Genomic DNA, 111,905 nt, shown 5'->3' on the forward strand with positions numbered 1-111,905 from the left:
GATGCCGCCGTCCTGGCTCAGGGCCTGGAAATAGACATGGCCGTGGCGGGCATCGATCGCGGCGGCGAGCAGGTAGCCCTGCCCGAGGAAATCGTCTTCCGCCGCGAGCAGCGGCGCCAGCAGGGCCGACAGGGTGGTGACGCCGACGACCGGGATTCCGCAGGCCAGCCCCACCGCCCGGGCGGCCGACAGGCCGACCCTGAGGCCGGTATAGGAGCCCGGCCCCACCGTGACGGCGACCCGGTCCAGGCTCTCGAACCCGCCCTCGATCCGGGCCACCACCCGCTCGACGAGGGGCAGCAGCGCCTCGGCATGGCCGCGGGCGAGATCCATGCTCTCCTGCGCCAGGGGCTCGGGCGAGTCGTCCGCCATGATGCAGGCCGCGCAGCGCTCGAGCGCCGTATCGATGGCCAGGATCCGCATCACAGTCAGGCTCCGCCCTTTCGCGCCCGCGGGGTTGCAACGCCGCGGCCGGGTCCGTGACGCCGGCCGCGCCGGGCCGCTCGTCGGCCCGCCGCTTGAATCCCAGCCTGGCACAGACAGGTTAACATAAGAAGGACCGCCCCGCGTATGGCGAGGCGGCCCGGTTCGGTTCAGCCTTTAGATCATCCCCCGCCGGGGAGGAAACCGGTCGGCGGCAGAAACGACGCTCCCGCCCCGCCGATCTGCGGGCGGCGGGGAAGCCTTTACGAGACCGCCTGGACCTCGCGCACGTCCGGCAGGAAGTGGCGGAAGAGGTTCTGCACGCCCTGGCGCAGGGTGGCGGTGGAGGACGGGCAGCCCGAGCAGGCGCCCTTCATCTCCAGGTAGACTACGCCATCGCGAAAACCCCGGAAGGTGATGTCGCCGCCGTCGCCGGCCACCGCCGGGCGCACCCGGGTCTCGAGCAGGTCCTTGATGGTGACGACCGTGTCGGCATCGGCCTCGTCGTAGAACTCCTCCGCCGCCTCCTCGGGGGCGTGGCCGGCCTCCATGACCGGGGCCCCGGACATGAAGTGCTCCATGATGGCGCCGAGCACCGCGGGCTTGACCTGCGGCCAGCCGGGCTCGCCCTCGGCCTTGGTCACCGAGATGAAGTCGTGGCCGAGATAGACGCCGGAGACGCCCTGGACGCCGAACAGGGCGCGGGCGAGCGGCGAGCGCAAAGCTGCACCCTCGTCCCGGGCCTCGAAGGTGCCCTCGGGCAGGACGACCTTGCCGGGCAGGAACTTCAGGGTGGCGGGGTTCGGGGTGGCTTCGGTCTGGATGAACATCGGTGATCCTCGAGACGTTCTCAGCGCCGGTTCAAGGCCGGCCGGGAACGGCGCGCGGCTCCTCGGGAGCCCTTCGCGCCTGCCCGCTGATGTGGACCCGAACGCGCCAAAGCTCAATGGAGCAGGCGGCGTTCACCCGGCGAGCGCGGTGATCTCCGCCTCGCTCAGGGCGCCGGGCACGATCACCACCGGCACCGGGAAGCTGCCGGCTTTGCGCCCGGCGATCGAGGTGACGAGCGGCCCCGGCCCGTCGCCGCCGGCGGCGGCGCCGAGCACCAGGAAGGCGATGTCCTCGTCGGCCTCGATCTGGCGCAGGATCGCGTCGGCGCGCTCGCCGGTCCGCACCACCAATTCGGGATCGACGCCCGCGGCCTGCCGGGCCGATGCCGCGAGCGCCTCCAGCCGCTCCATCGTCTCGGCCTCGGCCTCGGCCCGCATCGCGTCGCCGACGCCGAGCCACTCCATCGTCTCGGGCGGCTCGGCCACCGCCAGCATCACCACCCGGGCCCCGAGCCGCGCCGCCCGGCGCACGGCGAAATGCACCGCGCGGTCACATTCCGGCGTCTCGTCGACCAGCACCATGAACTTGAGCCGATGCCCGGCCTCGAAGGACCGGCGCCGCTTGATCTCGACCATGCCCGGACGCGCTCCACCGACCGCTCGATGCTGCCCGCGCGGCCCGGCGGCGGCAAGGGGGCGAGGCGAGGGAGGGCTCGCCACCGCATCCTCGCGGCGAATCGATCGACACGAAGCCGGCGGGGCGCATCACGCTCGGCCAGGGGCCGGCCGGGAATCGGCCATGAAAACGACGCGATCGAATCGCCTCAAACCTACCCTTGCGACAGGCTCTCCTTCTGCTGCACAACCGAAAAGCAAGTCGCGGATTTTTTAAGCACATTCCGGATGAAAAATCCGCGCGGCGGCGAGCGACCGACAAAATTTTTATCGACTGTGTGCGGACTTCCGTTGTGCAACGCAGTAACACTCCAGTGAGCCCTTGCCGGCTACCATGGCGTCCGGCCGCCTTCGGCCCGGACAAAGCGGGCGGCGGGGGCGAGAGGCTTCAAGGCCGGCGCGGTGACCCGGGCGGGAGAGAGCGGTGCTCGCATCTGACTTCATGGCGTTCCACGAGGCGTCCCGGCGCAACGGGATCATCCTGTCGTTCGGCGGCGACCTGTCGGAGAACGTGCTGTTCTCCCTCGGCGAGGTGCTGAAGCTGCGCATGCAGCAGGGCGCCACCGACGCAGGCGTGTCGAAGCGGGTCTTCTCGATCTTCGTCGAGCAGGCCCAGAACGTCATCCGCTATTCGGCGGACAAGCTGGTGCCGCACGGCACGCCGGCGGGCAGCATGGTCAGCGCCGGCCTGATCGTCGTCGGCATCGAGGACGGGCGCTTCTTCGTCGCCTGCGGCAACGAGGTTCCGGGCGAGCACGTCACGGCGCTGCGCGCCCGGCTCGACCACATCGTCGGCCTGTCGGGCGAGGAGCTGAAGAAATACTACCGCGAGCGGCTGCGCCAGCCCGCCGAGGAGGGCAGCCTCGGCGGCAGCATCGGGCTGATCGAGATCGCCCGGCGCTCCAGCGCCCCGGTCGAGTACGACTTCCAGGCGCGCGGCGACGACCGCTCGTTCTTCTGCCTCAAGGCCTTCATCTGAGGCGCCCGACGATGGACCGGATCCAGATCCCCGCCACCAGCCGCTCGCCGCTGGTCGATTTCGACTTTCCCGCCGGGCGCCTGCTCCTGCGCGGCGAATCCTACCCCGAGGACGCCGCCGCCTTCTACGGCCCCCTCCTTCAGGCCCTGCGCGCCTGCCTGGAGGAGGAGGCGACGCCGCTGACCTTCGAGGTCGCCCTGTCCTACTTCAATTCGTCGAGCGCCAAGGCCTTGATGAACCTGTTCATGCCCCTCGAGGAGGCCGCCGAGGAGGGCCGCGCGGTGACGATCCGCTGGCTCTACGCGGAAGGGGACGACACGATCGCGGAAGCGGGCGAGGATTTCGCGGCCGATTTCTCGCATGCCCGGTTCGAGATGGTGCAGGAGACGGCCGCATGACGACCAGGAGGCTTCCCGGGCCTGCGGCGACGACCGACGGCGAGGCCCCCCAGGAACCCGGCTTGGCCGAGCCCGATACGGGAAAGCGCGGCGACGGGACGAAGCGCTCCGGGGGACCTGCCAACGTCTTCAGCCTGTTCGACAACGAGGAGGCGGTCCTCGACCGGACCGAGGTGATGCTGACCCAGCTCGCCGCGGTGGCGGACGGGGTGAAGGTGCTGGCCGAGGCCTATCGCCGGGGCTACCGCGAGCAGCGCCGGCTGGTGCGCCTGAGCGACCGGATGCAGGCCGACCTCCAGAAGGCCAACAAGCGCTTGGCTGAGCAGCAGCGCGACCTGCAGAACCTGAACGAGGCCCTGTCGGGCGAGATCGAGACCAGCGCCCGTCTGGAGGCCGAGCTGCGCCGGCTCGCCGATACCGACCCGCTGACCGGGGCGCTGGCCCGCCGGCGCTTCCTGGAGGTCTGCGCCCGCGACTGGCCGCGCCGGCCCGGGCAGCGCGCCTGCCTGCTGATGCTCGACCTCGACCGGTTCAAGCTCGTCAACGACAGCCACGGCCACGCCGCCGGCGACGCGGCGCTGATCGCCTTCGTCGCCGCCTGCCGCTCGGCCCTGCGCTCCCTCGATGCGGTCGGGCGGCTCGGGGGCGAGGAATTCGCGGTCCTGCTGGTCGAGACGGATCCCGCGGACGGGGCGGCGATCGCCGAGCGCATCCGGGCCGCCGTCGCGGCCAACCCCGTCGCCACCGAGGGCGGGCCGATCGGCATCACGGTCAGCATCGGGCTGGCATCGGCCGAGCCGGGGGAGAGCCTGCAGGCGGCGATGCGCCGGGCCGACGCCGCGCTCTACGCGGCCAAGCACGGCGGCCGCAACCGGGTGGCGCAGGCGCCCTCCCCGGAGGCCGGGCCGGAGACGAGCATTCAGGAGAAGAGCGCACCGGAGACCCGCGGTTGAGCGGCGAGCCCGTGGCGGAAGCAGCCCCCCGCCGCGGCGGCTCCCTGCGGGGCGCCGGCCCGATGCGCCGGGGCGACGCGCCGGCCGGTCTCGGCGTCACCGGGGTGCCGACGACGCAGGATGGCGGCGCCGACACGATGCGCCCGGGGGCGTTGCGCGGCGCCGCCCGGGGCCGCAACCTCGACGGTCTCGCCCATACCCTGTTCCTGCGCCTCTCGCCGGTGATCGCGGCCGTGGTGCTGGCGACCCAGGTGGTGATCGCCTGGGTCAATTACGGCGATCAGATCCGGATCGAGGGCGAGCGCGCCCGGACGATGGCGGACATGACCGCCCGGGCGCTGGCCCATCCGGGCTGGACCACGACCTACGGCCCCCCGCTCCAGGCGCTCGGCCTCGATCCCGCCTTCCGCTCCGCGATCCTGCGCGACGCGGCGGGGGGCGTGGTGGCGCGGCTCGGCGAGGAGCCGCGGGGCCGCAGCTTCGAGCGCATCCAGGTCTCGGCCGAGATCGAGCCCGGCCCCGACGCGCAGCCCGCCGGCAGCCTGACCCTGGTCCTGTCGGCGGAGGGCCTGCGGGCCAATGCCGAGAAGCAGGTCGTGATGGTGCTCGGCGCCAGCCTTGTGCTGATTCTCGCCTTCGCACTCTCCTTGAGGCTCGCCGTGGGGCGCCACGTCCTCGCGCCCCTGCGCCGGCTGCTCGCGGCGATGGGGCGGGTCGAGCGCAAGGAGTGGGTGACGGTCGACCTCGCCGGGAGCCGGCGGCCGAGCCGCGAGATCGCCGACATCTCCGCCGCCTTCAACCGCATGGTCGAGGGTTTGCGCAGCGGCGACGAGGCCCGCCACCTCCTGGCCGAGCTGGAGCGTGCCCATGCCCGGCTCGCCGAGGCGAACGGCCTGGTGATGGAGAGCCTCAACTATGCCCGCCGTATCCAGCAGGCGGTGCTGCCCGGGCCCGGCTCCTTGCGCGGGGCCGGGTTCGAGGTCGCGGTGCTGTGGGAGCCGCTGCACGTCGTCGGCGGCGACTATTACTGGATCGAGGAGAGCGACGGCCTCGGCATCGTGGTGGTGGCCGATTGCACCGGCCACGGCGTGCCCGGCGCCTTCCTGACCCTCATCGTCGCGACCGCCCTCGACCGGATCCTGCACGACCGGGCCTTGCGCCGGCCGGACGAGATCCTGGCGGCCCTCGACGGCGTGGTGCGGGCACGGCTGCGGCAGGAGGCCGGCGCTGCCGCGGGAACCGGCCCCGACGGATCGGACGAAGGGCTCGATTGCGGGATCTGCGTCGTCGACCGGGCGAACGGCAGCCTGGATTTCGCCGGGGCCGGCCTCGCCCTGACGGTGCTGGACGACGACGAGATCACCCGGATCAAGGGCCGGCGCCACGGCCTCGGCTACCGGCGCACCGGCCGGGAGGAGCCCTTCGCGCGCGTCACCGTGCCGCTGCGCGACGCCCAAGGCGGGCCCCGCGCCTTCTTCCTGATGACCGACGGGGTCAGCGACCAGATGGGGGGAGCGTCCCGGCGGCTCCTCGGCCATCGCGGCGTCGCCGAGATCCTGCGCCGGCACGGCGGCCTGCCGCTCTCCGACCAGGTGGCGGCCCTGGAGGCGGCACTCGCCGCCCATCGCGGGCCCGAGCCGCGGCGGGACGACATGGCACTGGTGGCGTTCCGGCCGATGGAAGGTTGCCGGCCTATGGAAGGCTGATGGAGGCGGGGATCCCGCAGGGAGCCCCGCCCGGTTCGGGCGCCGCCGATCAGAAACGGCAGATCCGCCGCGGCCCGTAGGGCGTCGGGCGGATGAAGCAGCGGCGGCCATAGACCCGCGGCGGACCATAATAGCGGCGGCCATACATCGGCCGGCAACCGCCGTAGGGCCCGCGGGCGAAGCCGGGGCCGCAGCCCTGGGCGACCTGTGTCACCGGCGCCTCGGGGGCGAGCAGGCCGGCAAGGCCGGGCCCGGCCGGGGCCGCGCTCGCGGGGGCGGCCGCGAGACCGCCGAACGCCAGGGCCGCGAGGCCGGCGATCTTCCAACGCATCAGCATGAGGAGGGTCCTCCTGATGGCCCCCGGAACGCGAGGGCCTTGGGATTGGGGTCCTTGACGGTGGGCCGCCGGGGGACCGGCGCCGCACCGAGCGCACACAACACGGTGCGCACCGTCCGGTTCCCTCCGCCCGTCGCGTGCCACGAAGAATGCTGTGACGGCGCGTGTCGACAAGCCGCGGCCGTTCCTGTAAGGAGCCGGCAACTCACAACAGGACGCCGAAATCCTGACGCCGGATCCCATCCCGGGGCGCGGCGGCGACGGCAGGAGTTTGACCGATGAACATCATCCAGCAGCTCGAGCAGGAGCAGATCGCGAAGCTCGACAAGACGATCCCCGACTTCGAGCCCGGCGACACGGTCATCGTGAACGTCAAGGTGAAGGAAGGCGAGCGCAGCCGCGTCCAGGCCTACGAGGGCGTCGTGATCGCCCGGTCCGGCGGCGGCATCAACGAGAGCTTCACCGTCCGCAAGATCTCCTACGGCGAGGGCGTCGAGCGCGTCTTCCCGATCTACTCGCCGAACATCGACTCGATCAAGGTGGTCCGTCGCGGCAAGGTGCGTCGCGCCAAGCTGTACTACCTGCGCGATCGTCGCGGCAAGTCGGCCCGCATCGCCGAGCGCGCCGAGCGCGGCGCCGAGAAGGGCAAGACCAAGGCCAAGAAGCCCGCCGCCGCGGAGTAAGATCTTTCGCGAGTACCTTGTGCTCGCTGGAAGGAGGCCGCCTCCCCGTCCGGGTCGAGGCGGCCTTTTTGCGTTTCGGGGTCTGTTTGGCTGGTACGGCGGGGAGCATGAACCCTCCCCCCTCTGCGGGGGAGGGTGCCCGGCGGAGCCGGGCGGGAGAGGGGAACCACGCTTCCGGAGAGGTCGCGACCATGGTGACGGGCGAACAACTGGATCAGCGTCGCGCTGCCCCTCTCCCGGCCCCTGCTGACGCAGGGACCACCCTCCCCCGCAGAGGGGGGGAGGGTTCATGCGCGGCGGCCGTTGCGCCCGCTGCCGCGCAGCCTCCTATGTCGTATACCGTGCATTCCGGGCTCCGCGATCGCGGCTACGGAATGGACATGGCCCCCCGTTACCCCGCCCCCAGCGCCCCCGGCCCGAACCCGGCCTTGCGGGCAAGCCCCGCCTCCTGCCGGAACTGCAGCTGCAACCCGCCGACCTTCAGCGCACCCGAACGCGCGAGTCGGTTCAGCGGCCCCAGCATCGACAGGAGGAAGCCGGCATCCGAGGCGTAGCGGCCGGCCAGTCGCCGGGGATTGCTCGCCAGCCGCCAGGCCCATTCGAGGCCGGTGCGGCTGACGAAGGCCGGCGAGCGGGTCTGCTTGCCGAGCGCGAACTCGAAGGCGGCGCCGCAGCACAGGATCGACGGCTCGACGAGGCCGGCGCGGCGAAGCCGAAGGGTGAGCATCTCGCTCTGCGGCGCGCCGACGGCGATGAACACCATGTCGGGTGCCATCTCCCGCACCCGGGCGATCACCGCATCCACCGCCGCCGGGTCGTGGATGAAGCCGAAGGGCGGGCGGTAGACCTCGAGGCGCCGGCTCGCCATCACCGAGGCGGCCTCCTCCGGCGTGACGTTGCCGATCACCAGGACCGAGCGATCGTGGAAGGTCCGCCGGGCCGAGAGGTGCTGCACCAGGTCGCTGCCGGTCGCGACCGTCATGCGCCGGCGCAGGAAGCAGGTGTTGAGGAGGTTGCTGTCGAGGGTGACGATCGAGGCCTGGCGGTAGCTCTCGCGGAATTCCGGCTCCCGGCCCAAGAGCCGCATATGCATCATGTTGAGGGTGAAGACCGAGGTCCGGCCCCTCACCAAGGCCGCCGCCAGGGCGTCGAAGCTCAGGCCCCGCACGACGCAGGTGGGGGCGGTATCCGCTAAGGTCGGCATGAGGGTGCTCCTTCGCGGACGAGTGTCGGAATCCACCCCCTCCCCTGCCCAGACCGGAAAACGGCGAGGCGTTCCGCCCCGCCGGATCAGTCATGCCGGCGGGCTGTACGCCCGAAGCGGTAGAAAGACCGGACCGTTCTGGCATCGATCGGGGTGATTAGGGTGTAACATCCACCCCCGCATTGACACGATTACTTGGCCGCGCCGGCCGCCTAGCGTTCCAGCACTGGGTGGCGACGGGGGACGGAATGCCGGTCGTGAATGCGAGGATCGAGGCGAGCGTTGCCTTGGCCGATCCCGCCCTCGTCAACGTCTACGGCTGCACGATCGGCGCGGAGTCGCAGGTCGGGCCCTTCGTGGAGATCCAGCGCGGCGCCGTTCTCGGGGCACGCTGCCGGATCGGCGCCAACGCCTTCCTGTGCGAAGGCGTGAGCCTCGCCGACGACGTGGTCGTCGGCCCCGGCGTGATGTTCACCAACGACCGCCATCCCCGCGCCGTCACCGCCGCCGGCACCCTGATGGGGCCCGACGACTGGACCCTGGAGACGACCCGGGTCGGCGCCGGCGCGGTCGTCGGCGCCAATGCCACGATCCTGTGCGGGCTGACGATCGGGGCCGGCGCCCGGATCGCCCCCGGCTCGGTGGTCACCCGCGACGTGCCGGACGGCGCCCACGTCGCGGGCGTGCCCGCCACCCCCCTTCACCCCTCGTCCCTGCTCGACCTCGCGGAGGCATCATGATCGGGATCGGAGTCATCGGTTACGGCTATTTCGGGCCGAACATCGCCCGCTGCGTCGCGGAGGCGAACGGCACCACGCTCAAGGCGATCGCCGATCCGTCGCCGGCGGCGCAAAGCCGCGCCGCCACCCGCCATCCGGGGGTGACGATCGACGAGAGCTGGCAGCGCATGCTGACCGACCCGGAGATCGACGCGGTCGCCATCGCGACGCCGACCAAGCTGCATTACGAGATCGCGCTCGCCGCTCTCATGGCCGGCAAGCACGTGCTGGTCGAGAAGCCGATCACGCCGACCTCCCGCGAGGCGGCCCGGCTCGTGGCCGAGGCCGCCAAGCGCCGCCTCACGCTGATGGTCGACCACACCTTCGTGTATACCGGTGCGGTCCAGAAGATCCGCGAGCTGATCGATACCGGCGTCACCGGCGACCTGTTCTACTACGACTCGACGCGGATCAATTTCGGCCTGTTCCAGGACGACGTGAACGTGATCTGGGACCTGGCGGTCCACGACCTCGCCATCCTGGACTACCTCCTGCCGGCCGAGACCCTGGCGATCTCCGCCACCGGCGCCGGCCACATCAAGGGCAGCCCCGAGAACCTCGCCCACATCACCCTCTATCTCGAGGGCGGGGTCACCGCGCATCTCAACGTGAACTGGCTCGCTCCCGTAAAAATCCGCCGCACGCTGATCGGCGGCAGCCGCCGGATGATCGTCTTCGACGACATGGAGCCGAGCGAGAAGGTCAAGGTCTACGACCGCGGCGTCGAGTTCGCCGAGCGGCCCTCGCAGGAGGAAATTCGCCGCATCCTGCCGGCCTACCGCATGGGCGACGTCTGGACCCCGCACATCCCGGTCAAGGAAGCGCTCGTCACCGAGGTCGAGCACTTCGCCCGCTGCATCACGCAGGGAGAGACCCCGCTCACCTCCGGCGAGAGCGGGTTGCGGGTGGTGCGCCTGCTCGAGGCCGCCTCCCAGTCGCTCGCCCAGCGCGGCCACCCGATCGACCTGTCTCCCCTGAGGGCCGCCTGATGATCCCGCTTCTCGACCTCGAGGCCCAGTACCGGGCCGTGCAGGAGCCGCTCGAAGAGGCGGTGCTGGCGGTGCTCCGCAGCGGCGCCTACGTGCTGGGGCCCCCCGTCGCCGCCTTCGAGCGCGACTTCGCCGCCCATTGCGGGACCGCGGAAGCGGTCTCGGTCTCGACCGGCACCGCCGCCCTCCATCTCGGGCTGATCGCCGCCGGGGTGCGCCCCGGCGACGAGGTGATCACCGTCGGCATGACCTTCGTCGCCACCGTCGCGGCGATCCTCTATGCCGGCGCAAAGCCCGTCCTGGTGGATGTCGATCCCCAGACCTACACCATGGACCCGGCGGCTTTCGCGGCGGCGATCACGCCCCGCACCCGCGCGGTGGTGCCGGTCCACCTGCACGGGCGTCTCGCCGACATGGCGGCGATCTGTTCCATCGCCGAGCGTCACGGCATCACGGTGATCGAGGATGCCGCCCAGGCCCACGGCGCCGAGCGGAACGGCACCAGGGCCGGTGCCTTCGGCACGGTCGGCTGCTTCAGCTTCTATCCGGGCAAGAATCTCGGCGCCTGCGGCGAGGGCGGGGCGATCACCACCGACGATCCCGACATCGCCAAAACCCTGCGCTCGTTGCGCGACTGGGGCCAGGAGGGGCGCTACAACCACGTCCGCCCCGGCTTCAACTACCGCCTCGATACGGTGCAGGCGGCGGCCTTGGGCGTGAAGCTGCGCTACCTCGACGGCTGGACCGAAGGCCGGCGGCGGGCCGCCGCGCGCTACGACGCGCTGCTCGGGCAGGCCGGCCTCAAGGCGCCGAAGGCCGGCGGGCGCGACCACGTCTACCACGTCTACGCCGTGCGGGTGCCGGACCGGGACGCGGTCCGGGCGCGGATGCAGGCGGCGGGTGTGGCCACCGGCATCCACTACCCGAGGGCGGTGCACCACCAGCCGGCCTATGCCGACAGCGTGCGCCTCGGCACGCCCTGCCCGGTCTCGGAGGCCTTGGCCGGCGAATGGCTGTCCCTGCCGCTCTTCCCCGAGATCACCGATCGCCAGATCGCCACCGTGGTCGCGGCCCTCACCGACAGCTTGGGAGATGGTTATGCCGAAGCCGTGTGAGCCCTCTCGCCAGTTGGGCCGGGTCCTCGTCACCGGTGGGGCCGGCTTCGTCGGGTCCCACATCGTCGACCTCCTGGTGGCGCGGGGCTGCCGCGAGATCGTGGTGGTCGACAACCTGGTCCGGGGCCGGACCGAGAACCTGTCGGGCGCGCTCGGCTCCGGGGCGGTCGAGCTGGTCATCGGCGACATCCGCGACCGCGACCTGATGGCCGGGCTGGTGGCAGGCTGCGACACCGTCTTCCACCAGGCGGCGCTCCGCATCACCCATTGCGCCGCCGAGCCGCGCGAGGCGATCGAGGTGATGGTGGATGCCACCGCCAGCCTCGTCGAACTCTGCGTCGCGGAAAAGGTGGGCAAGGTGGTCTACGCCTCCTCGGCCTCGGTCTACGGCATGGCCTCGACCTTCCCGACCCCGGAATCCGAGGCGCATTCCGGCAACCGCACGCTCTACGGCGCGGCCAAGAGCTTCGGCGAGGGGTTGCTGCGCTCGTACAACGACATGGCCGGGCTCGACTACGTCGCGCTCCGCTACTTCAACGTCTACGGCCCGCGCATGGACCTGCACGGGCGCTACACCGAGGTCCTGATCCGCTGGATGGAGCGGATCGCACGAGGCGAGCCGCCGCTGATCTTCGGCGACGGGTTGCAGACCATGGACTTCATCGACGTGCGCGACGTGGCCCGGGCCAACGTCCTGGCGGCGCTCTCCTCGGCGAGCGACGTGGCGCTCAATATCGGGCGCGCGCAGGAGACCTCGCTCCTCGAACTGGCGCAACGCCTCGCCGCGGTGATGGGCCGGCCGGACCTGGTGCCGGTCCACGAGGCCGAGCGCAGCGTCAACCCGGTGCCGCGGCGCCTCGCCGACGTGCGGCTCGCCCGGGACCTCACCGGCTTCCAGGCGGGAATCGGCCTCGACCAGGGCCTCGACGACCTGGTCGCCTGGTGGCGGGCCAACCGCATGCCCGCCGAGGCGGCTCCCGCCCCTCGCCTCGCCCCCGTGATGGAGCTCGCCTCGTGATCCCGATCATCAAGCCGTCCCTCGGCGAGGCCGAGGTCGAGGCGGCGAGCGCCGTCATCCGCTCCGGCTGGCTCACGCAGGGACCCCAGGTCTCCGCCTTCGAGGCCGAGTTCGCGGACGCCGTCGGGGCGCCGCATGCCTGCGCGGTCTCGAACTGCACCACGGCCCTGCATCTCGCCCTTCTCGCCGCCGGTGTCGGCCCCGGCGACGAGGTCGTCACCGTCAGCCACACCTTCATCGCCTGCGCCAACGCCATCCGGCAATGCGGGGCCGAGCCGGTGCTGGTCGATATCGACCCCGTCACCCTCACCATCGACCCGGACCTCGCAGAGGCCGCGATCACGCCGCGGACGAAGGCCATCCTGGCGGTGCATCAGATCGGCATGCCCTGCGACATGGCCCGGCTGATCGCCATCGCCCGCCGCCACGGCGTCGCCCTCGTCGAGGACGCCGCCTGCGCCATCGGCTCCGAGATCCGGATCGACGGGGCGTGGCAGCGGATCGGCCGGCCGCTCGGGGACGTCGCCTGCTTCTCGATGCACCCGCGCAAGATCCTCACCACCGGCGAGGGCGGCATGCTGGTCACCCGCCACGCCGCATGGGACCGCCGGTTCCGGCTCTGGCGCCAGCACGGGATGGGTGTGTCGGACGTCGCCCGCCATGCCAGCCGGGCCGTGGTGTTCGAGGATTACCCGACGGTTGGATACAACTATAGATTGACAGACCTCCAGGCGGCGATCGGCCGGGTCCAGCTCGCGCGGCTCGACGCCATCGTGGCCGAGCGCCGGCGCCTCGCCGGCCTCTACGCCGAGGCGCTGGCGGGTCTTGCCGTCGCGGTTCCGGTGGAGCCGGACTGGGCCCGCTCGAACTGGCAGAGCTACGCGGTGCGCCTGGGCGAAGGAGCCGATCAAGTTTCCGTGATGCAGGGCCTGCTCGACCGCGGCATCGCCAGCCGCCGCGGCGTGATGTGCATCCACCTCGAACCGGCCTATGCCGACCTGTCCTTACGCGCGCCCCTGCCCCATTCCGAGGCCGCCCGCGACCGCTGCATCCTGCTGCCGCTCTATGCCGGCATGGGCGAGGAGACCGTCCACGCCGTCGCGGACGCCCTGGCGGAGGCCCTGGCGGGACGGCCCGCCCTGCCCCTCAGCGCCTGATCCAACAGCCCGTCACGATGATGGAACAGCGGCGGATGGCCTAATCCGCCGCTGTTCTTCGCTGGTCTGGACCGTTGTGGCGTAACATTGACGGTTAAAAATTATCAAACGATATGGCTGACGTGACATGCTTGGGGTAATTGTCGAGCGTGACGGATGCGCGCCTCCTGAATGCGGAAATGTCTGATTGTATGTAGATTAATGTATGGAGACGGCACTCATGCACGCCGGGAATGAAGGGCGGATGCCGTTCCGCGCGCTCTGACCTGCCGGAATCGGCGCGCGTTGCGCTGCCCTGGATTGCGCTGCCTTGGATGAAGAAGCTCGAGAACTTGGCCACCCGACCCGCCGCTGACGACACGAAATGAAGCGGCGCCGTTCAGACCGGATCCGGCAGCCCGCCTTCCAGGCGGCGTCGGGCCGAGGTGTAGAGCGCTAAACGCCACACTCACCTGAGATCTATCCGAGCCCGCGGACAGTCCAATGTCCCGACGGGTGCTTTCGTGCGTTTTCGGACATGCTCCAGCGTCAATATTGTTCCGCGGACGATCGGCAGATGCACGTCTTGCGTGTGCTTCGATCAGCTACTTATCGATCGTTATCAATCAATCCGGTCGACATCGTCAGTGAAAGGTGGATTAGACCGCCATATTGAGGATTGTAACTGTTTTGTGGCCGTGTTAGGAATGAAATCACGAGGGGCGGGCGGATGCAGGGGGGCGGATCGACTGGATCGTGCAGTCGAAGCCCCGGCGGCGCCGGTTGCCTTCACAGATCCGGCTGCGGAACAGAATGAGGGTCACGGCGGATTCATCGCTGCCGCGACCATCGCTCCGCGAGACCCATCCAATAATAATTGATCGATCGTACAGTGGTGGAGGTGAAGCATGTCGACGCCTGCTCTCGTTGATTACGGCCTCGCTTCGCGGGGCCGCAGACTGGTCGAAGTGAGCGAACCCGCGATGGATGCGTCCCAGCCCGAGGAGGAAGCCGGACTGAAGCCCGCCATCGCGATCATCGAGCCGCGCCAGCTGGTGCGGGAGTGCCTGCGCAACTGCCTGGCGGAGGCGATCCCCGACCACGACGTCGTGACCTTCGCGTCGATCGACGAGTGGGAACGGGGCAAGGTCGGGCATCGGGACGGCGACCTGGTCGTGCTCTACTACGATCCGCGGGAAGCCGGCCGCGGTTCCACCCAGCGCGAGGCCGCCCTGCGCTCGCGGATCGGGCCGAATACCAGTCTCGTCCTGCTCTGCGACAGCGAGGATCCGAGCGAGATCGTCGAACGCCTCAACGAGGGCGCCCGCGGCTACATCCCCACCAATGTCAGCCTGAAGGTCGCGATCGAGGCGATGCGTCTGGTGCGGGCCGGCGGCGTGTTCGTGCCGGCGAGCTGCCTGCTGCAGCGCCGCGGCGGGGCCGAGGAGGCGGGGGCCGCCGATCCCCGCAGCCAGTTCACCCCGCGCCAGACCGCGGTGCTGGAGCAGTTGCAGAAGGGCAAGGCGAACAAGATCATCGCCTTCGAGCTCAACATGAAGGAGAGCACCGTCAAGGTTCACGTGCGCAACATCATGCGCAAGGTCGGGGCGACCAACCGGACCGAGGTGGCGATCCGGGCCTTCGAATCCCGGTCCGACATGAAGCTGTGACGCCAGGGGGCGCGGGGGCCGGTCTCCCCCGCGCGGTCCCGCCCGGAGCGCGAGCCCGGGCTGCCTTTCGCGCTGTCCATTCCCCGACGCGGTCCAGCCGGCCGAGGTCGGGGTGTCGTCGTCGTGGCGAGCGGTATCCGTCTGCACTGATATTCTCGCGCGACAGAGCTGCCACCCTCCGCGTTATTCCAGGGCCGCGCCGCGGAACCCGGAATCCAGACGCACAGGTGATGCATACAGGTGATGCATCATACCAACGGCCCACGATGCTGACGCATCGATTCGCTCTCGGGCAAGCCCGAGATCGACGGGGCCGTCGACCCATCTCGAATTGTCGACACCAAGCCCAGAAGTCCGGGACCTCGGGCTTGTCGTAAATTCGAGGCTTGGCGAAAATTCGAGACCGGAACCAAAGGTCGTTTTCAACGACCGTTGGTATCACTCCCCCTCCAGGGGCGGCGGCGGGGCCGCCACCCGGGGGCCGGGGCCGCCCGGATGGGCGGCCTCGTTGTTCGTCACCATCGCCAGCACGGACAGGATCCGGTCCTTGTCCGATTGCAGGTGGTCGATCTGCCGGTCGGTGCAGCCCTCCTCCAGGTAGGCGATCACCAGGGTGCGGGCGGCGGTGTCGGTGATGTAGCCGCCGAACTCCTGGAACGCCCGGGCGAGCGCCCGCCCCTCCGGTGTGGTCAGGCCGAGGCGGCCGAGATCGACCTGCGGCGGGATCGCGAACAGGGCCCCCATCGGGATCACGCCGGTATGGCCGTTGTGGCCGCCCCCGTCGGTCGAGGAGGCCGGCCAGACGATGCGGGTCGGGCTCGCCTGGCTGGTGCTCGCCGCCATCGCGATGGCGTGGCGGATCTCGCCGCGCTCGAGCTCGGCCCGGCGCACGAGGCCGCCGATGAGCGAGCCGCCGAAGGCGCGCACGCCCTCCTGGGCGCCCGGCGTCGCGGAAATGCCGCTGCCGCGCAGGTCGGTCCGCACGAGGTACTGCGCCGAATAGAGGTTGCGGGCCGGATCGAAGGCACCGAGCCAGATCTCGTAGGCGTAGCGCCCCTCCGCGTCGACCAGTACCGCGTGCCGGTCGGTGCCGCCCAGGAAGGCGATGCCCGGTGGGGTGCGCAAGGTGAAGCGGCCTCCCCCCGGGCTGCCGCCATGCGGCCAGGGCAATGTCGGCGGCCGCCCGCGATAGGTCCAGCTCCGCTCCGGATCGGTCGGTCCCTGGCGGTAGATCCCGAAGGCGTGGCCGCCGATCCACGCATAGGCGCCGGCCGGCCCGCCGGCATTCTGGTTGCGCAGGAGCGCCGTCTCAGGCCCGGCGCCGGGCTGGAACGTGGCTCCGCGGCCGAGCGGCGTGTTCCAGATGCTCGTCGAGGCGAAGGGCTGCGCGACGGGATCGCGGAACGGCCCTTCCGCCCGGGCGGGGGTGCCGAAGAGGTCGAGGCCGAGGATGGGGCAGAAGGTGAGGCCGAGCGCGAGGAGAGCGGCGGAACGGGGCATCGGCGTGGATCTCCCGGCAGCGAGGACGGCGGGGTCGCCTGCAGGGTAGCGGGCAGCAGGATAGCGGGTAGCAGGGTAGCGAGACTTGGCGGCGCGCGAAGCGATGCCTTCGGACGCCCGGCCCTCGCCGGACGGGGCGGCGCTCCTGCCCCTTTCGGCGGAGCCCATCGCCTTTCTCGGGGCCCGCGCCGCCGGATTGTCCCGCTCCGGTCCGGCCGGCCGGTCCTTAAGCTGCCTGACAGCGGCCTCGGGCGCGCCCGGGCGAGACTTCGGATCGACCATGACGACAGCCGGTTCGATGCAGTGGGTCCTCGCGGTCCCCTTCCTGCGGGACGAGGGCGGCGACTGGATTCCCCGCCATGTCGGCGCTCCCCATCGTTTCACGACGGCGCCGGCGCCCTACGACCACGATCGCTCGCGGGCCGTGACCGGGGCGGCGGAATGGTTCGACTACCTGCGCCATGCCTGGGCCGCCTGGCGCCTGGTACGGGCGGCGCCCCGGGGCGGGGTCGGCCTGATGACCGGCTTCCCGCAACTCGCCGTCACGGCCGCCGTGATCAAGCGCCTGCTGGGGCGGCGTGACGTGCCCCTCGTCGCCTGGTGCTTCAACCTCGGCCGCACGCCGGGGGGCTGGAAGGCGCGCCTCGCTCGGGGCCTGCTGGGCGAGGTGGATGTGTTCGTGGTGCATTCCCGCCGCGAGGTCGGGCTCTACGCCGAATGGCTGGACCTGCCCCGCGACCGGTTCGTGTTCGTGCCGCTGTCGATCCACGACGAGCCGCGAGAGACCCGGGAGGACGACGCGCCCTTCGTGCTCGCCATGGGCTCGGCCAACCGGGATTACGCCACCCTGGCGGCCGCGGTCGCCCCCCTCGGGCTCCCCACCGTGATCGTCGCCGGTGCCCACGCGGTCGCCGGCCTCGACCTGCCGCCCCGTGTGACCGTGCGCAGCGGCCTCACGATCGCCGAGTGCCACGACCTCTGCGGGCGGGCGCGGGTCAACGTCGTGCCCCTGCGCAACACGGCCTTCACCTCGGGCCAGGTCACGGTGCTGGAGGCGATGATGCTGGGAAAGCCCGTCGTGGCGACCCGGGCCGCCGGGACCGAGGATTACGTGATCGAGGGCGAGAACGGCCTCCTGGTGCCGCCGGAGGATTGTTTGGCGCTCGCCGCCGCGATCACGGCCCTGTGGGACGACCCCGCTGCCCGCGCCCGCCTCGGCGCGGGCGCGCGCCGCACGGTGGCGGAGGGCACCACCTTCCGGGCGGTCGCGCCCGCGATGGCGGCGGTGCTCGACGCGGCCCGGATGCGGGCGGCGGGTTTGTCCGGCGTGGGGATGCCGGGGGAGCCCTCGCGGAGTTCGGCGGGTTGAGCGCGGCCCCAACCTTGCCCCGGGTTTCCCCTCGGTGGGATCTCGTACCCTCTTCGTCATTCCGGGTTCCGCTGTCGCGGCCCGGGAATGATACGGCGTCCGGAAGATTCCTTCCGGACGCCGTATCACCCGCCCGTGCGGCGCCTGAGCGAAGCCGGTTTCCGCATCGCGAAGCGAGCAATCGGAAACCGTACGACTTGGCTGTTATAAAAATCCCCCCGTGGAAAAACCCGGTCGGTCTCAAGCAACCGCCGGGGCTCCCAACCGCCGGGGCTCCCGCCCCGGCGCACGGCCCCTACCCCACCGACGGCCCCTCCCCGGCCCGCTCGGTCCGGACCCATTCCGACCGGCGCCGCAACGCGAACCGACCGAGGATCCCGGCCTTGCCGGCGACGAGGCGCGGCAGGGCGGCGAGGTCGTGCCAGCGCAGGAGGCCGCCGCCCCAGCGCCGGGCCGCGAGCCCGAAGGCGAGGACGAGGAGGGCGAGGCTGGCACTGGCGATCAGCAGCGGTCCCGCCCCGCCGCCGATCGCCCACCAGGCGAGACCGAGACCGGCGAGCCCGGCCTCCGCCAGCGCGAGGGTGACCAGGGGCAGCACGCAGAGGTCGAGGGCGAGCGCCGCGAGCCGGGCATCGCCCCGGCGCAGGGCGGCACGCAGAAGCCGGCCGGCATAGGGAGCGATCAGCGAGAGGTGGCCGTGCTCCCAGCGGGTCTGCTGCGCTCGCCGCGCCGCCGCGCCGGCGGGGAGCGCGCTCGTCACCTCGGCCTGCGGGCAGAAGCGGGGCGGATGGCCGGCCAGCGCCAGGTCGAGGCCGAGCTTCAGGTCCTCGGCGATGTGGCCGTTGGCGAGCCCGACCCTGCCGAGGAGGCGCGTCGGCACCGCGAAGCCGGTACCGGAGATGCCGCAGGGCCAGCCGAGGCGGCTCGCGCCGAGGGGCCGGCCGATCTGCTTCACCACCGTCGCGAAGGTCGCGAGGCGCAGAGACGAGGAGGCCTGCGGCGGTGGATCGAGGCGGTAGGCCGCCTGGACCGGGCCGTCGAGGGCGGCGCTCAAGCGGGCGATCCGGTCGAGGCCGGCCGGGCTCAAGGCGCAATCGGCATCGACGACCACCAGGGTCTCGGGTAGCCCGGTCCGGGCGAGGTGACGATGGCCGCAATCGAGGGCGTAGCCCTTGCCGCGCCGCGCGAGGTCGTGGCGCTCCACCACCTCCGCCCCGGCCTCCCGGGCGGTCGCCGCGGTGGCGTCGCGGCAATTGTCGGCCACCACCACCAGGCGGTCGCCGGGGCCGAGGCCGGCGCGCAAGGCAGCCACCGTGCCGGCGATCTGGCCGGCCTCGTCATGGGCCGGCACCAGCACCGCCAGGGAGGGGCGGCGCGGCGCCAGGGGCGCCGGGCGCAGGGCGGGCAGCGAGGCCAGCACCTGCGCGGCGAGGACCAGGACCGGCACCGTGCCGGCGAGCGCCAGGGCGCAGAGGAGGAGATCGACGATCATCATCAAGAAAATAATCCTTTGGGCAAGGATCATGTCCCGGCTGCGCGGGCGCGCGGCCGGGACATGATGATGAAGCGGGAGGAGGAGTTCAGTAGGCGGCCTGCGAGCGAAAGATCTCGCGCAGCGTCATCGCCAGAATGATCAGGTCGAGCAGCAGCGACCAATGCTCGATATAGGCGAGGTCGAGATCGACCCGGCGCTGCATCGCGGCGGCGTTCGGCGTCTCGCCGCGGCAGCCGCGCACCTGGGCCCAGCCGGTGATGCCCGGCCGCACCGCGTGCCGATCGGCGTAGCGGGCGACCGTACCGGTGAACTGCGCGTCATGCGCCACCGCGTGCGGCCGCGGCCCGACCAGGGACATCGAGCCGAGGAGCACGTTCACGAGCTGGGGCAGCTCGTCGAGGCTGGTGCGGCGCAGGACCCGGCCGACCCGGGTCACCCGCGGATCGTCGCGCCGGGCCTGCCGGACCACGCTGCCGTTCTCGCAGCAGGTCATGGTGCGGAACTTCCATACCCGGAACGGCCGGTTGCCGAGGCCGATGCGGCTCTGGCGAAACAGCACCGGCCCGCGCGAATCGCACTTGATCAGCACCGCGACGACGAGGAAGAGCGGCAGCAGCAGCACCAGGCCGAGGGCGGCGCCCACCAGGTCGACGGCGCGCTTGACGACCGGACCCGCCCCGGGCCGTGCCGGGATCGCCGGACGGCTCCGGGCGACGGCCGGCACGGTGCCGGCCTCGACTGGCGGCGCGAGGGCCAGATGCCTCTGGGCCAGCACCCCGGGAGCCAGCAATCCCGGGGCGAGCAGGAGCGCGAGGCCGCCGGCCGGCACCGCACCTCCGAGCCCGCTCCCGGCCAGGCTCCCTCCGACCAGGCCGCTCCGCCCGGTCAAGCCGCTCCTTCCGGTCAGGGTATTCCCGGCGAGCCCATTACTGCCAAGTTCATCACCACCGCCCACGCGGGATTGCGGTCGTGCTCCACGAGCCATGCGCCGTCTCCACCGTTAACGAGCGGTTAACGATAGGCAGAGGCGCGACCGTTCGGTCAATTTCACCACAATAGCACGCGGATATACGTCGCTTAATCTTGTATTACGCCGTTCGGATGCAGGCCCATCGCCCGACGAAGCGAAGGTGAACACGGGTGGGAGAGGCAAGGCGCTAAGGGGTGGTGCGGCCCCTACCGCTTATTGGGAGGCTGCGCCGTGGCGCCGGACGGCCGAGGGTCTGCGGCATTCACCGGCAAGGTCCTGCATCAGGACGAGCCCGCACCGGCCATGAGCCCGCACCGGCCATGAGCCTGCACCGGCAACGAGCCCGGCGCCGTGCCGGCCGGCCTGTCGGGACGAGAGGTTTCGGCGACAGATTCTTTTGGGACGAGAAGGCCTGATCCGCATGCGAGCCGCACAAAGTCTTCCCGCCTCCCTCCGGTGCGGGCTCCTCCTCGGCGCGTTCTGCCTGCCGGCCGGGTTCGCGGGCGCGGCGAACGGGCCGCGTCCGGCACCCGCCGCCCCGCCGGCTCCTGCACCGGTCGCCGCCAGCACCCCGTCGAATTTACTTCCCGGCTACGCCCTCGGGCCGCTCGACCGCATCCGGCTGCGGGTGTTCGAGTGGCGGGCGAGCCGCGACGAGATCTTCGCCTGGACGGCGCTCAACGACGAGTTCACCATCGGGGCGGACGGCACCCTGTCCCTGCCGATCATCGGCGACATCCCGGTGGCCGGCCTGCCGACCCGGGAGGTCGGCCGGCTGGTCGCCCGGCGCCTGCGCGACCGGATGGACCTGGCCGATCCGCCCGACACCGCGGTCGAGATCGCCGTCTACCGGCCGTTCTACATCAGCGGCGCCGTCGACAAGCCGGGCGAATACGCCTTCCGGCCGGGGCTCACGGTGGGCAAGGCGGTGGCGCTCGCCGGCGGACCGCCGCGGGTCACCGATGGCGGGCTCCTGCGCCTGGAACGCGACGCGATCACCGCACGGGGCGATCTCGCCGGCCTGCACAAGGACCGCGACCAACTCACCCTGCGGCTCGCCCGCCTCGCCGCCGAGCGCGACGACAAGCCCAAGATCGAGCTGCCGAAGGAACTGACCGGGCGGCCGGATCCGGGCCTGTTGGCGCTCATCGACCGCGAGACCTCGATCTTCGAGGCCCGCCGCAAGGCGCTGGCGACCCAGGTCGACGCCATCGAGGACCTCAAGCGCTTCCTGCGCCAGCAGATCGACGCGCTGAACGGCCAGCTCGCCACCATCGATACCCAGATCAAGCTGATCGCCACCGAGATCCGCAGCAACGAGCAGCTCGCCGAGCGCGGGCTGGCGACCCAGCAGCGCACCATCGCGTCCGGCCGCTCGATGGCCCAGATGGAGAGCGAGAAGCTGCGCACCACCACCGACCTGCTGCGCGCCCGCGAATCGATCTCGCGGGCCGACCTCTCGATCCTCGACCTGCGCAGCCGGCGCGCCACCGAGGTCACCGCGGAGGCGCGCGACACCCAGCGCCAGCTCGAGCAGCTGAAGCCCCGGATGGAGGTGGCCGAGCGGCTGATCCTCGAGGCCGAGGTCTCGGCCCCGCGCTTCCTCACCGACCGCGCCCAGGCCCGCCGCGCCAAGCCGACCTACCGCGTCAGCCGCCAGGCCGGCACGGGCGTGCAGGAGATCGGCGCCGACGAGACCATGGCGCTGATGCCGGGGGATTCCGTGAGCGTCGAACTGCCCAACATCGACCTGCCGGCGGTGTCCTGGCCGGCGCCGCGGACGGGGGCGATGACGTCGTTAAACTAGGGGGCCGTTGTCTGAGGAGCGACGAAGCTTTTCTTGCCGCGAGAGTAACTATAGATCTCCGCGTCATTCCGGGGCCGCGCAGCGGAGCCCGGAATCCAGAACCGCGGAGGGTTCAGGATAGAGCGGACGGCGTCACGCTCTCTTCTTTATCACCTGAGGGTCTGGATCCCGGGCTCCGCTGCGCGGCCCCGGGATGACCCTGTGCGGTGGGACGGTTGCGTCCTTCCGGTGGCGGATTCCATGCCGGATTACCGGCCGCGCCACCACGCGACGACCCGCGTCCACTTGTCCTCCAGCCAGCGGGCCGAGCGCTCCAGCGACGGCTTCATGCCCGGCAGGTCCTCGCTCAGGAGGGCGAGGCCGAGCGGCAGCATCCACAGGCCGAAGACCGGCAGGACCGCCAGGAAGCCGCCGAGGATCAGCAGGATCGCCGCCGGAATCCGGACCCAGCGCCGGGACGGGGCCCGCAGCCAGGCGATCGCATCGCCCACCCGCTTCGGCAGCAGGTCGAGCAGCCGGGCGATCCGGTCGTCCCAGGCCTGCGCGAGCGGGTTTGGGGAACCTTGCGGGTTCGGCATCGCCGTCGGGACGCGCGGGCGCGTCGTGGTGTCGTCGTCCATCATGGTGAGATACAAATCAGCAAAGCGGCCCGAGAGTTCCGCCTGGGTTCCGTCGCTCCTGCGAGGCCGCGCCGCATTGCCGAGCCGCCGGCCGCGACCTAACTCCGGTCACCATGGAACAGACCGGCGAAGCAGGGTGCGGCGCCACCCCGGAGACGGGCACCTTGCAGGTCCGCGTCGTCCAGCGCATCTCCGAGATCGCGGCGGCCGCGTGGGACCGCTGCGCGCTCTCGGCCGAATCGCTTTCTGGCGCGGCCGAGAGCTACAACCCCTTCGTCAGCCACGCCTTCCTGTCGGCGCTGGAGGATTCCGCTTGCGTCGGCGGCCGCACCGGCTGGCTGCCGCTGCACGTCGCCGCCGAGCGCGATGGCCAGGTGATCGGCTATGCGCCCTGCTACCTGAAGTCCCATTCGCAGGGCGAGTACGTGTTCGATCACGGCTGGGCCGACGCGTTCGAGCGTGCCGGCGGCCGTTACTACCCGAAGCTCCAGGTCAGCGTGCCGTTCACGCCCGTCACCGGCCCGCGCTTCCTGATCGCCCCGGGCGAGGACCCGGACGAGGCCACCGCCGCCCTGGTCGCGGGCCTGCGGGCGTTGCGCAAGCAGGTCGAGGCCTCCTCGATCCACGCGACATTCCTGCCCGAATCCGAGGCCGAGCGGGCGGGCGATCTCGGCTTCCTGCGCCGGGTCGACCAGCAGTTCCACTGGGACAATGCGGGCTACGCCACCTTCGACGATTTTCTCGGAGCATTGGCCTCGCGCAAGCGCAAGGCGATCAAGCGCGAGCGCCGCGATGCGCTGGCCGCCGGGCTCACCATCGAGTGGGTCACCGGCTCGGACCTGACGGAGGCGCATTGGGACGCCTTCTACCGGTTCTACGTCGATACCGGCTCGCGCAAATGGGGCCGGCCCTACCTCAACCGGCGCTTCTTCTCGCTCATCGGCGAGCGGATGCCGGAGCGCATCCTGCTGGTGATGGCCAAGCGCGAGGGGCAGTACGTGGCGGGCGCCATCAACCTGATCGGCGACCGCGCCCTCTACGGCCGCAACTGGGGCTGCATCGAGGATCACCCCTTCCTGCATTTCGAGGTCTGCTACTACCAGGCGATCGACTTCGCGATCGCCCGCGGCCTCGCCCGGGTCGAGGCGGGGGCGCAAGGCGAGCACAAGCTCGCCCGCGGCTACCGCCCGGTCATCACCCACTCGGCCCACGACATCGCCGATCCGTCTTTACGCGCGGCCATCGCCGATTATCTCGCCCGCGAGGCGCGCCACGTCGAGGCGGCGGCCGAGGCCCTCGACGAGGCCACGCCGTTCCGCAAGGGCGACGACTGACGGCGCCGTAGCGTCCCGCCGTTCCGGCAGCTACGCTCCTCCCACGGGGCCCGGCAAGAGGCTCCGGTTCGGGAGATAGACACCATGCGCAAGAGCGAGGGAGGACGCGGGCGCGCGTCCCGCCGGTTCCTGCTGGGCTGCATCGGGGCATTCGTCACCGCGCTCGCCACCCCGGCCTTCGCGGATCAGGCCCTGAGGCCGCGCGGCGGCGAGGCCCTGGCGCCGGCCCGGCCGGAGGAGGTCGGGCTGTCCTCCGAGCGCCTCGGCCGGATCAAGCGGGTCATGGAGGAGGAGGTCGCGGCCGGCCGCCTGCCCGGCGCCGTGGTGATGATCGCCCGGCGCGGGCGTCTCGCCTATGCCGAGAGCGTCGGCTTTCGCGACAAGGCCGCCGGGGCGCCGCTACCTCAGGACGCGATCTTCCGCATCTACTCGATGACGAAGCCGCTGACCTCGGTTGCCGCGATGACGCTCATGGAGGACGGCCGGCTCCAGCTCACCGACCCGGTCTCGAAATACCTGCCCGAGTTCAAGGACCTGAAGGTGGCGGGCACCCGCCCCAACGCGCTCGGCGAGGCCGCGCCCGATCTGGTGGTGCCTGAGCGCGCGCCCACAATCCAGGATCTCCTGCGCCACACCGCCGGCCTCGCCTATGGCGAGATCACCACCAACCCGGCGGTGAAGGCGGCCTATGCCAAGGCCGGGCTGTTCAAGCCGGATTTCGACTACAACACCACCGACCTCACCCCCGAGGAGTTCACCAGCCGGATCGCCGGCGCACCGCTCGCCTACCAGCCCGGCACGGTCTGGCAGTACAGCCTCGCCGTCGACGTGCTCGGCCGCGTGGTCGAGAAGGCGTCGGGCCAGCGCCTCGGCGATTACCTGGCCGAGCGGGTGCTGCGGCCGTTGAAGATGAGCGAGACCGGCTTCTCGGTGCCGGCCGACAAGGCGGGGCGGATCGCCCAGGCGCTGCCGACCGATCCCGCCACCGGCGCGCCGAACCGGCTGATCGACGGCGCGGTGCCGAAGAACGATTCCGGCGGGGCCGGCGGCTACGGCACGGCGGCCGATTACCTGCGCTTCGCGCAAGCGATGCTCGACGGCGGCAGCCTCGACGGCGCCCGGGTGCTCAGCCGCACCAGCGTCGAATTGATGACCGCCGACCATCTCGGCGACCGGATCAAGCCGGTGGTCGGCCCCGGCGAATTGCTGATGGGCGTGCCCGGCTACACCTTCGGCCTCGGCTTCATGGTGCGGAAAGACGCGGGCATCGCCGGCGTGCCGGGCTCCAAGGGCGAATTCATGTGGGCGGGCTATGCCGGCACGTTCTTCTGGGTCGATCCCAAGGAGGACCTGGCGGTGGTGATGATGACCCAGGCGCCGGGACCGAGCCGGGCCTTCTACCGGCGCGAGATCAAGCAGCTCGTCTACGGCGCCATCGCCGATTGAGCGGTCGCCGGGGGCGCGGGTATGCATCCGCGCCCCTGGACTCGCGAGTGACGACACCGGAGGATGCGCCCCGTCCGGCCCGCATCCCGGGTCGCAAGTCCGGAGCGCCTTCGCCGCATGTCCCCGATCGACCGCATCGCCGCCGACCTCGACGCGCTCACCGCCATCCGGCGCGACTTCCACGCCCATCCCGAGCTCGGCTTCGAGGAGGTGCGCACCTCCGGCATCGTGGCGGACAAGCTCGCTTCCTGGGGCATCGAGGTGCATCGCGGGATCGGCCGCACCGGCGTCGTCGGCGTCCTGACGGGACGCGGCACCAGCACCCGGCGCATCGGACTGCGCGCCGACATGGACGCGCTGCCGATCGAGGAGGCGACGAACCTCCCCTACCGCTCGACGGTGCCGGGCAAGATGCACGCCTGCGGCCATGACGGCCACACCACGATGCTGCTCGGCGCCGCCAAGTACCTCGCCGAGACCCGCGACTTCGACGGTACGGCGGTGTTCATCTTCCAGCCCGCCGAGGAGGGACTGGGCGGCGCCCGCGCGATGCTGGCCGACGGGCTGTTCTCGCGCTTCCCCTGCGACGAGGTCTACGGCCTGCACAACAACCCGGGCGGGCGCTTCGGCGAGCTGTCGGTCCGGACCGGTGCCGCGATGGCGGCAGCGGACTTCTTCGACATCCGCATCGTCGGCCGCGGCGCCCACGGGGCGCAGCCGCATCGCGGCGTCGATCCGGTCGTGGTCCAGGCCGCCCTGGTCCAGGCGCTCCAGACGATCGTCAGCCGCAACGCCGACCCGCTGCAATCGGCCGTGCTGTCGATCACCCAGGTCCATGCCGGGGCGGCCTACAACGTGATCCCGGAGGAGGCCCACCTCGCCGGCACGATCCGCACCTTCGACGACGGCATCCGCGCCCTGGTGGCCCAGCGCCTGCGCGAGATCGCGGCCGGCATCGCGGCGACCTTCGGGGCCGAGATCGTCGTCGACATCCGCAACATCTTCTCGGTCCTGCGCAACAGCGAGGCCCAGACGCGGGCCGCCGCGGAGATCGCCACCGAGCTGTTCGGGGCGGCCAAGGTCGACACGGCGCCGGAGCCCAAGATGGGCAGCGAGGATTTCGCCGACATGCTGCTCGCCGTGCCGGGCACCTATGCCTGGCTCGACGGCAAGGCCGGGGCCGCCGTCCACAATGCATCCTACGACTTCGACGACGCGATCATCCCGCTCGGCGCAGCGTATCTGGCGCGGCTGGTCGAGCGGCGTTCGGCGGCGGCGGCCGGCTGACCCGGTTCCGGCTGAAGGGGCGTTCGGATAAGGTCCGGCGACGCCCTCGCCCTGCGTCATCCCGGGTTCCGCGTCGCGGCCCCGGGACGACCGGGCGGGTGGCGCGATCGGCCCGCGAACCGATCCGAGTCCCGACAGGAACGATGCGATGACGGACACCGCCTACGACCCGCAGAACATCTTCGGCAAGATCCTGCGGGGCGAGATCCCCTGCCACAAGGTCTACGAGGACGCGCACGTCATCGCGTTCATGGACGTGATGCCCCAGGCCGACGGCCACACCCTGGTGGTGCCCAAGACGCCGAGCCGCAACCTCCTCGATGCGGACCCGACCACCCTCGGCCACCTCTACGCCGCGGTCCGGACCGTGGCCCGGGCCGCCAAGGCCGCCTTCGCGGCCGACGGCGTCGCGGTCTACCAGTACAACGAGGCGGCGGCCGGCCAGACCGTGTTCCACCTCCACGTCCACGTCCTGCCCCGGCACGAGGGCGTCGCGCCGCGCCGCCACGTCGACGGCATGGCCGATCCGGCCGTGCTGGCCCAGCACGCGGAGCGGATCCGGGCGGCGCTCGGGGATTGACGAGCCGACATCCCCGGCCCGCGGTGCATGCGGGGGATTTTGCGCCAAGCCTGAAAAAGAAAAGCCGCCCTCTCGGGCGGCTTTCCAAAAGCTCTCGGTTCTCGGCGTCGCGCAACTAGCGCGAGTAGAACTCGATGACCAGGTTCGGTTCCATCTGCACCGGGTACGGCACCTCGGACAGGGTCGGCACGCGGGTCATGCGCGCGGTCATCTTGCCGTGGTCGACCTCGATGTAGTCGGGCACGTCGCGCTCGGCGAGCTGGCTCGCCACCACGACGATCTCGAGCTGCTTGGAGGATTCCTTGATCTCGATCACGTCGTCGGGCTTGACGAGGTAGCTCGGGATGTTGACGCGCACGCCGTTCACCCGGATGTGGCCGTGGTTCACGAACTGGCGGGCGGCGAAGGGGGTCGCCACGAACTTCGAGCGGTAGACCACCGCGTCGAGGCGGCGCTCGAGCAGGCCGACCAGGTTCTCGCCCGAGTCACCGCGCAGGCGGATCGCCTCGGCGTAGTAACGGCGGAACTGCTTCTCGGTGATGTTGCCGTAGTAGCCCTTGAGCTTCTGCTTGGCGCGCAGCTGCGTGCCGAAGTCGGACATCTTGCCCTTGCGGCGCTGGCCGTGCTGGCCCGGGCCGTACTCGCGGCGGTTCACGGGGCTCTTCGGGCGGCCCCAGATGTTCTGGCCCATGCGGCGATCGAGCTTGTGCTTCGCCTGAACGCGTTTCGACATCGCGTGTCCTCTAGAAATGCATCACGTCGTGAGAGGAACGCGCCCTCCTCCCCCCGTAAACCGGGGCGACAGAGCGGCCGTGACGAGCCGCTCGCGGGTGCGCAAAATGTTTCGGGGCCCCGAACCGGAGCCCCGCGAACCGGGCGCTCTTAGGCGACAAAGCTTACTTGGTCAAGAGTCAGGGGCCCGGTCGGAACCGCGCCGCGGCCTCGTCGTCCCGGCTGCCGAGGATCGAGACGTGGTCCCCTGGCACCTCGACGAACTCGGCCTTGGCGGCGCGCGCGAGGCGCGCGCCGTACTTGGCGGGGATCACCGGGTCGGCATCGCCGTGGACGATCAGGATCGGCACCGAGACGGCGCCGATGATCCGGTCGGAGTGCCAGGTATCGGACAGGAGGCCCGTCGGCAGGAGCCGGAAATGGTGGCGTGCCATCGCGGTCATCGAGTCGAACGGCGCCTCGAGATAGAGGCCGAGCATGCCCGACGCGCCGGCCCGGGCCGCCACCGCGACGGCGACCGCGGCGCCCAGCGAATGGCCGTGCAGCAGCACCGGCACCCCCGGCGCGAGGCGGCGCGCCTCGGCGAGCGCCGCGAGCCCGTCGGCGATCAGGCCGGCCTCGCTCGGGCTCCCCGTCGAGCCCGGATAACCGCGATAGGCCGGCGCCATCACGCCCCAGCCCTGCGCCCGCCAGGGCCCGGCGGCGAAGCGCTCGGCGTGCCATTCCGGCAGCGAGGCGTTGCCGTGGAACGTCACCACCACGCCCGCGCCGGGGGCCGGCGGCAGCCAGAGGGCGCGCAGGCGCTCGCCGTCCGGCGTCGGGACGGCGATCGTCTGGAGGTCGGGCGGCAGGCGGGCGCCGGTCGCCGGGACCGGACCGCCCTGTCCCGGATAGAGGAGGCCGCGCTGGAACCACCAGAACGCCGCCACGACGGCGCCGTACAGGACGAGGACCACGAGCAGCAGGCCGGCCGCCACCCGCATCAGGGTCACGGGGCTCAAGCCTCTACTGGAGGACGAGCGGCATCGCCTCGACGGCGAGTTCGGCGACGCCCCGGTCACCGAGCGCCGCGCGCAGGGCCGGCGTCAGCCGGTCGCCGGAGGTGAAGGCGGCGAGCACCGGACCCGGGATGTCGTCGACGAGGTTCCGGGAAGGACCGCCGATCAGCTGGGTCATGCGCCGGGCGATCGCCGGGGCGGGGTCGATCCAGGTCACCGGCCAGGGCGCGATCGCCTGATAGCGAGCGAGCAGCAGCGGGTAATGGGTGCAGGCGAGCACCACCACGTCGGTGCGTCCCGCCTCGCCCTCGACGAAGCAGGGTCCGATCTCGGCCCAGAGGTCGGCGTCCGAGACCGGCAGGCCGGAGAGCGCCGCCTCGGCGAGCGCCGCCAGCCCCGTCGCCCCGACGAGGGTGACCCGGCAGCCCGCCGCGTAGGTGTCGATCAGGTCGCGGGTATAGTCGCGGCGCACGGTGCCGGGCGTGGCGAGCACGCTGACGTACCCTGAGCGGGTCGCGGCCGCCGCCGGCTTGATCGGCGGCACGGTGCCGACGAACGGGATGTCGAAGCGCTGCCGCAGGGCCGGCAGCACCAGGGTCGAGGCGGTGTTGCAGGCCACCACCACGAGGTCGGGGGCGTGAACTGAGATCAGCCGCTCCATGACGGCGAGCACGCGGGCCACCAGCACCGGCTCGGCGAGGCCGCCATACGGGAAGGCGGCATCGTCGGCGGCGTAGACCACCCGGGCATCGGGCCGGGCGCGCCGCACCTCGGAGAGCACCGTGAGGCCGCCGAGGCCGGAATCGAACACGAGGACCACGGGGGCACGGGTGATCGGCGCCAGGGGCGCCGCGGCAGTGCCGGCCATCAGATCGAACCGCATGGGAGGTCTTGACCGAGAGGGATGGAAGGTTGCCGGCGAGAGTCCGGCGCGATCGTTAAGGCTTGGTCACTGCGGCGGCAAAAAGGCCCCGCTTCTCCTGCAACGCACAAGCGGCCGGGCCGGCGCCCGCCTCAAGCTGCGCGGTAACGCCGCGCTGGAGAAACGGATTCCCCTGACCAACGTTGATCGTGAACGATCCGTCTACGCATGAGGGATGATCCGATGGCAGCGACCGCGACCGCCCAGGTCCTCGACATGCGACACGAGACGCGCCCCGCCTTCCCTCCGCCGCCCGCCGATGCCCGCCCGGTCGATCGGGGCGCCTGGATCGCGGCCTTCCGCCATGTCCGCGACGAGTCTGAGCGCCGCGCCGCCCCGTTGTCCCCGGAGGACCAGCAGATCCAGTCGATGCCGGATGCGAGCCCGACCAAGTGGCACCGCGCCCACACGACCTGGTTCTTCGAGCAGTTCCTGCTGAAGGCCATGGTGCCGGGCTACACCGTCTTCGACGAGCGATACTTCTACCTGTTCAATTCCTACTACGTGCAGGCGGGCCCGCGCGCGCCGCGGATCAGCCGCGGTCTCGTCACGCGGCCGACCTGCGACGAGGTCGCGGCCTACCGCGCCCATGTCGACCGCCAGGTCGCCGACCTGATCGCCGGTGCCCCCGAGGCGCAGGTGTCGGAGATCGTCGCCATCGTGGAGATCGGCCTGCACCACGAGCAGCAGCACCAGGAGCTGATGCTCACCGACATCCTGCACGCCTTCGCCCAGAACCCGCTGCTGCCGGCCTATGACGAGGGCTGGCGCTGGCGCGCCCTGTCGCAGCAGCCGGGCCGGGTGGCGCTCGACGGCGGCGTGACGCAGATGGGCCATGCGGGCTCCGGTTTCCATTTCGACAACGAGGAGCCCCGCCACGACGTGCTGCTGCGGCCGGTCGAGATCGACCGCGCCCTCGTCACCAACGGCGAGTGGCTCGAATTCATGCAGGATGGCGGTTACGCCAAGCCCGAACTGTGGCTCTCCGACGGGTTCGTAGCCGTCCAGAACGAGGGCTGGGAGGCGCCGGGCTACTGGCGGCGCCAGGACGGAGTGTGGTCGAGCATGACGCTGGCCGGCCTCAAGCCCGTCGATCCGGCCCTGCCGGTGACCCATGTCAGCTACTACGAGGCCGACGCCTTCGCCCGCTGGGCCGGGCGCGACCTGCCGACGGAGGCCGAGTGGGAGGCGGCCTGCGACTCCCTCGACGCCGCCTTCGGCCATGTCTGGCAATGGACCCGCAGCGCCTATTCCGCCTATCCGGGCTACCGGCCGCTGCCGGGCGCGCTCGGCGAGTATAACGGCAAGTTCATGGTCAGCCAGTTCGTGCTGCGCGGCTCCTCCGTGGCGACGCCCGCGGGCCACAGCCGGCCGACCTACCGGAACTTCTTCTATCCCCACCAGCGCTGGCAGTTCACGGGCCTGCGTCTATCTCGATACCAAGCCTGAGGCGTGATCCGCCTCGATCCGGGTGCCGCGACGGCGCCCGCCCGATTTCGGAGTGCCTGCCCGTGAACGCCCCGCTTCCCCATCTCGAACAGAGCCCCGCACGCATCGACCGGACCTTCCTCCAGGACGTGATAGCGGGCCTGCGCGCCCCGCAGAAGCATCTTTCGGCCAAGTATTTCTACGACCGGCGCGGCTCGGATCTGTTCGAGCAGATCACCCGGCTGCCGGAATACTATCCCACCCGGACCGAACTCGCGATCCTCGACCAATACGGCCCCGAGATCGCCGCCGGGCTGCCGCCGGGCGCGGCCCTCGTCGAGTTCGGCAGCGGCTCCACCGCCAAGGTACGCCGCCTGCTGCCGCACCTCACCGATCTCGCCTCCTACGTGCCGATCGACGTCTCGGAGGAGTTCCTGCGCAGCGAGGCCGAGGAACTCGGCCGCGACTTCCCGCGCCTGCGGGTCGAGCCGGTGGCGGCGGACTTCACCAGGCCCGTCACCCTGCCCGACGACCTGCGGGACGCGCCCAAGGTCGGCTTCTTCCCGGGCTCGACGATCGGCAATTTCGAGCCCGAGATCGCCGCCGCGCTCCTTGGCAGCTTCGCCCGGACGCTCGGGGCCGGGGCCACGCTCGTCGTCGGCATCGACCTCGTGAAGGACAAGGCGGTGCTGGACGCGGCCTACGACGACGCCGCCGGTGTGACGGCAGCCTTCAACCTCAACCTGCTCACCCGCATCAACCGCGAACTCGGCGCCGATTTCGACCTCGACGGCTTCGCCCACCAGGCCTTCTTCGACGAGAATCTCGGGCGGATCGAGATGCACCTGGTGAGCCGGCGCAGCCAACTCGTCACCGTGGCGGGCGTACCGTTCCACTTCGCCTCCGGCGAGACGATCCACACCGAGAACAGCTACAAGTACACGGTGCCGGGCTTCCGGGCGCTGGCCCGCGGCGCCGGCTGGGAGCATGCCCGGGTCTGGACCGATCCGGAGGCGCTTTTCTCGGTCCATGCGCTGACCTCCAGCAGCATCCGGCGGCACTGACCGGCGGATGGCCGGGTCCGACCTCGACCGGGCGCGGGGTGCGGCGGTCGACGCCTTCCTGGAGACGGCGCGGCAGGTCGCCGCGCCCGTCGGCGATGCGCCGCGGCTGATCTTCGCGCTGGACGCCACGATGAGCCGGCAGCCGACCTGGGACCTCGCCTGCGGGGTCCAGGCCGGGATGTTCGAGGCGACGGCCCGGCTCGGCGGCCTCGCGGTGCAACTCGTCTATTTCCGGGGTTTGTCGGAGTGCCGGGCCTCGCGCTTCGTTTCTGACGCCCGCGCGCTCACCGGCCTGATGCGGGCGGTGACCTGCCAGGGCGGCCAGACCCAGATCGGCCGGGTCCTGCGCCACGTCCGCAACGAGGCCGGGCGCGGCCCGGTCAAGGCCCTGGTGCTGGTCGGCGACGCGATTGAGGAGGACATCGACGACCTCTGCGGCGTCGCCGGCGAACTCGGCCTCCTCGGGCTGCCGGCCTTCTGCTTTCACGAAGGGCCTGACCCGACGGTCGCCGCCGGATTTTCCGAGATCGCCCGGCTGAGCGGCGGCGCCTCGGCGCGGTTCGATCTCACGGCGCCGGAGGTGCTGGCGGCGCTCCTGCGCGCCGCGGCGATCTACGCCACCCGGGGACTCGACGGATTGCGCCTGGCCGCGCATGAGGATGCGGCGGCGCGCCGGCTCCTCGTCGGCATGACCGGCGGGTAGACACGACCCTTTCGCGCGTTTGAGGGTGATGGACAACGCATGATCGCCCTCGGCCTCGGTGTCCTGGTCCTCGTCGGCCTGTGGTGGCTCGGCCGCCACTACGCGAATGCGAATCCCCAGACGATCGCCCGGGTGATCCGCCAGGCCGGCGGCTGGCTGGCCCTGGCCGCGGCCGCCCTCCTGTTCCTACGCGGACGCTTCGACATGGCCGGCGCGCTCGGCCTCGGCGGCGCCTGGCTGCTCGGCTGGCGCCAGGGCTCCCCCCTGCCCTTCGGCCTGGGACGGATGGGCAATTTCGGCGGCCGGTTCGGCCTCGGCAATGCCGCGCCGCGGGCCGATGCCGTCTCGCGGGTGCGCTCCGCCCTGTTGGAGATGGAGCTGGATCACGCCAGCGGCGCGATGCGCGGCACGGTGCTTACCGGGCCGCTCGCCGGCCAGGCCCTCGACGGCCTGGCCCTGCCGCGCCTCGTCGCGCTCCTGTCCGAGTGCCGCATGGGCGACCCGGACGGCGCCCGGCTGCTAGAGGCGTATCTGGACCGCCGGTTTGCCGGATGGCGCGTAGACGCTGAGGCTGACCGCGACCCGGGGCCGCGCGGTGCGGCGCAGCCAGGGCCGATGACGGAGGAGGAGGCCTATCAGATCCTGGGGCTTCAGCGCGGGGCGCCCCTCGAGGAGGTGCGCCGGGCGCACCGGGCCCTGATGAAGCGGCTTCACCCGGACCAGGGCGGGTCCGACTACCTGGCGGCCCGCGTCAACGCGGCCAAGGACTTTCTGCTCAACCGACATCGCTGATACTCCACGCGCGTGTCGACGACGCCGCGGCAGGGACGCACCGCGGCAGGGGATGTTTGAGAATTTTCCGGTTGTTACGGGCGCATACGTGTTGGCGTTGCGCGCCTCCCCTCCCCCTTATGGGGAGGGGTATGGGGGTTGGGGGTGGTGCAGGAGGCACCGCAGCGCTCAATCCTGCACCACCCCCACCCCTGACCCCTCCCCACAGGGGGGAGGGGAAATTTGCTAGCTCCGGGTCGCGAAGCAGGTGAAGCCGTTGCGCTTGAGCGCCCGGCAGGCATCCTGCGCGGCCTCCGCCTCCGAGAAGCCGGAGAAGCGGGCGCGGAACAACGTGGTGCCGCCATGGGTCACCTTCTCGGTGAAGGGCGCCGCCTTGCCGAGCGCCCCACCGCTGCGCTGGCGCGCCTCGGCGAGCATCGACTTCGCCTTGCCCTCGTCGTCCATGGCGCCGAGCTGGATCACCCAGGGCGTCACCGTGACGGCCTTCGCGGCGGGCGCGGCGGCTTCGCGCGGGGCCCGGGCCTCGCCGGGCTCGGAGGCCGGCAGGCGCGAGGCGTATTTGGCCCCGGCCGCCGGGAAGGCGGCAGCGGGGGCCGGCGCATAGGCCTGAGCGCTCGCCGGCACCGCGCCGAGACCCGCGCGCCATTTCGTCGACGATTGCGGGGTGGCGCCGCCGCGGGGCGCGATGTCGAGGGGCTGGCCGGTGGAGTTGGTGGTCTCGACCGCATCGTCCTCGTCGGCGGAGGCCACGAGGGTGCGGGTCGCGACCGGGCGCTCGGCGACCACGGCGGGACGCGGCCGCTCGGCCACCTCGACCACCGGCGGCGCCGTGCGGGCGCCCGCATAGGCCACCGGCAGGTTGGCCCGCACGAGCTTGGTCATGATGGTGTCGCGGCTCGCCACCGACTTGCCGCCGAGCACCACCGCCACGATGTGGCGCTCGCCGATGCGGGCCGAGGTCATCAGGTTGAAGCCCGAATCGCGGGTGTAGCCGGTCTTGATGCCGTCCACGCCCTCGACCCGGCCGACCAGGTGGTTGTGGTTGCCGATCACCCGGCCGTGGAAGGCGAACGAGCGGGTCTGGAAGTAGCGGTAATATTTGGGGAACCGCTCCTGGATCGCCCGGGCGAGGATCGTCAGGTCGCGGGCGGTGGTGATCTGGTCGGCGTCGGGCAGGCCCGAGGCGTTGGCGTAGTGGGTGCGGCTCATGCCGAGCGCATGGGCCTTGCGCGTCATCATCTCGGCGAAGGCGGCCTCCGAGCCGGCGATGTTCTCGCCGATGGCGCAGGCGATGTCGTTGGCGGACTTGGTCACCAGCGCCTTGATCGCCTCCTCGACCGTCACGGTCGAGCCTGCGCGCACGCCGAGCTTGGAGGGCGGCATCCGCGAGGCGTTGGCCGAGACCGTCAGCGGCGTGTCGAGGTCCATCTTGCCGCGCTCGAGCTGCTCGAACAGCAGGTAGAGCGTCATCACCTTGGTTATCGAGGCCGGGTGGCGCAGGGCGTCCTCGTTGACCGCGTGCATCACGCGGCCGGTCTTGGCATCGACCACCATCGCCGCGTAGGGCGGGTTGTAGCCTCCGCCGCCGCCGTGATGGGCGCGCCGGCGCGCCTCGGCGGGCGAGGCGGTGAGCGCCGTCAGCACCGCCGCGGCGGCGAGCACGGCCGGCAGCGCGGGTCCAGATTGGCCGTGAACGCAACGCATCACGCAGATACCCCACTCGATGGAAAGGGCGCCTGCGACAGCGGCGACGCCCTGGACCGACCGCGCCCCGCGACGAACGGCGTGGCGCATCGGCATCACTGTCAATCAGGCTAGGGAGGCTCGGTTACGCCCCGGTTAACCGGCGACGAATTCCGATGCTCGGATTCGCGTCATTGTGCAACGCACAATTCTCTCTTGACGAATTTTGTGCGCTGCACATATTGCGAGGCAGCGGGGCGCGACGCGCGGGCTGCCCTGCCGAAGCCCTGAATGCCGCGCGAGGAGGGGCGCCTCCCGGAGGCGTCACCAGACCATGAACCAGCAGACCATCAGCCAGCAGGCCGAAGCCGCCCAGAAGTTCGGCAAGGACGGCATGGACGCGATGCTGCGCAGCTTCGGCACCCTGTCGAAGGCCAGCCAGGCGATCGCCGTCGAGGCGACCGACTTCGCCAAGCAGTCCTTCGAGCTCGGCACCGCCACCCTCGAGAAGCTCGCCGGCGTGCGCTCGCTCGACAAGGCGGTCGAGATCCAGACCGAGTACATGAAGACCTCCTACGAGCGTCTCGTGGCCCAGACCACCAAGATGACCGAGCTCTACCAGAACCTCGCCAAGGAGATGGCGAAGCCGTACGAGGGCTTCGTCGCCAAGGCCCAGGAGCAGGCCTTCAAGGCCCAGGACCGCGCCTTTGCGTCGGCCAAGGACGGTCTGAAGAAGGTCGAGGACGAGGCCGCCAAGGTCCAGTACGCCGCGTAAGTCGGGCGTCACGCGAGGGCGGGCGGACAAGGCTGCCGCCCTCGCGACCCATCGAGACCGCGATCGCGACCGGCACGGGACCCCGTGCCGGTCGCGCGCGTTTCGGGCCCCCCCGCGAGGGGACTGCACGCCCCGCGGGGGGCCTGCACGACAAGAGCGCGCAGCCGACTGGCGAAGCGCCGACTCGGCCTATAGATTAGGCTCGGCACCGGCAGCCGACGTGATAGGCTGCCGGTCCGCGTCACACCCCGACCCTCTCGCGCGAGAGAGGCCGGTGCGGTTTGTCGCGGTCGCCAGAGCGAGGTCGGTACGATTCAGATGGCTCAGGTCCCGAGGCAGGGAGAACCCTCCACCAGGCCGGTCGCGGCCAATCCCCGCGCCCCCGGGAACGGCAACGGCGACGGGCGATCGGGAACGGCCGTGATCACGCGGACGAAGCCGCGCACCAAGCGGCCCAACCTCTACCGCGTGCTGCTCCTCAACGACGACTACACCCCGATGGAATTCGTGGTCCACGTGGTCGAGCGATTCTTCAACAAGTCGCGCGAGGATGCGACCCGCATCATGCTCCACGTCCACCAGAACGGCGTCGGCGAGTGCGGCATCTTCACCTACGAGGTCGCGGAGACCAAGGTGACGCAGGTCATGGACTTTGCGCGGAAACACCAACATCCTCTGCAATGCGTCATGGAAAAGAAATAAGCGCCAACCAAGACAGGCACCAGCAAAGAGGCCCGCTTTGCCCAGCTTCTCACGCAGCCTAGAACAAGCTCTTCACCGCGCCCTGGCGCTGGCCGGCGAGCGCCGACACGAATACGCCACGCTCGAGCATCTCCTGCTCGCCCTGGTCGACGACCAGGACGCGGCGGCGGTCATGCGGGCCTGCAATGTCGACGTCGACCTCTTGAAGCGCAACCTCGTCGAGTACATCGACACCGAGCTCGCCAACCTCACGGGCGACGGCCGGCAGGACGCCAAGCCGACGGCGGGATTCCAGCGCGTGATCCAGCGCGCGGTGATCCACGTGCAGTCCTCGGGGAGAGAGGAGGTCACCGGCGCCAACGTGCTGGTGGCGATCTTCGCCGAGCGCGAGAGCCACGCCGCCTACTTCCTGCAAGAGCAGGACATGACCCGCTACGACGCGGTCAACTACATCAGCCACGGCATCGCCAAGCGCCCCGGCCTGTCCGAGGGCAAGCCGGTGCGCGGCGCCGACGAGGAGGGTCCGACGGAACGTCCGAGCGGGGCCGAGGACGAGCGCGGCGGCCAGAAGAAGAAGGGTGACGCGCTCGATGCCTACTGCGTCAACCTCAACAAGAAGGCCCGCGAGGGCAAGATCGACCCGCTGATCGGCCGCGAGACCGAGGTCCAGCGCACGATCCAGGTCCTGTGCCGCCGGCAGAAGAACAACCCGCTGCTCGTCGGCGATCCCGGCGTCGGCAAGACCGCGATCGCGGAAGGGCTCGCCCGCAAGATCATCCAGCACGAGGTGCCGGAGGTCCTGGCGGACGCAACCGTCTTCTCCCTCGACATGGGCACGCTGCTTGCCGGCACCCGCTATCGGGGCGACTTCGAGGAGCGCCTCAAGCAGGTGATGAAGGAGATCGAGGCGCATCCCAACGCCATCATGTTCATCGACGAGATCCACACGGTGATCGGCGCCGGTGCAACCTCGGGCGGCGCGATGGATGCCTCGAACCTGCTCAAGCCGGCTTTGGCCTCCGGGTCCTTACGCTGCATCGGCTCGACCACCTACAAGGAGTACCGCCAGTACTTCGAGAAGGATCGGGCGCTCGTGCGCCGCTTCCAGAAGATCGACGTCAACGAGCCGTCGATCCCGGATGCGATCGAGATCCTCAAGGGCCTGCGCCCCTCCTTCGAGGAGTTCCACAAACTCAAGTACACGACCGAGGCCGTGAAGGCCGCGGTCGAGCTGTCGGCCCGCTACATCAACGACCGCAAGCTGCCGGACAAGGCGATCGACGTGATCGACGAGACCGGCGCCTCGCAGATGCTGGTGCCGGAAGGCCGCCGCAAGCGTACGATCGGCGTCAAGGAGATCGAGGCGACCATCGCCACGATGGCCCGGATCCCCCCGAAGACCGTCTCGAAGGACGACGCGGAGGTGCTGGCGCATCTCACCGACAACCTGAAGCGGGTGGTCTACGGCCAGGACGCCGCCATCGACGCGCTCACCGCCTCGATCAAGCTCGCCCGGGCGGGCTTGCGCGATCCCGACAAGCCGATCGGCGCCTACCTGTTCGCCGGCCCGACCGGTGTCGGCAAGACGGAGGCGGCCAAGCAACTGGCGTCGAGCCTCGGCGTCGAGATGCTGCGCTTCGACATGTCGGAATACATGGAGCGGCATACCGTCTCACGGCTGATCGGCGCCCCTCCGGGCTATGTCGGCTTCGACCAGGGCGGCCTCCTCACCGACGGCATCGACCAGCACCCGCATTGCGTGCTGCTGCTCGACGAGATCGAGAAGGCCCACCCGGACCTGTTCAACATCCTGTTGCAGGTGATGGACCACGGCAAGCTCACCGACCATAACGGCAAGCAGGTCGATTTCCGCAACGTCATCATCATCATGACGACGAATGCGGGCGCGGCCGACCTCGCCAAGGCGGCGTTCGGCTTCACGCAGAACAAGCGCACCGGCGACGACCAGGAGGCGATCAACCGCCTGTTCGCCCCGGAATTCCGCAACCGCCTCGACGCGACCGTGTCCTTCGGCCATCTGCCGAAGACCGTCGTGGCCAAGGTCGTCGACAAGTTCGTGCTCCAGCTCGAGGCGCAGCTCGCCGACCGCAACGTCACCATCGAACTCTCCGACGAGGCGCGGGACTGGCTGGTCGAGAACGGCTACGACGAGGCCATGGGCGCCCGCCCGATGGCCCGCCTGATCCAGTCGACCATCAAGACCCCGCTCGCCGACGAGGTGCTGTTCGGCAAGCTCAAGGACGGCGGCGCCGTCCGGGTGATCGTCAAGCGGCCCGACGGCGAGAAGCCGAGCCTCGGCTTCGTCTTTCCGGCCGGCCCGGTGATGCCGCGCCCCGAGAAGGACGTGACGGACGCGACCAAGAAGGCGGCCAAGAACGCCGCGAAGAAGCAGAAGCGCCCGCGCGCCGCGCCGAAGAAGCCGAAGGATGGCGGCTCGGGCGGCGGCGAGGGCGGGGTCCGCACGGTGCCGAAGGTGCCGCTGGTTCGGGCCTGATCCCGGCGGATCGAGGGGCGAAGCCCCTCGATCCCGACCCGCCTCCCGTGTATGAGGCTCATCCGAGACGCGCATCCCGGCGGGGCCTCCCCCGCCGGGATGCGCATTTGAGGCCCCGGCTCCTTGAGCTGCCGCGGGGCGATGGATGGACACGCGAGGGTTCGTAAGCCCTCGCGTCAGAGGACGTGAGAGAATCCCATGAGCGGAGATCTCAACGAGGGGCCCCTCGCCCCGGCCGCGACGGTGACCCCGCCCTCCCCGAAACTGACCGGGCGCGAGAAGCGCCGGCAGCGCCGCCGCCGTCGCAAGATCGGCGAGGAGATCCTGGGCTGGATCCTGGTGCCGGTGATCCTGTTCGCCTGCTACTGGTCGGTCAATGCAGGCTTCGCCTTCTTCGGCACGACGCCGAGCGCGGTATTCGACCAGCTGAAGCAGGTGAAGACGGCTTTGGAGAAGCGGGAATCGCGCTGAGTGGGGGCGACCGCCGTCGGACGGTGCCTGTCGCGTGCTCCCGTCGTGAGTCCATGCCGCTGTCTGGACCAATGGTCCGGCGCGCTCGCCACGATCTCTCGATGGTCATCCCGGGGCTCGACGAAGTCGAGAGCCCGGACCTGATGGGACGCGCAACACAATCTAGAATCGCTGACGGTGCAGGGCGAGTTGGAATGCGGCCCGGCCCCTTCTAAAATCTCGGCGATTATAGCGTCTGTGTTCTGCTGCACGTGCGGTGCATGACAATGACGTGCGGCCAAGGTCAGCTGAACAACGCTCGTTCAGCTCAATACTGATGGTATTTGATGCTTTTTCGGTCGCAAGGCTTCCCCAGCCCAACCCTCCCCCGCAGAGGCAGGGCTGTCCGGGGAAAGGGATGGCGCGCCTCCCCTCTCCCGTGTGGGAGAGGGGCCGGGGGTGAGGGTGACACGCTTCCGTGTAGAGCGCTGAACGTGGTGCTGGCAGCGGGACGGTCCGAGGCTTCTGTGGAACCGTAGCACCCTCGCGCGATCTTCGATCACCCCTACCCCTCTCCCACACGGGAGAGGGGATCCCGCGCCTGGTTTTGAAAGGGATTTTCCCCGGACAGCCCCGCCGCGGTCGGGGAGAGGCCTGAGCTCCGAAGAGGCTCAGGGAGCAGCGAACCGCAGGTTCGCAGCGATGGTGAGGAGGTGTTTCCGGAGGAGACTCTTCCGGCGAGACCCCCTCACCCTCGCTTCGGCTGCGCCTCCGCTTGCTTCATCCCCGACAAGGGGGATGAAGCCCTCTCCCCGCCCGCGGGGAGAGGAGATTACCCGCGCTCTTCTTGTCCCCGGACAGCCCTGCACAGAGGGGGGAGGGTTCCGTGCGCGGCGGCCGTCGCTCTCGCACTGCGCGACCTGCTGTGTCGCGTGCCGTACGCTGCGCAACGCCGGGATCACGATGGAGGGGCTGAGTTCAGTCGGCTCGCTCGAACAGGCCCTGAACCGCCGCGCGCCACTTTACACCGACGCGGAGTCGGTACGCGACCGCAACGGCCTGACCGAAGATCGATCGCGTGTCCGCGCAAGGCACGCGCCCGCGGGCGGGCCTCATGCTTCACTCCCGCGAACCCGGAAGGGCGAAACCGCCCTCGCGCGTCAGCTCTTCTTGCGGAACGCGTCCAGGCTGACCACCGAGGCGCCCTCCTGCGGGGCATCGGTGCGCTCGGCGGCCTCGTCGGGCTTCGCCTCGCTATCGGACTCGTCCTTGCCGGTCGCGTCCTTGCCCTGCGGCTTGGCCTCGGCCTTGGCGGCAGGCACGATCTTCGGCAGGTTGCTGCCGATCGCCGGGATCTTCGGCAGCGCCTCGCTCGGCTCGGAGCCGGCACCGCGGATCGCCCGCAGGGAGGTCGTGCCGGCCGGTGCCGCATCCTCGGTCGAGGCCGTGCCGTCGTTCAGCTCGAACTTGAGACCGAACTGCACCGAGGGGTCGAAGAAGCCGGTCACCGCCTCGAACGGCACTAGCAGCCGCTCCGGCACGCCGGAGAAGGACAGGCCGACCTCGAAGGTGTGCTCGGTGACGCCGAGGTCCCAGAACTGATGCTGCAGGACGATCGTCATGTCCTGCGGGTATTTTTCCCGCAGGCGCTGCGAGATCCGCACGCCGGGATAATCGGTCCGGAACGAGACGTAGAAATGGTGCTCGCCGGCCAGGCCGTCGCGTGCCGCATCGCCCAGTACCTTGCGCACGACGTTGCGCAGGGCATCCTGCACCAGGAGATCGTAGCGAATCAGATCGTCTGCCATCAACCGTTGCCTGGCGCCGCATCGCTCGCGGGGAGGGAATTCGAGTGGAGGCTTCTGTTGCCAGGTGCCTCCGAACCCCGCCTATGCAGTGCTACCCGCTAGGACTTCGTTTGGTATTGGGGACCGCTTACGCGGCCACCGCCACCGGAGCAAAGTTGTCGTTGGCAACTATTGCATTGGCCCGATAACGGCGGAACCATGCCGAGCGAAAGCTCTACCTTTACGCCCTCGTCGATCCTATTTCGCCCCCGCCGAAGCCCGAACCGAACGGGCCGTTCCGGGCTTGGGTGGAGGCGCCGGGTACCGCCCCCGGGTCCGATAGGTTTATTCCGAAGAACGTTTATCGCCATAGCCGGCCTCGCGACCGGCAAGGGGGAATATAGAGGGTCCCGTGCCGCTTTTGAAGCCCGCCCCGCACCATTCTGCGACCGTTTCGCGAAGTGATGCGCCGGCGCCATCCGGACCCGCCGGTTCCCGATGGCGCGAGCCCTGGCTCGGCGTCGCCGCCGCGATCCTGCGGGCGGTGCTGCTCCAGCTCGCCGCCTTCGGCTTCGTCCTCGCGGCGGTGGCCGGGCTCGGCCGCCTGCCCGCCCTGCCGCCGGGCCTCCTGCCCTTCCCGTCCCTGAGCGGGAACGAGCGGGCCGTGCTCGCCCTCACGGTGCTGCCGCATGCGGCCCTGGCGCTCCTGCTCCTCGCGGCGATCCGCCTGCGCCCCGGCAAGCCTCTCGGCTTTACGCGACCCGCCCTGCCCCGCCGCGCCGCCTGGCTCCTGCTTGCCTGGCCGCCGCTCCAGGTCGCCTGGACGGCCGGGCTGCTGCTGCTCTCTGGGCAGATGCCCGTCCGGGCCTGGCGCCTGTCGCCCTTCCTCTCCGGCGAGGTTTTTCTGGCCTGGACGCTCTGGCTGGTGGTGCTGGCGCCGCTCGCCGAGGAGATGCTGTTTCGCGGCGACCTGTTCGGGCGCCTGGCGCGACACCTCGCCCCGGCGGCGACGGTCGCCGTGGCGACGGCAGTGTTCGTGCTCTGCCATGCCGAGCGGGGCCTGTTGCAGCCGGTCTCGGTCCTGCCCCTCGGGGTGGCGCTCGGGCTGATGCGGCTCTGGACCGGGAGCCTGTGGCCCTGCATCGCGCTCCACGCCGCGAGCAACGGCGCGGTGGTGCTGGCGCGGGTGTGGAGTACCGGCTGATTCTCGAATCCGGCGCTGCGATTCGGCCCGGGGACGCGTTATCGTGCCGACCTTGCGCGGCCGGGAACCGTTTTTCCGGCCGGGCACAGGTCAGAGTTGGAGCCCGCCGGGCGCCGCGCGGCGCCCCGGGCCGTTGTCACGCGGAGGATGTCCGCCATGCGCCCCTACCACGACCTCCTCCAGCGCATCCTCGACGACGGCGTCGAGAAGCACGATCGCACCGGGACCGGCACCCTGTCGGTGTTCGGCCACCAGATGCGCTTCGACCTCGCCGAGGGATTTCCCCTGGTGACGACCAAGCGGCTGCACCTGAAGTCGATCATCCACGAGCTGCTGTGGTTCCTGGCCGGCGACACCAACGTCGCGTATCTCCAGGCGAACGGCGTGACGATCTGGGACGAGTGGGCCGACGAGCACGGCGATCTCGGCCCGGTCTACGGCCGGCAATGGCGGAGCTGGGCCAAGCCCGACGGCGGCAGTGTCGACCAGATCGCCTGGGTGCTCGACGAGATCCGCCGCAACCCGGATTCGCGCCGGCTCGTCGTCTCGGCCTGGAACCCGGCCGACCTCGACCGCATGGCGCTCGCCCCCTGCCACTGCCTGTTCCAGTTCTACGTCGCGGACGGGCGGCTCTCGCTCCAGCTCTACCAGCGCTCGGCCGACGTCTTTCTCGGCGTGCCGTTCAACATCGCCTCCTACGCGCTCCTCACCCACATGATGGCGCAGGTGCTCGATCTCGCCCCCGGCGACTTCGTCCACACGCTCGGCGACGCGCATCTCTATTCCAACCACCTGACCCAGGCCCGCGAGCAGCTGTCCCGCGCGATCCGCCCCCTGCCCCGCCTGCGCCTCGACCCCTCGGTGCGCTCGCTGTTCGATTTCCGCTACGACGACATCGCGATCGAGGGCTACGACCCGCACCCGGCGATCCGGGCGCCGGTGGCGGTGTGACGATGGCTCCGCCCACCGTCACCCTGATCGTCGCCGTCGCGAGGAATGGCGTCATCGGCCGCGACAACGCACTGATCTGGCGCCTGCGCAGCGACCTGCGGCGCTTCCGCGCCCTCACCATGGGCAAGCCGGTGGTGATGGGGCGCAAGACCTGGGACTCGATCGGCCGGCCGCTGCCGGGGCGGCGGGTGATCGTCATGACCCGCGATCCCGCCTGGACGGCGCCCGACACCGAGCGGGCCTCCGGGTGGGAGGATGCCCTGCGCCTCGCCGCGGGAGCGGACGAGGTGATGGTGGCGGGCGGGGCCGAGATCTACGCGCTCGCCCTGCCTCATGCGGATCGCATCCACCTCACCGAGGTCGACGTCGCGCCCGAAGGGGATGCCCGTTTCCCCACGATCCCGCCGGATTTCCGCGAGGTCGCGGCGGAGGCGCATCCGGCCGGGCCCGAGGACGAGCACGGCTTCCGCTTCGTGACGCTCGCGCGGTGAGCCGGTGAGTCCCTGTTCCGATACGTCCGAGACGACGAATCCATCTCAAGTTCCCGGGTGCGGCGATGGAACTCCCGCAGCGGGGCACAAACCTTGAGAATTGGAGCCGCGCCGGTGGTTGCTTTCGCCGGGGGCTCAGCCGATATCGCTGAGGAGCGAGTGCCAGTGCAATGCGAGTGCCGCGCGGGACGCGAGAGACAGCGCGGGGCGTGCCGGCCGGGAAAGGACGTGGGCGAGCATGCCTTGGAGCAATCAGAGCGGCGGCAGTGGCGGTGGCGGCAACGGGGGCGGTCCCTGGGGCAATCGCGGCGGCAATAGCGGCGGTCCCTGGGGGGGCGGCTCCGGCGGCGGTGGCGGTGGCGGCCCGTGGGGCGGCGGGGGCTCGGGCGGCGGCAACCAGCCGCCGGACCTCGAGGACCTCTTGCGCCGCAGCCAGGACCGTCTGAAGACCCTGATCCCCGGCGGCGGCTCGGTCGGCACCAAGGGCGCGGTGCTGGCGGTGCTGGTCGTGCTGGTGCTGTGGCTGATGACCGGCTGGTACACGGTGCTGCCGAGCCAGGTCGGCATCAACACGGTGTTCGGGCGCTATACCGGCCAGTCCGGCGAGGGCCTGCGCTGGAACTTCCCCTACCCGGTCGGCGCGGTGGTCAAGCCGAATGTCGGCGAGTCGCGCAGCATCCAGATCGGCTACCGCTCGGGCGTCGGCGCCCAGCGCTCCCGGGACGTGCCCGAGGAGAGCCTGATGCTCACCGGCGACGACAACATCGTCGACATCGACTTCGACGTGCAGTGGCGCGTGAACCCGGCCAAGGCCGAGGATTTCGTGTTCAACCTCCAGAACCCCGAGGGCACCATCAAGTCGGTGGCCGAGAGCGCGATGCGCGAGGTGGTGGGACGGCGCCAGATCCAGGCGATCCTGACCACCGAGCAGTCGAGCGTGGCGCAGGAGGTGCAGCAGATCATCCAGAAGGCGCTCGATTCCTACGGCGCTGGCGTGCTGATCAACGTGGTCCAGCTCCAGGGCGTGAGCCCGCCGGCCGAGGTGCGCCAGGCCTTCGTCGACGTGAACGCGGCCCAGCAGGACGCCGCCCGCGCCCGCAACGAGGCCGAGACCTATGCCAGCCGCGTGGTGCCCGAGGCCCGTGGCCGGTCCTCGCAGATCCAGCAGCAGGCCGAGGCCTTCAAGTCCCAGGCCACCGCCGAGGCGACCGGCCAGGCCGCGCGCTTCCGCGAGGTCTACGACTCCTACAAGCTCTCGCCCGCGGTCTCCCGCGAGCGGATGTTCCTCGACACCATGGAGAAGGTGCTGGGCGGCGTGAACAAGGTGATCATCGACCAGGGCGGCACGGCGGGTGCCGGTGCCGCGGCGGCCGGCGTGCTGCCGGTCCTGCCGCTGCAGGAATTCGCCAACACGGCCCGTCCGGGTAACGCTGCCCAAGGGAACTCGGCTCAGGGGAGCGCGCGATGAACGGCAACGCGCTTCGCACCGGCGCCGTCGTCCTCGGCGTCCTCGTCCTGGTGCTGGTCTACGCCGCGGCCTTCACCGTCGGCCAGACCCAGCAGGCCCTGGTGCTGCGGTTCGGCGGCGTCCGCACCGTCCTGAACCAGGCCGGCACCGACAAGCCGGGCCTGTACTTCAAGGTGCCGTTCGTCGAGAGCGTCGTGCTGTTCGAGAAGCGGCTGCTCGACCTCGACCTGCCGGTGCAGACCGTTCTCTCGGCCGACCGCCAGAACCTCGAGGTCGACGCCTTCGCCCGCTACAAGATCGTCGACCCGCTGCGCTTCTACCAGTCGGTGAACAACATCCAGGTCGCCAACCAGCGCCTGTCCAGCTTCACCAACGCGGCGATGCGCAACGTGCTCGCCAGCGCCTCGCGGGACGCGATCGTGCGGACCCAGCGCGAGGGCCTGATGAACCGCATCCAGGAGGACGTGAACCGGCAGGCGAAGAATCTCGGCATCGAGATCGTCGACCTGCGCCTGACCCGGGTCGACCTGCCGGCGGCGAACTCGCAGGCGGTCTACCAGCGGATGCGGACCGAGCGCGAGCGCGAGGCGGCGGATCTGCGCGCCAACGGCAACCAGGTGGCGGCGACCATCAAGGCCAAGGCCGACCGCGACGTGACCGTGCTCCTCGCCGAGGCGAACCAGAAGGCCGACCAGCTCCGAGGCCAGGGCGAGGCGGACCGCAACCGCATCCTCGCCGACGCCTTCGGGCAGGACCCGGACTTCTTCGCCTTCTACCGGTCGATGCAGGCCTACGAGAAGGGCCTGAGCGGGTCCGACACGCGGCTGGTGATCAGCCCCGGCTCGGAGTTCTTCCGCTACTTCAACGACCCGCAGGGGCGGGCCCGCCCCGCCGCGGCTCCGGCGGCCGGCCAGTAGGCCGGCGCCCCTCCGCCTCAGCGGACGCCGATACGCGACGATACCCGAGCGCCCCGCCCCGGCGGGGCGCGCTTTTGTGACGGCGGGCCCCGGGCCTGCCGTGCCGCGGAGACCAACAAGATGCGACCGCAGGGGGGAACAGGACAGGCGCAAGGGCCCGCCCGCGGGCGGGCGCGCGGTGTCCTGCCGTGAAGGATCTCGTCGCCGCCCTCGGCTTGGCGCTGGCCATCGAGGGCCTGCTCTGCGCCGCCTTCCCGGGGGCGATGCGTCGGGCGATGCAGGAAGCCTCCCAGACCCCGATGGAGCGGATGCGTCTCGTCGGCCTCCTCTCGGCCGCTGCCGGCGTCGTCGTGGTCGGCGTGGTGCGCCTGCTGCTCGGCTGACTCCCAAACCGATCCTTCGGCACACCCTTCCGCTGGCCGTCAAGCTGGTCCTTGGGCCGAGGCGATCCGCCGGGACTTGAACCGGTTCGCCGGGAGACGATCTTAAGGGGGTTCCCGGCCCGGTCGCCGGGATTGTCCGGGCCATGATGCGGACGGGGTGGAACGCCGCCCCCCGCTTCCGGGCCCGAACCGTTTTGACGACGATCCTGCCCAACGAGGTTCCCAGATGGCCGCTTCCTCGCGCCGTAACCCCGCCTTCGCGAGACGGCGCCTGCCCGCTCTCGCGGGGGCCCTCTTCGCGCTCTCCGTCGGCACGGCCGCCTTGCCGAGCGTCGCGCTGGCCAAGGGTCCCGCCTCGCTGGCCGACCTCGCCGAGCAGGTGACGGATGCGGTGGTGAACATCTCGGCCTCCACCACCGTCGAGGCGCGTGGCCGCACCATGCCGCAGCTGCCGCCGGGCACGCCGTTCGAGGACCTGTTCGAGGAATTCTTCAACCGCCGCGGCCAGGGTGGCGGCGGGGGCGAGAGCCAGCCGCGGGCACCGCGCCGCTCGAACTCGCTCGGCTCCGGATTCATCATCGATTCGTCCGGCATCGTGGTCACCAACAACCACGTCATCGGCGACGCCAACGACATCCAGGTGATCCTGCATGACGGCCGCAAGCTGAAGGCCGAGATCATCGGCAAGGATTCGAAGATCGACCTCGCGGTGCTGCGGGTGAAGCCCGATCCGGACCGGCCGCTGAAGTCGGTGCCGCTCGGCGATTCCGACAAGATGCGGCCGGGCGACTGGGTCATCGCGATCGGCAACCCGTTCGGCCTCGGCGGCTCGGTCTCGGCCGGCATCGTCTCGGCCCGGGGCCGCAACATCGAGTCGGGCCCCTACGACAACTACATCCAGACCGACGCGGCCATCAACAAGGGCAATTCCGGCGGTCCGCTGTTCAACATGGACGGCGAGGTGATCGGCATCAACACGGCGATCCTGTCGCCGACCGGCGGCTCGGTCGGCATCGGCTTCGCCGTCCCGACCTCCACCGCCAGCCCGGTGATCGACCAGCTGCGCCAGTTCGGCGAGGTCCGCCGCGGCTGGCTCGGCGTGCGGATCCAGAACGTCGACGACACCACGGCGGAGGCGCTCGGCCTCAAGGGCGGCGGCCGCGGCGCGCTGATCGCCGGCGTCGACGAGAAGGGCCCGGCCAAGACCGCCGGCCTCGAGGTCGGCGACGTGATCACCAAGTTCAACGGCGTCGAGGTCAAGAGTTCGAGCGACCTGCCCCGCATCGTCGCCTCGACCCCGGTCGGCAAGGTCGTCGATGTGACCACGATCCGCAAGGGCCAGGAGCAGACCAAGCAGGTCACGCTGGGCCGCCTGGAGGACAGCGACAAGCCGCAAACGCAGGCCGCCCTCAACCGGCCGCAGCCGGAGGCCGACGTCACCCGTCAGGCGCTGGGGCTCAACCTCACCGGCCTCTCGGACGAGTCGCGCAAGCGCTTCGGGGTCAAGGAGAGCGTCAAGGGCGTGCTGGTCACCCGGGTCGACCCGAATTCCAACGCCGCCGACAAGCGCATCCAGGCCGGCGACGTGATCGTCGAGGTAGGCCAGGAGGCCGTGACCTCGCCGGCCGACGTGACCCGCCGCATCGACCAGATCAAGAAGGACGGACGGAAGTCGGCGTTGCTCCTCGTCTCGAACAAGGACGGTGAGGTGCGGTTCGTGGCGTTGAGCCTGGAGTAATACCAACGGTCGTTGGAAACGACCTTTGATCTCGTTCTCGAATTTTCGCCAAGCCTCTGGCTTGAAATCAAAAAATCGAGATGGGTCAATGGCCCCGTCGATCTCGGGCCTGCCCGAGATCGAATCGATGCGTCAGCATCTCGGGCCATTGGCATAAGTCACGGTCGCGCGGCGGGTTTTTGTTCGCCCGCTGCGCTCTTCTTACTCTTGGACTGATTGATTTCCTTCTATCGATCGAACGCCCTCCTCGTCATTCCGGGGCCGCGCAGCGGAACCCGGAATCCGGACATTCAAGCGGTTCAGGATGAGGCGGGCAGCGTTCCGCTTTCCGCCGAGGAGCGCATAGCATTCATCCCACCCCCGACCTCATCCTGAGGTGTCGGTCGATCGAAGATCGACTGACCTCGAAGGAGATGTCCAGTTGCCGCAGAGGCTTCTGGAGCCCTCCTTCGAGGCTGAGCGATCGAAGACCGCTCAGCACCTCAGGATGAGGTCGTGGATGGATGGAGCCTCATGAATGTCGAGAGATGCGAACACTCGTGCCCGGCCACTGCCGTGACCGGCACCATCTTTACTTCTGCGCGTCGATCAGCGGCGACCAAGTCGGGTCGGACGCATAGGACGGCGTCGGGACCGGCTGCTCGACCTTGCCGGTGATGTCGACCATGTAGAGCTTGCCGCCGGCCTGGCCGCCGGGATCGCGGAAGAAGATCAGGTACTGGCCGTTCGGCGCCCAGGTCGGGCCCTCGTTGTGAAACCCTTCCGTCAGGACCCGCTCACCCGTGCCGTCGGGCTTCATGATGCAGATCGCGAAGGAGCCCTTCCGCTGGCGGGTGAAGGCGATGTAGTCGCCCCGCGGCGACCAGGCCGGCTGCGAGGCCGAGCCGTCGCCGAAGGTCAGGCGGCGCGGGTTCGAGCCGTCGGCGCCCATGACGTAGACCTGCTGCTGGCCGCCGCGGTCGGATTCGAACACGATCTCGCGCCCGTCCGGCGAGAAGGACGGCGAGGTGTCGATGGCGTTGGCGTTGGTGATCCGGGTCTGCGCCTTGGAGGCGAGGTCCATCACGTAGATGCTGGCATTGCCGCCATCCTGGTCGCTCATCACCAGGCGGCGCCCGTCCGGCGAGAAGCGCGGGCTGGTGCTCATCTCGGCATTGGTCGGGATCACCTGGCGGGCGCCGGTCGAGAGGTTGATCACCTGCACCCGCGGCTGCTGGCCGGTGACCTGGGCCATGTAGGTGATGTCCTGGGTCGAGGGCGAGTAGCGCGGCGCCACCACCGAGGCCTCGCCGCTCGTGAGATACCGCACGTTGGCGCCGTCCTGATCCATGATGGCGAGGCGCTTGCGGCGGTGCTCCTTCGAGCCCGATTCGTCGACGAAGGCGACGCGGGTGTCGAAGAAGCCGCCGATGCCCGTGATCTTGGTGTAGACCGCATCCGAGATCAGGTGGCCCATGCGGCGCGCATTGGCGCCGTCGCCGGCATATTGCTGGCCGATCATCTGCTGGCCCGACAGCACGTCCCACAGCCGGAACTCGGCCTTGAGCCGGCCCGACCCGTCGCGGATGACCCGGCCGGTGACGAGGCCCTGCACGCCCATATCCTTCCAGGCGGCGAAGTTGGGCGCGGCGTCGAAGTTCGGGCTCTCGGGGAAGCGCGCCTTCTCGACCGGGGTGAAGTAGCCGGAGCGCTTCAGGTTGTTGGTGACGATGCCCGACAGGGTCGGCCCGAGGCTCGGATCGCCGGAAAAGTCGGCGATGGCGATCGGCATCGGCTGGAAGGCGCCGCCGGGGCCGATGCGCAGGTTGAGCTGCGCCTGCGCCGGCGAGGCGAAGCAAGCGGCGAGGCACAGCCACAGGAATGCGGCGAGCGCGGAACGCAATCGCGAGGGGGAGTGCATGGAAGGGACGTCCATCGTGGGGTGAGGTAGGCGGCCGGCAGGAGTTTTAGGCCCGCGGCAGCTCGAACTCGGCGTTGATGACCCGCCAGTCGTTGTAGAACGGGGCGAACTGGGACGGGATGCGGAAGGGCGCGCAGCGCCGCACCGCCCGCACCGCGGCCTCGGCGATCGAGCGATCGACCGCACTGCCGCCGGCGCGCAGGATGCGCGGTTCGGTGGTGAGCGACCCGTCGGGGTTCAGGCGGATGTCGAGCTGCGGCAGCACGATCCCCTGCGCGGCGCCAGGCGGCGCCGAGTAGCAGCGCTCGATCTGCTGCTGGAGCAGGCCGACCAGGGCGTCGCGCTGGCTCGGGTTGAGGCGCTGCGACGTGCCGGTCGCGGCTCCGAGGGCTGCGGTGCGCTGCACCTCGCGGCCGGTGGCGCCGGTCGATTGCGACGGCCCGTGCGAGGCCAGCATGTCGCGGATCGAGCCCGAATTGAACTTGGCGGCGAGCTCGGCCTGGCGCCGGGCCTTGGCCTCGGCAGCGGCCTTGGCCTTCGCGTCCGCCATGGCCTTGGCCTTCGCGGCGGCCTCGGCCTTGGCCTTGGCTTCCGCGGCGGCGTGGGCCTTGGCCTCGGCGTCCGCCTTGGCTTGCGCTTTCGCCTCGGCTTCGGCCTCGGCCTTCGCTTCCGCCTCGGCTTTCCGGGCCTCCGCTTCGGCCTTGGCCTCGGCGCGCGCCTTGGCGTCCGCCTTCGCCTTGGCCTCGGCGACTGCCTTGGCCTTCGCCTCGGCGTCCGCTTGAGCCTTCGCCTTCGCTTCGGCCTCGGCTTCCGCCTTGGCCTCGGCCTTCGCTTTCGCCTCGGCGTCGGCGCGGGCCTTGGCTTCGGCCTTGGCCTTCGCCGCCGCTTTCTCGGCGGCGGCCTTCTCGGCCGCTGCCTTGGCCTCGGCCAGTTCCTCGCGCCGGATCGCCTCGGCCTCGGCCTTTTCGGCGGCGGCCTTCTCCGCCGCGGCCTTGGCAGCCACAGCCGCCGCCTTCTCGGCCGCCGCCTTTGCAGCTTCCTTGGCGGCTTCCTTGGCCGCGGCCTTCGCCGCTTCCTTGGCGGCCTCGCGGGCGGCTTCCTTCGCCGCCTCCTTCGCCTCGCGCTCGGCCTCGGCCTTGGCTTCGGCGCGCGCCTCGGCCTCCGCCTTGGCCTTCGCGGCGGCGGCCGCAGCCGCGGCCTTCTCGGCATCGGCCTTTGCAGCGTCAGCCTTGGCGGTGTCGGGGCGGGCCGGTGGCATCGGGGCGGGTTCGGGCTGCTCGAGGGCCGGGCGCAGGGGCGGCGTCGGCATCTCCTCGGCGTTGGCGACCTTGATCTCGGGCGGGCGCGTCGGCGGGGTCGGCACGTTGGCCTTGGCCTCGCCGGGATCGTTCTCCTGCTGCTTGTCGGCGACGCGGTCGGCGCGCGGGCTCTTGGCCGGGGCGTCGCCGTCGCGCTGGCCCTTGGTCAACTCCGAAAACTGGTTCTCGGTGATGACCTCGACCGGCACGCCCTCCTCGGCCTGCGGCAGCGTGTGCGAGGCGGCGGCGAAGAGCGCCAAGCCGATCAGCACCACGTGCGCGCCGGCCGAGACCCAGACGCCGGGCTCGGACCTGTCGAAGGGAAACGCCACCGGAAGAACCCCGCCCTACTAACGCTGGTCGGGCTCGGTCACGAGGGCGACCTTCTTGAAGCCGCCGCCCGTCACGATCGCCATCACCTGAGCGACGCGGCCGTAATCGACCCGCTTGTCGCCGCGCACGAACACCCGCTCCTCGAACCCGTCCTTGGCGGTCGACGAGAGCTTGGCGACGATGGTGTCGTCGGTGAGCTCGTCCTCGCCGAGGAAGACCTGGCCGGTCTGGCGGATCGAGAGGGTAATCGGCTTCGAATCCTGGTTGAGCGGCGCGGCCTTGGTCTGCGGCAGGTCGAGGGGCACGCCGACCGTCATCATCGGGGCGGCGACCATGAAGATGATCAGGAGCACCAGCACGACGTCGATGAACGGCGTCATGTTGATCTCGTTGATCGCGCCGCCGCTCCGCCGGCCGCGCCGACGGCGCCCGCCGCCCTGTGCCGCTCCGGAGGCCATGCTCATCGGGCTCGATCCTTCCTGAAGAGGCTCAAGGTTCAGGCCGCCAGGGCCATGCGCTCGTCGATCTGGCGCGACAGGATCGCCGAGAACTCGTCGGCAAAGCCCTCCAGGCGGCCTTGCGCCTTGGCGACCGAGGCCTGGAGCTTGTTGTAGGCGAGCACCGCGGGAATCGCCGCGAACAGGCCGATCGCGGTGGCGAACAGGGCCTCGGCGATGCCGGGCGCCACGACCGCCAGCGAGGTGTTCTTCGAAGCGGCGATCGACGTGAACGCCGTCATGATGCCGAACACCGTGCCGAACAGGCCGATATACGGACCGGCCGAGCCGATCGAGGCCAGGAACAGCAGGCGCGATTCCAGCCGCTCGACCTCGCGCTGGATCGTCACGTCGAGCACCTTGTCGATGCGCTGGCCGAGGCTGCGGATCGAGCGGCCGGAGCCCTCGTAGGAGCGGCGCCATTCGCGCATCGCGGCGACGAACAGGGCGGCGAGCCCGGTCGCCGGCTTGTCGTTGTAGGCGCGGAACAGTTCTTCCAGCGGCCGGCCGGACCAGAACTCCTCCTCGAAGGCGTCCATCTCCGCCTTGGTGCGGCGGAACAGCAGCGTCTTGTCGACGATGATCGACCAGCACCAGATCGAGGAGCCGAGCAGGCCGAGCATCACCACCTTGACGACGAGGTGGGCCTGCCAGAACAGGCCGAACATCGTGATCTCGACCACGGGCATCGCCTGGGCGGCATCGGCGGGATTCATGCGGCTCATCCTCGCGTCCCGGGCCGATGAACGGCCCTCGGGCACTCCAACCGGGATCGGGGTTTTGCGTATCGTGGTTCGATCGCGCCCGAATCTGTCGAAAGTATGGGCCGCCGCTCCGGAAAGAGCGTTCGCCCGCCGCGAGTTAAGCCCCCGGCAGGGTTAAGGAATGGTGAGTGGGACCGCTCAACGGCGCGTCAGCGTGCGGCGCAGGGCCTCGGGCAGGCGCACGGCGCGTCCGTCGCGCACGCAGGCCACCACCACCTCGGCCCGCACCAGGACCTCGTCGCCGCGGCGCACCTCCTGGTCGAGATGCATCGAGGCGCCGCGCAGCTCGCGGGTCGCGGTCAGCACTGTCAGCGCGTCGTCCATCCGGGCGGGCTTGAGGTAGTCGAGGCTCATCCGCCGCACCACGAAGACGAGACCGTCCGCCTCCCGATGCAGGTCGGACTGGTCGCCGGCGAGGCCGCGCAGGAGTTCGGTCCGGCCGCGCTCCATGAAGCGCAGGTAGCTCGCGTGGTAGACGAAGCCGGAGAAATCCGTGTCCTCGTAGTAGACGCGCAAAGGCAGGGCGTGGGCGTCCGGGGGCATGGGTTCGGTCACGTAGAATTCCGTTTTGATCTCGTTCTGGTCGCGCCTGGAAGCGTCTCCGATGAACCGAGGCCGACAAGTCGCGCGCTTCCCCTGTCCCACACGGGAGAGGGGATCCCGCGCTTTTTACTTTAAACGGGTTCGGTGGAAAAATGTATCAAGCGACCGCCCCCGCCCCCAGCTCCACCACCACGATCTCCGGCGGCACCCCGATGCGGATCGGCGCGATACTGAGGCCCAAGCCCCCGGAGATCACCAGGTCGCTCGCCTCGCGGACATGGCCGTAGGCGTAGCGGCCGGGATAGCGCGAAGGCACCACCGGCGACCAGCCGAACAGCCTTATCTGCCCGCCATGGGTGTGGCCCGACAGGGTCAGCGCCACCCGGGCCGGCACCTGGGCGAAGATGTCGGGCTCGTGCGCCAGCAGGATCATCGGCGCGCCGTCGGGCACCGCCGCCAGGGTGGCGGGCAGGTCGTCCAGGCCGACCCGCCCGCGGCCGGTGCGGCGGCGCGCGGGCAGCAGGGCGAGCTGGTCCTCGAGCCCGGCGAGCCAGACCGGGCCGGCCCGGGTCGCGAGCGGCACGGCCTCGTTCGACAGAACCCGGATGCCGTTCTCGGTGAGTGCCGTGCCGGCGATGGTCGGTCCGGCGCCGCGCTTCTGGGCGGTCTTGTCCTCCCACCAGTCGTGGTTGCCGAGCACCGCGTAGACGCCGAGCGGCGCCGTGAGCTTACCCAGCACCGGCGCCCATTCGGCGGCGGGCACGTAGCGGGTGACGTAACGCTGGCCGGCCACGAAATCCCCGACCAGCACCACGAGATCGGCCTGGAGCGCGTTGGTCGCATCCACGATGCCGGCGATGCGCTCCGCGCTCATCCAGGGCTCGCAGGCATGGATGTCGGTGAGCACCGCGATGCGTAAGGAGAGCCCCGCCGGCCAGGGCGCGGCGGGGTTGGCCGTGATCGCGTACCGGGTCACGACCTGGCGAAAGGGCTCGATCCCGGTGGCGTAGGCGCCGGTGCTGACGCCTGAGAGCGCGACGGCGCCCGCGCCCTGGAGCACCCGGCGGCGGGTGAAGAGGCGGTATCCCCTCCCCGCCTCACGCATCCTCGTCGCCGCCGGTGAACAGCCCGAACTGCACGGTCCCGTCGCGCCTCGGCTCCGGCAGGCCGAGATGGCGGAAGGCGTGGGCGGTGAGCACCCGGCCGCGGGGCGTGCGCTGCACGAAGCCCTTCTGGATCAGGTAGGGCTCGATGATCTCCTCGATCGCGTCGCGGGGCTCGGAGAGCGCCGCCGCGATGGTCTCCACCCCGACCGGCCCGCCGTTGAACGAATGCGCGATGATGCTCAGGTACTTGCGGTCCATCGTGTCGAGGCCGGCCGGATCGACGTCGAGGAGCCGGAGCGCCCGGTCGGCGATGGCCCGGGTGATGGTGGGGGCGTCCTCCACGATGGCGAAGTCGCGCACCCGGCGCAGCAACCGCCCGGCGATGCGCGGCGTGCCGCGCGCGCGCTTGGCGATCTCGTTGGCGCCGTCCGGCGCCATGCCGATGCCGAGCACCCGGGCGCCGCGGCCGACGATGAGTTCGAGTTCGTCGATCTCGTAGAATTCGAGCCGGACCGGGATGCCGAAGCGGTCGCGCAACGGCGTGGTGAGCAAGCCAGCCCGGGTGGTGGCGGCGACGAGCGTGAATTTCGGCAGCTCGATCTTCACCGAGCGGGCGGCCGGCCCCTCGCCGATGATGAGGTCGAGCTGGTAATCCTCCATCGCCGGATAGAGAATCTCTTCCACCGCCGGGTTGAGGCGGTGGATCTCGTCGATGAACAGGACATCGCGCTCTTCGAGGTTCGTGAGCTGCGCGGCCAGATCCCCGGCCTTGGCGATCACCGGGCCGGAGGTCGAGCGGAAGTTCACCCCGAGCTCGCGGGCGACGATCTGGGCGAGCGTCGTCTTGCCGAGGCCCGGGGGCCCGACGAACAGCACGTGGTCGAGGGCCTGACCGGTCTTCTTCGCCGCGTCGATGAACACCTGGAGGTTGGCGCGCGCCGCCCTCTGGCCGGTGAAATCGGCGAGGCTGAGCGGCCGGATCGAGGCTTCGACATCGTCCATGCGGCGCTCGGGGGTGAGGAGGGCTTTGCTGGGCTTGCTCACGCGGGACCTGACGGTGTGCATCATCGACGGCGCGAGGCCGGCGGCTTCCGCCGCCCGGGCGGTCGACCGCCCGCCGGATGTAATCGCTGGCCTCTGTCGCACAACGCGACCGATCGCGCTACGCTGTGGCATCCCTGCCCCGGAGAGCCCGACCCCGTGACGACGATCGAGCCTGCGACGCTGGACCGGGCGCCGCCCCGGCCCGTCACCCTGGGGCAGGCCCTGCCGGTCTGGCTGCGGGTCGCCGCCCTGTCCTTCGGCGGGCCGGCCGGGCAGATCGCGGTGATGCACCGGGTGCTGGTCGAGGAGAAACGCTGGATCTCCGAGAACCGCTTCCTGCACGCCCTCAACTTCTGCACCCTGTTGCCCGGGCCGGAGGCGCAGCAGCTCGCGACTTACGTCGGCTGGCTGATGCACGGGGCCCGGGGCGGCCTGTTGGCCGGCGGGCTGTTCGTGCTGCCGGGGCTTCTCGCCATCATGGCCCTGAGCTGGATCTACGTCCTCTACGGCGAGGCCGGGCCGGTCGCTGGGCTGTTCTTCGGCCTCAAGGCCGCGGTCCTCGCCATCGTGCTCGAAGCGGTGCAGCGCATCGGCCGGCGGGCCTTGCGCGGTCCGGCGATGGCCGGGCTCGCCGCTGCCGCCTTCGTGGGCATTTTTTTCCTCGACGTGCCGTTCCCGCTCGTCGTCGTGGCGGCGGGCCTCGTCGGCTTTCTCGGCGGCCGGGCCGGGCATCCGGCCTTCCGTCCCGGCGGCGGTCACGCGGCGGGAGCGGGCGACGGTCCCTACCTGTTCGGCGACGACGCGCTGCCGCGCGAGCGCACGACCTGGGGCGAGACGCTGACCACCCTCGCCGTCTGGGCGGCGATCTGGCTCGTTCCGGTCGCCGCGCTCCTCCTGGCGCTGGGGCCCGACGACGTGTTCTCCCGCATCGCCGTGTTCTTCTCCAAGATGGCGCTGGTGACCTTCGGCGGCGCCTATGCGGCGCTCGCCTACGTGGCGCAGGCGGCGGTGGAGCAGTACGGCTGGATGCGGCCGGGCGAGATGCTCGACGGCCTCGGCATGGCCGAAACCACGCCCGGCCCGCTCATCATGGTGACGCAGTTCGTCGGCTTCCTCGCCGCCTACCGGGCGCCCGGGGCGCTCTCGCCGCTCGCCGCCGGCACGCTCGGGGGCTTGCTCACCACCTGGGTCACCTTCGCGCCCTGCTTCCTGTGGATCTTCGTCGGCGCCCCTTACGTCGAGCGCCTGCGGGGGCACGCGGCGCTCGCCGGCGCGCTCTCGGCGATCACCGCGGCGGTGGTGGGGGTGATCCTCAACCTGGCGGTCTGGTTCGCCCTCCACACGCTGTTCCGGACGGTGCGCCCGGTGACCGTCGGGCCGCTGACGCTCGACGTGCCGGTGCTCGCCAGCGTCGACCCCTACGCGCTCGCCCTGGCGCTCGCCGCGATCGTGGCGGTGTTCCGGTTCAAGGCCGGGATGATCCCGGTGCTCGCGGCCTGCGCCGCGGCAGGAATGGGGTTGCGGCTGGCGGGGCTGATCTGAGTCGTGAACCCCGGATCCGGGTGAACGCTCTCATCGTTCATCCCACCCACGACCTCATCCTGAGGTGCGAACGGAGTGAGCCTCGAAGGAGGGCTCCAGTCATCTTCGAGATTTCTGGAGCCCTCCTTCGAGGCTCACTCCGTTCGCACCTCAGGATGAGGTCGTAGGTGGGATCGAGGAGTCTCGTATCTCTTCGACGTTCGGGAAAAACGGTGTCAGAACTCCATGTCCAGCTCCTCGATCTCCTCCGGCTCGTCGGCGGCCGCGGCGATCCAGTCGCGCATCAGGTCCCAGTCCATGATCGTGTCGCGGTAGGCGGCGCAATCGGGCGGCAGGGCGACGCCGTAGGTGACGAAGCGGGTGCAGACGGGAGCGTACATCGCGTCAGCCACCACCGGCCGCGCGCCGAACAGGTATGGACCCCCGTGGGCCTTGAGCGCCTCCTGCCAGATCTCGATCACCCGGGCGATGTCGGCCTGGGCGCCGCCCCAGACCGTGAAGTCGGTGTAGCGGGCGCGCAGGTTCATCGGCAGGGCCGAGCGCAGGTTGATGAAGCCGCCATGCATCTCCCCCGAGATCGAGCGCGACCAGGAGCGGGTGGCGAGGTCGGCGGGCAGGAGCCCGGCTTCGGGGCGGATCTCCGTCAGGTACTGGGCGATGGCGAGCACGTCCCAGACCCGCACCGCGCCGTGGGTCAGCCGCGGCACCAGGAACGAGGGCGTGAGGTGCAGGAGCTCGGCCCGGCTCGCCGGATCGCCGGACAGGACCTCCACGTCGAGGTCGAGCCCCGCCATGCGGCAGAGCAGCCAGCCCCGCAGCGACCAGGACGAATAGTTGCGGCTTGAGATCGTCAGCGTCGCCTCGGCCATGGCGTGTCCTCCCCGGGCCGGTGTCGCGCGGCCCGTCTGCCCCTGGGTTCCCACCCGGGCGATCCAAGACTCGTGCCGAAGGACACGTGCCGGCCGGCGCGTGCGCAGGGGCGCAATCTTCGCACAAGTCAGCCGCACCTAGACTACCCCCGCTAGAGAGTTGGACGAGAGATTTGGCACGAGGGTCGCATCCCGCCGGCATGGGGATGCCTCTCGCGGTCAGCCGAAAGTCCGGTCGCGGGAGGAGGAAGCGGTGCCCTACGCTTGTCGCCGGGCCGCATCCCGCGCGTGTCCGTGAGGGAGAGCCCGGGCCGATGCTGTACGATGCCTTCGAGGTCCAGTCGGATATCGCCACCGCCACCCGCGCCTGGGGGCGGATGCTGCACCAGGGCGCGGCGCCCTGGACGACGGGCGGCTACGGCGCGGCGACCTGGATCGCGGCCGCCGCCCGGATGATGATGCGGGCCGGCCTCACCCATGCGCGGCCCTCCTACGGGATCGAGACCCTGCGGATCGGCAACCGCGAGGTGCCGGTGACCGAGGAGCCGGTGCTCTCCACTCCCTTCGGCACGCTCCTGCGCTTCCGCAAGGACATGGTCAGCGAGCAGCCCCGGGTGCTGGTGGTGGCACCCCTCTCGGGCCATTTCGGCACGCTCCTGCGCGGCACGGTGCGCACGCTTCTCGCCGACCACGACGTCTACATCACCGACTGGCACAATGCCCGCGACGTGCCGCTCAGCGCCGGCCGGTTCGGCTTCGACGATTACGTCGCCCACCTGGTGCAGTTCCTGGAGGCGATCGGCGAGGGCGCCCACCTCGTGGCGGTGTGCCAGCCCTGCGTGCAGGCGCTCGCGGCGGCCGCCGTGATGGCCGAGAGCCGCAACGCGGCGCAGCCGGCGAGCATGACCCTGATGGCCGGCCCGGTCGACACCCGGATCAACCCGACCAAGGTCAACGAGCTCGCCACCTCGAAGCCGATCGAATGGTTCGAGCGCAACCTGATCGCCACCGTGCCGCGCCGCCATGCCGGGGCCGGGCGGCGGGTCTATCCGGGCTTCATGCAGGTCGGGGCCTTCATGTCGATGAACGCCGCGCGCCACATGCACGGCCATCTCGACCTGTTCTGGCACCTCGCCGAGGGCGAGGGTGTCCCTGAGGCGCGGGCCAAGGCCGCACAGATCGAGTCCTTCTACGACGAGTATTTCGCCGTCCTCGACCTCGCGGCGGAATTCTACCTCGAGACGGTCAAGACCGTGTTCCAGGACGCCACCCTGGCGCAGAACAAACTGACCTTCCGCGGGGCGCCGATCGACATGCGGGCGATCCGCAAGACCGCCCTAATGACGGTGGAGGGCGAGCGCGACGACATCTGCGCCGTTGGCCAGACGGTGGCGGCGCACGACCTCTGTACCGGCCTGAAACCCTTCCGCAAGAGCCACCACCTTCAGGCCGGAGTCGGCCATTACGGGGTGTTCTCCGGCCGCAAGTGGGAGAGCCAGACCTACCCGCTGGTGCGCAACTTCATCCAGGCCAACGCTTGACCCGACCGGCCCTCGGCCTACCTGCGACGAGACGCGAATCCGGCCCCGTTCCGGGTCCATAGCCGCTCAAATTTCGGTCAGGCAGCCACTCCCCGGTTGGAAGTCCTGGCGGAGTGGTGTAAGGCCCCGATCAGGCGCATACCGTGCGCCGACAGCTTGCGCCGGGCTCCGGTGTAACCGCGATGCAACCTAAGCCCCTCCCGGTCCCTTGCAGGTCCGGGCCGTGGGGCGCATTTCGGTTGGCCGGGCAGGCAGCCATCCGGGCGCGTTCCGCGCAAGGTCGGCCACGATTCTGGATTTAGGCAAAAGGACATACACCCTTGCAGGTACTCGTTCGGGACAACAACGTCGATCAGGCCCTCCGCGTCCTCAAGAAGAAGATGCAGCGCGAGGGCATCTTCCGCGAGATGAAGCAGCGCAAGGCCTACGAGAAGCCGTCGGTGCGCAAGGCCCGCGAGAAGGCGGAGGCCGTGCGCCGCGCCCGCAAGCAGGCCCGCAAGACCGCCATCCGTGAGGGCCTGATCGCCGCTCCGAAGCCGAAGCCCCGCGTCGGCGGTCCCCGCCGTCCGGGCATGGCCCCGTCGGCTCCGGCCCCGGCCGCCGCTCCGGCCGCCTCGGCCTAAAGCCACTGGTCGCGCCCCATCCTTCGGGTGGGGTCGTCGACCGGACGTGAGCCCGACGCCGCGAGGCGTGCGGGCTCTTGTCGTTTGTCACGCCGCCGCGTGGGCGGCCCGCTCGGCCTCGACCAGCACGTCGAGCGGCCGCCACGGCTTCTGCATGTAGACCGCATGGTCCGGCACGGCTTGCGCCGCGCCCGGCCGCGAGGTCACCACCAGGCGTACCTCCGGCCAGTCCCGCTCCACCGTGCGGGCGAGGGTGGCCCCGTCCATCTCGCCGGAGAGTTGCATCTCCGTGAACAGCAGCGCGACCTCGGAGCCGTGCTCGCGCATCACCGCCAGCGCGTCGGCGGCGCTGTCGCAGGCGATCACGTCGAGATCGGTCTCCTCCAGGATCGCCGCGGCGAAATCCCGAACGGATTCGTCGTCCTCGACCACGACGGCGATCGACGGTGTGGGTGCTGCTCTGCCCATGAAGCCTCCTGTATTCTTTGACGATTTATTGAGTCCCGGGTCCTCGTGAGTGCTCGGGATTGATGCAGGGCCGCCCGACGCATCGCCGCGACGCTCCCGATGCGCGAGGCGACGGGGGCGAGCGGAACCGACGGGACGGAGATCGGGCCCGGTGTGATGCATGGCCGGAACAAGGGACGCGACCCGGCGACGCGAACACGCCTGCGTGAGCATCAACGACTCAATGCTGACATTGATCCCGGCAAAAGGTCTACCCTCATCCGGGCTTGTGATGCGTGCCGCGCATGCCAGGCCCTGACCCAACGGCATTGCCTGTATCTTGGGCATGAGCCTTGGGCATATGGGGAACCTTCGGGCATGCTGCGGTGCATTAACGGGCTGTTCACCGTCCGGGGCGGAATGTTACGGTTCGATGAAGGCGGCGGACGAGGCACGGCCCGGAGCGGGACCGGCACCCGCCGCGGGAGGTGAAGAGCCGATGTGCCGCTTCCTCGCCTACCACGGCGACCCGGTCTATCTCGACGAACTGGTCTGCGCGCCGACCCATTCCCTCGTGCATCAGTCGCTGCACGCGACGGAGGCCCAGACCGAGACCAACGGCGACGGTTTCGGCATCGGCTGGTACGGCGACCGGCCCGAGCCCGGCCTCTACCGCGACGTGCGGCCGGCCTGGTCCGACGAGAACCTGCGCAGCCTCTCCCGGCAGATCCGCGCCCGCACCTTCTTCGCCCATGTCCGCGCCTCGACCGGTACCGCGACCACCCGGGCGAATTGCCATCCCTTCGCCCATGGCCGCCACCTGTTCATGCATAACGGCCAGATCGGCGGCTATGCGCGCATCCGCCGGCGGCTCGAGGCGATGATTCCGGATGCGCTCTACGAGGCGCGCCAGGGATCGACCGATTCGGAGGCTTTGTTCCTCCTCGCGCTGGCGCACGGTCTCGACCGGGATCCCGTCGGCGCCATGGCGGCGAGCCTGTCGGCCGCAAGCGGCCTGATGCGCGAGGCTGGGATCGACGAGCCCCTGCGCTTCACCGCCGTGCTCACCGACGGCGAGAGCCTCACCGCCTTCCGCTGGGCCTGCGACGGCCGCCCGCCGAGCCTGTACTGGCGCGAGACCGGCACCGGCCTCGCGGTCGTCTCCGAGCCGATCGACGGATTGCGGGCCGGCTGGTCCGAAGTGCCGAAGGGCGGCACGCTCCTGGCGCGCGCGGGCGAGCCAGTGCGGGTGGCCGGGCCGGACCGGGTGGGATTCCGGGCGGCGGCGTGAGGGATCGGCTGGCGGGATCGCCGGCGGTCATTCCGGTTTGGTCGCCGTAGGGCGTCTTTTGGCTGTGCTGTCCTTGAGCCAGCGCGCCAAAGGCTTTCCCCGGACAACCCTGCCCGCAGAGGGGGGAGGGAGAAACCCGCGCTTTTTCCTGTCCCGGACAGCCCGGCGCTCCCCGGGGAGAACGACTCTGCCGGCATCGCATCAGGGCAGGTCGCTCGGCGATAAAAAATCAAGCAACACGTCTTTGAGCGGCGTCAATAATTATCTTCATGTCCAAATATAGTTGTTATATCTAATCCACTCGCTGCGTCCGGATGTTTTGCCTTGCGCCGTTCGACGCAAGCGCGCAAAGACGCGAGCATGGCCATCGCTGGTGAGCCATGATCCTTCGATGCACGCATATCCGCCAGGGAAAAGTGATTGCAGGCGCATGGCCCGGCGCAGCCGATGCGGAGGGACGATACACCGGCATCGTCTTATCATGAATTTTCGAGATGCATGCTGAGCATGGCGATCCGTCGCGGGCGAAACGAAATGAAAATCTGCTTCGATGATTGTCACGAAGGCCGACGCTATCTTACGACGCCTTCTTCGGCCGACCAATAGCGCGGCATGACCCGACGCGTCTTCCTCGCGGCCGTGGGCACGCATGGCGACATCCTGCCTGTCCTCGCCATCGCGGCGGCGCTGCAGGCGCGGGGGCATGCGGTGCAGGTCGCGGCACCGGAGCCGTTCCGGCCGCTCGCGAACCATGCCGGCCTCGCTTTCCACCCCATCGGCACCGCGGCGGAGTTCGCTCAGACCGTGGGACAGGCGGAGCTGTGGCGTCCGGTTCGCGGCGCGCGGGCCATGATCGAGGCCGTGGCGGCGGCCATCGCGCCGACCCACGACTGGCTCGAAGCCCTAGCCGGTCCCGACGACCTCGTCGTCGCCTCCTCCCTGGCGCTCGGCGCGCGGGTGGCCCAGGAGCATCGCGGGCTGTCGCTCACGACGCTCCACCTCATGCCGATGCTCATCGAGAGCCGGTTCGCCCCGCCCCGTCTGCCCGGCCTGCCGCTGCCCCGCTGCCTGCCCGCCTCCTTGCGCCACGCGCTCGGCCGCGGCGCCGACCGCTTCGTCCTCGATCCCGCTTCGCTCCCGCCCCTGAACGCCCTCCGGGACCGCCTCGGCCTCGGCCCGGTCCGGCGCCTGCGCCACTGGTGGCACAGCCCCGAGCGCGTCCTGCTCGCCGTGCCCGACTGGTACGCCCCGCCCCAGCCCGACTGGCCGGCCCAGATCGTCCAGGTCGGCTTTCCCCTCGCCGACACCTTCGGCGAGGCCGCGGACCTCGCCCCCGACCTCGCCGCCTTCCTGCGCGCCGGACCGGCGCCTGTCGTCTTCACCTACGGCTCGGCCATGGCCGGGGCGCAAGGATTCTTCGCCGCCGCCGCCGCGGCGTGCCGGCTCTCGGGCCGACGCGCGATCCTGCTCTCCGGCCGGGCCGAGGAGATCCCCGCCGGCCTGCCGCCCGGGGTGATCCACGCCGCTTACGCGCCGCTGAGCCGGCTCCTGCCGCACTGCGCGGCCCTGGTGCATCATGGCGGGGTCGGCACGGTGGCGCAGGCGCTGGCGGCCGGCTGCCCGCAGCTGATCGTGCCGGTGGCGTTCGACCATGCCGACGAGGCCGAGCGGGTGGTGCGTCTCGGGGTCGGGCGATCTCTCCCGCGCTGGCGTTTCACGGCCGGGCGGGCGCGGCGGGCGATCGAGGATCTGGCGGGCTCGGCCGTTGTGGCGGAGGCCTGCCGCGAGGTGCAGGTGCTGATGCGGGCCGAGAGCGGGGTCGCGCAGGCCTGCGACGCCCTGCTCCGCCCGCCCTCGACCTCGCCCGCACCCTCGTCCGGTCCGTCCCGGAGGGAACACGCGGTGCCGTCCGGCCAGACTCTGTGCCTGTGCCTGGTCGTCCGGGACCGGGCGCCGCTCATCCGCGCCTGCCTCGACAGCGTGCGTCCGCTGATCGATTCGTGGGTCGTCGTCGATGCCGGCTCCACCGACGGCACGCAGGACGTGGTCCGGCGCGCGCTCGCCGGCCTGCCCGGCGCCCTGCACGAGCGCCTAGGGGATGACATCGCCCGGACCCGCAGCGAGGCGCTGCACCTCGCCCGCCGGCACGGCACCTACTGCCTCCTGATCGAGGCCGAGGAGCGGCTCGACGTCCCGGCGGGCACCACGCTGCCGACCCTCACCGCCGACAGCTACACCCTGGACGTCGCCTACGGCGACACCGTCAGCCGCCGGCCGCGGATCCTGCGCACCGCCCTGCCCTGGCGCTCTGACGGAGTGATCCCGGAGACCCTCGCCTGCGACACGGCCGGGGCCGCCGGGCACCTGCCGGGCCCGATCCTCCGCCGCCCTCGCGCCGAGAGGCGCGACCCCGAGGCCGACCGGCTCGCCACCGCGGCGGTCGAGAGAGCCCTGGCCGAGGCGCCCACCCCGCCGCTCGCCGCGCACTACACCTTCCACCTCGCGCAGGGCCACCGGGATCGCGGCGAGTTCGAGGCGGCGATCGCGCGGTTCCTCGAACGGGCCGACCAGGGCTTTTCGCCCGACGAGGTCTACGTGTCGCTGCTCGAGGCCGGCCGCCTCATGCAGCGGGCCGGGCGGCCGCTGGCTTCGGTGCTGGAACCCCTGGACCGGGCGATGGCCCTGATCCCCACCCGCGCCGAGGCGCCGCACGCCGCGAGCGGCGCCTGCCGGATGCACGCCGATTACGCCCGTGCCACCCGCTACGCCATCATCGCCGCCGCCACGCCGAGGCCCGAGCACGGGTTGTTCCTGGAGCCCTGGATCTACGCCTACGGCGCCCTGGACGAGCTTGCGGTCAACGCCTACTGGGCCGGCGACGACCGCACGAGCCTGGAGGCGACCTTGCGCGCCCTCGCCTCCGGCACGGTGCCCGAGGATCAGCGTGCGCGGTTCCTCGCCAATACCCGCTTCCCCCTGGACCGGCTCGCCGCCGGTCGAACCCCAGGGCCGTGACGCCCTCACGCGGCCCGCACCTCCCCCAGGAACGCCGTGACCGATTCCGCCAGCAGGGCCGAGTTCTGCGCGAGCACCCCGGCCACCGCCCGGACCTGGTCCGATTGCGCGGCGCTCGCCAGGGAGGCGGTGCGGACCTGGTCGATGCTCTCGGCGACGCGGCGCGCCTCGGCGCCGGCGCGGTCGATGTTGCGGCCGATGCCGTCGCTCGTCGTCGCCTGGTCCAGCATCGCGCCGCGGATCTCGTCGGCGAGCCGGCTCGTCTCCGCCACCGCGTCGATGATCGCGCCGATCTCCTCGGCGGTGTGCCGGGTCGCGCCTTGGATCGCGGCGATCTGCGCGGCGATCCGGTCGGTCGCGGCCGCGGTCTGGCCGGCGAGCGCCTTGACCTCGCCGGCCACCACCGCGAAGCCCCGGCCGGCGGCGCCGGCCCGCGCCGCCTCGATCGTGGCGTTCAGCGCCAGCAGGTTGGTCTGCTCGGCGATGGTGCGGATCAGGTCGGCGGCCTCGCCGATCTCGCCCGACGCGCTCACCAGCCGCCCCACCGTGTCGGCGGTGGCCTGGCTGCGGGCGAGCGTCGCGCTCGCCATCTCGCTCGCCCGGCCGACCCGTCCGCCGACGCCGGCAGCCGAGTCCGAAAAATGCCGGAACGCGCCCTCCACCTCCGCCACCGCCCGCGCGGCGACGCCGGAGGCGCCGGTGACCGCCGCCGATTGCTGCTCGACCTCGTGCGCCGCCCGCGACAGCACGTCGGCGGTCAGCTCCATCTCGCGGGTCGAGGCGTCCAGCGCCTCGGCCGCCTGCGAGGCCCGGGCCTCGAAGGCCCGGCAGGCTCCGTCCAGCCGCTCGGCCCGCCGCCGCTCGATTCCCGCCCGGACCCGCTCCGCGTCCTGCGCCGCGCCCTGCTCGCACAGGGCCGCCTGGAACACCGCGATGGAGGAGGCCATCTCGCCCATCTCGTCGCGCCGCCGGGTGAACGGCACGCTCACCGCCAGGTCCCCGGCGGTCAGGGAGAGCATCGTGCGGCGCAAGGCCTGGAGCGGGCGCTGCACCTGCGTCAGGCTCACCCAGGCCGCGCCCGCGACCGCGACGACGAGCCCGAGGGCCGGCACCGCGACGAGGGCCACCGCCTCCCGGGCCCTCGCCCGGGCCACCGCCTCGCGCTCGTCCTGGAGCCGCGCGAGCACCGCGTCGCCCAGCGCCAGGATCTTTGCCACCATCCGCTCGCGGCTCGTGATCGTCGCCTCGTCGGCGGCCTGGATCCGCGCCGCCTTGGGCGAGAGCGTCCGGCCGAGCTCCGCCGTGTCGCGCTGGTAGGCCAGGAATTCCTGCAGGGTCAGCGAGAGCGTCCGCGCCTCGGCCTCGTCGAGAGAGGGCTTGAGCGCCGCGAAGAAGGCCGGGCGCTCGGCCTCGACCGCGGCGAGCGCCGCGTCCAGCGCCCCGAATTTCTGGCCGGCCTCGGCGACGTCCTCGGCCGCCACCAGGGCCTGCACCGTCACCACCACGTGCTCGATCCCTTGCGCCAGGGTGCGGGTGTGGAACGCCGCCTCCCAGGCCGCCTCCACGGCGCCCGCGCGGCTTTGCTCGTTCTGCGACAGGGAGATCGCGAAGGCGGCGATGCCGGCGGCGACCAGGATGGGCAGCCCGACGACGATGCCGAGCTTCCGGCCTAACGTGAAACGCATGGATGCACCGAGAAATGAACCGATGGTGCGCCCTACAGTGGAAAATCCTTCTGTAATATTAAATTTAGTCGCCGAAGCAATACTATAACTATTGCATGACAATTCAAAAAATATCGTAAAATTTGAATCGAATGCGATCGCTTGATCCCATTTCTTCGCTGCGCGCGTCAAGCGCAGCGAAGACTGGTTTTCACTGCCGTTCAGGCCTCGAGGTAGCGCCGGCGGAGATGGCCGAGGAAGATGTCGGCCGAGAGCGGCCGCCCGGTCGCCGCGGTCAGGATTTCTTGCGTCCCCGAGGCGCTGCCCTTGCCGTGCACGGTCGCCCGCAGCCAGCCGACGAGGGGCGCGAAGTCGCCGCGCGCGAGGCCGGGGCGCAGGTCGGGCTCTGCCGTGCAGGCGGCGTCGAACAGTTGCGCCGCCATCATCGCCCCGATCGTGTAGGTGGGGAAGTAGCCCCAGGCGCCGCCGGGCCAGTGGATGTCCTGGAGGCAGCCATGGGCATCGTCCGGCACGGTGAGCCCGAGGAGCCGGTGCATCCCGTCGTCGAAGGCGCCCGGCAGGTCGCCGATCTCCATCTCGGCCCGGATCAGCGCCCGCTCGAGCCGGTAGCGCAGCAGGATATGGGCCGGATAGGTGCATTCGTCGGCATCGACCCGGATGAAGCCCGGCGCGACCTTCGTGTAGTTCCGGTACAGCGCTTCGGCCTCCCAGGCCGGCCCGGCGCCGCCGAAGGCCTCGCGCACCAGCGGCGCGAGATACGCGACAAACTCGCGGCTGCGGCCGGCCTGCATCTCCAGGGTGAGCGACTGGCTCTCGTGCAGGCTCATGCCGCGGGCAGCCCCCACGGGCTGGCGGCGCCAGGCGGCGGGGCGGCCCTGCTCGTAGAGGGCGTGGCCGGTCTCGTGCAGCACGCCCATCAGGGCGCGGGCGAAGTCGGTCTCGTCGTACCGGGTGGTGATGCGCACGTCGTCGGTGGCGCCGCCGCAGAACGGGTGCAGGCTGACGTCGAGGCGCCCCCTGTCGAAGTCGAACCCCGCCGCCCGCATCAGCGCCAGCCCGACCCGGCGCTGGGTCTCGACCGGGAACGGTCCCTCGGCCACGGGAGCCGGCCCCGCCGCCTCCTGGCGCGCCCGCGCTTCGGCGATCAGGCCCGGCAATTCAGCCTCCAGCACGGCGAAGAGCGGGTCGATCGCCGCCTGCCGCAGGCCCGGATCGTAGCTGTCGAGGAGGGCGTCGTAGGGGGAGAGGCCCAAGGCCTCGCCCTTCGCCCGGCCGATCTCGCGCTGGAGATGCAGGACCTCGGCGAGGTCGGGCCGCAACAGCGCGAAATCGGCGGTGCGGCGGGCCTCGCGCCAGGTCATCTCGGCCCGCGACACGGCGCGGGAACTGGCCTCGACCAGGTCGCGCGGCACCGCCGCGGCGTGGGTGTAGGCCCGGCGCATCTCGGTGAGGTTCGCCCGTTGCCAGTCGTCCAGCCCGCCTTCCGCGTCGGCTGCGGCGAGCCGGTCGGCGGTGGCGGGATCGACGAGGAGGTCGTGGGCGAGGCCGCGCAGCACCGCGATCTGGTCGCCCCGCCCCTCCGCCGCCCCGTCCGGCATCAGGGTCTGGGCGTCCCAGCCGAGGATGCCGGAGGCGTCCTCGAGGGCGCTGATGCGGGCGAAGGTGGCTTCGAGGGCGCGGTAGGCCTGCATGGGGGAATCCGGTCGTGGTGGAATCGTCGTCGGGTTGTCGGACGGGGGCGTGTGGGCTGGCAAGGACCCGATTGTAAGGCTCCCGGCGTCAGTGTCCCGTGGCGCGTAGGCCATCCACGGCGAACCCAGCAAATGACGCAATGGCAGGATGATTTATCGTTGCATATTGGGTCGAGCAGCCGGAGAATGAGGGATGTTGCCATCGGCTGCGCAGTCGTCAGCTATGGGTTGCGCCCTGACCGCACTGACTATGAAATCCGTGTTTTTGCCGCCGCATGCTCTGTCAAACGGAAAAAGATTTTGCCTTCGCAAAATTACGTTCAGGCGCTCCAGCCACAATCGCCGGGTCATCAATTCGTCATCTACGGTGATTCATGCTCCGGAGTTCCAGGAGCCTTGCACGAGCAGACATTTGCTGCCGTGAATGCTGTGTTGAGGCGTCTCGCGCCGCAGCCGGAGTTCATCCTGTTTCCAGGTGACGAAATCATCGGATTGACACCGGACCCAACCGCTCTGCGTGCCCAGTGGAAACACTGGCTCGATGTCGAGACCGCCTGGCTCGATCGTCGCACGATTCCGATGTGGCACACCACCGGCAATCACACGACATACGACACGATGAGCGAGGACATCTTCCGTGACATCCTGCGATTGCCCACCAACGGTCCCGACGACCAGAAAGGACTGTCCTACTGGGTTCGTCGCGACGATCTGTTGATGGTCTTCGTTCATACCCTCTGGACCGGCCTCGGCGGCGAGGGGCACGTCGAAACCGACTGGCTGAAGGCCGTACTCGATCAGCATGCCGACGCCCGACACAAGATCGTCCTGGGCCATCACCCGGTCCACCCCGTCAATGGATTTTCCGGGTCCTATCAACGCGAGATCGGCCACGAATATGCGGAGATTTTCTGGACGACTCTGAAGGAGGCCGGTGTCCTCGCCTACGTGTGCAGCCACATCCTTGCCTACGATGTTCAGGTGCATGAGGGGGTGCTGCAAATCTGTACTGCGGGTGCCGGGACGGCGCACAGGATGCCCGAGGGTATCGAATACCTCCACTGCATCCAGGCGGCCCTCGATCGGGACGGGTTGCGGTACCAGGTGCTGGATACGAACGGCATCGCGCGGGAGCGATTGCACTGGCCGCCCGCCGCCGTCTCCTCCGCAGGCTGGCGACGCGTCGCGACGGGCCGATCGGACGCCCTCTTCACGGGATCGATCGACCCCGGCGATCTCGTCGCATTCCGCTTCTCCGGAAAAACCGCGACGGAGGCGTGGGCCCCGGAGCAGACCCTGTTCACCGCGCACGCTCGGGACACGATCGCCCCGATCTGGCTCGGCCTGCGCGGACCGAAGCAGACCCTGACCCTCATCGTGGGGAAAACGCCGGGACGAAGCCCGTCCTACTGGCTCGGCCCCGACCTTCCGGTCGATCGCGCGTTCGACATCGAGGTCGCCTTCTATCCGGATATGGGGCCGGGAGGCATTCTCCTCCGAAACAGCGGCAAAGCCTCCTGGACCTCGCTCAAATCCGCCACCGCGACGGGCGTCGAGAGCATTGATTGGCCTCCAGCCTGGAGCATCGGGCACGGCCAGCACGGACCGAGCGATCGTCCCTTCAAGGGGCCGAGGCTGGCGGTGAGCGTCTGCTAGCCGGTCTCGACGTCATGACGGCGGCCCCTCGCCCCGCGCCAGCCCGAGCCGCTCCGCGACACGGCGGAGCTTGTCCGGATTGCGGGTGATGTAGATGCCGGCGATCCGGCCGTCCTCGACGGCGAGCGCCGTCACCTGCAGCACGCCGCCGCGCTCCAGGCTGGCATAGCCCGGAAGGCCGTCGACGGTGACGGCGGCGAGGAAGGTCGCCGGGTCCGCCCGGTGCTTGCGGGCGAGGCTCGCGAACAGCCGCAGGATGCGCGCGAGGCCGACGATCGGATTGAGGAAGGCGACGACCTTGCCGCCGCCATCGGCGTGGATGACGGCGTCCTCGGCCAGCATCGTGCGCAGGGCCTCGGTGTCCCCGTCATGCGCGGCGGTGAAGAAGGCCTGGGCGAGGCGCTCGCCCTCCTCGCGGGCGATCCGATAGCGGGGCCGGCCGGCCTGGACGTGCCGGCGCGCCCGGACCGCGAGCTGGCGCAGGGCCGCCGGGTCGCGGCCGAGCGTGTCTGCGACCTCACCGAGCGGCACGCCGAACACGTCGTGCAGGAGGAAGGCGGCCCGCTCCAGCGGCGACAGCCGTTCGAGCGCCAGCATCAGGCTCAGGGTCAGGCCGTCGCCGTCCACCTCGTCCTCGTCGGCGAAGTCCACCAGCGGCTCGGGCAGCCACGCGCCGACATAGGTCTCGCGCCGCAGGCGGGCGGAGCGGAGCGTGTCGAGGCAGAGGCGGGTGACGATCCGCGACAGGAAGGCGCCCGGTGATCGCACCGCCGCCCGGTCGGCCTCCGCCCAGCGCAGCCACGCGGTCTGGACCACGTCCTCGGCTTCCGCGAACGAGCCGAGCATGCGGTAGGCGAGGCGCACGAGCCTCGCCCGTTCCGCCTCGAAGGCCCGCGTACCGTCGTCAGGCCGCATCGCGCGACGGATCCGCGTCGTGGCGCCCGCGCAGCCCGACCTGGAGCCGGTTCCTGAGATTGATCGCGCCGATCTGGAGCGTGAGCTGCACCTGCTCCGCCTCGCTGAAGGCCTCCCTGACCTCATCATACACCGCATCGGGGGCACCCGTCTCGGCGACGCGGGTCAGCGCCTCGGTCCAGGCGAGCGCCGCCCGCTCGCGCGGGCTGTAGACGGTCGCCTCCCGCCAGGCATTCAGGAGGTAGAGGCGCATCTCGCTCTCGCCGCTCTTGCGGGAAGCGGCGGCGTGCATGGCGATGCAGTAGGCGCACCCGTTGATCTGCGACGCCCGCAGCTTCACCAGTTCCAGCAGGCCGTGCTCCAGGATTCCGGCCCGGAGGCTGCTCTCCACGTTCATCATCGCCTTGATGGTCGCGGGGGCGTGCGCGTAGGGGTTCTCGATGCGAGGGGTCATGGTCGGCTCTCCGTGATCGGGATGTCGGTTCGGGCGGCCGGCGGGCGGCCGGTCAGTGGATCGGGGTCGTCAGGGTGGTCTCGGCCGTATCGACGACGAAGACCGCGAGCAGGCGGGCCGGCTCCGTGGCGCTGGCATTGGCGCTGACGCCGTGGCGGTCCCCCGGCCTCTCGGTGAAGCTCTCGCCGGCCTCGTAGACGCGCTCGGGCCCGTCATTCACCCGGCTGCGGATCGCGCCGGCCAAAACCGTCGCGACGATAAAGGCGCTTCGGGCATGGGTATGCGCGGGCGAGGCGCCGTTCGGCCCGTACTCGACCAATACCGCCCGCAGGCTCTTGCCCGGAACGTTCGGGATGGCCTGGTCGAAGACGACGGCGACCCGGGCCTCGCCTGCGGCCGGCGGTTGGGCGGTCAGAGGGGTGACGGTCGGTGGTGTGACGGTCGGTTCCTGCGCGAGCGCTCCGCTCGCGAGGAGAAGCATCGCCGCCGCGATGCGGGCGGGCCCGATCATGGCTCCACCCGGGCGCGCCGAGCCGCCGCGGCCCTGTCCTCGATCACGATCCTCATGATCCGTCTGCCTCCGCGGGGGCGCGCCGAATTGCGGGCCCCTTCGCGCTCATGACGAGGCAGCCTCGGCGGATGTGACATCCCGCGGAGATTTTTCGTCGGCCCTGCCCGGAATCGGCACTGCGCCGCGGGGGCGCCGTTTGACCGGCACGGAGGCGTGAGGGCGCGTTGGCGGATCGGAGATCGGTTCAGGACAGGGCGAGGCCGCCCCTCACGGCTCGACCCGCCGCAGCAGGAAGGTCGTGCCGATCTCCGGGTCGCGGCGCCAGCGCCCCTCCCCCACGGGGATCAGCTCGACGCTGTGGCCGCGCCGCGCCACCAGGCTGAGGCGGCCGGCCTCGTAGTGCCAGGCAGTGGGATCGAACAGGGCGAGGCCGGGATCGCGGCAGCCCTCCTGCACCTGCGCGCCCTCGGCCCTGAGCACCACCCGGCAGACGTCCTTCTCGACGAAGCGGTCGAGGGTGTAGAGCCCGACGACGGCGGCCGGGGTCGCGGGGGCGCCGGTCCAGCTGTCGCGGGCGGCGTCGCGGGCATTCGGAAGGGTCGAGAGCGCCGCCTGGGTCACGAGCGGCGTCTCGGGGGCGGCCGGCCGTGCCCCCGCCTGGGCGAGGCTGTAGCGCTCTCCGCTCACCGATTCCGCGCTGCGGATGCCCTCATTGTCCGGGCTCGCGAAGGCCAGAACCGGCTGGCCCTCCCGGTCGAGAAGCTGGATCAGACCATTGTCGACGCGCCAGCCACTCAGCCCGTTGACCACGGGCAGCGCCCGCCGGCAGCCGGCCGGGAAGCGCAGGGCCTGGCCGACCGGGCCGGGCTCGGCGGCCAGCATCAGGCCGCAGCGGCGGAAGCTGCCGTCGAGCGCCAGTTCCCAGGGGCCCGCGGCCTCTCTTGGGCCCGCGGCCTCTCTTGCGGCGGCGGTCTCTCTTGCTCCCGAGGCATCCCCGGGCGGACTGGTCTCCTGCGCCGCCGCGCATCCCGTCCAGGCAAGAAGACCGAGGACCGGAAGGAGGCGGCGCAGGCACATGGCGCGAGTCTTTCTAGGTCTGAGCCTTCCAGGGTGTCTCGGCCACGGGGGTCACCGGACCGTTGCCCTGGAACCAGGAGGTCAGGTTATCAACGACAAGCTGGCCCATCGCGTTGCGTGTGTGGTGCGATGCCGAGCCGACATGTGGCAGCAGAACCGCATGCTCCTGGGCGATCAGGGCGTCGGGCACCTTCGGCTCCTCGGCGAACACGTCGAGGCCGGCGCTCTGGATCGTGCCGTCGGCCAAGGCCGCGGCCAGCGCATCCTCGTCCACGAGAGTGCCGCGGGCGACGTTGACGAGCACGCCCTGGGATCCCAGCGCCTCCAGCACCTCGCGCCCGACGATGTTCTTCGTCTCGGGCCCGCCCGGCGCCACCACCATCAGCACGTCGCAGGCCTTCGCCATCTCGAGCAGGGACGGGAAGTATTCGTAGGGCACGTCCGCCTGCTTCGTCCGGCCGTGATAGGCGATCGGCAGGCCGAAGGCGACGAGGCGGTGGGCGATCGCCCGGCCGATCCGGCCGAGACCCAGGATGCCGACCTTGCGCCCGCGCAAGGTCCCGGTGAGCGGATAGGGCTTCTCCAGCCACTTGCCCTGGCGCAGGTAGCGGTCGACCTGCGGGATCTGCCGCACGGTGGCGAGCAGCAGGCCCACCGCCAGGTCGGCGACCTCGTCGGTCAGCACGTCGGGCGTGTTCGTCACGATCACGCCGCGCCGGTCGCAGGCCGCCGCGTCGATCGTGTCGTAGCCGACGCCGAAATTGGCGACGATCTCGAGCTTCGGCAGCCGGTCGAGCAGGGCGTCGTCGACGTGGACGTGGCTCACCGCCATCCCGCGGATTCTCGGCCCGACCTCGTCGATGAGGCGCTCCTTGTCCTCGACGAGGTCGCCGCGGTGAACGGTGAAATGCCGCTCCAGGCTCTCGGTCACGAGCGGCGACATCGGCCGCAGGATCAGAACATCTGTGGACTTCAAGCCTGTCTCCCGGTCGTTTCTGGCGCATCCGACGATGGGCGCATGGCGAGGACGCTTGATCTTGCGCCCCGCGCGCCCGATGATGGCCGCCAACACGAGAGGCGGCAAGCCAAGGCCGCCCCGTTCTTACGGGTCGAGGAAACAACCCAGATGAGCGCCAGACGCCCTGCTCCGGGCTCGCCTGTCGTGTGTTCGTCGTCTGCCTGTGGCAGCGCTGCCGTTTCGGTCCGCGCGCCGCGCGCGACCGCTGTCTGATCAACACGACTACGAGGAGCCGATGGCCGGGCTGGAAATCAGGAACGTGCGCAAATCGTTCGGGGCCACCCCGATCCTGCACGGCGTCTCGATCGACATTCAGGATGGGGAATTCGTGATCCTGGTCGGCCCGTCGGGCTGCGGGAAATCGACCCTTCTGCGCATGATCGCAGGGTTGGAGAACATCACGGCGGGCGAGATCCGGATCGGCTCGCGCGTCGTCAACGCGGTGCCGCCGAAGGAGCGCGACATCGCCATGGTGTTCCAGAACTACGCGCTCTACCCGCACATGACCGTGAAGGACAACATGGCCTTCTCGCTGAAGTTGCGGAAGGCCGCCAAGGAGGAGATCGACAGCCGGGTCGGCCGCGCCGCGGCGATTCTCGGCCTCGAGAAGCTCCTCGACCGCTATCCGCGCCAGCTCTCGGGCGGCCAGCGCCAGCGCGTCGCCATGGGGCGGGCGATCGTGCGCGACCCGCAGGTCTTCCTGTTCGACGAACCGCTGTCGAACCTCGACGCCAAGCTGCGCGTCGCGATGCGGGCCGAGATCAAGGAGCTGCACCAGCGCCTGCGCACCACCACGGTCTACGTCACCCACGACCAGATCGAGGCCATGACCATGGCCGACAAGATCGTGGTGATGCATGACGGCGTGGTCGAGCAGGTCGGCGCGCCGCTCGAACTCTACGACCGGCCCGACAACATCTTCGTCGCCGGCTTCATCGGCTCGCCGTCGATGAACTTCCTGAAGGGCAAGATCGCCGGCGACACCTTCCGCACCGAGGGCGGCCTGACCCTGCCGCTGCCGACCCGTGGCTCGCGCCCGGCCGACGGGATGCCGGCGGTCTACGGCCTGCGGCCCGAGCATGTGCGCCTGGCCGAGAACGGCGTGCCGGTGGAAGTGGCGGTGGTGGAGCCGACCGGCTCCGAGACCATGGTGCTGGTGCGCCCGCCCGGCGGCGGCGCCAAGGACATCGCCAACGAGGTCGCCCGCGACATCGCCTGCGTGTTCCGCGACCGGATCGGCGCCGGCCCGGGCGAGCGGATCAGCATCACCGCCGATCCCGCCCTCGTCCACCTGTTCGATGCCGAGAACGGCCGCCGGCTGAGCTGATGGCCCGATTCCGGCCGGCGGCGGGACGCCATCCCGCCGCCGCCTGGAGCATTGTCCGACGAAGTGGATGCCGGTTCGTCGCAGACAATGCGTCAGTAAAAAGCTTCACCGACACCATAACGATCATCCCGGGAGAGACGCCACGATGTCAGCCTTCGATCGTCGCCAGATCCTCAAGGGGGGCGCCGCCCTCGGCCTCGCCTCCGCCGCGGGCCTGGAGGGCTTCGCCCGCGCCTGGGCGCAGGAGAACCAGTGGAAGCCGGAGGCCGGCGCCTCGCTCAAGCTCCTGCGCTGGAAGCGCTTCATCCCCTCCGAGGACGAGGCCTTCATGCGCCTCGTCGACGCCTTCACCAAGGCGACCGGCGTGCCGGTGAGCGTGACGAGCGAATCCTTCGACGACATCCAGCCCAAGGCCTCGGTGGCGGCCAATACCGGCCAGGGCCCGGACATGGTCTGGGGCCTCTACTCGTTCCCGGCCCTCTTCCCGTCGAAATGTCTCAAGGTCGGCGACGTCGCCGACTATCTCGGCAAGAAGTACGGCGGCTGGTTGCCCGCGGCCGAGGCCTACGGCAAGGTCAAGGGCGAGTGGATCGCCATCCCGATGGCGTTCAACGGCGGCTATATCAACTACCGCATCTCGGCCATGAACAAGGCCGGGTTCCAGAAGTTCCCGGAGGACCATGCCGGCTTCCTGGAACTGTGCCGGGCGATGAAGAAGAACAACACACCGGCCGGTTTCGCGCTCGGTCACGCCACCGGCGACGCCAATTCGTGGATCCACTGGGCCTTGTGGTCGCACGACGCCTACCTGGTCGACGCCAACGAGAAGATCGTCATCAACTCGCCGGAGACCGCGAAGGCACTCGACTACGTCAAGGCGCTCTACGAGACCTTCGTGCCCGGCACCGCGTCGTGGAACGATTCGTCCAACAACAAGGCGTTCCTGTCCGGCGACCTTTATCTCACCGGCAACGGCATCTCGGTCTACGCCGCTTCCAAGGCCGAGAAGAAGGACATCGCGGCGGACATGGATCACGGCCTGTGGCCGGTCGGCAAGTCCGGCAAGCCGACCGAGTTCCAGCTCGCCTTCCCGATCCTGGCCTACACCTACACCAAGGCGCCGAACGCCTGTAAGGCCTTCATGGCCTTCGCGCTGGAGGCCCAGAACTACAATTCCTGGCTGGAAGCCTCGCAGGGTTACCTCTGCCACCCGCTCAAGGCCTATTCCAACAACCCGATCTGGACCGCCGACCCGAAGAACAAGGTGTTCGGCGAGGCCTCGAGCCGGACGCTCGCCGCCGGCGGCCTCGCCCCGGTGAGCGAGAAGGTGGCCGCCGTGCTCGCCGACTTCGTCGTCGTCGACATGTTCGCCTCCTACTGCACCGGCCGCGAGGACCTGAAGGGCGCGATCAAGACGGCGGAGAGGCAGGCCCAGCGGATCTTCCGGTCGGCGTAAGCAACCTTACGCAAGGTCGGCGCGCAACTCCCCTCTCCCCGCGGGCGGGAAGAGGGCTTTGGTGACCTTGCCGTCACCAAAGCGAGGCGTCAGCCGAGGGTGAGGGGGTCTCGACGGATGAGACTCCTCCGGCATCACCCCCTCACCCTCGCTCCGGCTTCGCCTTCGCTTGCCGCATCACCTGAACGGTGACACGGCCCTCTCCCCGCCCGCGGGGAGAGGAGAAACCCGCGCCTCACGCGGCCAATGATGGACGTGGCAGTCCGACTCTGCTGCCCTCCACTTCCCCGAGGCGTTCCCAAACCAAGAAACACCCGGAGGAGGCTCCCCGTGGCCGATATCGCCCTCGCCCGCCCCGCCGCGGCGGCGCCCCCGACCGGCTCGGCCTGGAGCCGGTTGCGGACGAGCCGCGGCTGGCTGGGCTTCTGGTTCATGCTGCCGGCAGCCGCGATCCTGCTGCTGTTCCTGGCCTATCCGCTGGGCAAGGGCGTCTGGCTCTCGCTCACCGACACCCGGATCGGCCGCGGCGGCAATTTCGTCGGGATCGAGAACTACGAGTGGCTGTGGGACGACAGCGTCTTCTGGCTCTCGGTGTTCAACACCCTGGTCTATACGGGCTTTGCCTCGGTGGCGAAGTTCGGCATCGGCCTCTACCTGGCGCTGCTCCTCAACAAGCGGCTGCCGTTCAAGGCGCTGATCCGCTCGATCGTGCTGATCCCGTTCGTCGTGCCGACCGTGCTGTCGGCTTTGGCGTTCTGGTGGATCTTCGACAGCCAGTTCTCGATCATCTCGTGGTCGCTGCGCCATCTCGGCCTGCTCGACCACAACATCGATTTCCTCGGCGATCCGACCATGGCGCGGATCTGCGTGACCTTCGCCAACATCTGGCGCGGCGTGCCGTTCATCGCCATCACGCTGCTCGCCGGTCTTCAAACCGTGTCGCCCTCGCTCTACGAGGCGGCGACGATCGACGGCGCGACGCCGTGGCAGAACTTCCGCCACATCACCCTGCCGCTCCTCACCCCGATCATCGCCGTGGTGATGACCTTCTCGGTGCTGTTCACCTTCACCGACTTCCAGCTGATCTGGGCGATGACCCGCGGCGGCCCGGTGAACACGACCCACCTGATGGCGACCCTGTCCTACCAGCGCGGCATCCTGTCGGGGAATCTCGGCGAGGGCGCGGCCATCGCCACCGCGATGGTGCCGTTCCTGATCTTCGCCATCGGGATCTCGTGGTTCGGCCTCCAGAACCGCAAGTGGCAGACCGGCTGAAAAGAAGGATCGAGCACCCATGGCCGCCACGACCACGACCGCCGATACCACCCCCGACAACAGCGAGGGCATGGCCTATCTCGACACGCTGCCGAGGCGCGTCGTCACGGTCTACCTTCCGCTCTTCGTCATCCTGGTGGTGCTGCTGTTCCCGTTCTACTGGATGGCGCTGACCGCCATCAAACCGGACGAGCAGCTCATCGACATGGACACCTACAACCCGTTCTGGGTGGTGTCGCCGACGCTCAAGCACATCTCGAAGCTCCTGTTCCAGACCAACTATCCGCTGTGGCTCTGGAACACGATGATGATCTCGGTGGCGGCGACCGTGCTGTCGCTGTTCGCCAGCGTGCTCGCGGCCTACGCGATTGTGCGGATCCGCTACAAGGGCGCGGTGGCGGTCGGCGCGGCGATCTTCCTCGCCTATCTGGTGCCGCCCTCGATCCTGTTCATCCCGCTCGCCACCATCATCCAGGCCTACGGGCTCTACGATTCGCCCTTCGCCCTGGTGCTGGTCTACCCCACCATCCTGATCCCATTCTCGACCTGGCTCCTGATGGGGTACTTCAAGACCATCCCCTACGAGCTGGAGGAATGCGCGCTCATCGACGGGGCGAGCCGCTGGCAGATCCTCGTCAAGATCATCCTGCCGCTGGCGGTGCCGGGGCTGATCTCGGCCGGCATCTTCTCGCTCACCTTATGCTGGAACGAGTTCATCTACGCCCTGACCTTCCTGTCCTCGACCCAGAACAAGACCGTGCCGGTGGCGGTGGTGAGCGAGTTCGTCGACGGCGACATCTATCGCTGGGGCTCGCTGATGGCGGGTGCGCTGGTCGGCTCGCTGCCGCTGGTGATCCTGTACTCGTTCTTCGTCGAGCACTACGTCTCGGCAATGACCGGGGCGGTGAAGGAATAGCAACCCTGCACTCTCGGGTGAGAGTGTTCTAGGACGCGCACCGCCCGAGTGGGTCCGATCGACTCGCTCGACGGTCCTGATATCATCCGGGTCATTCCGGGGCCGCGCAGCGGAGCCCGGAATCCAGAATCGCGGATGATTCAGGAAGAATCGGACGGCCTTCCGCTTCGTTCTGCATCACCTGAGTGTCTGGATTCCGGGCTCCGCTGCGCGGCCCCGGAATGACCCGGTGGGTATGAAGTCTTCGGAGGCTCATCAAGCAGACTCCGAAGCCACGAGGGTCCCACCGCCTTGCGAGCCCCGCATCCCCTTGCGGCGCGAAGGGGTCTACCCGTCGGCGGTCGAGACGGTTACATGACGGGTCCGCCGGGCGCGCACGCCATGCGCCCGGCTTCCACGACAGGTCTTCGTGACAAGGCAAAAACCCCGATGACTGCCCCTCGCACCCTCTACGACAAGATCTGGGACGACCACGTCGTCGATCGTCAGCCGGACGGCACCTGCCTCCTCTACATCGACCGGCACCTCGTGCACGAGGTCACCTCTCCCCAGGCCTTCGAGGGGCTTCGTCTCGCCGGGCGCCGGGTGCGCCACCCGGAGAAGACGCTGGCGGTCGTCGACCACAACGTCCAGACCTCGGACCGCAGCTTCGGCATCGAGGATCCCGAGAGCCGCACGCAGATCGACACCCTGGCCGAGAACGTCCGCGAGTTCGGCATCGAGTATTACGACGCGCTGGATAAGCGCCAGGGCATCGTCCACATCATCGGGCCGGAGCAGGGCTTCACCCTGCCGGGCCAGACGATCGTCTGCGGCGATTCCCACACCTCGACCCACGGCGCCTTCGGGGCGCTCGCCCACGGCATCGGCACCTCGGAGGTCGAGCACGTGCTCGCCACCCAGACGCTGATCCAGAAGAAGGCGAAGAACATGCGCGCCGTCGTCGACGGGCGCCTGCCCGCCGGCGTCGGCGCCAAGGACATCATCCTGGCGATCATCGGCGAGATCGGCACCGCCGGCGGCACCGGCCACGTGCTGGAATATGCCGGCGAGGCGATCCGGGGCCTCTCGATGGAGGGCCGGATGACGATCTGCAACATGTCGATCGAGGGCGGCGCCCGCGCCGGAATGGTCGCCCCCGACGAGATCACCTTCGCCTACATCAAGGACCGGCCGAAGGCGCCGAAGGGCGAGGCCTACGAGCGCGCGGTCGCCTATTGGCGCGACCTCGTCTCGGACGAGGGCGCGCATTTCGACCGCGAGATCCGGTTGGATGCCGCCAACCTCCCCCCGATCGTGACCTGGGGCACTTCGCCTGAGGACGTGATCTCGGTCCAGGGCCGGGTGCCGGATCCGGCCTCGATCGAGGACGAGAACCTGCGCTCCTCCAAGGAGAAGGCCTTGTCCTACATGGGCCTGATCCCGGGCACGAAGATCACCGACATCGCCCTCGACAAGGTGTTCATCGGCTCCTGCACCAACGGCCGGATCGAGGATCTGCGGATCGTCGCCCGCATGGTCGAGGGCAAGAAAATCCACCCGAACGTCAGCGGCATGGTGGTGCCGGGTTCGGGCCTGGTGAAGCAGCAGGCGGAAGAGGAGGGCCTGGCCCGGATCCTGATCGAGGCCGGCTTCGACTGGCGCGAGCCGGGCTGCTCGATGTGCCTCGGCATGAATGCCGACCGCCTGAAGCCGCACGAGCGTTGCGCCTCGACCTCGAACCGCAACTTCGAGGGCCGCCAGGGCCACAAGGGCCGCACGCACCTCGTCTCCCCGGCGATGGCGGCGGCCGCGGCGATCGCCGGCCATTTCGTCGACATCCGCGAGTGGCCGGCAGGACTCTGAGACCTCGCCGTCTGATCTCGTCTCACGACACGGCGGAGTTCGGCGTTGACGCCGGCTCCGCCGCCGACTAAACGACTGACACCGGGGCGCCGCCAAGGCGACGCTCTAGGGCCCAGGTGGCGGAATTGGTAGACGCGCTGGTTTCAGGTACCAGTGGTGCAAGCCGTGGAGGTTCGAGTCCTCTCCTGGGCACCAACACCCTTCGATGGTGTTGATGCCGACCGTGATGCTAGGATGTCAGCATGCGGTTGATAATTTTGATCATCAGCTGTTGTTTGGGCGAGCTGACTGATTTGAAGCACTCCATCATTAATCCGGAGCCGCGTAGCGGAACCCGGGACTCACGATCGCTGATAATGGCGCATGGGGCAGAATGCTGGCAGCGCTATCTTGGAGCGTCAGCGATTGTGAATGATGGGTTCCGCTGCGTGGTTCCAGGAAGACAGCGGAAGTTTCAGCCTCTTCACCAGACAGCTGGTATGACGGGTCAAATGGGCCTCAGACGGACGGATATCGGTCCCGGGGCTGTCTAGGTTGCTGCATCGATCGAAATGGCTCTTTGTCGGCGATTCTCTGTGTCATGCAATTTTTAATTGATTGCTTCGGGTGATCCATACGGGATCACCCGAAGCAATAATGACGCCGGCTTCGCTTGGCCGCTACGGGGCTGGCGATGCAAATTTCTGGAAATCTCCAGAATGCGTATCTCGCAGATCAATGGGCAAGGGTGAAGGCATTGTCGGTTCAAATAAGCAACAGTCTGTCCGACTTAGCCTTTGCCGACCGATTGTGCCGCGCTCTAGCTTTCCGCGTCTTGGTCTTCCTCTGCCTCCCCCATCGCCTCTATGGTCTCCCGCGTGGGATCGCCATCTTCAACGTATAGTTCTGGGGTGATTGCGAATGTCAGCACCGGGCAGCCGCCGCCTCCGCCGCCGTCCAATCGGGGCCAAAGCTTCTCATGGTGGGTCGTTGAGTTGCCGTACGACGACCCTTTTCCAAGAGAATTAAAAATCGTCTGCAGCTCGCTGGCCCGAGTGATGATGATCCCGACATCGATCGCGCGCAGTTCAAATAGCAGGCGAAAATTGTTCAAATCCCGGTCGAAGAATGGGTCCTTGTTGTTCCATTCAAGTTCCAGAGCTACCCGCCCTTTAAAGCAGTCAATCTTGTGCGTAGGACTCTCATATTCAGTTTCGTCTAGCTTAATTGACGTATTAAATTTTTTCTCTTTCCAACCGCGCGCGTAGAACGCCCCGTCAAGTTGACGTGAGATGGGTGAGCGATTTTTACCTGCGGCCTTCACCTCGGACCGGTACAGGCGAAAACTCCGCAGGATCTCAATAATTTCTGCCCATTCTTCCGGGCATGCCGTCTGAAGGACGCCTGTCGCATTCCGCCATTCACGGACATGATAGAGCTTCTGAATGTCTTCGGGGATGAGGTGTATGGTCGACATAGCGGGTACCATGCTTCTTGACGGAGTTGAAGTAAATAACGCAGATTGGAATCAACGAGTTACCGTTATTTTACATTCAACCTTATGGCTTTCAGAGCGCCGAGTGCACGATCGCACGTGCTTGCATCGTTGCCAAGGTCTCCGTCAGCGTAGAGGTTTACAATTTCAGAAAATCTGCGCACACCAAGATGGCGCCAATTTTCATGTTTTTGCCAATAAAGCTACAATGTTAGCTAGTATTTGAGAAAATATTTCTCAAATACTGACGTAATTTACTTATTTTGTAATTTGGCATCATCAAATAATGCAAAAAAAATATCGAATTAGTGTTTTTATCTAAAAAATTGAAATAAGCTATTTACATGTGATATAGATTTCGGAGGTTGCCAAAGGCGAAAGCTGGGATGACGGCGGAAAGCTTGAAGCGCGTTGCCAGCTCCACAGACTTTGAAGAAGCCCCGAACCGTCAAGAGCTGCGTCGCCGATCCATCACCCCCGCCCCTAGCCGACGAAATCCCCACGGCTCAAACCGTAGCGCTGCATCTTCTCGTTGAGGGTGCGCCGGGGAAGATCGAGGAGGCGCATCGCCTCGGCGATGTTCCCTTGCGCCTGCTGCAACGCCTGCTGGATCAGGCCCCGCTCATAGGCCTCGACCCGGGCGGACAGCGGCTGCACCCCCGCTTCGCCCGGCTCCGGCGCGGCGCCGAGGCGGTCGAGGCCGAAGGCGTAGCGCTCGGCGGCGTTGCGCAATTCGCGGACGTTGCCGGGCCAGGGTTGCTCGACGAGATCCTGGATATGGCGGATGCTCAGGGGCCGCATCGCCCGTCCATGCGCCTCGGCGGCTTTCGCCGCAAAGTGCTCGAACAGCAGCGGGATGTCCTCGCGCCGCTCACGCAAGGGAGGGATGCGCAGGCTCGCCACGTCGAGGCGGTAATAGAGGTCGGGGCGGAAGCGCCCGGCCCCGGCCTCGTCGCGCAGGTCGACCTTGCTGGCGCACAAGCTGCGCAGGTCGGCGGCGACCGCGTCGTTGGACCCGAGCCGCTCCACCCGGCGCTCCTGCAGCACCCGCAGCAGCTTCACCTGGCCGGAGAGCGGCATCGCCTCGATCTCGTCGAGGAACAGCGTGCCGCGATGGGCGTATTCGAGCTTGCCGATCCGGCGCTTGAGCGCGCCCGTGAAGGCGCCGGCCTCGTAGCCGAACAGCTCGCTCTCCATCATCGTGTCGGGGATGGCGCCGCAATTGACCGGCACGAAACGGCCGTCGCGCCTTGTCGAGAAGGCGTGCAGGCACTGCGCCACCAGCTCCTTGCCGGAGCCGGTCTCGCCGTTGATCACCACGTTGACCGGCGTCGCGGCGAGGTCGAGCACCTCGCGCCGCAGGATCTCCATCGCCCGGGAGGTGCCGATCAGGCGATTCTCGATGTCGTGCGCGTCGGTGCGCGCGTGGAGCCGGCGCAGGCGCAAGGTCAGGTGGCGCTTCTCGCAGGCGCGGCCGATCGCGTCGGTCAGGCGCTCGGGTGCGAAGGGTTTCTCGATGAAGTCGTAGGCGCCGCGCCGCATCGCCTCCACCGCCTGCGGCACGTCGCCGTGGCCGGTGACGAGGAGGACCGGCAGGTCCGGGTCCCGCTCCAGGGCGCGCTCCAGCACCGCGAGCCCGTCCATCCGCGGCATGCGCAGGTCGGTGACGAGGATGCCGGGAAACCCCGAATCGATCTCCGCGAGTGCGGCGTCGGGCGCCTCGAAGGTCGAGACAGCGTACCCGGCGAGCGTCAGCCACTGCTCCAGCGCCTCCCGCACCGTCTCCTCGTCGTCGACGAACAGGACGCGCTCCACCCGTGACGCCATCTCTCAAGCCTCCGCTGCCGGCAGGACGAGGGTCAGCACGGCGCCCTGCGCGCCGTTTCCGGCCGTGAGACTGCCCTTGAGGTCGCGCACGATGAGCGAGGACAGGGACAGGCCGAGCCCCAGCCCCTCCCCGGCCGGTTTGGTGGTGAAGAACGGATCGAAGATCTGCCCCAGATGCTCCGGCGCGATCCCGCTCCCGCTATCGGCCACGTCGAGCCGCCAGGACGGCGCCGATCCGTCGGAGGTCTCGCGCGTGGCGCAGAGATCGAGCCGGCGCTCGGGGACGTCGCGCATCGCGTCGAGGGCGTTGACCATCAGGTTGAGGATGACCTGTTCGAGGCGCACCGGTTCGGCCCGCACCAGGGCGTCGGGCGGAATCCGGCAATCGACCGTGACGCCGTCGGCCCGCAGCCGGACCCGCAGCAGGTCGAGGGCGGCCTCCGCCGCGCTCGCGAGGCGGACCGGCTCGCGGTGCTCGGGGCCGGTCTTGCGGGCGAAATCCTTGAGGTGGCGGATGATCTCGGCGATGCGCTGCGTCACCTCGGTCATGCGCTGGAGGTTGCGGCGCACCGTCGCCTGGTCGCCGCGCTCCAGGAACAGGACGGTACTGGCCAGGAAGGTGCGGAGCGCCGCGAGGGGCTGGTTGATCTCGTGGTTGATCGCCGTGGAGATCTGGCCCAAAGCCGCGAGCCGGCCGGCATGGATCAGCTCGTCTTGCGTCGCCCGCAGCGCCGTCGTCGCGCGCTCTCGCTCGGCCATCTCGGTCCGCAGGCGCGTATTGGCCTCGCTGAGGTCGTGGGTGCGCTCCGCCACCCGCCGCTCGAGGGACAGCCGCATCGACTGCTCGGCCCGCAGGCGCTGCCGCTTCTGGCTCGCCGCGGCGAGCGCGAAGGCCAGCGCCAGGCCGGCGATGCCCGTGGCGGCGGCCACCAGCACGCCCTGGCGCCACGCGGCTCCGGTCGGGGCGATGGTCCAGAGCGTCCAGCCGAGATCCGGCATCGCCACGGGCTCGACGAGGCCGTGCCCGGCCCCGCCGGCGGAGGGGAGCCGGATCGTCCCGCCGGGATCGGGCGGACCGTCCGCCAGGAGGGGCCGCAGGTCGCTGTCGCCGTATTGCCGGGCGGTGCGGATGCGGTCGGTCTCAGGGACGGTGAGGGGCCGGAACGGGCGGTACTTCCAGCCGGGTTCGCTCGCCAGGAAGACGATGCCGGCCGCGTCCGAGACCAGGATCTGCTCGCCCGCCCGGCGCCACTCGCCCTCCAGTCCCTCCAGGTCGACCTTGACCACCACGACGCCCGCGACGCCGCCGCCTTGCCTGTCTCCTCGGGCCTCCACCGCCTTGCCGATGAACAGGCCCGGCTGCTGGGTGGTGGTGCCGATGCCGAAATAGCGCGAGGCGCCGGTCGCCAGCGCATCGAGGAAGTAGGGCCGGTAGGCGTAGGAGGACCCGACGAAGCTGAGCGGCTGGTTCCAGTTGCTCGCAGCCAGCGTCAGCCCCCTCGCGTCCATGAGGTAGATCGCGGCGACGCCCGAGGCCCGGGCGATGGCCTCGAACTTGGCGTTGACGGCGGCGGCCCCGGATGCGCCGGGCGCGGCCAGCAGGTCCTGGACCTGCGTGTCGAGGGCGAGCACGGTCGGCAGGGAGCGGTAGCGGTCCACCGTCGTGCGCAGGACCGCCTCGGCGATCACGAGGCGCTGGCGCGCGCCCGTTCGGACCTGGTCCTGGCCGGCTCGCAGGGCGAGGAGGAAGGCCGCGAGGGTGAGCGCCGGGATCGCGACCGCCCATCCCCACCACCCCCCGATACCGGCGAGGCGCGCGCGCCGCGGCACTGCGGCCGGGAGTTCGGCAGGACGGGCTTGGCTCATGCCGGTCGCCTCGCTGCGGGGGAACGCGGATCGTGACGCACCGGGGTGCCTCGAAATGGGGACCGCCCGCAAGCGAAAGCCGGCGGGCGATCCCGGGGAACGTGTGGCGCGTCAGCCGCTCATCCGGCCGTTGCCGTCGAGGTAGCCGTATTTGCGGGTGTCGGGCATCCACAGCGAGGCGGCGAAGGCCACCGCCGCCATGGCCGCGACGTACCAGAAGAACAGGCTCTCGTTGCCCCAGGTCTTGAACGAGAGCGCGACGTACTCGGCGGTGCCGCCGAAGATCGCGTTGGCGATGGCGTAGGGCAGGCCGACGCCGAGAGCCCGCACTTCGGCCGGGAAGAGCTCGGCCTTCACCACGCCGCTGATCGAGGTGTAGAAGGTCGCGATCACCAGACCGGTCAGGATCAGCCCGAAGGCGGCCCAAGGATTCGTCACCAGCGACAGGCTGGAGAGCAGCGGCACCGCCCCGAGCGTGGCGAGCCCGCTGAACAGGATCATGTTGTTGCGCCGCCCGATCCTGTCGGAGAGCGCGCCGAAGACCGGCTGGAGCAGCATGAACACCACGAGCACCAGGGTCATCACGGTCGAGACCGTCTTCAGGTCGAGCTTCACCGTGTTGACCAGGAATTTCTGCATGTAGGTGGTCATGGTGTAGAAGTAGAGCGAGCCGCCCATGGTGAAGGCGAGCGTGATCAACAGCGCCCGCTTGTGCTGCATCAGGGCGCGCAGCGAGCCGGCCTCCTTGCTCTTCATGGCCGCGTGCGAGGCCGATTCCTTGAGCGATCCGCGCAGCATCATCGCGACGATCGCCGCCACGGCGCCGAGCAGGAACGGGATGCGCCAACCCCAGGCGCGCATCTCGTCGCCGGTGAGGATGTGCTGGAGCGCGAACACCACCAGCACCGCGAGGAGCTGGCCGCCGATCAGGGTGACGTACTGGAACGACGACAGGAAGCCGCGGCGGCCCTTGCCGGCGATCTCGCTCATGTAGGTCGCCGCGGTGCCGTACTCGCCGCCGACGGACAGGCCCTGCGCGAGGCGGGCGACGAGGAGCAGCGCCGGGGCGAACACGCCGATGGTCTCGTAGGTCGGCAGGATGCCGATCATCAGCGAGCCGGCGCACATCAGCAGCACCGAGAACACCATCGACGACTTGCGGCCGCGCCGGTCGGCGATGCGGCCGAAGATCCAGCCGCCGAGCGGGCGCATGAAGAAGCCGACCGCGAAGATGCCGGCGGTCGCCAAGAGCTGGCCGGTCGGGCTGCTGCTCGGGAAGAACGCGGAGGCGAAGTAGATCGACGTGAAGGCGTAGGCGTAGAAATCGTACCACTCGACCAGGTTGCCGGACGAGGCGGCGACGATGGCCTTGATCTTCTGGCGGTCCGTGGTCTCGGCGGGGGCCGGGCTCACCCCGATCGCCGCCGGTGCAGCCGTGGTCATGGACGTTCTCCCTGAATGCGAACCACCCCGCGTCGACGCGGGCGCGATGGATATCCCCTCCGTCGCGAGCCTTTCGGCCTCTTGCGGAGGGCAGCGGGAGAGCGATGGCAAGCGCGATGCCAGCGACAGAAGAAATTAAAATCCATTGATATCAATTGCTTGTAAGGGCGCCCCATCGCCTCTTGGGCGGAACGGCGCCGATCGCGAGCCCGGATCGGTGGATTTCCGCCGACGTCGTCCGGGGCCGGCCGCTCCTCCCGTACCGGACCGCGCGGGCCCTCCGCATCCATCCTGCGTCCGCACCGCTCAAGCCCGTTGACGTCGCCGTCGTCGCCCTCTAAACGAACGTCACCGGGGCGGTGCACAGCACCGCTTTCGGGCCCAGGTGGCGGAATTGGTAGACGCGCTGGTTTCAGGTACCAGTGGTGCAAGCCGTGGAGGTTCGAGTCCTCTCCTGGGCACCAACACCCATCGGTGGTGTTGATGCCGTCCCCGAGTGGGGGATCGGGCCGGCCAGACCTTCAACACAAATCGATGGCCTCCGACGGGAGTACCGCTCTGCGGCGAGTTTCGCCGCGCGGTACCGAACCGGTCCGGGCCGCCCCGCGTTGGGCTGCGCCAACCGGAGGAGACGCGCATGCCGCGCAGCGACGATACCCCATCGCGCAGCGACGATACCCTTTCGCGCAGCGACGACCTGCTCACCGCCCGCCCCCACCTGACCCGTCGCGACGAGGACAAGGCGGCGGCCCAGGCCGGGGTGACGCCGGCCGACCACGACGCCGCCCGCAAGCCCGACGCCCTCGATCCCGGCACCAGCACCACCGGCGAGGAGCCGCGCCGCCGCTCCGCCCCGGCGGGCGAGGGCGAGGTCTGAGCCGGGGCACGCCTGCGGGAGGGATCGGCCGTCCCCCGACCTCCAGATCCGGGCCGCGTCGTGGTAGAGCCCGGCCGATCCCTCCCCCTCCGTTCGGGCCGCCCGCCGGCACGGTCGGGTGAACGGCCGAGAGGTGCCCCGCATGGATGCCGTCGCCCCCCTGCCCTGCCAGAGGCACCTGTTCGAGGTGCCCGACGAGATCAGCTATCTCGACGCGGCGGCGTGGTCGCCGTTTCCCCTCTCCGTCCGCGCGGCCGGGGAAGCGGGCCTGTTGGTGAAGAGCCGGCCCTGGGCGCACCCGCGCGAGGCGGTCCAAGCCCAGGCCGAGCGGGCACGGGCGGCGGCGGCCCGGCTCATCGGTGCAACGGCCGACGACGTGGCGATCGTGGGGTCCGTGAGCCACGCGATGGCCACCGTCGCGGCGAACCTGGCCGTCGCCCCGGGCGGGCGCGTGCTGCGCGTCGCCGACGAGTTCCCGTCGCTATGCTACGCCTTCGACCGGCTCGCCCGTGCCAGCGGCCTGATCGTCGAGGAGGTCCCCCGTCCCGAGGACGGCGACTGGACGGCGTCCCTGCTGGCGGCGATCGGGCGCCCCGGGGCGCCACCCCTGACGATCGCGACCCTGACCCCGTCGCACTGGACCGATGGCGGGTTGATCGACCTCGACCGGCTCGCGCCGGCCGTCCACGCCGCGGGAGCCGCGCTGGTGATCGATGCGACCCAGGCGGCGGGGGCCGTGCCGGTGGATGTGGGCCGCTGGCGCCCCGACTTCCTGGCCTTCCCGACCTACAAGTGGACGCTCGGTCCCTACGCGCTCGCCTTCCTGTATGCCGCCCCGCACCGGCAGGACGGCGCGGCGATCGAGGAGAATATCGGCAACCGCCCGCCCGCGACAGGCGCCAGGCGCTACGACCGGGGCGAGTTGAACGACCCGGTCCTGTTGCCGATGGCGGCGACCGGACTGGAACTGCTCCTGTCCTTCGACGTGGTGGCGGTGGCGGACCGGCTGCGCCGCCTCACCGATCTTCTGGCCGATGGTCTCGTCGGCCTCGGCCTCTCCGCGCTTGCGACGGATCTGCGCGCGCCGAACATCCTCGGGCTCCGCGCGCCGGGCGGCCTGTCCCCCGGCCTGGTGGACCGCCTGCGGCAGGACGGCGTCTACGTGAGCGAACGATCCGGGGCGCTGCGTCTCAGCCCGCATGTCTGGGCCGACGAGCGCGACGTCGAACGCTGCGTGGCGGCCTTGCGCCGCGCCCTGTAGGGCAGCGCCCGATCGCGTTGCATACGGTCCAACGCTACGGCAGGTTGCGCGGCGCGGGAGCGACGGCTGTCGCCGTCGAATGACCGCGTTCGGGACCTCGGAGAAAGCCGCGGGTCGTCAGCCCGGCGACGGCCCGCCGGCGCCGCGGGCCTCGGGCGCCGGGGCGGATCCGGCGGTTCCGTCCGGGTTCGGCTTCGGCCGCTCGGGCGCGGCGCTCTCGGGGTAGCGGGTGCGGTAGGCGCGCAGGAAATCGGTCAGGGTCTCGGCGCTGGTCGCCTGGCGCACGAGGCTGCGGAAGGCCGCGGTGCCCGGCGCGTTCGGCGAGGCGACGAGGCCGAAGGTGCGGGCATCCGGGCTCTCGGCCATCTTCTGGGTGTATTTCGTGCGCAGCCGGTCGAGGCTCAGGGAATCCTCGGCGAGCGCGTAGCCGATCGCCGCCCGCATCACGTCGTTGCGCTCGGGGTCGGTCAGGGGGCCGGGATCGCGCCAGCGGGTGCCGAGCAGGGCCTCGTGCGCCTCCCCGGCCTCCCGCCAGCGCCGCGCGCCCCACAGGATGTCGCCGCGCAGATGCGCCGCCTCCGGGCTGGCATTGCCGTCGAGCAATTCGAGGGCGAGGTCGGTGCGCGAGAGATCGGACAGGGCCCGGGCCTCGAGCAGCAGGCGCGCGTCGCGGATCTGCCCCGGCAGTTCCGGCAGGCGGGTGTTCTGCAGAACCTTCAGGGCCTTGAGCGGCTCGCCCTCCATCAGCCGGACGGTGGCGAGCCTGGCCGCCACGCTCGCCCGCGCCGCGCCGGTGAGGCGGTTGTCGACCTGGTGCTGCAGGAGGTCGCCGGCGGCATCGAGGAGGTCGAGGGCGACCAGGCGGTCGGCCAGCCGCCGCACGATCTCGTCGCCCTGGCGGCCGACCGGCGTGAATTCCTTGAAGTCGTAGAACAAGGCCAGGGCCTCGATCTTCCCGAGGCTCGCGCCCTTGTCCGACAGGAACAGGGCGGAGAACAGCGCCACCGTGTCGTCGTGCAGGCCGCGGGTCGCCGGGTGATCGGGAAACAGGCGGTTGGCCTTGCGGGCGGTCGCGAAGGCGTCGCGCCAGCGGCCGATCCCGGCATAGAGCCGGCCGAGCCGTGCCAGGGCCTCGGCCTCCGCGTCGCCGTGCCAGGTGAGGGTCAGGCGCTCCAGGCGGTCGATCGCCGTCTCCGGCGTCATCGTGCCGGAGGCCCGCCCGAGATCGACCAGCCGCAGGGTCGCGTCGGCGGCGGTGGCCGGTGGGGCGGTCTCGGCGAGCTGCTGGTAGGCGCGGCGGGCCTCGCCCTCCTGGCCGATCGCCTCGGCGAAGCGCGCCTTGAGGAAGGTCAGCCGGTCGCGGGCGGCCGGGGCCTCGGCCAGCGGTGTCACCGCGGTGAGCGCCCGCTGGACGAAGGCCGGGTCCTTGGCGTCGAGGGCGGCCTCCATGGCCGTTAGGTAGAGCTGCACCTGCAGGTCGTCGGGATAGGCCTCGATCACCGGCAGGCCGGCCTTGAAGGCGGCGAGGGCCGCGGCGCTGCGCCGGCCGCGGGCATCGACGACGCCGCGCCACAGCCGCAACTCGGGATCGAGCGCCTGCTTGCCGTCGGGAGTGAGGAAACCGCCCGCCCGGGCGTTCTGGCCCATGCTGAGCGCGGCGATGGCCGAGAGGAGCCGCACCGGCCGCTGGGCGGCGAGCGGCGGATCCTCCCGCACCGCCAGGGCCAGCACGCCGGCCGCCTCGGGCGCGAGGTCGTTGGCCAGCAGCACCCGGACGAGGTCGAGGCGCGCGGCGGAGCGGGCCGGCCGCTCGGCCGCGGCGGCGGCTCCTTGCGCGGCGCGGATGCGGGCGCGCACGTCGCCGAGCTGGTCCTCGCGCCAGCGATCGGGCTGCACCATCAAGGACGCGGCCTGGGCTCCGGCCTCCGGTGCCTCGATCACCGTCGGAGAGACCGACAGGCCGCCGGGGCGGGTGATCGTCACCTCGTTGAGGCCGGGGCGCACCGCGAGGTCGTCCGCCGCCGCCAGCACGGCCACGCCCTGGCGGGTCGGCAGCAGCTCGAACTCGACGAAGCGGCCGCGCTTCGGCATCGCGGTCAGCCGCGGCCCGCGGGCCGTCACCACGGCGATGCGCTCGCCGTCGCGCTCCAGCCACAGGGCGCCGCCGGGGCGGGCGAGCGGCACCGCCACCGCCGGCTTGCCGGTGGCATCGGCGCTGCGCTGCGGCGCCAGGAGATCGCCCCCCGGCAGGCTGCCGTCGCCGAGCGCCAGGTCCCAGCCCTGCCCCTCCCCCGCGGCGAGCTGGGCGAGCACGCCCTGGTCGAGGCGTAGCCGCAGCACCGTGAAGGCGCCCTCGGCCTTCGGCCCCTCGACGACGCTCGCCGGCGCCCCCGCGGGCAGGGACGGCAGGGCGACCGCGGCGGTGGTCTCGAAGACCAGGGTGGCGATGCCGCCGCGCTCGAACAGGGCCGCCGGCGGCTTAGCCGCGAACGGGAAGGCGATCCGCAGGCCTTGGGCCGCCTTGGCGATCCGGGCCTGGACCGGCCCGGAGGCCGCGGGCGGCTCCGCCGGGGCGGGCGCCTCGGCCTGTGCGCGAGGCGGGGCGTCGGGGCGAGGCTCGGCCGGCGCGCGGGCCTCGGCCTGCGGACGCGCCTCGATCTGCGGCAGGGAATCGGCCCGGGACGGGGGCGCCGGGACCGGATCCGGCTTGCGCTCGTCCGGCTTCTTGTCGTCGGACTTCTTGGCCGCCGGCTTGACGAGGTCGAGGATGTAGGAATCGTCCTCGCGATAGCCTTCCGCGCCGTAGCCCTCGGCCAGCGTCAGGGTCAGGCGGGCGGCGTCCGTGCCGGCCTCGGCCGTCAGCGCCTTGGCGGCCGGCGGCAAACCCGCGCGGGCCTCGGTGGATTCGATCGTGTAGGCGCCCGGGATGCGCAGGCGGATCTCGGACCCGGCCCGTTCCAGCCCCACCTCCGCGTCGCTCGGCAGGCGGACCGAGAGCCGGGTCAGGGTCGGCAGGTGCGCGACTTCGAGGCGCAGAGGCGTGGTGCGCCGGGCGCCCCTTGCGGCCTCGCGGCGCAGGCGCTCGCTCAGCTCCTCGGCCCGGCGGTTGAGATCGGCCAGCACCTCCGGCGGCAGGCCCGGCGGCATCCCGGTCCAGCCCTCGGGCAACAGGTCGATGAAGACCCGCTCGCCGGCCTCCAGAACGTTGACCTTGTAGGAGGATTGCAGCGCGACCCGCAGGCCGGACCCGTCCGGATCGCGGCGGACCTGCGCCACGTAGGCCGGCATCTCGGCGGCCAGGCGGTCGCGCGACCCGGTCACCGCTTCGCGAAAACCCACCACCAGCACCCCGCCGGTGACCTTCGCGGTCACCTTCACGCCGTGGTCGAAGGTGAGCGCGATGCGCCCGAAATTCTTCTGCTCGCTGCCCTGGATCGCCACGAGCTGCGCCGCCTCGGCCGTGCCCGCTCCGGCAGCCAACGCCGCCAGCGCGATCAGCGCCGCAGCGCGGCGGCTCCTGCCCGTCGAACCCATCGCATCCGCCCGTCATCCCGAGACGGCACCATGCCGGCACAGGGCTAATGAGGGCTTAATCGGCGGGGGATCAGGAATCCCCGAGGCTATGGAGGACCCGTTTCAGCGCGACGCCTCGATCGCCGGCAGCTCGCCGGGCGGCAGGCCCGGGGCGGCGGCCGCGGCTTTCGGACCGCCGGCGCCGCGGGCGCGCTGGGCCAGCGCCACGGTCAGGCGCTCGGCCGCCTCGGGCTGCATCACCGCCAGCACCTCGGCCATCTTGCGCGGGTTCATGCCCACCACCACCGGCACCAGCACGTCGAGCTTCAGGCGATCGAAGACCCGGGCGGCCTCCTTGGGCTTCATCGTCTCGTACATGGTCACCAGGGACTTGAGGCCGGCGGCCTCCGCCTCGGCGCGCTTGGCCGCGGCGTCGTCGCCCTTCTGCTCCAGGGACTTGAGGTCGTTGATGCGGGTCTCGAGCTTGCGCTCGGCATTCTCGATCAGCTGCTCGCGGGTCTCGAGGTCGCGCGAGCGCTGCTGCAGGGCGTCGCGCCGGGCGCCGAGTTTTTCCAGGATCGCCCGCTCGGAGGAGACCGGCTCGGCGGAAGGCCGCGGCTCCTGCGGCGGGGCAGCGGCCGCCTGCTCCTTCGCGGCTTCCTTCGGCGAGACCGAGCCCGTGACCGTCGGGTCGAGGGGCTCGTAGCCCGAGCGGGCATGCACCAGGAACTCGGCGAAGCGGGTGCCGGTGGACGGCCCGGCTTCCAGAAGAGCGAGGACCTTCAGCAGCAGGAGCCCGGCGGCCGCGATCGCCACGGCATCGACGAGGCGCAGGCGGATCATCGGCCCGCGCCAGACGGGGTTGGCCAGCACGCGCTGCACCAGCACGGCGACGGAGACTGGGGCCTGCGGGACCGTGGCCGGCAGCGTGCCGGCGGGGTTCGCCGCCGCGACCTTGGCCGCCGCCGCTGCCTTGGCGGCCGCGAGCTTCGCCGCCGCGACCTTGGCGGCCACGGCTTGGGCCGCCGCTGCGTCGGGTGCCGCTGCCCCGGGCGCAGCGGCGGGCGTCGCGGTGCCGGCCGCGACGGCGGCGGGGCCGCCGGCCGGGGCCGCGCTCGGCGGCAGCCCGGCGAAGCGGCGCAGGAGCAGCGCGAGGGTCATGCGGCCTGGGCCTGCAGGCGGCTCAGGGCGCGCTCGCTGAGGGCGCGGGCGGCGGCGGCGGCGGCGCCGAGGCGCTCGCCGGTGGAGACCGGCCGCGGCTCGGGCACGGCGGAGGCATGGGCCGTTGCGACGGGCGCCGCGGGCGCGAATGGGGCCGCGGACGCCGCAGGGGCGTAGGCCGGCGCGGCGGGGGACGGCGCGGCCTCGGCCTGCTGCGCGAACGCCTGAGCGAAGGGGGCTTGCGCCGCCTCGCCGGGCACCGCCGCCCGGGCCTGGGAGACGATGCGGGCGATGCGCGACAGCACCTCGTCGCCGGCCTGGAGCTGGGCGGCGAGGTCGGCATTGGTGCGCTCGGCCAGGCGCAGGCGCTCGCCGAGCGTGCGGTCGCACTCGGAGAGCGTGGTGCGCAGGCCGGTGATCGCCCGCTCGGCGGATTCGGTCGCCACCATCAGGTCGCCGATGGTCTGGCGCATCGCCGATTCGTCGCCCTTGAGGCGGGTGATGCGGCGGCCGAGGCTGACCGAGGTCGCGATGCAGGCGACGAGGAGGACCGCCACCAGCAGGTCGGCCAGGATGCTGACGATCAGGCTCACGATGCGGCCTCGTTCCGGAAGAGGGACAGGAACATGCTCAACCGTCCTTGCGGTTCTGCATCGAGGCCTCGAAGGCCGCGAAGGTGGTGCGGGCGCGGCGCAGGGGACGGGTGACCTGCACGGCGATGCTGTCGTCGAGGCGGCCGATCCGGCCTTGCGTCATCGCCCAGTCGCCGCAGCGCAGGGTGATGAGGTCGGTGGGCTTGGCGTCGAACATGATGGTGTCGCCGACCTCCAGCTTCATCACCCGGCGCAACGGCAGCGACATCTCGTGCAGCACCGCCTCGACGGCGACGTCGGCCTGGAAGATCTCGGTGGCGAGGTGGCCTTCCCAGATGTGGTCGCGGCCGAGCTTCTCGCCCATGAAGCTCTGGAGCAGCAGGTCGCGGATCGGCTCGATCGCCGCATAGGGAAACAGGATCTGGAGCAGGCCGCCGCGGCCTTCCATGTCGAGCTTGAGGTCGATCAGGATCGCCGCGTTGGCCGGCCGGGTGATGGTGGCGAAGCGCGGGTTGGTCTCGATCCGGTCGATGAGGAAGCGCACCGGCGAGAGCGGCTGGAACGAGGCCTCGAGGTCGGTCAGGATGATCTCGACCATCCGGCGCACCAGCTGCATCTCGATCGGCGTGAACGGCCGCCCGTCCAGGCGGATGCTGGAGCCGCCGCGCTTGCCGCCGAGCAGCAGGTCGAGGGTCGAGTAGGCGAGGTTCGACTCGACCGTGACGAGGCCCGAATTCTCCCAGGCATCGGCCCGGAACACGCCGAGCAGGGTCGGCAGCGGGATCGCGTTCAGGTAGTCGCCGAAGCGCACCGAGGTGATGTTGTCGAGGGTGACCTCGACGTTGTCCTGGAAGAAGTTGCGCAACGAGGTCGACAACAACCGGATCATCCGGTCGAAGACGATCTCGAGCATCGGCAGGCGCTCGTACGAGACGACGCCCGAATCGACGATGGCCCGGATGCCGCCCGCGCCCGAGGCCGAGAGTTCCCGCAGCGAGAAGCCGAGGACCTGGTCGATCTCCTCCTGGTTCAGGATGCGGTCGTTGCCGGCGAGCTCGGGCAGGTTCTCCGACTCGCCCTCGTCGATCATGTTGGCCCATTCGGCCGCCATGTCGTTCGACTGGGTGGTGGTCCCCTGCTCGGCCAGCGCCGCGCCCCATTCCTCCGCCAGGGAGGCGTCGCCGCCCCCGCCCTGCTCGATCAGGGCCGAGGCCCAGTCGTCGTCGTCGATGGTATCGTCAGGTCCGGCCACGGAAGCACCACATCCCGCTCGAGGATATTATTGGATGATGAAGTCCTTGAAGAGCACCGCGTCGACCTTGGCGGGATAGACCGCCACGTTGACGCGCCGCAGCAGCTCCTCGCGCAGGCGATAGGTGCCCCCGGCGGCCTCGAAGTCGCCGACGCGCAGGTCGCGCACGAAGACCTGGAACGTGTCCTCGACCCGCGGCATCAGCGGCTGGATCTCGGAGGCCACCTTCGCATCCCGCACCTCCAGCGCCACCTTCAGCTTCAGGAAGCGCGGCTGCGTCTGCCCGGGCTCGGGCATCAGGTTCATGGTCATCTCGCGGACATCCATGAACGCCACCGGCACCTTCTGCTCGGAGGCCGCCTTCTCGGCATGGGCCGCGCGGCTGCGCATGAACAGGAAGCCGCCGCCCCCGCCACCCGCCAGCACCAGAAAAGCCGCGACGATGATGATGAGCTTCTTCTTGCCGCCGCCTGCGGCCGGGGCCGCCCCCTCCTCGCCTTCCCCGTCGCCCTCCGGCGTCGGGGCCTTCTTCGGCTTCTTGGCCATCGCCCGCCGTCCACACCCTGGAAATCCGTGACTGAACTGTGTGCGAAGACGGTTAACGGCGCGTTAAGGCGGCAATTTCTGCCCGGTCGAACTTGCCGGGCCGGCACGAAACGACCGGTCCGGCCAGGCTCCGCGATTAACCAAGCATTTGCCATACCACCAGAATTCGGTTCGGGCCCGCCTGGCACGGCCCCTGCGATCAGAGTGCTGGGTCCGCCGCTGGGGAGCGGGGTGGCCCGCCACCACGCATCGACGGGGAGTAGCCGGTGCAGAATGCTCAGTTGATCGGGCTCTCGTCCCAGATGGCCCTCGGGCGCGAGCTCGAGGTCATCGCCAACAACATGGCCAACGTCACCACGACGGGCTTCAAGGCGCGCACGACGCGCTTCCAGGAATACCTGATGCCGAAGGCGAGCGCGGAGACCTTCCAGCGCCCCGACCGCAAGGTCTCCTACGTCATCGACGCGGCAGCCCCCCTCGACATGCAGCAGGGGCCGATCGAGCCGACCGGAAACCCGCTTAACGCGGCGATCCGCGGCGAGGCGTTCTTCGCGGTGCAGACGCCGCAGGGCGAGCGCTACACCCGCAACGGCGCCTTCGAGCTGAACCCGCAAGGCCAGATCGTGACGAGCGACGGCTACCCGGTGCTCGGCGACGGCGGCCCGATCCAGATCGGCCAGCAGGAGACCGGGCTGGCGCTCGGGCCGGACGGCACCGTCTCTACCAACCAGGGCACCCGCGGCCGCCTGCGGCTGGTCACCTTCGCCAACCCGCAAGGCCTGACGAATGCCGGCGGCAACCTCTATGCGTCGAACACGCCCGCCCAACCGGCGGGGCCGCAAGGGCGGATCGAGCCCGGCGCGCTCGAGCGCTCGAACGTCCGCCCTGTGCTCGCGATGAGCCGGATGCTGGAGGTCAACCGCACCTACCAGCTCGTCTCCGACACGGTCTCGCGGCTCGATTCCTTACGCGGCCAGGCGATCCAGCGCCTCGCCGACGTCGGCAACGCGTAAAGGGAGCCTTCAACGATGCGCGCGCTCTACGCCGCCGCCACCGGCATGGCGGCCCAGGAACTCAACGTCCAGGTCATCTCGAACAACATCGCGAACCTGCGCACCACCGGCTACAAGCGCCAGCAGGCGCATTTCCAGGATCTGCTCTACCAGAACCTGCGCCGGGCCGGCACCGCGACCTCGGACCAGAACAACCAGCTGCCGGCGGGCCTCGCCATCGGCTCGGGCGTCAAGACCACCTCGACCGCCCGGGTGATGTCGCAGGGCACCCTCACCTCGACCGAGAAGACCTACGACATCGCGGTGCGCGGCGAGGGCTTCTTCCAGGTCACCATGCCGGACGGGCGCACCTCCTACACCCGCGACGGCTCGTTCGACCTTGATGCGCAGGGGCAGATCGTCACCCGCGAAGGCTACCTGATGAACCCGAACATCACGGTGCCGAACAACGCCACCAGCGTGACGATCAGCGCCTCGGGCATCGTCCAGGCGACGATCCCCGGCCAGACCGCGCCGCAGAATCTCGGCCAGATCCAGATGGCCCGGTTCGTCAACAAGGTCGGCCTGGAATCGATCGGCGACAACCTGTTCGTCGAGACCCTGGCCTCGGGGCCGCCGATCACCGGCAATCCCGGCACCGACGGGTTCGGCAACCTGCAGCAGAGCTACCTCGAAGAGGCCAACGTCAACGCGGTCTCGGAGATCTCCTCGCTGATCGCCGCGCAGCGCGCCTACGAGATGAACTCGAAGGTCGTGACCGCCGCCGACCAGATGCTCTCCACCACCTCGCAGATGTTCCGCGGATGAGCGCCCCGATGATCGACCTCGCTCCCGTCGTCCACGTCCCCGCGGTTCCCGAGGCCCGCCGCGCGCTGCTCGGGCCCGGCATCCTGTCGCGCACCGCGCTGACGCTGCTCGCGCTCGGCCTCCTCACCCTGCCGGTGCTCGCCGGCGAGCGCCTCTCGCTCAAGGGCGACATCACCGCCGAGCGCGACGTGATCACGCTCGGCGACCTCGTCGCCGGGGCGCCGCCGGCTCTGGCCCAGAAAGCCCTGTTCCGGGCCCCGGCGCTCGGCACCTCCGGCACCATCCAGGTCCGGCGCATCGTCGAGGCGACGGCCGGGCTCGGGCTCGACGCGCCGGAGAGCGGCGGCCGGCTCCAGATCTCGGTCCAGCGCGCGGCCCGCCGCATCGCCGCCCCCGAGATCGAGGGCGCGGTGAAGGCGGCCCTCGCCAAGGTCCGCGGCCTCGAGGCCGGCTCCGTCACGATCGCCTTCGAGGGCGAGCCGCCGGTGCTGACTGTGCCGCCGGAGCTCAATGCCGCGGTCACCGCCCAGGAAGTGACCTACGATCCCCGCAGCCGCCGGGTCTCCGCCCTGGTGGTGGTGGGCGAGCGCCAGGCCTCGCTGCGGGTGTCGGGCCAGATCGTCGAGATGGCCGACGTCGCGGTGCTGACCCGGGCGATCAACCGGGGCGAGACCCTGTCGGCCCCCGACATCGCGGTCGAGCGCCGCCCGCGCGAGGGCCTGCCGGCCGATAGCGCGGCGGATGCCGCCGCCTTCATCGGCCAGGTGGCGCAGCGACCGCTCGGCGCCGGCACGGCGCTCCGCGCCGGCGAGCTGAGTCGGCCGGACCTCGTCGCCCGCGGCGAGTCGGTCACCATCGTGTACGAGACCCCGGGCGTGGCTCTGTCGCTGCGCGGTCAGGCCCGCGACGGCGGGCCGCTCGGCGCGGTGATCGGGGTGATCAACCCGATCTCCAAGAAGGTGATCCAGGCCACCGTGATCGGCCCCGGCCGCGTCACCGTGGCGCCGATCGTGCCCGTGGCGGCGGCGGCCCCGGCCGCGCGCCTCGCCTCGGCCGGGCAGTGAGGGGATTTTTACGATGATCCTCGCTCGCCTCGCCATGGTCGGCCTCACGGCCGCGCTGCTCGCCGGCTGCAACACCGCCGACCGCCTCACCCAGATCGGCGCGACGCCGGCTCTGTCGGCGATCGACGACCCGACCGCGCAGCCCGGCTACCGCCCGGTGCGACTGCCGATGCCGGACGTCCAGCCGGTCTCCTACGCCTCGAACTCGCTCTGGCGCACCGGCTCGCGCGCCTTCTTCAAGGACCAGCGCGCCGCCAAGGTCGGCGACCTCGTGACGGTGAAGATCAACGTCACCGACAAGGCGAACCTGAACAACGAGACAAAGCGCTCGCGCTCGAACAGCGAATCGTTCGGGATGCCGAACGCCTTCGGCCTCGAATCGAAGGCCAAGCTCCTCGGCGGCATCGATCCGGCGAAGATGCTCACCACCGACGCCACCACCACCAACGACGGTGCCGGCTCGGTGCAGCGGGCCGAGACGGTGACCACCAGCGTGGCGGCGATCGTCACGCAGGTGCTGCCGAACGGCAACCTGGTGCTGGAAGGCCGCCAGGAGATCCGCATCAACTTCGAGGTGCGCGAACTGATCGTCGGCGGCGTGGTGCGGCCGGAGGACATCGAGTCCGACAATACCATCGACTCGAGCAAGATCGCCCAGGCCCGCATCGCCTATGGCGGCCGCGGCCAGATCACCGACGTGCAGCAGCCGCGCTACGGCCAGCAGTTCCTGGATATCGTGCTGCCGTTCTGACCGGCGGCGGCAACACGATCCCGCACCGGGCGGCACGCTCCCCCCTTGAGCCGCCCGGACGCGGCGCGGCCCCGGCACTCCCGCCGGGGCCGCTCTCGTTTCTGGTGTCGAAATTCCGGCGCCGAAAGAAAAAGCGCGGCAGATGCCGCGCTTCAACCCTCCCCCCTCTGCGGGGGAGGGTGGCCTACGGAGTAGGCCGGGAGAGGGGGAACCACGGTTCCGGATAGGGTGACACCGTTCTGCCGGGCGCGACTTGGATCAGCGTCGCGCTGCCCCTCTCCCGGCCCCTGCTGACGCCGGGTCCACCCTCCCCCGCAGAGGGGGGAGGGTTCACGGTCGCGTCACACCCTCAATCGTCCCGGTACACCCGCTCCCGGCGCTCGTGGCGCTCCTGGGCTTCCAGCGACAGGGTCGCGATCGGCCGGGCTTCCAGGCGCTTCAAGGAGATCGGCTCGCCGGTCTCCTCGCAATAGCCGTAGGAGCCGTCCTCGATCCGGGACAGGGCCGCGTCGATCTTGGCGATCAGCTTGCGCTGCCGGTCGCGCGCCCGCAATTCGATCGCCCGGTCGGTCTCGGACGAGGCGCGGTCGGTCAGGTCGGGGTGGTTCTCGTTCTCGCTCTGCAACGCCACCAGAGTGTCCTGGGCCTCGCGCAGAATGTCTTGCTTCCACCCCTGGAGCTTGCGGCGAAAATACTCCCGCTGACGCTCGTTCATGAAGGGCTCGGCGTCACTGGGGGCATAGCCCTCCTCGATCACGATCTTCGCCATCGCGCCCCTCGGAAAAACAAATGTTGTCCTGACCGCAGCCGGCATCATGGCTACGACCCACTTGGCGCAGCCCTATAATAGAGGCTGCACGACACCACAATGTCCCAGGAGCGATACGCAAGGACCGGACCAGGGGACGGCGGCCCCCTGCTGCAATCGTGTCACGGTCGCAGGGTATCTGCACCAGCCGCCCGACCCTCGATCGCCGCCGCGATGTCCGCCTCCAGGCGCCGGGCGAGGGGCCGCCGGTAATGGCTGCCGTCGAAGAACAGGTCGGGCCCGTGCAGCTCGGGCCGGTCGCCGGACCAGTCGACGACGCGGCCCCGCGGGGCCACCGCGTCCGCCAGGGCCGCGCGGCACGAAGCCGCCGCCGCCGCCCGGGGGGTGCCCGGCCGCGGCAGCGTCGCCGGGGCGGTCGGCGGGAAGACCAGGACCAGGGTGGTGTCGGGCTCCAGGCGCGACGCCAGGGCGCGCAGGCGGGCGGCGGCGGGGAAATCCGGCCCGCCCTCCCCGGGATCGGACTCGTCCGGGGCCGCCTTCGCCCGGGAGGCGACCCGTGCGGGCATGTCGGGATCGCCGAGCTTGAGGTAGTCCGGCTCGTAATCCCAGTAGCCGTCCGGCGCGGCCCGGCGCGGGCTCGCGCGCAACGCCCAGCCGATCCGGTTGACCACCTCGCCGACGACGGTGATGCGGAGCAGGCCGCGCAGGTAGCTCGCCCAATCCTCGGCGAGGAGCCAGGACGGGAACGGCCGCAGCGGCGGCAAGGCCGGATCGCCGGTGCACCAGAACGCATCGGCGCCGATCACCAGGGCGCGGGCCCGCGGATGGTGCCGCAGGAAGTAGTCGGCGACGATGAGCTGCTCGCCCGGGCCGGTGCCCGGCACCGAGAGCTGGACGAACGGAATCCCGGTGGCGGCGCGCAAGTTCGCCGGCGAGATCAGCTGGATGTGCGAATTGCCGATGATCGCCGCATCGTAGGCGGGATCGCGGCCCCGGCTCGCCGTGGCGGTACGGGGTCCTTGCGGGCGCACGCCGTCGCGGTCGACGAGCCGCGGCCGGCCGGTGTCGTAGGGATCGACCGCGAGCGCGAGCGCCAGGTAGCCGGCGAGCAGGAATGCCGCCGCGGCGGCGAGGCGGATCGAGAAAAGACGCCAGGCGGCCTCGGTCGCGGCGGGAGGGTCGGCGCGCATCGTTTCGGCCCCCTCAGAACTGGAAATAGATGAACTCGTAATTGGCGTCGTCGCCGATGCGCAGCAGCACCGCCACGAGGAGCACCGCGAAGGCGATCGCCAGGGCGGGCCGCGGCGGCAACCGGTGAACCGCCGCCCAGGCCGTCGGGCCGACCAGCGCCACCAGCAAAGCCGGCGCGAAGGCCCGCCACTTGAAGCCGTGGCCGGACGGCGCGAGGCCGAACAGGCCCTTGAAGATCGTGATGGCGGCCTCGAAGCTGGTGGCGCGAAACAGCACCCAGGTGAGCGCCACGAAGGCGAAGGTCAGCGCCCAGCCGAGAATTGCCGGCATCGGCAGCCCGGCCCGGCGCCACAGCAGGCCGGCCCCGAGGCCTGCACCATGCGCCGCCCCCCAGGCGACGAAGGTGAGGCCGGCGCCGTGCCACAACCCGCCGAGCGTCATGGTGGCGAACGAGGCGGCGACCTGGACGCTCAAGCCCCGGCGGTTGCCGCCGAACGGGATGTAGAGGTAGTCGCGCAGGAAGCGCGACAAGGTCATGTGCCAGCGCCGCCAGAAGTCCCGCAGCGAGGTGGCGCGGTAGGGCACGTCGAAGTTCTGCGGCAGCACGATCCCGAACAGCAGCGCGAGGCCGAGCGCCATGTCGGTATAGCCCGAGAAGTCGAAATAGATCTGGAACGTGAAAGCGAGCGTGCCCTGCCAGGCCTCCGCGACGCTCACCACCTTGCCGGCGGCGGCCGCCTCGAAGACCGGGTTGGCATAGGCCGCGAGCGGATCGCCGAGGAAGACCTTCTTGGCCAAGCCGATGCACAGGAGCATCAGGCCGCGACCGAAGCGCTCGGCGGCGTCCGGCCTTGCATAGGGTTTCTCGTCGAACTGGTGGAGGATCTCGCTCCAGCGCACCAGCGGCCCGGCGAGCACCTGCGGGAAGAACGCGATGTAGAGGGCGTAGCGCGTGAGATTCATCTGCGGCGCCCGGCCGGCGCGCAGGTCGGTCAGGTACATCACGTGATGGAAGGTGAAGAACGAGATGCCGAGCGGGAGCGCCAGGCTCGGCCTGCTTAAGTCGTGGAGCCCCGGCAGGAGTGCCGCGAGGCCGGCAAGGAACCCCGCATACTTGAACAGGGCCAGCACCGCGAGGTTCGCCGCGATGGCGAGCGGGACCAGGAGCGCGGCGCGGCTTTGCCCGAACCAGCGCGCGACGAGCCAGTTCAGCCCGATCGAGGCCATGAGCAGCGGCACGAAGCGCGGATCCCACCAGCCGTAGAAGACGAGCGAGAGCAAGACCAGCAGCGGCAGCCGCCAGCCCGGCCGGTGCAGGGCCACGAGCGCGTGCAGGACGAGGGCGACCGGCAGGAAGCCGAGGAGGAACGGGAAGGAGTTGAACAGCATCGCGGCCGGGGTGACGCGGGTCGTGCGGCCACATCAAGGCCGCAGGTCTTCAAGCGGGCGCCGTTGTGGGAGATCGGGGTGTGGGCGTCAACGGCCGCCAGCCCCCTCGACCTGCTGCGCCCCTCACTTCCCCGCCATCTCGATCTTTGCCAGTTCCACCTGCGCCCGCAGCTCGATATGGGCGAGGAGGTCGTCGAGGCGGGGATCGCCGGTGCTGCCGTTGCGCTCCGCGAGGCGGGCGGCGATGGCCTTCAGGTCGCTCACGGCGACCCGGCCGCCGAGGAGCGCGGCCTTGAGGCGGTCGAGGGCGTCGAGGAGGTCGTGGCCGCGCTTCGTCGCCCGGCGGCGGCGGTCGGCGGCGATCTCGTCCTGGCTCTGGAGGGTCAGGATGGCGCTCAGGCTGGCGAGCGGCATCGCGCTGCCGGCGCTCACCGGCCCGCGGGCGCCCTCCAGCCCGAGGGTGAACACGCCGCCTGCCGGCAGGGTGCGCGAACCGGCTCCCGACAGGGGAGCGGCCGCGAGGCGTGTGTCGACGCGCATGAGGTCTGGGTCCGGGTCACAGGTTTCACTGTTCGCACCCCAAACCTCGCCCGGGTATGGTGAATGCGCCGTAAACGAGGCGGCAGATCTTGCCGCCGGGACGAAATCGACCGGGTCCGGATCGGCCGCCGGCGCGGGGTGCGGGAAACGGATCGGTAACCTTACCAGAGGCTTACGCCGATCTCGGGCACTGGCACGGTCCTGGCAATTCGGTTCCTCGAGTTTCGGGACCCCGCCATGCGCCTTCGCCTCCTCGTCCTTGCCTTCCTCGCTCTCGTCGCAGCGCAGCCCGCCCTCGCCCTGTCGCGGGTGAAGGACCTCGCCAGCGTCGAGGGCATGCGGATCAACCAGCTCGTCGGCTACGGCATCGTCGTCGGCCTCAACGGCACCGGCGACACGCTGAACAACGCGCCCTTCACCAAGCAATCGGTGCAGGCGATGCTGGAGCGGCTCGGGGTCAATACCCGCGGCGCCACCATGCGGACCGCCAACCTCGCCGCCGTGATGGTGACGGCGAACCTCCCCCCCTTCGCCGCGCAAGGGACGCGGATCGACGTAACGGTGTCGTCGCTCGGCGACGCCAAGTCGCTCCAGGGCGGCACGCTGCTGGTGACCACGCTGCTCGCCGCCGACGGCGAGGCCTATGCGGTGGCGCAAGGCTCGCTCGCCATCGCGGGCTTCCAGGCCGAGGGCGACGCGGCCAAGATCACCCGCGGCGTGCCGACCAACGGGCGCATCGCCAACGGGGCGGTGATCGAGCGCGAGATCGCCTTCAAGCTCAACGAGCAGAAATGCCTGCGCCTGTCCCTGCGCAACCCCGACTTCACCACCTCGAAGCGCATCGCCGCGGCGATCAACGACTTCATGGGCGCCGACACCGCCGAGCCGACCGACCCCTCCACCGTCACCCTGCAGGTGCCGCCGCGCTACCAGGGCAACATGATCCGGTTGCTCACCGAGGTCGAGCAGCTGAAGGTCGAGCCCGACCAGGCCGCCCGGGTGGTCGTCGACGAGCGCTCCGGCATCATCGTGATGGGCCGCGACGTGCGGGTCTCCACCGTGGCGGTGGCGCAGGGCAACCTCACCGTCACCATCACCGAGCAGCCGCAGGTGAGCCAGCCGGCGCCGTTCTCCAACGGCGAGACCGTGGTGGTGCCGCGCACCGCGCTGAAGGTCGATGCCGGCGAGAAGAACAAGCTCGCCCTGGTCAAGGAGGGCGTCACCCTGCGCGAACTGGTCGACGGGCTCAACGCGCTCGGCATCGGCCCGCGCGACCTGATCTCGATCCTCCAGGCGATCAAGGCCGCCGGCGCGCTCCAGGCCGACATCGAAGTGATGTGACGCGAGCCACCTCTTTCCCTTCCTCACAGCCCGAGGTCCGTCCGATGTTCCCCCTCGCTTCCCTCGCGGCCTCCGCCGGCCTGGCGGTCGGCCAGGCCCTCGCCGGAGCGGTCTCGCCCAGCCCGGCCCCGTCGGCCGACACGCTCAAGATGCAGAAGACCGCCAAGGACTTCGAGTCGATGTTCCTGGAGCAGAGCCTCGACGTGCTCAACCGCTCGGAGGGCACCGACGGGCCGCTCGGCCAGAACGGCACCGGCGGCGGCGTCTACCGCTCGATGCTCAACAAGGAATACGCCCAGTCGATCGTGCAGAGCGGCGGCATCGGCATCGGCGACCAGGTGATGCGCGAGATGATCCGCCTCCAGGGAGGAGCCCATGGCTGAGACCGCCCGTCCCGCCCCGGTCACCAACACTCAGGTCACCGACGCCGCGGCCGCCGAGCGCCTGGTCGCCGAGACGCTGACCACGATGCGCGAGCTGGAGATCCTGCTCGGGCGCGAGAGCGACCATATCCGGGTCGGGCGCCTCGCCGAGGGCCTGGCCGAGGCGCCGCAGAAGACCGCGCTCGCCGGCGCCTATCTCCGGGGCCTCCAGGCGGTGAAGGCGAATGCCGTGGCGCTCGCCCGCTTCGCCCCCGAGGGCATCGCGACCTTGCGCGAGGCGCATGGCCGGTTCTCGCAAGCCGTGGCGGCCAACCAGGCGGTGCTGGCCACCGCCCGGTCGGTCTCGGAAGGGCTGCTGCGCAACCTCTCGACGGAGCTGACCCGCAGCGCCGAGCCGAAGGGCTACGGCACACGGCCCGCCCCCTCCCCTTACGGACACCGCCGCAGCGCGCCCCTGGTGCTGTCGCGTAGCCTGTAGAGAGTCAGTGGCTGGTGCCGAGGCGGATATAGGCCCGGGCCGGGCCGTACCCGGTCTCCGTCCGGGTATCGATCGCGACCCGGCCGGAGCCGCTGACCACGCCGCGCGCCGCCCCGTCGAGCCCGGCCCCCGGGCGGGCGGGAACCGGCGTGCCCGCCTCGGCCCGCACCCGGCCGCTGATCCGCGTGCAGGGACCTCCGGGGGTGAAGCGGAGGAAGCCGGGGCCTTCGTGCGGGCAGGTCTCGGGCGCCTTGGCGATGGGGAGATCGCGGATGTCGAGCGCGTGGGCCGGCAAAATCGTGAAGGCAGCCGCGAAGAGACCGGCCGCCGCCAGGATCATCGATGTCGTGCGCATGCTCCCGCCCTCCCGTTCGAGGTGGAGAGAAGCATGGTGCGGGCTGGTTCGCCAGGGCGTGGGGGGCACAGGGGGCGGCGCGCCGTTCCTCTCCTCACGGTCGGCACGGCTGTTCGGGAAAGGAAAAGGCGCGGGCTTCCCCTCTCCCCGCGGGCGGGGAGAGGCCTGAGCTCCGAAGGGGCTCAGGGAGCGTCGAACCGCAGGTTCGCCGCGAGGGTGAGGGGGTGATGCCGGAGGAGTCTCGCTCGTCGACACCCCCCTCACCCTCGCTGCAGCTGCGCCTCCGCTTGCTGTATTCCCTGAACGGGAACACAGCCCTCTCCCCGCCCGCGGGGAGAGGGGAAACCCGCGCCATTTTCGTCCTGAACAGACCTGCATCTGCGAGGAAAGGGAAGATCACGCGTCTCTTCTTGTGCGGGTTGATCTTATGACGCCTCACCCCACGCAAAGCCCGAAAATCTCCTCCGCCTGACTCACCGTCATCTTCCGCGCCGCTGGGCTGGCGATGATCGTGCGGTCGTTGGCGCTGGCGGGGTCGAAATCCTTGGCGGCGATGCCGGCATAGAGGCCCGGCACGGCGCGCAGCGCCATCTCGCGCACCCGGTCGCCGGGCAGCTGCTCGGGGGTGAAGCGGGTGGGAAAGCCGATATCGGCGTAGAGCGCCCGGATCGCCTCGGCGCAAGATGCGATCATCTCCTGGCGCGACAGGCCCGCGGTCTCGACCTCCAGGGCCTCGGCCAGCGGACGCACCTTGGCCGGCAGCACCGCGAGGTTGAACGTCACGACGTGCGGCAGCAGCACCCCGACGCCGTAGGGGTGGGGCAGATCGAGATGGCCCTCGAGCGGCAGCGACAGGGCGTGGCCGTGGCCGAGCCGGGCATTGCCGCAGGCGATGTTGGCCATGCAGGAGGCGACCAGGTTGTCCTCGCGGGCGCGGTCGTCGTCGGCATTGATCGAGGCGCGCAAGGAGGCGGCCTGGAGCCGCACGGCCGCGAGCGCCACCGCGTCGGTGAGCGGCGAGGCAATGCCGCTCAAATAGGCCTCGACGCCGTGGGTCAGGGCATCGACCGCGGGCAGCGCCGCCACGTGCATCGGCAGCGAGCGCAAGGTCACGGGATCGAGGATTGCCGCGTCGGGGAAGCTGAGCGGCCCGCCGCCCAGGAGCTTGAGGTGGCGTACCTCGTCCTTGACGATGGTCCATTGCGACACCTCCGAGCCGGAGCCGGCGGTGGTCGGCACCATGATCATCGGCAGCGCCTTGCGGTCGAACTGCCCGACCCCGGTGCATTCCGCCATGGGTCTATGGTTCGTCGCCACGATGGCGATGCCCTTGCCGGTGCACATCACCGAGCCGCCGCCGATGCACACGACGCCGTCGAGCCCATCGCGGCGCACCCGCTCGCCCTGGTCGTCGATGTGGGAGCAGCGCGCGTCGATCCCGCACTCGTCGAAGCGCGAGACCGCAATTCCCGCCTCCGTGAGGGCCGCCAGCGCCTCGGCATGGAAGCCCTGCGCCGAGATCACCGGATCGGACACGACCAGCACCCGGGTCATCTTCAGCTCGCGGGCGAGCGTGCCGATGGTAGCGAGCGCGCCGTTCCCTGCGACGATCCGGGTCGGCATGTAGAAGCTGGTGATCATGGGCGCATCTCCTCGGGAAGCGGGGCACCTGTGATGTTGGGCCCTCGCGATCGTGCCGGCGGTGTCGCCCGGTCGCGGGCGCGCCGTCCAATACAAAGATCGGGCACGAGCCATAGCCGACGACGATGGCGGGGCGCCGCAGCCCGGGGGCCCTCGCCCTGCCATATCGGGAAACGATGGCGGGGCGATGCGCAAACTATTGGACGGCGATGGGATCGGGGCGCGATAGAACGACCATCATCGAACATCGCTCCGACGCCCCTCGCCGGGCGCCAGAAGGGCGGTGCCGCACATCGAGGAAACGCCCCATGTCCCGCAAGCTCATGTCCCACACGTCCCCGACGCGACGCCTCGCCGTCGCCGGCCTGCTCGCCGCGACGCTCACGGCCCCATCGATCACCCCTGCGCGGGCCGCCGAGACGCCGCTCCGCATCGGCGTGATCGAGGACCTGTCGGGGATGTATTCCGGCAATGGCGGGCCGAACATGGTGCTCGCCGCCACGATGGCCGCCGAGGATGTCGGCGGCAAGGTGCTGGGCCGACCGATCGAGGTGATCGGCGTCGATCACCAGAACAAGCCCGATATTGGGTCGGGCCTCGCCCGCCAGCTCGTCGACCAGCGCGGCGTCACCGCCGTCGTCCTCGGCGGCGCCAGCTCGGTGGGCTTGGGCGTCCAGGCCTATGCCAAGGAGCGCAGGATCACCACGATGGTGACCGGCGGCTACGCCTCGCAATTCTCCGGCCCCGGCTGCTCGCCCTACGGCACGCAATGGGTGCCCTCGACGGGAGAACTCGCCAACGCGGTGGCGGGCGCCGTGGTGCAGGGCGGCGGCAAGAAGTGGACTTTCATCACCGCCGATTACGTGTTCGGCCATGGCCTCGCGGCGGATGCCGGCAAGGCGGTGAAGGCGGCGGGCGGCACGGTGCTCGGCGAGATCCGCCATCCGCTGGGCGCCACCGACCTCTCCTCGCAGCTGATCCAGGCGCAATCATCGGGCGCCGACGTGATCGGGCTCGCCAATGCCGGGCCGGACCTCGTCAACACCATCAAGCAGGCGCGGGAATTCGGCATCACTTCGAAGGTGGTGGCGATGCTGGTCTTCACCAACAACACCGTGGCGCTCGGCCTCGACGCGGCGCAGGGCATCCGCATGGCGGTGAACTTCTACTGGGACGCCAACGAGGCCAGCCGCGCCTGGGCCAGGCGCCTGATGGCCCGCAACGGCAACGTCGTGCCGACCATGGGCCATGCCGCTGCCTATTCCTCGGTGCGCCACTACCTTCGGGCGGTCGAGAAGGCCGGCACCGACGACGCGGCCGCCGTCAACAAGGCGATGAAGGAATTGCCGATCGACGACGGCTTCTACGGCAAGCCGCACATCCAGGCGAACGGCCGGGTGGTGATGGACATGATGCTGGTCGAGGTGAAGAGCCCGAAGGAGTCGAAGAGCAAGGCCGATCTCTACCGCGTCATCGAGACGATCCCGGGCGACACGCTGTTCACCCCGGCCGACAAGAGCGGCTGCCCCCTGACCACCGCCGGCTGATCGGAGCCTTTCGCGATGAAGCTCTACGCCAACCCGACCTCGCCCTTCGTGCGCATCGTCCGCATGGCGCTGATCGAGAAGGGCCTGAACGAGGCCACCGACACCACCTTCGTCGATGCCTGGGCCGACGACCCGGCCTTCCTCGACGCCAACCCGGCCGGCCGCGTGCCGACGCTGGTCACCGACGACGGCGCCCGGCTGACGGAAGCGCTGCTGATCCTGGCCCATCTCGACGCGGTCGGCACGACGCCGGCGGTGGTGGCGGGCGGGCCGAAGGCGCTCTCGGCGGCAGGACTGGCGATCGGGGTGTTCGATGCCGCGGTGGCGGTGATCATCGGCCGCAAGTCGGCACCGGATTTCGATGCCGGTCTCGTCGGCACCAAGCGCTTCCGCACCATGCGTGAGGGCCTGCGGCGCCTCGATGCGGTCTTCGACGGGGTCCGGGAGCCGTTCGGCCTGCCGGCGATCGCCGCGATCACCGCCCTCGACTACCTGGTCTTCCGCTTCCCCGACCACGAATGGCGCGAGCTGTGCCCGAACGTCGCGGCCTTCCGCGATGCGCACGCGGATCGTCCGTCGGTGCGGGACACCGTGCCGCGCGGATAAGCCCTCTTCTCTCTTGCCCCATGCGGTCCCCCCGAACCTCCGCTATCGTTAGGCTCTCGGACGATGTTCCGGCCGCCGCCGCGAGGGCCGGGGATCGGGGGGATACCGGCGCGATGGAGCTTCGCCACCTTCGCTACTTCGTCGCCGTGGCCGACGATCTCAGCATCACCCGGGCGGCGGAGCGGCTGAACATCGCGCAGCCGGCGTTGAGCCACCAGATCAAGAGCCTCGAGACCGAGATCGGCACCGCCCTGCTCCAGCGCCTGTCGCGCGGGGTGGCGTTGACCGAGCCGGGCCGCGCCTTCGCGGAGGATGCCCGCGCGGTGCTCGTCGCGGTCGAGGCCGCCACGACCCGAGCCCGGCGCATCGCGACCGGCGATGTCGGCCGGATTCGCATCGGCTTCACCTCCTCGGCCTCGTTCCACCCCCTGGTGACCGGGGCGATCCGCGACTACCGCAGCGCCCATCCGGACGTGCAGGTCGAACTCCTGGAGGAGACGACCGCGAGCCTCATCGCCGCCTTCCGGGCCGGCCGGGTCGACGTCGCCTTCATGCGCCCGGACGAGGGCGAG

Annotated in this window: 99 protein-coding genes, 2 tRNA genes, 1 other RNA gene and 1 pseudogene (2 of these 103 running past the window's edge); 57 read left to right on the forward strand and 46 right to left on the reverse strand. The window is 70.3% G+C overall.

Annotated features, from left to right (window positions below; translation table 11 throughout):
• The 3 genes from tsaB to AC3AOF_RS24390 form a co-directional block, all read right to left on the reverse strand.
• On the reverse strand, positions 1-423 hold the 5' portion of the coding sequence (gene tsaB, locus AC3AOF_RS24380) for a tRNA (adenosine(37)-N6)-threonylcarbamoyltransferase complex dimerization subunit type 1 TsaB (protein WP_236988416.1). The gene continues 276 nt to the left of window position 1, outside the view; only the first 423 of its 699 coding nucleotides appear in the window; it begins with the start codon at positions 421-423; its stop codon lies off the left edge, out of view.
• A 263-nt stretch (positions 424-686) separates the two neighbouring features.
• Positions 687-1,253 (reverse strand): NifU family protein, encoded by a 567-nt coding sequence (locus AC3AOF_RS24385; protein WP_236988415.1) that lies wholly within the window; start codon positions 1,251-1,253, stop codon positions 687-689.
• Between the two features lie 132 nt (positions 1,254-1,385).
• Complete coding sequence (locus AC3AOF_RS24390; RefSeq protein WP_236988414.1) at positions 1,386-1,889, reverse strand: universal stress protein; 504 nt, start codon at positions 1,887-1,889, stop codon at positions 1,386-1,388.
• 463 nt (positions 1,890-2,352) lie between these two features.
• Here AC3AOF_RS24390 and AC3AOF_RS24395 point away from each other — a divergent pair, with 463 nt between their 5' ends.
• From AC3AOF_RS24395 to AC3AOF_RS24410, 4 genes are read left to right on the forward strand one after another with little or no spacing between them, the layout of a single operon-like run.
• Positions 2,353-2,907: a SiaB family protein kinase gene (locus AC3AOF_RS24395; protein WP_236988413.1), complete on the forward strand. Its 555-nt coding sequence runs from the start codon at positions 2,353-2,355 to the stop codon at positions 2,905-2,907.
• An 11-nt stretch (positions 2,908-2,918) separates the two neighbouring features.
• Complete coding sequence (locus tag AC3AOF_RS24400; protein ID WP_236988412.1) at positions 2,919-3,305, forward strand: DUF1987 domain-containing protein; 387 nt, start codon at positions 2,919-2,921, stop codon at positions 3,303-3,305.
• Entirely contained in the window at positions 3,302-4,258 is a 957-nt protein-coding gene (locus tag AC3AOF_RS24405; protein ID WP_236988411.1) for a GGDEF domain-containing protein, read from the forward strand. The genes AC3AOF_RS24400 and AC3AOF_RS24405 overlap by 4 nt, the downstream gene beginning before the upstream one ends.
• On the forward strand, positions 4,255-5,964 hold the full coding sequence (locus AC3AOF_RS24410) for a SpoIIE family protein phosphatase (protein ID WP_488346734.1): 1,710 nt from the start codon (positions 4,255-4,257) through the stop codon (positions 5,962-5,964). The genes AC3AOF_RS24405 and AC3AOF_RS24410 overlap by 4 nt, the downstream gene beginning before the upstream one ends.
• A 49-nt stretch (positions 5,965-6,013) precedes the next feature.
• Here the strand turns inward: AC3AOF_RS24410 and AC3AOF_RS24415 are convergent, their stop codons facing one another.
• Positions 6,014-6,301 carry a GCG_CRPN prefix-to-repeats domain-containing protein gene (locus tag AC3AOF_RS24415; protein ID WP_336886929.1) on the reverse strand — a complete coding sequence of 96 codons (288 nt, stop codon included), beginning with the start codon at positions 6,299-6,301 and terminating at the stop codon, positions 6,014-6,016.
• Between the two features lie 278 nt (positions 6,302-6,579).
• Here AC3AOF_RS24415 and rplS point away from each other — a divergent pair, with 278 nt between their 5' ends.
• Positions 6,580-6,984: a 50S ribosomal protein L19 gene (gene rplS, locus AC3AOF_RS24420; protein WP_236988409.1), complete on the forward strand. Its 405-nt coding sequence runs from the start codon at positions 6,580-6,582 to the stop codon at positions 6,982-6,984.
• 391 nt (positions 6,985-7,375) lie between these two features.
• Here rplS and AC3AOF_RS24425 read toward each other — a convergent pair whose 3' ends face one another.
• Positions 7,376-8,188: a WecB/TagA/CpsF family glycosyltransferase gene (locus AC3AOF_RS24425; protein ID WP_488346735.1), complete on the reverse strand. Its 813-nt coding sequence runs from the start codon at positions 8,186-8,188 to the stop codon at positions 7,376-7,378.
• 287 nt (positions 8,189-8,475) lie between these two features.
• Between AC3AOF_RS24425 and AC3AOF_RS24430 the strand changes: the two genes are divergently transcribed.
• The 6 genes from AC3AOF_RS24430 (at position 8,476) to AC3AOF_RS24455 (ending at position 14,895) form a co-directional block, all read left to right on the forward strand.
• Positions 8,476-8,928 (forward strand): acyltransferase, encoded by a 453-nt coding sequence (locus AC3AOF_RS24430; protein ID WP_272913246.1) that lies wholly within the window; start codon positions 8,476-8,478, stop codon positions 8,926-8,928.
• Entirely contained in the window at positions 8,925-9,956 is a 1,032-nt protein-coding gene (locus tag AC3AOF_RS24435; RefSeq protein ID WP_236988406.1) for a Gfo/Idh/MocA family protein, read from the forward strand. Before AC3AOF_RS24430 ends, AC3AOF_RS24435 begins: the two co-directional genes overlap by 4 nt.
• Complete coding sequence (locus AC3AOF_RS24440; RefSeq protein ID WP_488346736.1) at positions 9,956-11,071, forward strand: DegT/DnrJ/EryC1/StrS family aminotransferase; 1,116 nt, start codon at positions 9,956-9,958, stop codon at positions 11,069-11,071. The genes AC3AOF_RS24435 and AC3AOF_RS24440 overlap by 1 nt, the downstream gene beginning before the upstream one ends.
• Positions 11,055-12,089, forward strand: a complete 1,035-nt coding sequence (locus tag AC3AOF_RS24445; protein WP_488346737.1) for an NAD-dependent epimerase/dehydratase family protein — start codon at positions 11,055-11,057, stop codon at positions 12,087-12,089. Before AC3AOF_RS24440 ends, AC3AOF_RS24445 begins: the two co-directional genes overlap by 17 nt.
• A complete protein-coding gene (locus tag AC3AOF_RS24450; RefSeq protein WP_236988403.1) occupies positions 12,086-13,246 on the forward strand; it encodes a DegT/DnrJ/EryC1/StrS family aminotransferase in 1,161 nt (386 codons plus the stop codon). Before AC3AOF_RS24445 ends, AC3AOF_RS24450 begins: the two co-directional genes overlap by 4 nt.
• A gap of 962 nt (positions 13,247-14,208) precedes the next feature.
• On the forward strand, positions 14,209-14,895 hold the full coding sequence (locus AC3AOF_RS24455; RefSeq protein WP_488346738.1) for a response regulator transcription factor: 687 nt from the start codon (positions 14,209-14,211) through the stop codon (positions 14,893-14,895).
• Between the two features lie 438 nt (positions 14,896-15,333).
• Here the strand turns inward: AC3AOF_RS24455 and AC3AOF_RS24460 are convergent, their stop codons facing one another.
• Complete coding sequence (locus AC3AOF_RS24460; RefSeq protein ID WP_236988401.1) at positions 15,334-16,395, reverse strand: hypothetical protein; 1,062 nt, start codon at positions 16,393-16,395, stop codon at positions 15,334-15,336.
• A gap of 280 nt (positions 16,396-16,675) precedes the next feature.
• Between AC3AOF_RS24460 and AC3AOF_RS24465 the strand changes: the two genes are divergently transcribed.
• Positions 16,676-17,764, forward strand: coding sequence for a glycosyltransferase (locus AC3AOF_RS24465; RefSeq protein ID WP_488346739.1), 1,089 nt, complete (start codon positions 16,676-16,678; stop codon positions 17,762-17,764).
• A gap of 295 nt (positions 17,765-18,059) precedes the next feature.
• Here AC3AOF_RS24465 and AC3AOF_RS24470 read toward each other — a convergent pair whose 3' ends face one another.
• Entirely contained in the window at positions 18,060-19,259 is a 1,200-nt protein-coding gene (locus AC3AOF_RS24470; protein WP_488346740.1) for a glycosyltransferase family 2 protein, read from the reverse strand.
• Between the two features lie 85 nt (positions 19,260-19,344).
• Positions 19,345-20,148 (reverse strand): exopolysaccharide biosynthesis polyprenyl glycosylphosphotransferase, encoded by an 804-nt coding sequence (locus tag AC3AOF_RS24475; RefSeq protein ID WP_488346741.1) that lies wholly within the window; start codon positions 20,146-20,148, stop codon positions 19,345-19,347.
• Positions 20,149-20,650: 502 nt separating this feature from the next.
• Here AC3AOF_RS24475 and AC3AOF_RS24480 point away from each other — a divergent pair.
• Entirely contained in the window at positions 20,651-22,036 is a 1,386-nt protein-coding gene (locus tag AC3AOF_RS24480; protein WP_236988397.1) for a polysaccharide biosynthesis/export family protein, read from the forward strand.
• A gap of 248 nt (positions 22,037-22,284) precedes the next feature.
• Here AC3AOF_RS24480 and AC3AOF_RS24485 read toward each other — a convergent pair whose 3' ends face one another.
• Positions 22,285-22,614 (reverse strand): hypothetical protein, encoded by a 330-nt coding sequence (locus AC3AOF_RS24485; protein ID WP_236992669.1) that lies wholly within the window; start codon positions 22,612-22,614, stop codon positions 22,285-22,287.
• 155 nt (positions 22,615-22,769) lie between these two features.
• Between AC3AOF_RS24485 and AC3AOF_RS24490 the strand changes: the two genes are divergently transcribed.
• From AC3AOF_RS24490 to AC3AOF_RS24505, 4 genes are all read left to right on the forward strand, one after another.
• The gene (locus AC3AOF_RS24490; RefSeq protein WP_236988396.1) at positions 22,770-23,990 is read left to right on the forward strand and encodes a GNAT family N-acetyltransferase; all 1,221 of its coding nucleotides are present in this window, start codon (positions 22,770-22,772) and stop codon (positions 23,988-23,990) included.
• An 84-nt stretch (positions 23,991-24,074) separates the two neighbouring features.
• A complete protein-coding gene (locus tag AC3AOF_RS24495; protein ID WP_488346742.1) occupies positions 24,075-25,436 on the forward strand; it encodes a serine hydrolase domain-containing protein in 1,362 nt (453 codons plus the stop codon).
• 117 nt (positions 25,437-25,553) lie between these two features.
• Entirely contained in the window at positions 25,554-26,723 is a 1,170-nt protein-coding gene (locus AC3AOF_RS24500; protein WP_488346743.1) for a M20 aminoacylase family protein, read from the forward strand.
• Positions 26,724-26,871: 148 nt separating this feature from the next.
• Positions 26,872-27,303: an HIT family protein gene (locus AC3AOF_RS24505; RefSeq protein WP_236988393.1), complete on the forward strand. Its 432-nt coding sequence runs from the start codon at positions 26,872-26,874 to the stop codon at positions 27,301-27,303.
• Between the two features lie 115 nt (positions 27,304-27,418).
• On the opposite strand, the gene rpsD is transcribed toward AC3AOF_RS24505, so the two are convergent.
• The 3 genes from rpsD to murI form a co-directional block, all read right to left on the reverse strand.
• Complete coding sequence (rpsD, locus tag AC3AOF_RS24510) at positions 27,419-28,036, reverse strand: 30S ribosomal protein S4 (RefSeq protein WP_048433566.1); 618 nt, start codon at positions 28,034-28,036, stop codon at positions 27,419-27,421.
• 178 nt (positions 28,037-28,214) lie between these two features.
• Entirely contained in the window at positions 28,215-29,027 is an 813-nt protein-coding gene (locus AC3AOF_RS24515) for an alpha/beta hydrolase (protein ID WP_488349047.1), read from the reverse strand.
• Positions 29,028-29,040: 13 nt separating this feature from the next.
• Positions 29,041-29,916 carry a glutamate racemase gene (gene murI, locus AC3AOF_RS24520; RefSeq protein WP_236988392.1) on the reverse strand — a complete coding sequence of 292 codons (876 nt, stop codon included), beginning with the start codon at positions 29,914-29,916 and terminating at the stop codon, positions 29,041-29,043.
• Positions 29,917-30,138: 222 nt separating this feature from the next.
• Between murI and egtB the strand changes: the two genes are divergently transcribed.
• The 4 genes from egtB to AC3AOF_RS24540 all read left to right on the forward strand — a co-directional run bounded on the left by egtB (position 30,139) and on the right by AC3AOF_RS24540 (position 33,942).
• Positions 30,139-31,404: an ergothioneine biosynthesis protein EgtB gene (gene egtB / locus AC3AOF_RS24525; RefSeq protein ID WP_488346744.1), complete on the forward strand. Its 1,266-nt coding sequence runs from the start codon at positions 30,139-30,141 to the stop codon at positions 31,402-31,404.
• A 62-nt stretch (positions 31,405-31,466) separates the two neighbouring features.
• A complete protein-coding gene (gene egtD, locus AC3AOF_RS24530) occupies positions 31,467-32,447 on the forward strand; it encodes an L-histidine N(alpha)-methyltransferase (protein WP_488346745.1) in 981 nt (326 codons plus the stop codon).
• Between the two features lie 7 nt (positions 32,448-32,454).
• On the forward strand, positions 32,455-33,150 hold the full coding sequence (locus tag AC3AOF_RS24535) for a VWA domain-containing protein (RefSeq protein WP_236988389.1): 696 nt from the start codon (positions 32,455-32,457) through the stop codon (positions 33,148-33,150).
• Positions 33,151-33,189: 39 nt separating this feature from the next.
• The gene (locus tag AC3AOF_RS24540) at positions 33,190-33,942 is read left to right on the forward strand and encodes a DnaJ domain-containing protein (RefSeq protein WP_236988388.1); all 753 of its coding nucleotides are present in this window, start codon (positions 33,190-33,192) and stop codon (positions 33,940-33,942) included.
• Positions 33,943-34,167: 225 nt separating this feature from the next.
• Here AC3AOF_RS24540 and AC3AOF_RS24545 read toward each other — a convergent pair whose 3' ends face one another.
• Positions 34,168-35,646: a D-alanyl-D-alanine carboxypeptidase gene (locus AC3AOF_RS24545; protein ID WP_488346746.1), complete on the reverse strand. Its 1,479-nt coding sequence runs from the start codon at positions 35,644-35,646 to the stop codon at positions 34,168-34,170.
• 328 nt (positions 35,647-35,974) lie between these two features.
• Here AC3AOF_RS24545 and AC3AOF_RS24550 point away from each other — a divergent pair.
• The 4 genes and pseudogenes from AC3AOF_RS24550 to AC3AOF_RS24565 form a co-directional block, all read left to right on the forward strand.
• Positions 35,975-36,301: pseudogene (locus AC3AOF_RS24550) on the forward strand (phasin family protein); the annotation flags it as partial.
• 417 nt (positions 36,302-36,718) lie between these two features.
• Positions 36,719-37,102, forward strand: a complete 384-nt coding sequence (gene clpS / locus AC3AOF_RS24555) for an ATP-dependent Clp protease adapter ClpS (RefSeq protein WP_048443496.1) — start codon at positions 36,719-36,721, stop codon at positions 37,100-37,102.
• 37 nt (positions 37,103-37,139) lie between these two features.
• Positions 37,140-39,617: an ATP-dependent Clp protease ATP-binding subunit ClpA gene (clpA, locus tag AC3AOF_RS24560; RefSeq protein ID WP_236988386.1), complete on the forward strand. Its 2,478-nt coding sequence runs from the start codon at positions 37,140-37,142 to the stop codon at positions 39,615-39,617.
• A 198-nt stretch (positions 39,618-39,815) separates the two neighbouring features.
• Positions 39,816-40,088, forward strand: coding sequence for a hypothetical protein (locus tag AC3AOF_RS24565; protein ID WP_236988385.1), 273 nt, complete (start codon positions 39,816-39,818; stop codon positions 40,086-40,088).
• Positions 40,089-41,227: 1,139 nt separating this feature from the next.
• Here the strand turns inward: AC3AOF_RS24565 and AC3AOF_RS24570 are convergent.
• Positions 41,228-41,875 carry an SspB family protein gene (locus AC3AOF_RS24570; RefSeq protein WP_236988384.1) on the reverse strand — a complete coding sequence of 216 codons (648 nt, stop codon included), beginning with the start codon at positions 41,873-41,875 and terminating at the stop codon, positions 41,228-41,230.
• 43 nt (positions 41,876-41,918) lie between these two features.
• Positions 41,919-42,284: a transfer-messenger RNA gene (gene ssrA / locus AC3AOF_RS24575) on the reverse strand.
• Between ssrA and AC3AOF_RS24580 the strand changes: the two genes are divergently transcribed.
• The 7 genes from AC3AOF_RS24580 to AC3AOF_RS24610 all read left to right on the forward strand — a co-directional run bounded on the left by AC3AOF_RS24580 (position 42,267) and on the right by AC3AOF_RS24610 (position 49,006).
• Positions 42,267-43,058, forward strand: a complete 792-nt coding sequence (locus AC3AOF_RS24580) for a CPBP family intramembrane glutamic endopeptidase (RefSeq protein ID WP_488346747.1) — start codon at positions 42,267-42,269, stop codon at positions 43,056-43,058. The two genes, ssrA and AC3AOF_RS24580, sit on opposite strands and share 18 nt — an antisense overlap.
• A gap of 156 nt (positions 43,059-43,214) precedes the next feature.
• Positions 43,215-44,009: a thymidylate synthase gene (locus AC3AOF_RS24585; RefSeq protein WP_236988382.1), complete on the forward strand. Its 795-nt coding sequence runs from the start codon at positions 43,215-43,217 to the stop codon at positions 44,007-44,009.
• 2 nt (positions 44,010-44,011) lie between these two features.
• Complete coding sequence (locus tag AC3AOF_RS24590; protein ID WP_488346748.1) at positions 44,012-44,500, forward strand: dihydrofolate reductase; 489 nt, start codon at positions 44,012-44,014, stop codon at positions 44,498-44,500.
• A gap of 238 nt (positions 44,501-44,738) precedes the next feature.
• Entirely contained in the window at positions 44,739-45,968 is a 1,230-nt protein-coding gene (gene hflK, locus AC3AOF_RS24595; RefSeq protein WP_488346749.1) for an FtsH protease activity modulator HflK, read from the forward strand.
• Positions 45,965-46,885 carry a protease modulator HflC gene (gene hflC / locus AC3AOF_RS24600; protein WP_488346750.1) on the forward strand — a complete coding sequence of 307 codons (921 nt, stop codon included), beginning with the start codon at positions 45,965-45,967 and terminating at the stop codon, positions 46,883-46,885. Before hflK ends, hflC begins: the two co-directional genes overlap by 4 nt.
• Before the next feature lie 188 nt (positions 46,886-47,073).
• On the forward strand, positions 47,074-47,268 hold the full coding sequence (locus AC3AOF_RS24605; RefSeq protein WP_236988378.1) for a DUF2065 family protein: 195 nt from the start codon (positions 47,074-47,076) through the stop codon (positions 47,266-47,268).
• A 226-nt stretch (positions 47,269-47,494) separates the two neighbouring features.
• Positions 47,495-49,006 (forward strand): DegQ family serine endoprotease, encoded by a 1,512-nt coding sequence (locus AC3AOF_RS24610; protein ID WP_236988377.1) that lies wholly within the window; start codon positions 47,495-47,497, stop codon positions 49,004-49,006.
• Between the two features lie 571 nt (positions 49,007-49,577).
• Here the strand turns inward: AC3AOF_RS24610 and tolB are convergent.
• From tolB to ruvB, 7 genes are all read right to left on the reverse strand, one after another.
• Positions 49,578-50,906, reverse strand: a complete 1,329-nt coding sequence (gene tolB, locus AC3AOF_RS24615; RefSeq protein WP_236988376.1) for a Tol-Pal system beta propeller repeat protein TolB — start codon at positions 50,904-50,906, stop codon at positions 49,578-49,580.
• Positions 50,907-50,952: 46 nt separating this feature from the next.
• A complete protein-coding gene (tolA, locus tag AC3AOF_RS24620) occupies positions 50,953-52,536 on the reverse strand; it encodes a cell envelope integrity protein TolA (RefSeq protein ID WP_488346751.1) in 1,584 nt (527 codons plus the stop codon).
• Between the two features lie 18 nt (positions 52,537-52,554).
• Positions 52,555-53,001: an ExbD/TolR family protein gene (locus AC3AOF_RS24625; RefSeq protein WP_236988374.1), complete on the reverse strand. Its 447-nt coding sequence runs from the start codon at positions 52,999-53,001 to the stop codon at positions 52,555-52,557.
• A 32-nt stretch (positions 53,002-53,033) separates the two neighbouring features.
• Positions 53,034-53,750 carry a protein TolQ gene (gene tolQ, locus AC3AOF_RS24630; protein ID WP_236988373.1) on the reverse strand — a complete coding sequence of 239 codons (717 nt, stop codon included), beginning with the start codon at positions 53,748-53,750 and terminating at the stop codon, positions 53,034-53,036.
• Between the two features lie 186 nt (positions 53,751-53,936).
• The gene (gene ybgC / locus AC3AOF_RS24635) at positions 53,937-54,341 is read right to left on the reverse strand and encodes a tol-pal system-associated acyl-CoA thioesterase (RefSeq protein ID WP_048467051.1); all 405 of its coding nucleotides are present in this window, start codon (positions 54,339-54,341) and stop codon (positions 53,937-53,939) included.
• A 157-nt stretch (positions 54,342-54,498) separates the two neighbouring features.
• Positions 54,499-55,446, reverse strand: coding sequence for a metallophosphoesterase (locus AC3AOF_RS24640; RefSeq protein ID WP_236988372.1), 948 nt, complete (start codon positions 55,444-55,446; stop codon positions 54,499-54,501).
• Positions 55,439-56,512: a Holliday junction branch migration DNA helicase RuvB gene (gene ruvB, locus AC3AOF_RS24645; RefSeq protein WP_272913315.1), complete on the reverse strand. Its 1,074-nt coding sequence runs from the start codon at positions 56,510-56,512 to the stop codon at positions 55,439-55,441. The genes AC3AOF_RS24640 and ruvB overlap by 8 nt, the downstream gene beginning before the upstream one ends.
• A 135-nt stretch (positions 56,513-56,647) precedes the next feature.
• On the opposite strand from ruvB, the gene chrA reads away from it, so the two are divergent.
• Entirely contained in the window at positions 56,648-58,033 is a 1,386-nt protein-coding gene (chrA, locus tag AC3AOF_RS24650; protein ID WP_488346752.1) for a chromate efflux transporter, read from the forward strand.
• A 215-nt stretch (positions 58,034-58,248) separates the two neighbouring features.
• Here the strand turns inward: chrA and AC3AOF_RS24655 are convergent, their stop codons facing one another.
• Complete coding sequence (locus AC3AOF_RS24655; RefSeq protein WP_488346753.1) at positions 58,249-58,902, reverse strand: glutathione S-transferase; 654 nt, start codon at positions 58,900-58,902, stop codon at positions 58,249-58,251.
• 314 nt (positions 58,903-59,216) lie between these two features.
• On the opposite strand from AC3AOF_RS24655, the gene AC3AOF_RS24660 reads away from it, so the two are divergent.
• Both AC3AOF_RS24660 and rpsU read left to right on the forward strand, forming a co-directional pair.
• Positions 59,217-60,443 (forward strand): polyhydroxyalkanoate depolymerase, encoded by a 1,227-nt coding sequence (locus AC3AOF_RS24660; RefSeq protein ID WP_236988368.1) that lies wholly within the window; start codon positions 59,217-59,219, stop codon positions 60,441-60,443.
• Between the two features lie 320 nt (positions 60,444-60,763).
• Entirely contained in the window at positions 60,764-61,066 is a 303-nt protein-coding gene (rpsU, locus tag AC3AOF_RS24665) for a 30S ribosomal protein S21 (RefSeq protein ID WP_203158559.1), read from the forward strand.
• Positions 61,067-61,153: 87 nt separating this feature from the next.
• On the opposite strand, the gene AC3AOF_RS24670 is transcribed toward rpsU, so the two are convergent.
• Positions 61,154-61,534: a response regulator gene (locus AC3AOF_RS24670; protein ID WP_488346754.1), complete on the reverse strand. Its 381-nt coding sequence runs from the start codon at positions 61,532-61,534 to the stop codon at positions 61,154-61,156.
• A 478-nt stretch (positions 61,535-62,012) separates the two neighbouring features.
• Between AC3AOF_RS24670 and AC3AOF_RS24675 the strand changes: the two genes are divergently transcribed.
• Entirely contained in the window at positions 62,013-62,804 is a 792-nt protein-coding gene (locus tag AC3AOF_RS24675) for a class II glutamine amidotransferase (protein ID WP_488346755.1), read from the forward strand.
• A gap of 612 nt (positions 62,805-63,416) precedes the next feature.
• A complete protein-coding gene (locus AC3AOF_RS24680) occupies positions 63,417-65,819 on the forward strand; it encodes a nucleotide disphospho-sugar-binding domain-containing protein (protein WP_488346756.1) in 2,403 nt (800 codons plus the stop codon).
• Between the two features lie 5 nt (positions 65,820-65,824).
• Here AC3AOF_RS24680 and AC3AOF_RS24685 read toward each other — a convergent pair whose 3' ends face one another.
• Complete coding sequence (locus AC3AOF_RS24685; protein ID WP_236988364.1) at positions 65,825-67,504, reverse strand: methyl-accepting chemotaxis protein; 1,680 nt, start codon at positions 67,502-67,504, stop codon at positions 65,825-65,827.
• 200 nt (positions 67,505-67,704) lie between these two features.
• Complete coding sequence (locus AC3AOF_RS24690) at positions 67,705-69,195, reverse strand: carboxypeptidase M32 (protein WP_488346757.1); 1,491 nt, start codon at positions 69,193-69,195, stop codon at positions 67,705-67,707.
• Between the two features lie 186 nt (positions 69,196-69,381).
• On the opposite strand from AC3AOF_RS24690, the gene AC3AOF_RS24695 reads away from it, so the two are divergent.
• Positions 69,382-70,851: a metallophosphoesterase family protein gene (locus AC3AOF_RS24695; RefSeq protein WP_488346758.1), complete on the forward strand. Its 1,470-nt coding sequence runs from the start codon at positions 69,382-69,384 to the stop codon at positions 70,849-70,851.
• 12 nt (positions 70,852-70,863) lie between these two features.
• Here AC3AOF_RS24695 and AC3AOF_RS24700 read toward each other — a convergent pair whose 3' ends face one another.
• The 5 genes from AC3AOF_RS24700 to AC3AOF_RS24720 all read right to left on the reverse strand — a co-directional run bounded on the left by AC3AOF_RS24700 (position 70,864) and on the right by AC3AOF_RS24720 (position 74,784).
• Positions 70,864-71,766, reverse strand: a complete 903-nt coding sequence (locus tag AC3AOF_RS24700; RefSeq protein ID WP_488346759.1) for a sigma-70 family RNA polymerase sigma factor — start codon at positions 71,764-71,766, stop codon at positions 70,864-70,866.
• Positions 71,756-72,220 carry a carboxymuconolactone decarboxylase family protein gene (locus AC3AOF_RS24705; protein ID WP_488346760.1) on the reverse strand — a complete coding sequence of 155 codons (465 nt, stop codon included), beginning with the start codon at positions 72,218-72,220 and terminating at the stop codon, positions 71,756-71,758. Before AC3AOF_RS24705 ends, AC3AOF_RS24700 begins: the two co-directional genes overlap by 11 nt.
• Positions 72,221-72,272: 52 nt before the next feature.
• Entirely contained in the window at positions 72,273-72,731 is a 459-nt protein-coding gene (locus AC3AOF_RS24710; RefSeq protein ID WP_236988359.1) for a cupin domain-containing protein, read from the reverse strand.
• Between the two features lie 267 nt (positions 72,732-72,998).
• Positions 72,999-73,808, reverse strand: a complete 810-nt coding sequence (locus tag AC3AOF_RS24715) for an AprI/Inh family metalloprotease inhibitor (protein ID WP_488346761.1) — start codon at positions 73,806-73,808, stop codon at positions 72,999-73,001.
• A 13-nt stretch (positions 73,809-73,821) separates the two neighbouring features.
• Positions 73,822-74,784: a 2-hydroxyacid dehydrogenase gene (locus tag AC3AOF_RS24720; protein ID WP_488346762.1), complete on the reverse strand. Its 963-nt coding sequence runs from the start codon at positions 74,782-74,784 to the stop codon at positions 73,822-73,824.
• Positions 74,785-75,061: 277 nt separating this feature from the next.
• On the opposite strand from AC3AOF_RS24720, the gene AC3AOF_RS24725 reads away from it, so the two are divergent.
• From AC3AOF_RS24725 to AC3AOF_RS24750, 6 genes are all read left to right on the forward strand, one after another.
• A complete protein-coding gene (locus AC3AOF_RS24725; protein WP_236988356.1) occupies positions 75,062-76,153 on the forward strand; it encodes an ABC transporter ATP-binding protein in 1,092 nt (363 codons plus the stop codon).
• Positions 76,154-76,298: 145 nt separating this feature from the next.
• Positions 76,299-77,609, forward strand: a complete 1,311-nt coding sequence (locus AC3AOF_RS24730; RefSeq protein WP_488346763.1) for an ABC transporter substrate-binding protein — start codon at positions 76,299-76,301, stop codon at positions 77,607-77,609.
• A 330-nt stretch (positions 77,610-77,939) separates the two neighbouring features.
• Positions 77,940-78,884: a carbohydrate ABC transporter permease gene (locus tag AC3AOF_RS24735; RefSeq protein ID WP_236988354.1), complete on the forward strand. Its 945-nt coding sequence runs from the start codon at positions 77,940-77,942 to the stop codon at positions 78,882-78,884.
• A gap of 19 nt (positions 78,885-78,903) precedes the next feature.
• The gene (locus tag AC3AOF_RS24740; RefSeq protein ID WP_236988353.1) at positions 78,904-79,800 is read left to right on the forward strand and encodes a carbohydrate ABC transporter permease; all 897 of its coding nucleotides are present in this window, start codon (positions 78,904-78,906) and stop codon (positions 79,798-79,800) included.
• Positions 79,801-80,229: 429 nt separating this feature from the next.
• On the forward strand, positions 80,230-81,645 hold the full coding sequence (gene leuC, locus AC3AOF_RS24745; RefSeq protein WP_236988352.1) for a 3-isopropylmalate dehydratase large subunit: 1,416 nt from the start codon (positions 80,230-80,232) through the stop codon (positions 81,643-81,645).
• A gap of 110 nt (positions 81,646-81,755) precedes the next feature.
• Positions 81,756-81,840 (forward strand) — tRNA-Leu (locus tag AC3AOF_RS24750).
• Between the two features lie 604 nt (positions 81,841-82,444).
• On the opposite strand, the gene AC3AOF_RS24755 is transcribed toward AC3AOF_RS24750, so the two are convergent.
• The 4 genes from AC3AOF_RS24755 to AC3AOF_RS24770 form a co-directional block, all read right to left on the reverse strand.
• Positions 82,445-83,101 carry a BglII/BstYI family type II restriction endonuclease gene (locus tag AC3AOF_RS24755; RefSeq protein WP_488346764.1) on the reverse strand — a complete coding sequence of 219 codons (657 nt, stop codon included), beginning with the start codon at positions 83,099-83,101 and terminating at the stop codon, positions 82,445-82,447.
• Between the two features lie 501 nt (positions 83,102-83,602).
• Positions 83,603-84,946, reverse strand: coding sequence for a sigma-54-dependent transcriptional regulator (locus tag AC3AOF_RS24760; protein WP_488346765.1), 1,344 nt, complete (start codon positions 84,944-84,946; stop codon positions 83,603-83,605).
• A gap of 3 nt (positions 84,947-84,949) precedes the next feature.
• On the reverse strand, positions 84,950-86,812 hold the full coding sequence (locus AC3AOF_RS24765; RefSeq protein WP_488346766.1) for an ATP-binding protein: 1,863 nt from the start codon (positions 86,810-86,812) through the stop codon (positions 84,950-84,952).
• A gap of 111 nt (positions 86,813-86,923) precedes the next feature.
• On the reverse strand, positions 86,924-88,255 hold the full coding sequence (locus AC3AOF_RS24770) for an MFS family transporter (protein WP_488346767.1): 1,332 nt from the start codon (positions 88,253-88,255) through the stop codon (positions 86,924-86,926).
• Between the two features lie 379 nt (positions 88,256-88,634).
• Between AC3AOF_RS24770 and AC3AOF_RS24775 the strand changes: the two genes are divergently transcribed.
• From AC3AOF_RS24775 to AC3AOF_RS24785, 3 genes are all read left to right on the forward strand, one after another.
• Positions 88,635-88,719: transfer RNA gene (locus AC3AOF_RS24775), tRNA-Leu, on the forward strand.
• A 173-nt stretch (positions 88,720-88,892) separates the two neighbouring features.
• On the forward strand, positions 88,893-89,132 hold the full coding sequence (locus tag AC3AOF_RS24780; RefSeq protein ID WP_236988348.1) for a hypothetical protein: 240 nt from the start codon (positions 88,893-88,895) through the stop codon (positions 89,130-89,132).
• 142 nt (positions 89,133-89,274) lie between these two features.
• Entirely contained in the window at positions 89,275-90,393 is a 1,119-nt protein-coding gene (locus tag AC3AOF_RS24785; protein WP_488346768.1) for an aminotransferase class V-fold PLP-dependent enzyme, read from the forward strand.
• A 117-nt stretch (positions 90,394-90,510) separates the two neighbouring features.
• Here the strand turns inward: AC3AOF_RS24785 and AC3AOF_RS24790 are convergent, their stop codons facing one another.
• The 5 genes from AC3AOF_RS24790 to fliL all read right to left on the reverse strand — a co-directional run bounded on the left by AC3AOF_RS24790 (position 90,511) and on the right by fliL (position 97,458).
• Positions 90,511-93,927, reverse strand: coding sequence for a hypothetical protein (locus AC3AOF_RS24790; protein WP_488346769.1), 3,417 nt, complete (start codon positions 93,925-93,927; stop codon positions 90,511-90,513).
• Positions 93,928-94,029: 102 nt separating this feature from the next.
• Positions 94,030-94,749, reverse strand: a complete 720-nt coding sequence (locus AC3AOF_RS24795; RefSeq protein ID WP_488349048.1) for a MotE family protein — start codon at positions 94,747-94,749, stop codon at positions 94,030-94,032.
• Between the two features lie 314 nt (positions 94,750-95,063).
• The gene (locus AC3AOF_RS24800) at positions 95,064-95,660 is read right to left on the reverse strand and encodes a DUF6468 domain-containing protein (RefSeq protein ID WP_442919228.1); all 597 of its coding nucleotides are present in this window, start codon (positions 95,658-95,660) and stop codon (positions 95,064-95,066) included.
• A gap of 37 nt (positions 95,661-95,697) precedes the next feature.
• Positions 95,698-96,912: a flagellar motor switch protein FliM gene (gene fliM / locus AC3AOF_RS24805; protein WP_236988345.1), complete on the reverse strand. Its 1,215-nt coding sequence runs from the start codon at positions 96,910-96,912 to the stop codon at positions 95,698-95,700.
• A 27-nt stretch (positions 96,913-96,939) separates the two neighbouring features.
• Positions 96,940-97,458, reverse strand: coding sequence for a flagellar basal body-associated protein FliL (gene fliL / locus AC3AOF_RS24810; protein ID WP_236988344.1), 519 nt, complete (start codon positions 97,456-97,458; stop codon positions 96,940-96,942).
• A 266-nt stretch (positions 97,459-97,724) separates the two neighbouring features.
• Between fliL and flgF the strand changes: the two genes are divergently transcribed.
• From flgF to flgH, 4 genes are read left to right on the forward strand one after another with little or no spacing between them, the layout of a single operon-like run.
• Positions 97,725-98,471: a flagellar basal-body rod protein FlgF gene (gene flgF / locus AC3AOF_RS24815; RefSeq protein ID WP_236988343.1), complete on the forward strand. Its 747-nt coding sequence runs from the start codon at positions 97,725-97,727 to the stop codon at positions 98,469-98,471.
• A 15-nt stretch (positions 98,472-98,486) separates the two neighbouring features.
• Entirely contained in the window at positions 98,487-99,278 is a 792-nt protein-coding gene (flgG, locus tag AC3AOF_RS24820) for a flagellar basal-body rod protein FlgG (RefSeq protein WP_048466000.1), read from the forward strand.
• Positions 99,275-100,342 carry a flagellar basal body P-ring formation chaperone FlgA gene (flgA, locus tag AC3AOF_RS24825; RefSeq protein WP_488346770.1) on the forward strand — a complete coding sequence of 356 codons (1,068 nt, stop codon included), beginning with the start codon at positions 99,275-99,277 and terminating at the stop codon, positions 100,340-100,342. Before flgG ends, flgA begins: the two co-directional genes overlap by 4 nt.
• 13 nt (positions 100,343-100,355) lie before the next feature.
• On the forward strand, positions 100,356-101,093 hold the full coding sequence (flgH, locus tag AC3AOF_RS24830) for a flagellar basal body L-ring protein FlgH (RefSeq protein WP_488346771.1): 738 nt from the start codon (positions 100,356-100,358) through the stop codon (positions 101,091-101,093).
• Positions 101,094-101,442: 349 nt separating this feature from the next.
• Here flgH and dksA read toward each other — a convergent pair whose 3' ends face one another.
• The 4 genes from dksA to AC3AOF_RS24850 form a co-directional block, all read right to left on the reverse strand.
• A complete protein-coding gene (gene dksA, locus AC3AOF_RS24835; protein WP_048431282.1) occupies positions 101,443-101,862 on the reverse strand; it encodes an RNA polymerase-binding protein DksA in 420 nt (139 codons plus the stop codon).
• A 161-nt stretch (positions 101,863-102,023) separates the two neighbouring features.
• Positions 102,024-103,052, reverse strand: a complete 1,029-nt coding sequence (locus AC3AOF_RS24840; RefSeq protein WP_488346772.1) for a hypothetical protein — start codon at positions 103,050-103,052, stop codon at positions 102,024-102,026.
• Between the two features lie 13 nt (positions 103,053-103,065).
• A complete protein-coding gene (locus AC3AOF_RS24845; RefSeq protein ID WP_488346773.1) occupies positions 103,066-104,442 on the reverse strand; it encodes an MBOAT family O-acyltransferase in 1,377 nt (458 codons plus the stop codon).
• Between the two features lie 123 nt (positions 104,443-104,565).
• Entirely contained in the window at positions 104,566-104,982 is a 417-nt protein-coding gene (locus tag AC3AOF_RS24850) for a flagellar assembly protein FliX (RefSeq protein WP_488346774.1), read from the reverse strand.
• 237 nt (positions 104,983-105,219) lie between these two features.
• Between AC3AOF_RS24850 and AC3AOF_RS24855 the strand changes: the two genes are divergently transcribed.
• From AC3AOF_RS24855 to AC3AOF_RS24865, 3 genes are read left to right on the forward strand one after another with little or no spacing between them, the layout of a single operon-like run.
• Entirely contained in the window at positions 105,220-106,323 is a 1,104-nt protein-coding gene (locus tag AC3AOF_RS24855) for a flagellar basal body P-ring protein FlgI (RefSeq protein WP_488346775.1), read from the forward strand.
• Positions 106,324-106,367: 44 nt separating this feature from the next.
• Positions 106,368-106,706, forward strand: coding sequence for a rod-binding protein (locus tag AC3AOF_RS24860; RefSeq protein ID WP_236988335.1), 339 nt, complete (start codon positions 106,368-106,370; stop codon positions 106,704-106,706).
• Positions 106,699-107,184: a hypothetical protein gene (locus AC3AOF_RS24865; RefSeq protein WP_488346776.1), complete on the forward strand. Its 486-nt coding sequence runs from the start codon at positions 106,699-106,701 to the stop codon at positions 107,182-107,184. Before AC3AOF_RS24860 ends, AC3AOF_RS24865 begins: the two co-directional genes overlap by 8 nt.
• Positions 107,185-107,188: 4 nt before the next feature.
• On the opposite strand, the gene AC3AOF_RS24870 is transcribed toward AC3AOF_RS24865, so the two are convergent.
• Together AC3AOF_RS24870 and AC3AOF_RS24875 are read right to left on the reverse strand one after the other, a co-directional pair.
• A complete protein-coding gene (locus AC3AOF_RS24870; RefSeq protein WP_236988333.1) occupies positions 107,189-107,539 on the reverse strand; it encodes a porin in 351 nt (116 codons plus the stop codon).
• 435 nt (positions 107,540-107,974) lie between these two features.
• Positions 107,975-109,180: an iron-containing alcohol dehydrogenase gene (locus tag AC3AOF_RS24875; protein WP_488346777.1), complete on the reverse strand. Its 1,206-nt coding sequence runs from the start codon at positions 109,178-109,180 to the stop codon at positions 107,975-107,977.
• 308 nt (positions 109,181-109,488) lie between these two features.
• Here AC3AOF_RS24875 and AC3AOF_RS24880 point away from each other — a divergent pair, with 308 nt between their 5' ends.
• The 3 genes from AC3AOF_RS24880 to AC3AOF_RS24890 form a co-directional block, all read left to right on the forward strand.
• Positions 109,489-110,727 (forward strand): ABC transporter substrate-binding protein, encoded by a 1,239-nt coding sequence (locus tag AC3AOF_RS24880; RefSeq protein WP_488346778.1) that lies wholly within the window; start codon positions 109,489-109,491, stop codon positions 110,725-110,727.
• 15 nt (positions 110,728-110,742) lie between these two features.
• Positions 110,743-111,333: a glutathione S-transferase family protein gene (locus AC3AOF_RS24885; protein ID WP_488346779.1), complete on the forward strand. Its 591-nt coding sequence runs from the start codon at positions 110,743-110,745 to the stop codon at positions 111,331-111,333.
• A 113-nt stretch (positions 111,334-111,446) separates the two neighbouring features.
• Positions 111,447-111,905: the 5' portion of a LysR family transcriptional regulator gene (locus AC3AOF_RS24890; RefSeq protein ID WP_488346780.1), read on the forward strand. It continues 447 nt past the right edge of the window; 459 of the gene's 906 nt are visible here — the first part of the coding sequence; it begins with the start codon at positions 111,447-111,449; the stop codon falls past the right edge of the window.

The organism is Methylobacterium sp. 142-1Y, from assembly GCF_057747795.1.

Excerpts from the sequence above, each read along its gene's own strand:
- AC3AOF_RS24725 (WP_236988356.1), top strand. The coding sequence starts at position 75,062 with ATGGCCGGGCTGGAAATCAGGAACGTGCGCAAATCGTTCGGGGCCACC.
- AC3AOF_RS24850 (WP_488346774.1), bottom strand. The coding sequence starts at position 104,982 with ATGCGCGTCGACACACGCCTCGCGGCCGCTCCCCTGTCGGGAGCCGGT.
- AC3AOF_RS24765 (WP_488346766.1), bottom strand. The coding sequence starts at position 86,812 with ATGAGCCAAGCCCGTCCTGCCGAACTCCCGGCCGCAGTGCCGCGGCGC.
- hflK (WP_488346749.1), top strand. The coding sequence starts at position 44,739 with ATGCCTTGGAGCAATCAGAGCGGCGGCAGTGGCGGTGGCGGCAACGGG.
- AC3AOF_RS24480 (WP_236988397.1), top strand. The coding sequence starts at position 20,651 with ATGCGAGCCGCACAAAGTCTTCCCGCCTCCCTCCGGTGCGGGCTCCTC.
- AC3AOF_RS24415 (WP_336886929.1), bottom strand. The coding sequence starts at position 6,301 with ATGCTGATGCGTTGGAAGATCGCCGGCCTCGCGGCCCTGGCGTTCGGC.
- flgH (WP_488346771.1), top strand. The coding sequence starts at position 100,356 with ATGATCCTCGCTCGCCTCGCCATGGTCGGCCTCACGGCCGCGCTGCTC.
- AC3AOF_RS24845 (WP_488346773.1), bottom strand. The coding sequence starts at position 104,442 with ATGCTGTTCAACTCCTTCCCGTTCCTCCTCGGCTTCCTGCCGGTCGCC.
- AC3AOF_RS24565 (WP_236988385.1), top strand. The coding sequence starts at position 39,816 with ATGAGCGGAGATCTCAACGAGGGGCCCCTCGCCCCGGCCGCGACGGTG.
- AC3AOF_RS24655 (WP_488346753.1), bottom strand. The coding sequence starts at position 58,902 with ATGGCCGAGGCGACGCTGACGATCTCAAGCCGCAACTATTCGTCCTGG.
- AC3AOF_RS24795 (WP_488349048.1), bottom strand. The coding sequence starts at position 94,749 with ATGATCCGCCTGCGCCTCGTCGATGCCGTGGCGATCGCGGCCGCCGGG.
- AC3AOF_RS24570 (WP_236988384.1), bottom strand. The coding sequence starts at position 41,875 with ATGGCAGACGATCTGATTCGCTACGATCTCCTGGTGCAGGATGCCCTG.
- AC3AOF_RS24860 (WP_236988335.1), top strand. The coding sequence starts at position 106,368 with ATGTTCCCCCTCGCTTCCCTCGCGGCCTCCGCCGGCCTGGCGGTCGGC.
- AC3AOF_RS24625 (WP_236988374.1), bottom strand. The coding sequence starts at position 53,001 with ATGAGCATGGCCTCCGGAGCGGCACAGGGCGGCGGGCGCCGTCGGCGC.
- AC3AOF_RS24405 (WP_236988411.1), top strand. The coding sequence starts at position 3,302 with ATGACGACCAGGAGGCTTCCCGGGCCTGCGGCGACGACCGACGGCGAG.
- dksA (WP_048431282.1), bottom strand. The coding sequence starts at position 101,862 with ATGGCGAAGATCGTGATCGAGGAGGGCTATGCCCCCAGTGACGCCGAG.
- rplS (WP_236988409.1), top strand. The coding sequence starts at position 6,580 with ATGAACATCATCCAGCAGCTCGAGCAGGAGCAGATCGCGAAGCTCGAC.
- AC3AOF_RS24460 (WP_236988401.1), bottom strand. The coding sequence starts at position 16,395 with ATGCCCCGTTCCGCCGCTCTCCTCGCGCTCGGCCTCACCTTCTGCCCC.
- hflC (WP_488346750.1), top strand. The coding sequence starts at position 45,965 with ATGAACGGCAACGCGCTTCGCACCGGCGCCGTCGTCCTCGGCGTCCTC.
- AC3AOF_RS24425 (WP_488346735.1), bottom strand. The coding sequence starts at position 8,188 with ATGCCGACCTTAGCGGATACCGCCCCCACCTGCGTCGTGCGGGGCCTG.
- AC3AOF_RS24590 (WP_488346748.1), top strand. The coding sequence starts at position 44,012 with ATGGCTCCGCCCACCGTCACCCTGATCGTCGCCGTCGCGAGGAATGGC.
- AC3AOF_RS24885 (WP_488346779.1), top strand. The coding sequence starts at position 110,743 with ATGAAGCTCTACGCCAACCCGACCTCGCCCTTCGTGCGCATCGTCCGC.
- AC3AOF_RS24875 (WP_488346777.1), bottom strand. The coding sequence starts at position 109,180 with ATGATCACCAGCTTCTACATGCCGACCCGGATCGTCGCAGGGAACGGC.
- AC3AOF_RS24435 (WP_236988406.1), top strand. The coding sequence starts at position 8,925 with ATGATCGGGATCGGAGTCATCGGTTACGGCTATTTCGGGCCGAACATC.
- ruvB (WP_272913315.1), bottom strand. The coding sequence starts at position 56,512 with ATGCACACCGTCAGGTCCCGCGTGAGCAAGCCCAGCAAAGCCCTCCTC.
- AC3AOF_RS24385 (WP_236988415.1), bottom strand. The coding sequence starts at position 1,253 with ATGTTCATCCAGACCGAAGCCACCCCGAACCCCGCCACCCTGAAGTTC.
- AC3AOF_RS24660 (WP_236988368.1), top strand. The coding sequence starts at position 59,217 with ATGCTGTACGATGCCTTCGAGGTCCAGTCGGATATCGCCACCGCCACC.
- egtB (WP_488346744.1), top strand. The coding sequence starts at position 30,139 with ATGGCAGCGACCGCGACCGCCCAGGTCCTCGACATGCGACACGAGACG.
- AC3AOF_RS24760 (WP_488346765.1), bottom strand. The coding sequence starts at position 84,946 with ATGGCGTCACGGGTGGAGCGCGTCCTGTTCGTCGACGACGAGGAGACG.
- AC3AOF_RS24540 (WP_236988388.1), top strand. The coding sequence starts at position 33,190 with ATGATCGCCCTCGGCCTCGGTGTCCTGGTCCTCGTCGGCCTGTGGTGG.
- AC3AOF_RS24670 (WP_488346754.1), bottom strand. The coding sequence starts at position 61,534 with ATGGGCAGAGCAGCACCCACACCGTCGATCGCCGTCGTGGTCGAGGAC.
- AC3AOF_RS24585 (WP_236988382.1), top strand. The coding sequence starts at position 43,215 with ATGCGCCCCTACCACGACCTCCTCCAGCGCATCCTCGACGACGGCGTC.
- AC3AOF_RS24755 (WP_488346764.1), bottom strand. The coding sequence starts at position 83,101 with ATGTCGACCATACACCTCATCCCCGAAGACATTCAGAAGCTCTATCAT.
- fliL (WP_236988344.1), bottom strand. The coding sequence starts at position 97,458 with ATGGCCAAGAAGCCGAAGAAGGCCCCGACGCCGGAGGGCGACGGGGAA.
- AC3AOF_RS24675 (WP_488346755.1), top strand. The coding sequence starts at position 62,013 with ATGTGCCGCTTCCTCGCCTACCACGGCGACCCGGTCTATCTCGACGAA.
- AC3AOF_RS24685 (WP_236988364.1), bottom strand. The coding sequence starts at position 67,504 with ATGCGTTTCACGTTAGGCCGGAAGCTCGGCATCGTCGTCGGGCTGCCC.
- AC3AOF_RS24610 (WP_236988377.1), top strand. The coding sequence starts at position 47,495 with ATGGCCGCTTCCTCGCGCCGTAACCCCGCCTTCGCGAGACGGCGCCTG.
- AC3AOF_RS24505 (WP_236988393.1), top strand. The coding sequence starts at position 26,872 with ATGACGGACACCGCCTACGACCCGCAGAACATCTTCGGCAAGATCCTG.
- AC3AOF_RS24390 (WP_236988414.1), bottom strand. The coding sequence starts at position 1,889 with ATGGTCGAGATCAAGCGGCGCCGGTCCTTCGAGGCCGGGCATCGGCTC.
- AC3AOF_RS24445 (WP_488346737.1), top strand. The coding sequence starts at position 11,055 with ATGCCGAAGCCGTGTGAGCCCTCTCGCCAGTTGGGCCGGGTCCTCGTC.
- AC3AOF_RS24490 (WP_236988396.1), top strand. The coding sequence starts at position 22,770 with ATGGAACAGACCGGCGAAGCAGGGTGCGGCGCCACCCCGGAGACGGGC.
- AC3AOF_RS24695 (WP_488346758.1), top strand. The coding sequence starts at position 69,382 with ATGAGGGATGTTGCCATCGGCTGCGCAGTCGTCAGCTATGGGTTGCGC.
- AC3AOF_RS24455 (WP_488346738.1), top strand. The coding sequence starts at position 14,209 with ATGGATGCGTCCCAGCCCGAGGAGGAAGCCGGACTGAAGCCCGCCATC.
- AC3AOF_RS24485 (WP_236992669.1), bottom strand. The coding sequence starts at position 22,614 with ATGCCGAACCCGCAAGGTTCCCCAAACCCGCTCGCGCAGGCCTGGGAC.
- AC3AOF_RS24710 (WP_236988359.1), bottom strand. The coding sequence starts at position 72,731 with ATGATCGGGCCCGCCCGCATCGCGGCGGCGATGCTTCTCCTCGCGAGC.
- AC3AOF_RS24535 (WP_236988389.1), top strand. The coding sequence starts at position 32,455 with ATGGCCGGGTCCGACCTCGACCGGGCGCGGGGTGCGGCGGTCGACGCC.
- AC3AOF_RS24730 (WP_488346763.1), top strand. The coding sequence starts at position 76,299 with ATGTCAGCCTTCGATCGTCGCCAGATCCTCAAGGGGGGCGCCGCCCTC.
- AC3AOF_RS24690 (WP_488346757.1), bottom strand. The coding sequence starts at position 69,195 with ATGCAGGCCTACCGCGCCCTCGAAGCCACCTTCGCCCGCATCAGCGCC.
- AC3AOF_RS24495 (WP_488346742.1), top strand. The coding sequence starts at position 24,075 with ATGCGCAAGAGCGAGGGAGGACGCGGGCGCGCGTCCCGCCGGTTCCTG.
- tolQ (WP_236988373.1), bottom strand. The coding sequence starts at position 53,750 with ATGAATCCCGCCGATGCCGCCCAGGCGATGCCCGTGGTCGAGATCACG.
- AC3AOF_RS24855 (WP_488346775.1), top strand. The coding sequence starts at position 105,220 with ATGCGCCTTCGCCTCCTCGTCCTTGCCTTCCTCGCTCTCGTCGCAGCG.
- AC3AOF_RS24470 (WP_488346740.1), bottom strand. The coding sequence starts at position 19,259 with ATGATGATCGTCGATCTCCTCCTCTGCGCCCTGGCGCTCGCCGGCACG.
- AC3AOF_RS24440 (WP_488346736.1), top strand. The coding sequence starts at position 9,956 with ATGATCCCGCTTCTCGACCTCGAGGCCCAGTACCGGGCCGTGCAGGAG.
- AC3AOF_RS24500 (WP_488346743.1), top strand. The coding sequence starts at position 25,554 with ATGTCCCCGATCGACCGCATCGCCGCCGACCTCGACGCGCTCACCGCC.
- AC3AOF_RS24840 (WP_488346772.1), bottom strand. The coding sequence starts at position 103,052 with ATGCGCGCCGACCCTCCCGCCGCGACCGAGGCCGCCTGGCGTCTTTTC.
- flgA (WP_488346770.1), top strand. The coding sequence starts at position 99,275 with ATGAGCGCCCCGATGATCGACCTCGCTCCCGTCGTCCACGTCCCCGCG.
- clpS (WP_048443496.1), top strand. The coding sequence starts at position 36,719 with ATGGCTCAGGTCCCGAGGCAGGGAGAACCCTCCACCAGGCCGGTCGCG.
- AC3AOF_RS24870 (WP_236988333.1), bottom strand. The coding sequence starts at position 107,539 with ATGCGCACGACATCGATGATCCTGGCGGCGGCCGGTCTCTTCGCGGCT.
- AC3AOF_RS24400 (WP_236988412.1), top strand. The coding sequence starts at position 2,919 with ATGGACCGGATCCAGATCCCCGCCACCAGCCGCTCGCCGCTGGTCGAT.
- AC3AOF_RS24640 (WP_236988372.1), bottom strand. The coding sequence starts at position 55,446 with ATGCGTGAGGCGGGGAGGGGATACCGCCTCTTCACCCGCCGCCGGGTG.
- AC3AOF_RS24705 (WP_488346760.1), bottom strand. The coding sequence starts at position 72,220 with ATGACCCCTCGCATCGAGAACCCCTACGCGCACGCCCCCGCGACCATC.
- AC3AOF_RS24770 (WP_488346767.1), bottom strand. The coding sequence starts at position 88,255 with ATGACCACGGCTGCACCGGCGGCGATCGGGGTGAGCCCGGCCCCCGCC.
- AC3AOF_RS24740 (WP_236988353.1), top strand. The coding sequence starts at position 78,904 with ATGGCCGCCACGACCACGACCGCCGATACCACCCCCGACAACAGCGAG.
- AC3AOF_RS24880 (WP_488346778.1), top strand. The coding sequence starts at position 109,489 with ATGTCCCGCAAGCTCATGTCCCACACGTCCCCGACGCGACGCCTCGCC.
- murI (WP_236988392.1), bottom strand. The coding sequence starts at position 29,916 with ATGCGGTTCGATCTGATGGCCGGCACTGCCGCGGCGCCCCTGGCGCCG.
- AC3AOF_RS24780 (WP_236988348.1), top strand. The coding sequence starts at position 88,893 with ATGCCGCGCAGCGACGATACCCCATCGCGCAGCGACGATACCCTTTCG.
- rpsD (WP_048433566.1), bottom strand. The coding sequence starts at position 28,036 with ATGTCGAAACGCGTTCAGGCGAAGCACAAGCTCGATCGCCGCATGGGC.
- AC3AOF_RS24865 (WP_488346776.1), top strand. The coding sequence starts at position 106,699 with ATGGCTGAGACCGCCCGTCCCGCCCCGGTCACCAACACTCAGGTCACC.
- AC3AOF_RS24680 (WP_488346756.1), top strand. The coding sequence starts at position 63,417 with ATGACCCGACGCGTCTTCCTCGCGGCCGTGGGCACGCATGGCGACATC.
- AC3AOF_RS24465 (WP_488346739.1), top strand. The coding sequence starts at position 16,676 with ATGACGACAGCCGGTTCGATGCAGTGGGTCCTCGCGGTCCCCTTCCTG.
- flgG (WP_048466000.1), top strand. The coding sequence starts at position 98,487 with ATGCGCGCGCTCTACGCCGCCGCCACCGGCATGGCGGCCCAGGAACTC.
- AC3AOF_RS24790 (WP_488346769.1), bottom strand. The coding sequence starts at position 93,927 with ATGGGTTCGACGGGCAGGAGCCGCCGCGCTGCGGCGCTGATCGCGCTG.
- AC3AOF_RS24715 (WP_488346761.1), bottom strand. The coding sequence starts at position 73,808 with ATGTGCCTGCGCCGCCTCCTTCCGGTCCTCGGTCTTCTTGCCTGGACG.
- AC3AOF_RS24545 (WP_488346746.1), bottom strand. The coding sequence starts at position 35,646 with ATGCGTTGCGTTCACGGCCAATCTGGACCCGCGCTGCCGGCCGTGCTC.
- ybgC (WP_048467051.1), bottom strand. The coding sequence starts at position 54,341 with ATGCCCCCGGACGCCCACGCCCTGCCTTTGCGCGTCTACTACGAGGAC.
- AC3AOF_RS24785 (WP_488346768.1), top strand. The coding sequence starts at position 89,275 with ATGGATGCCGTCGCCCCCCTGCCCTGCCAGAGGCACCTGTTCGAGGTG.
- tolB (WP_236988376.1), bottom strand. The coding sequence starts at position 50,906 with ATGCACTCCCCCTCGCGATTGCGTTCCGCGCTCGCCGCATTCCTGTGG.
- AC3AOF_RS24700 (WP_488346759.1), bottom strand. The coding sequence starts at position 71,766 with ATGCGGCCTGACGACGGTACGCGGGCCTTCGAGGCGGAACGGGCGAGG.
- leuC (WP_236988352.1), top strand. The coding sequence starts at position 80,230 with ATGACTGCCCCTCGCACCCTCTACGACAAGATCTGGGACGACCACGTC.